At 45.2% G+C, this 115343-nt stretch carries 85 protein-coding genes, 1 tRNA gene and 1 rRNA gene (1 of these 87 running past the window's edge); 36 read left to right on the top strand and 51 right to left on the bottom strand.

Annotation, left to right across the window (positions count from 1 at the left end; genetic code table 11):
* On the top strand, positions 1 to 1296 hold the 3' portion of the coding sequence (gene galB / locus HMPREF1212_RS16815; protein WP_046150455.1) for a beta-galactosidase GalB. It extends 1212 nt beyond the left edge of the window; only the last 1296 of its 2508 coding nucleotides appear in the window; its start codon lies off the left edge, out of view; the stop codon is at positions 1294 to 1296.
* A gap of 79 nt (positions 1297 to 1375) precedes the next feature.
* On the opposite strand, the gene HMPREF1212_RS16810 is transcribed toward galB, so the two are convergent.
* The gene (locus HMPREF1212_RS16810; RefSeq protein WP_046150113.1) at positions 1376 to 2215 is read right to left on the bottom strand and encodes a PepSY-like domain-containing protein; all 840 of its coding nucleotides are present in this window, start codon (positions 2213 to 2215) and stop codon (positions 1376 to 1378) included.
* A gap of 201 nt (positions 2216 to 2416) precedes the next feature.
* Here HMPREF1212_RS16810 and HMPREF1212_RS16805 point away from each other — a divergent pair, with 201 nt between their 5' ends.
* The 4 genes from HMPREF1212_RS16805 to HMPREF1212_RS16790 are packed head-to-tail and all read left to right on the top strand — an operon-like array spanning position 2417 to position 6937.
* Positions 2417 to 3661 carry an efflux RND transporter periplasmic adaptor subunit gene (locus tag HMPREF1212_RS16805; RefSeq protein WP_028727882.1) on the top strand — a complete coding sequence of 415 codons (1245 nt, stop codon included), beginning with the start codon at positions 2417 to 2419 and terminating at the stop codon, positions 3659 to 3661.
* Positions 3662 to 3664: 3 nt separating this feature from the next.
* Positions 3665 to 4936 (top strand): ABC transporter permease, encoded by a 1272-nt coding sequence (locus HMPREF1212_RS16800; protein WP_046150112.1) that lies wholly within the window; start codon positions 3665 to 3667, stop codon positions 4934 to 4936.
* 22 nt (positions 4937 to 4958) lie between these two features.
* A complete protein-coding gene (locus tag HMPREF1212_RS16795; protein WP_046150111.1) occupies positions 4959 to 6221 on the top strand; it encodes an ABC transporter permease in 1263 nt (420 codons plus the stop codon).
* Positions 6222 to 6271: 50 nt separating this feature from the next.
* Positions 6272 to 6937 (top strand): ABC transporter ATP-binding protein, encoded by a 666-nt coding sequence (locus tag HMPREF1212_RS16790; RefSeq protein WP_028727879.1) that lies wholly within the window; start codon positions 6272 to 6274, stop codon positions 6935 to 6937.
* 413 nt (positions 6938 to 7350) lie between these two features.
* Here HMPREF1212_RS16790 and HMPREF1212_RS16785 read toward each other — a convergent pair whose 3' ends face one another.
* On the bottom strand, positions 7351 to 8121 hold the full coding sequence (locus HMPREF1212_RS16785) for a DNA-binding domain-containing protein (protein WP_232430119.1): 771 nt from the start codon (positions 8119 to 8121) through the stop codon (positions 7351 to 7353).
* Positions 8122 to 8313: 192 nt separating this feature from the next.
* On the opposite strand from HMPREF1212_RS16785, the gene HMPREF1212_RS16780 reads away from it, so the two are divergent.
* The 3 genes from HMPREF1212_RS16780 to HMPREF1212_RS16770 all read left to right on the top strand — a co-directional run bounded on the left by HMPREF1212_RS16780 (position 8314) and on the right by HMPREF1212_RS16770 (position 12788).
* Positions 8314 to 10050 (top strand): ATP-binding protein, encoded by a 1737-nt coding sequence (locus tag HMPREF1212_RS16780; RefSeq protein WP_046150109.1) that lies wholly within the window; start codon positions 8314 to 8316, stop codon positions 10048 to 10050.
* A 169-nt stretch (positions 10051 to 10219) separates the two neighbouring features.
* On the top strand, positions 10220 to 11515 hold the full coding sequence (locus tag HMPREF1212_RS16775) for an ABC transporter permease (protein WP_046150108.1): 1296 nt from the start codon (positions 10220 to 10222) through the stop codon (positions 11513 to 11515).
* 19 nt (positions 11516 to 11534) lie between these two features.
* On the top strand, positions 11535 to 12788 hold the full coding sequence (locus tag HMPREF1212_RS16770; RefSeq protein WP_046150107.1) for an ABC transporter permease: 1254 nt from the start codon (positions 11535 to 11537) through the stop codon (positions 12786 to 12788).
* A 93-nt stretch (positions 12789 to 12881) separates the two neighbouring features.
* Here HMPREF1212_RS16770 and HMPREF1212_RS16765 read toward each other — a convergent pair whose 3' ends face one another.
* The 5 genes from HMPREF1212_RS16765 to HMPREF1212_RS16745 all read right to left on the bottom strand — a co-directional run bounded on the left by HMPREF1212_RS16765 (position 12882) and on the right by HMPREF1212_RS16745 (position 17030).
* Positions 12882 to 13448 (bottom strand): phosphatase PAP2 family protein, encoded by a 567-nt coding sequence (locus tag HMPREF1212_RS16765; RefSeq protein ID WP_087880902.1) that lies wholly within the window; start codon positions 13446 to 13448, stop codon positions 12882 to 12884.
* 38 nt (positions 13449 to 13486) lie between these two features.
* Positions 13487 to 13663 (bottom strand): DUF4250 domain-containing protein, encoded by a 177-nt coding sequence (locus tag HMPREF1212_RS16760; protein ID WP_028727871.1) that lies wholly within the window; start codon positions 13661 to 13663, stop codon positions 13487 to 13489.
* 87 nt (positions 13664 to 13750) lie between these two features.
* Positions 13751 to 14128, bottom strand: a complete 378-nt coding sequence (locus tag HMPREF1212_RS16755; protein WP_046150106.1) for a diacylglycerol kinase family protein — start codon at positions 14126 to 14128, stop codon at positions 13751 to 13753.
* 38 nt (positions 14129 to 14166) lie between these two features.
* Positions 14167 to 15750, bottom strand: coding sequence for a YfcC family protein (locus tag HMPREF1212_RS16750; protein ID WP_046150105.1), 1584 nt, complete (start codon positions 15748 to 15750; stop codon positions 14167 to 14169).
* Positions 15751 to 15752: 2 nt separating this feature from the next.
* Positions 15753 to 17030 carry a DNA recombination protein RmuC gene (locus tag HMPREF1212_RS16745; RefSeq protein ID WP_046150104.1) on the bottom strand — a complete coding sequence of 426 codons (1278 nt, stop codon included), beginning with the start codon at positions 17028 to 17030 and terminating at the stop codon, positions 15753 to 15755.
* A gap of 159 nt (positions 17031 to 17189) precedes the next feature.
* Here HMPREF1212_RS16745 and tpx point away from each other — a divergent pair, with 159 nt between their 5' ends.
* Positions 17190 to 17693 (top strand): thiol peroxidase, encoded by a 504-nt coding sequence (tpx, locus tag HMPREF1212_RS16740; RefSeq protein WP_028727867.1) that lies wholly within the window; start codon positions 17190 to 17192, stop codon positions 17691 to 17693.
* 288 nt (positions 17694 to 17981) lie between these two features.
* Positions 17982 to 19199: an MFS transporter gene (locus tag HMPREF1212_RS16735; protein ID WP_046150103.1), complete on the top strand. Its 1218-nt coding sequence runs from the start codon at positions 17982 to 17984 to the stop codon at positions 19197 to 19199.
* A gap of 62 nt (positions 19200 to 19261) precedes the next feature.
* Here the strand turns inward: HMPREF1212_RS16735 and HMPREF1212_RS16730 are convergent, their stop codons facing one another.
* Together HMPREF1212_RS16730 and HMPREF1212_RS16725 are read right to left on the bottom strand one after the other, a co-directional pair.
* Positions 19262 to 20005, bottom strand: a complete 744-nt coding sequence (locus HMPREF1212_RS16730; RefSeq protein WP_046150102.1) for an SDR family NAD(P)-dependent oxidoreductase — start codon at positions 20003 to 20005, stop codon at positions 19262 to 19264.
* A gap of 176 nt (positions 20006 to 20181) precedes the next feature.
* A complete protein-coding gene (locus HMPREF1212_RS16725; protein ID WP_046150453.1) occupies positions 20182 to 21036 on the bottom strand; it encodes a helix-turn-helix transcriptional regulator in 855 nt (284 codons plus the stop codon).
* A 131-nt stretch (positions 21037 to 21167) separates the two neighbouring features.
* Between HMPREF1212_RS16725 and HMPREF1212_RS16720 the strand changes: the two genes are divergently transcribed.
* On the top strand, positions 21168 to 21797 hold the full coding sequence (locus tag HMPREF1212_RS16720) for a nitroreductase family protein (protein ID WP_007653613.1): 630 nt from the start codon (positions 21168 to 21170) through the stop codon (positions 21795 to 21797).
* Between the two features lie 88 nt (positions 21798 to 21885).
* Here HMPREF1212_RS16720 and HMPREF1212_RS16715 read toward each other — a convergent pair whose 3' ends face one another.
* Together HMPREF1212_RS16715 and HMPREF1212_RS16710 are read right to left on the bottom strand one after the other, a co-directional pair.
* Positions 21886 to 22566: an ABC transporter ATP-binding protein gene (locus tag HMPREF1212_RS16715; protein WP_007653611.1), complete on the bottom strand. Its 681-nt coding sequence runs from the start codon at positions 22564 to 22566 to the stop codon at positions 21886 to 21888.
* Between the two features lie 49 nt (positions 22567 to 22615).
* The gene (locus HMPREF1212_RS16710) at positions 22616 to 24958 is read right to left on the bottom strand and encodes an ABC transporter permease (RefSeq protein WP_046150101.1); all 2343 of its coding nucleotides are present in this window, start codon (positions 24956 to 24958) and stop codon (positions 22616 to 22618) included.
* A gap of 176 nt (positions 24959 to 25134) precedes the next feature.
* Between HMPREF1212_RS16710 and HMPREF1212_RS16705 the strand changes: the two genes are divergently transcribed.
* From HMPREF1212_RS16705 to HMPREF1212_RS16685, 5 genes are all read left to right on the top strand, one after another.
* Positions 25135 to 25659, top strand: a complete 525-nt coding sequence (locus HMPREF1212_RS16705) for a response regulator (protein ID WP_046150452.1) — start codon at positions 25135 to 25137, stop codon at positions 25657 to 25659.
* The gene (locus HMPREF1212_RS16700) at positions 25656 to 26489 is read left to right on the top strand and encodes a sensor histidine kinase (RefSeq protein ID WP_046150100.1); all 834 of its coding nucleotides are present in this window, start codon (positions 25656 to 25658) and stop codon (positions 26487 to 26489) included. The genes HMPREF1212_RS16705 and HMPREF1212_RS16700 overlap by 4 nt, the downstream gene beginning before the upstream one ends.
* A gap of 284 nt (positions 26490 to 26773) precedes the next feature.
* On the top strand, positions 26774 to 27160 hold the full coding sequence (locus HMPREF1212_RS16695) for an HU family DNA-binding protein (protein WP_010800245.1): 387 nt from the start codon (positions 26774 to 26776) through the stop codon (positions 27158 to 27160).
* 201 nt (positions 27161 to 27361) lie between these two features.
* Positions 27362 to 29389 (top strand): BT4734/BF3469 family protein, encoded by a 2028-nt coding sequence (locus HMPREF1212_RS16690; protein WP_232430118.1) that lies wholly within the window; start codon positions 27362 to 27364, stop codon positions 29387 to 29389.
* Positions 29390 to 29517: 128 nt separating this feature from the next.
* Positions 29518 to 31737, top strand: coding sequence for a CRISPR-associated helicase/endonuclease Cas3 (locus HMPREF1212_RS16685; protein ID WP_046150099.1), 2220 nt, complete (start codon positions 29518 to 29520; stop codon positions 31735 to 31737).
* Between the two features lie 541 nt (positions 31738 to 32278).
* Here the strand turns inward: HMPREF1212_RS16685 and cas2 are convergent.
* Genes cas2 through cas5c form a run of 6 tightly spaced genes read right to left on the bottom strand, consistent with a single transcriptional unit; the run spans position 32279 to position 37587 of the window.
* Complete coding sequence (gene cas2, locus HMPREF1212_RS26750; RefSeq protein ID WP_082099904.1) at positions 32279 to 32569, bottom strand: CRISPR-associated endonuclease Cas2; 291 nt, start codon at positions 32567 to 32569, stop codon at positions 32279 to 32281.
* A 4-nt stretch (positions 32570 to 32573) separates the two neighbouring features.
* Positions 32574 to 33608 carry a type I-C CRISPR-associated endonuclease Cas1c gene (gene cas1c / locus HMPREF1212_RS16670; protein ID WP_046150097.1) on the bottom strand — a complete coding sequence of 345 codons (1035 nt, stop codon included), beginning with the start codon at positions 33606 to 33608 and terminating at the stop codon, positions 32574 to 32576.
* Between the two features lie 3 nt (positions 33609 to 33611).
* Positions 33612 to 34280 (bottom strand): CRISPR-associated protein Cas4, encoded by a 669-nt coding sequence (gene cas4 / locus HMPREF1212_RS16665; protein ID WP_046150096.1) that lies wholly within the window; start codon positions 34278 to 34280, stop codon positions 33612 to 33614.
* Entirely contained in the window at positions 34277 to 35143 is an 867-nt protein-coding gene (cas7c, locus tag HMPREF1212_RS16660; protein WP_046150095.1) for a type I-C CRISPR-associated protein Cas7/Csd2, read from the bottom strand. The genes cas4 and cas7c overlap by 4 nt, the downstream gene beginning before the upstream one ends.
* A gap of 12 nt (positions 35144 to 35155) precedes the next feature.
* Positions 35156 to 36910, bottom strand: coding sequence for a type I-C CRISPR-associated protein Cas8c/Csd1 (gene cas8c / locus HMPREF1212_RS16655; protein ID WP_046150094.1), 1755 nt, complete (start codon positions 36908 to 36910; stop codon positions 35156 to 35158).
* The gene (gene cas5c / locus HMPREF1212_RS16650; protein WP_046150093.1) at positions 36907 to 37587 is read right to left on the bottom strand and encodes a type I-C CRISPR-associated protein Cas5c; all 681 of its coding nucleotides are present in this window, start codon (positions 37585 to 37587) and stop codon (positions 36907 to 36909) included. The genes cas8c and cas5c overlap by 4 nt, the downstream gene beginning before the upstream one ends.
* An 819-nt stretch (positions 37588 to 38406) precedes the next feature.
* On the opposite strand from cas5c, the gene HMPREF1212_RS16645 reads away from it, so the two are divergent.
* Positions 38407 to 39687 (top strand): MATE family efflux transporter, encoded by a 1281-nt coding sequence (locus HMPREF1212_RS16645; protein WP_046150092.1) that lies wholly within the window; start codon positions 38407 to 38409, stop codon positions 39685 to 39687.
* A 58-nt stretch (positions 39688 to 39745) separates the two neighbouring features.
* Here HMPREF1212_RS16645 and HMPREF1212_RS16640 read toward each other — a convergent pair whose 3' ends face one another.
* From HMPREF1212_RS16640 to HMPREF1212_RS16590, 11 genes are all read right to left on the bottom strand, one after another.
* Positions 39746 to 41452 carry an acyl-CoA dehydrogenase family protein gene (locus tag HMPREF1212_RS16640; RefSeq protein WP_046150091.1) on the bottom strand — a complete coding sequence of 569 codons (1707 nt, stop codon included), beginning with the start codon at positions 41450 to 41452 and terminating at the stop codon, positions 39746 to 39748.
* A 4-nt stretch (positions 41453 to 41456) separates the two neighbouring features.
* The gene (locus tag HMPREF1212_RS16635) at positions 41457 to 42476 is read right to left on the bottom strand and encodes an electron transfer flavoprotein subunit alpha/FixB family protein (RefSeq protein ID WP_028727857.1); all 1020 of its coding nucleotides are present in this window, start codon (positions 42474 to 42476) and stop codon (positions 41457 to 41459) included.
* A 4-nt stretch (positions 42477 to 42480) separates the two neighbouring features.
* Entirely contained in the window at positions 42481 to 43389 is a 909-nt protein-coding gene (locus HMPREF1212_RS16630) for an electron transfer flavoprotein subunit beta/FixA family protein (protein WP_028727856.1), read from the bottom strand.
* A gap of 269 nt (positions 43390 to 43658) precedes the next feature.
* On the bottom strand, positions 43659 to 45122 hold the full coding sequence (locus HMPREF1212_RS16625; RefSeq protein ID WP_046150090.1) for a SusD/RagB family nutrient-binding outer membrane lipoprotein: 1464 nt from the start codon (positions 45120 to 45122) through the stop codon (positions 43659 to 43661).
* Positions 45123 to 45147: 25 nt separating this feature from the next.
* Entirely contained in the window at positions 45148 to 48372 is a 3225-nt protein-coding gene (locus HMPREF1212_RS16620) for a SusC/RagA family TonB-linked outer membrane protein (RefSeq protein WP_046150089.1), read from the bottom strand.
* Between the two features lie 769 nt (positions 48373 to 49141).
* Positions 49142 to 50524 carry an MFS transporter gene (locus HMPREF1212_RS16615; protein ID WP_046150088.1) on the bottom strand — a complete coding sequence of 461 codons (1383 nt, stop codon included), beginning with the start codon at positions 50522 to 50524 and terminating at the stop codon, positions 49142 to 49144.
* A gap of 111 nt (positions 50525 to 50635) precedes the next feature.
* Positions 50636 to 51748, bottom strand: a complete 1113-nt coding sequence (locus tag HMPREF1212_RS16610; RefSeq protein ID WP_028727852.1) for a glycoside hydrolase family protein — start codon at positions 51746 to 51748, stop codon at positions 50636 to 50638.
* A 19-nt stretch (positions 51749 to 51767) separates the two neighbouring features.
* Positions 51768 to 54620, bottom strand: a complete 2853-nt coding sequence (gene gcvP, locus HMPREF1212_RS16605; protein ID WP_046150087.1) for an aminomethyl-transferring glycine dehydrogenase — start codon at positions 54618 to 54620, stop codon at positions 51768 to 51770.
* Positions 54621 to 54634: 14 nt separating this feature from the next.
* Positions 54635 to 55273: an MBL fold metallo-hydrolase gene (locus tag HMPREF1212_RS16600; RefSeq protein ID WP_046150086.1), complete on the bottom strand. Its 639-nt coding sequence runs from the start codon at positions 55271 to 55273 to the stop codon at positions 54635 to 54637.
* On the bottom strand, positions 55270 to 55890 hold the full coding sequence (rsmG, locus tag HMPREF1212_RS16595) for a 16S rRNA (guanine(527)-N(7))-methyltransferase RsmG (protein ID WP_046150085.1): 621 nt from the start codon (positions 55888 to 55890) through the stop codon (positions 55270 to 55272). The genes HMPREF1212_RS16600 and rsmG overlap by 4 nt, the downstream gene beginning before the upstream one ends.
* Before the next feature lie 9 nt (positions 55891 to 55899).
* The gene (locus tag HMPREF1212_RS16590; RefSeq protein WP_028727848.1) at positions 55900 to 56748 is read right to left on the bottom strand and encodes a DUF3298 and DUF4163 domain-containing protein; all 849 of its coding nucleotides are present in this window, start codon (positions 56746 to 56748) and stop codon (positions 55900 to 55902) included.
* Between the two features lie 862 nt (positions 56749 to 57610).
* On the opposite strand from HMPREF1212_RS16590, the gene HMPREF1212_RS16575 reads away from it, so the two are divergent.
* The 4 genes from HMPREF1212_RS16575 to HMPREF1212_RS16560 are packed head-to-tail and all read left to right on the top strand — an operon-like array spanning position 57611 to position 61342.
* Entirely contained in the window at positions 57611 to 58837 is a 1227-nt protein-coding gene (locus HMPREF1212_RS16575) for a quaternary amine ABC transporter ATP-binding protein (RefSeq protein ID WP_046150084.1), read from the top strand.
* Positions 58834 to 59649 (top strand): ABC transporter permease, encoded by an 816-nt coding sequence (locus HMPREF1212_RS16570; RefSeq protein ID WP_046150083.1) that lies wholly within the window; start codon positions 58834 to 58836, stop codon positions 59647 to 59649. The genes HMPREF1212_RS16575 and HMPREF1212_RS16570 overlap by 4 nt, the downstream gene beginning before the upstream one ends.
* Positions 59650 to 59679: 30 nt before the next feature.
* Positions 59680 to 60618: a glycine betaine ABC transporter substrate-binding protein gene (locus HMPREF1212_RS16565; RefSeq protein WP_046150082.1), complete on the top strand. Its 939-nt coding sequence runs from the start codon at positions 59680 to 59682 to the stop codon at positions 60616 to 60618.
* A complete protein-coding gene (locus tag HMPREF1212_RS16560; protein WP_046150081.1) occupies positions 60566 to 61342 on the top strand; it encodes a GDSL-type esterase/lipase family protein in 777 nt (258 codons plus the stop codon). Before HMPREF1212_RS16565 ends, HMPREF1212_RS16560 begins: the two co-directional genes overlap by 53 nt.
* 96 nt (positions 61343 to 61438) lie before the next feature.
* Here HMPREF1212_RS16560 and HMPREF1212_RS16555 read toward each other — a convergent pair whose 3' ends face one another.
* Positions 61439 to 61921 carry a ferritin gene (locus tag HMPREF1212_RS16555; RefSeq protein WP_046150080.1) on the bottom strand — a complete coding sequence of 161 codons (483 nt, stop codon included), beginning with the start codon at positions 61919 to 61921 and terminating at the stop codon, positions 61439 to 61441.
* Between the two features lie 138 nt (positions 61922 to 62059).
* Between HMPREF1212_RS16555 and HMPREF1212_RS16550 the strand changes: the two genes are divergently transcribed.
* The 3 genes from HMPREF1212_RS16550 to fucP all read left to right on the top strand — a co-directional run bounded on the left by HMPREF1212_RS16550 (position 62060) and on the right by fucP (position 65216).
* Entirely contained in the window at positions 62060 to 63541 is a 1482-nt protein-coding gene (locus HMPREF1212_RS16550; RefSeq protein WP_046150079.1) for a DUF4153 domain-containing protein, read from the top strand.
* Between the two features lie 93 nt (positions 63542 to 63634).
* Positions 63635 to 63982 (top strand): L-rhamnose mutarotase, encoded by a 348-nt coding sequence (locus HMPREF1212_RS16545; RefSeq protein ID WP_044192220.1) that lies wholly within the window; start codon positions 63635 to 63637, stop codon positions 63980 to 63982.
* Between the two features lie 4 nt (positions 63983 to 63986).
* Positions 63987 to 65216 (top strand): L-fucose:H+ symporter permease, encoded by a 1230-nt coding sequence (gene fucP, locus HMPREF1212_RS16540; RefSeq protein ID WP_028727838.1) that lies wholly within the window; start codon positions 63987 to 63989, stop codon positions 65214 to 65216.
* A 195-nt stretch (positions 65217 to 65411) separates the two neighbouring features.
* Here fucP and HMPREF1212_RS16535 read toward each other — a convergent pair whose 3' ends face one another.
* The 16 genes from HMPREF1212_RS16535 to nrfH all read right to left on the bottom strand — a co-directional run bounded on the left by HMPREF1212_RS16535 (position 65412) and on the right by nrfH (position 92111).
* The gene (locus HMPREF1212_RS16535) at positions 65412 to 66971 is read right to left on the bottom strand and encodes a PAS domain-containing sensor histidine kinase (RefSeq protein ID WP_198293273.1); all 1560 of its coding nucleotides are present in this window, start codon (positions 66969 to 66971) and stop codon (positions 65412 to 65414) included.
* 99 nt (positions 66972 to 67070) lie between these two features.
* Positions 67071 to 67865: a DUF6261 family protein gene (locus HMPREF1212_RS16530; protein ID WP_046150077.1), complete on the bottom strand. Its 795-nt coding sequence runs from the start codon at positions 67863 to 67865 to the stop codon at positions 67071 to 67073.
* Positions 67866 to 68602: 737 nt separating this feature from the next.
* Positions 68603 to 70633: a glycoside hydrolase family protein gene (locus HMPREF1212_RS16525; protein ID WP_046150076.1), complete on the bottom strand. Its 2031-nt coding sequence runs from the start codon at positions 70631 to 70633 to the stop codon at positions 68603 to 68605.
* Between the two features lie 17 nt (positions 70634 to 70650).
* Positions 70651 to 71661, bottom strand: a complete 1011-nt coding sequence (locus HMPREF1212_RS16520) for a family 43 glycosylhydrolase (protein ID WP_046150075.1) — start codon at positions 71659 to 71661, stop codon at positions 70651 to 70653.
* Positions 71658 to 72614, bottom strand: a complete 957-nt coding sequence (locus HMPREF1212_RS16515) for a glycoside hydrolase family 43 protein (RefSeq protein WP_046150074.1) — start codon at positions 72612 to 72614, stop codon at positions 71658 to 71660. Before HMPREF1212_RS16515 ends, HMPREF1212_RS16520 begins: the two co-directional genes overlap by 4 nt.
* 24 nt (positions 72615 to 72638) lie before the next feature.
* A complete protein-coding gene (locus HMPREF1212_RS16510) occupies positions 72639 to 75428 on the bottom strand; it encodes a glycoside hydrolase family 43 protein (RefSeq protein WP_046150073.1) in 2790 nt (929 codons plus the stop codon).
* Positions 75429 to 75514: 86 nt separating this feature from the next.
* Positions 75515 to 77086, bottom strand: coding sequence for a RagB/SusD family nutrient uptake outer membrane protein (locus HMPREF1212_RS16505; RefSeq protein ID WP_046150072.1), 1572 nt, complete (start codon positions 77084 to 77086; stop codon positions 75515 to 75517).
* Between the two features lie 19 nt (positions 77087 to 77105).
* The gene (locus HMPREF1212_RS16500) at positions 77106 to 80105 is read right to left on the bottom strand and encodes a SusC/RagA family TonB-linked outer membrane protein (RefSeq protein WP_046150071.1); all 3000 of its coding nucleotides are present in this window, start codon (positions 80103 to 80105) and stop codon (positions 77106 to 77108) included.
* Positions 80106 to 80414: 309 nt separating this feature from the next.
* Positions 80415 to 84383 carry a hybrid sensor histidine kinase/response regulator transcription factor gene (locus HMPREF1212_RS16495; protein WP_046150070.1) on the bottom strand — a complete coding sequence of 1323 codons (3969 nt, stop codon included), beginning with the start codon at positions 84381 to 84383 and terminating at the stop codon, positions 80415 to 80417.
* A gap of 56 nt (positions 84384 to 84439) precedes the next feature.
* A complete protein-coding gene (locus tag HMPREF1212_RS16490; RefSeq protein WP_046150069.1) occupies positions 84440 to 85786 on the bottom strand; it encodes a sigma-54-dependent transcriptional regulator in 1347 nt (448 codons plus the stop codon).
* Positions 85787 to 85866: 80 nt separating this feature from the next.
* Positions 85867 to 86532, bottom strand: coding sequence for a Crp/Fnr family transcriptional regulator (locus HMPREF1212_RS16485; RefSeq protein ID WP_028727828.1), 666 nt, complete (start codon positions 86530 to 86532; stop codon positions 85867 to 85869).
* 63 nt (positions 86533 to 86595) lie between these two features.
* Positions 86596 to 87909: an alginate export family protein gene (locus HMPREF1212_RS16480; RefSeq protein WP_046150068.1), complete on the bottom strand. Its 1314-nt coding sequence runs from the start codon at positions 87907 to 87909 to the stop codon at positions 86596 to 86598.
* A gap of 66 nt (positions 87910 to 87975) precedes the next feature.
* On the bottom strand, positions 87976 to 88770 hold the full coding sequence (gene ccsA, locus HMPREF1212_RS16475) for a cytochrome c biogenesis protein CcsA (RefSeq protein WP_028727826.1): 795 nt from the start codon (positions 88768 to 88770) through the stop codon (positions 87976 to 87978).
* 14 nt (positions 88771 to 88784) lie between these two features.
* The gene (locus HMPREF1212_RS16470) at positions 88785 to 90011 is read right to left on the bottom strand and encodes a cytochrome c biogenesis ResB family protein (protein ID WP_046150067.1); all 1227 of its coding nucleotides are present in this window, start codon (positions 90009 to 90011) and stop codon (positions 88785 to 88787) included.
* Positions 90012 to 90013: 2 nt separating this feature from the next.
* Complete coding sequence (nrfA, locus tag HMPREF1212_RS16465) at positions 90014 to 91498, bottom strand: ammonia-forming cytochrome c nitrite reductase (protein WP_046150066.1); 1485 nt, start codon at positions 91496 to 91498, stop codon at positions 90014 to 90016.
* Positions 91499 to 91523: 25 nt separating this feature from the next.
* The gene (gene nrfH, locus HMPREF1212_RS16460; protein ID WP_028727823.1) at positions 91524 to 92111 is read right to left on the bottom strand and encodes a cytochrome c nitrite reductase small subunit; all 588 of its coding nucleotides are present in this window, start codon (positions 92109 to 92111) and stop codon (positions 91524 to 91526) included.
* A gap of 95 nt (positions 92112 to 92206) precedes the next feature.
* On the opposite strand from nrfH, the gene HMPREF1212_RS16455 reads away from it, so the two are divergent.
* A complete protein-coding gene (locus HMPREF1212_RS16455; RefSeq protein ID WP_028727822.1) occupies positions 92207 to 93040 on the top strand; it encodes an OmpA/MotB family protein in 834 nt (277 codons plus the stop codon).
* 116 nt (positions 93041 to 93156) lie between these two features.
* On the opposite strand, the gene HMPREF1212_RS16450 is transcribed toward HMPREF1212_RS16455, so the two are convergent.
* Together HMPREF1212_RS16450 and HMPREF1212_RS16445 are read right to left on the bottom strand one after the other, a co-directional pair.
* Positions 93157 to 93681 (bottom strand): hypothetical protein, encoded by a 525-nt coding sequence (locus HMPREF1212_RS16450; RefSeq protein WP_046150065.1) that lies wholly within the window; start codon positions 93679 to 93681, stop codon positions 93157 to 93159.
* A gap of 883 nt (positions 93682 to 94564) precedes the next feature.
* Positions 94565 to 95233 (bottom strand): CatA-like O-acetyltransferase, encoded by a 669-nt coding sequence (locus HMPREF1212_RS16445; RefSeq protein WP_046150064.1) that lies wholly within the window; start codon positions 95231 to 95233, stop codon positions 94565 to 94567.
* Between the two features lie 331 nt (positions 95234 to 95564).
* On the opposite strand from HMPREF1212_RS16445, the gene HMPREF1212_RS27580 reads away from it, so the two are divergent.
* The 7 genes from HMPREF1212_RS27580 (at position 95565) to HMPREF1212_RS16415 (ending at position 103710) form a co-directional block, all read left to right on the top strand.
* Positions 95565 to 95645 (top strand): potassium-transporting ATPase subunit F, encoded by an 81-nt coding sequence (locus HMPREF1212_RS27580; RefSeq protein WP_081693321.1) that lies wholly within the window; start codon positions 95565 to 95567, stop codon positions 95643 to 95645.
* A gap of 20 nt (positions 95646 to 95665) precedes the next feature.
* Entirely contained in the window at positions 95666 to 97375 is a 1710-nt protein-coding gene (kdpA, locus tag HMPREF1212_RS16440; RefSeq protein ID WP_046150063.1) for a potassium-transporting ATPase subunit KdpA, read from the top strand.
* Between the two features lie 27 nt (positions 97376 to 97402).
* On the top strand, positions 97403 to 99445 hold the full coding sequence (kdpB, locus tag HMPREF1212_RS16435; RefSeq protein ID WP_046150062.1) for a potassium-transporting ATPase subunit KdpB: 2043 nt from the start codon (positions 97403 to 97405) through the stop codon (positions 99443 to 99445).
* Between the two features lie 27 nt (positions 99446 to 99472).
* Positions 99473 to 100048 (top strand): K(+)-transporting ATPase subunit C, encoded by a 576-nt coding sequence (locus HMPREF1212_RS16430; RefSeq protein ID WP_198293285.1) that lies wholly within the window; start codon positions 99473 to 99475, stop codon positions 100046 to 100048.
* 105 nt (positions 100049 to 100153) lie between these two features.
* Positions 100154 to 100843, top strand: a complete 690-nt coding sequence (locus HMPREF1212_RS16425) for a hypothetical protein (RefSeq protein ID WP_232430152.1) — start codon at positions 100154 to 100156, stop codon at positions 100841 to 100843.
* A 13-nt stretch (positions 100844 to 100856) separates the two neighbouring features.
* Positions 100857 to 101978, top strand: a complete 1122-nt coding sequence (locus tag HMPREF1212_RS16420) for a sensor protein KdpD (protein WP_046150059.1) — start codon at positions 100857 to 100859, stop codon at positions 101976 to 101978.
* A 1-nt stretch (position 101979) separates the two neighbouring features.
* Positions 101980 to 103710: an ATP-binding protein gene (locus HMPREF1212_RS16415; protein ID WP_046150058.1), complete on the top strand. Its 1731-nt coding sequence runs from the start codon at positions 101980 to 101982 to the stop codon at positions 103708 to 103710.
* A 100-nt stretch (positions 103711 to 103810) separates the two neighbouring features.
* On the opposite strand, the gene mscL is transcribed toward HMPREF1212_RS16415, so the two are convergent.
* Both mscL and hcp read right to left on the bottom strand, forming a co-directional pair.
* Entirely contained in the window at positions 103811 to 104236 is a 426-nt protein-coding gene (gene mscL, locus HMPREF1212_RS16410) for a large-conductance mechanosensitive channel protein MscL (protein WP_028727813.1), read from the bottom strand.
* A 76-nt stretch (positions 104237 to 104312) separates the two neighbouring features.
* Complete coding sequence (gene hcp, locus HMPREF1212_RS16405) at positions 104313 to 105968, bottom strand: hydroxylamine reductase (RefSeq protein ID WP_046150057.1); 1656 nt, start codon at positions 105966 to 105968, stop codon at positions 104313 to 104315.
* A 406-nt stretch (positions 105969 to 106374) separates the two neighbouring features.
* Here hcp and HMPREF1212_RS16400 point away from each other — a divergent pair, with 406 nt between their 5' ends.
* Together HMPREF1212_RS16400 and HMPREF1212_RS26375 are read left to right on the top strand one after the other, a co-directional pair.
* Positions 106375 to 107043 (top strand): Crp/Fnr family transcriptional regulator, encoded by a 669-nt coding sequence (locus HMPREF1212_RS16400; RefSeq protein WP_046150056.1) that lies wholly within the window; start codon positions 106375 to 106377, stop codon positions 107041 to 107043.
* A 215-nt stretch (positions 107044 to 107258) separates the two neighbouring features.
* Entirely contained in the window at positions 107259 to 111476 is a 4218-nt protein-coding gene (locus HMPREF1212_RS26375; protein WP_082099903.1) for a cellulase family glycosylhydrolase, read from the top strand.
* An 81-nt stretch (positions 111477 to 111557) separates the two neighbouring features.
* Here the strand turns inward: HMPREF1212_RS26375 and HMPREF1212_RS16390 are convergent, their stop codons facing one another.
* The gene (locus HMPREF1212_RS16390) at positions 111558 to 112070 is read right to left on the bottom strand and encodes a ferritin-like domain-containing protein (RefSeq protein WP_046150055.1); all 513 of its coding nucleotides are present in this window, start codon (positions 112068 to 112070) and stop codon (positions 111558 to 111560) included.
* Positions 112071 to 112191: 121 nt separating this feature from the next.
* Positions 112192 to 113070 carry a pirin family protein gene (locus HMPREF1212_RS16385; RefSeq protein ID WP_028727808.1) on the bottom strand — a complete coding sequence of 293 codons (879 nt, stop codon included), beginning with the start codon at positions 113068 to 113070 and terminating at the stop codon, positions 112192 to 112194.
* Between the two features lie 514 nt (positions 113071 to 113584).
* On the opposite strand from HMPREF1212_RS16385, the gene HMPREF1212_RS16380 reads away from it, so the two are divergent.
* Both HMPREF1212_RS16380 and HMPREF1212_RS27210 read left to right on the top strand, forming a co-directional pair.
* Positions 113585 to 115111, top strand: a 16S ribosomal RNA gene (locus HMPREF1212_RS16380).
* A 157-nt stretch (positions 115112 to 115268) separates the two neighbouring features.
* A tRNA-Ile gene (locus tag HMPREF1212_RS27210) sits at positions 115269 to 115342 on the top strand.
* The last annotated feature ends 1 nt before the right edge of the window (position 115343 follow it).

Below are 115343 nucleotides of genomic sequence, written 5' to 3'. Positions count from 1 at the left end.
AATCTGTTCTTCGACGAATGGGCTGAAAAAGATATGGTCAACCTGCTCCATAACTTCCGCAACAATCCGAGTATCGTAATGTGGTGTATCGGTAACGAAGTGCCGAACCAGTGGATCGAAGGCGATGCCAAGATCGCCCGCTTCCTGCAGGACATCTGCCATCGTGAAGACCCGACCCGTCCGGTGACTCAGGGGATGGATGCTCCGGATGCAGTGGTAAACAACAACTTTGCCGCCGTGATGGAAGTGGCCGGATTCAACTACCGTCCGTTCAAATACCAGGTGAATTATAAGAAACTGCCGCAGGAGATCATCCTGGGAAGCGAAACGGCTTCGACGGTAAGTTCGCGCGGCGTATATAAGTTCCCCGTTGAGCGTAAGGCGATGGCCGTGTACGACGATCACCAGAGCTCTTCCTACGACGTGGAGCATTGCGGCTGGTCGAACCTGCCGGAAGACGACTTCATCCAGCATGAAGACCTGCCTTACTGTATCGGCGAATTTGTATGGACAGGTTTCGACTATCTGGGCGAACCGACTCCGTATTACACCAACTGGCCGAGCCATAGCTCCCTGTTCGGTATTATCGACCTGGCCGGTATTCCCAAGGATCGCTACTACCTGTACCGCAGCCATTGGAACAAGGCGGAAAAGACCTTGCATGTCCTGCCGCATTGGACGTGGCCGGGACGTGAAGGCGAAGTCACTCCGGTATTCGTTTACACCAACTATCCTTCTGCCGAGCTTTTCATCAACGGAAAGAGCCAGGGCAAACGTACGAAAGACCTGAGTATCGGTATCGACAGCAGCTATACCGAAGCCGCCCAGAAGAGCTTCGAGCGCCAGAAACGCTATCGTCTGATGTGGATGGATACCAAATACGAACCGGGTACCCTGAAAGTAGTAGCTTACGATAAAGACGGCAACGCCGTGGCCGAAGAAGAAGTGCATACAGCCGGTAAACCTCATCACATCGAACTGAGTGCCGACCGTACCAACCTGACAGCCGACGGCAAAGACCTTTCTTTCATCAACGTACGGGTAGTGGATAAGAATGGCAACCTTTGTCCGGATGCCACCAACCAGATCAAGTTCAATGTGCGTGGAGCCGGAACATACAAGGCGGCAGCCAATGGTAACCCTGCCAGCCTCGAGTCTTTCCAGGCACCGCAGATGAAACTTTTCAGCGGACAGCTGACAGCGATCGTCCAGACCGAAGAAACTCCGGGAACGATTTATTTTGAAGCATCTTCTCCGGGAGTTAAGAGTGCACGGATCGAGTTGATAAGCAGATAAGCATTGTTGATTGATAAGAATAGGAATCCCCCTGGCATCTTCATTGTGAATGATGTGCCAGGGGGATTTTGTTATTTATTCATTGTACGATATTCCCAATCGCATCGAACGTAACATCCGTGCTTTGGCCATTGTGATCGACGGTGAAGGTGTAGAAAGTACCGGCGGCTTCGATCTTTACGATGATCGACTGGATTGTGTCGCTGGCATAGCCGGTAGACTGGAAGCTATTCATTATGATAGCCGGTACATCCTGCTCTGCAATCTGGTATGATGTGCTTTGCCATCTGTAATCCTTATTCAACTGCGCGATCTTATACACTTTCCCATCCAGCATATTCAGGACATACCCATCCGCATTCGCCTGTATATCCAACAGGGTGCAGGTTGCGAAGGTCAGGTTCATCAGCATGTGTACGGCATCGGGAATGACGATCGGGGCGTCTTCGTTGCCTTTGTCGGGAACTGCTTTGATCAGGTTGCCGTACCCGGAATAATACAGATCCATATCACTGTCCGCTTTCTCGGCTTCTATTTTGTAGACAACCGCCATGCTGTCGCGGTGGATGGTATACGTATCGTCTACTTTCCAACCGGCGTAAAGACCGTTGTCGAAAGCTGTCGTCACGTCCTGGGGCAGCTGGTTGAAAGGCGTCTCGGCCTTGTCCATCATCCATTTGCCCTGGTCGGTGAGCCATGCTTCGGTGGAGACGCCGTTGTTGGTGAATTCGGCTACGTAATAGTTGCCCTCGATGGTGAAGAGCGTGTTTGTTGCATCCGGGTATTTGTCGTTGAAGGCCTGCAGAACAGGCTCGGTCGGTTCGATGGCGTTCTTGTGGTCGTTGTCTGTCTTGTCACAGCCGGCCATTAACAAGGCGACTCCCGCAATCAGGGAGAATAAGATTGATCTTGTGTTCATACGTTTATTATTTAGCGATTAATACTGTCTGTCGATGTTGCATAATAACAACACTACCCCGTGGAATGTTCTGCGTAAAACCGAACACACTGTCCGATATTGAACACTGTTTCCGTAGTGATAAATGCACATATTCAACCGATTAGCTTTTTGGCACGGAGTTTGCCCCTATCGGGACAGAACATAAAAACAATACTAAATATGGACAGAGAGATATCGAAAGCGGAACAGAGGAAAGAACAACGCAAGCAATTTATAAAGATCGGTGCCGGTGTGGGAATAGGCATCGCCCTGATCGCCGTTGTCTTATCCTTTCTGCAAACCAGCCTGAACCGTAAGGACTTGACTATATCGACCGTAGATAAGGGAGTGATAGAAGTATCCGTCAGCGCTTCCGGCAAGGTGATCCCGGCCTTTGAGGAAATAATCAACTCACCGATCAATTCCCGCATCGTCGAGATATACAAAAAAGGCGGCGACTCCGTCGATATAGGAACACCTATCCTCAAACTGGATCTGCAGAGCGCGGAAACAGACTATAACAAACTACTCGACGAAGAACAAATGAAACGCCTTGAACTCGAAAAGCTGCGTGTCACCAACCACAGCAAACTCTCCGAAATGGAAATGAAGCTGAAGGTCTCCCGCATGGAACTCGACCGTAAAGCCGTGGAACTCCGCAACGAACGCTACCTCGACAGCCTCGGCGCCGGCACCACCGACAAAGTACGCCAGGTGGAACTCGACTACAACGTCAGCCAGCTCAAACTGAAAGAGGATGAACAGAAATACATCAACGAACAAGCCCTCACCGATGCCGACCTGAAGGTAAAGGAGCTCGAACTCAATATCTTCCGCAAAGGCCTGGCCGAAACCAAGCGCACCCTCGACGATGCGCAGATCCGTTCCCCCCGTAAGGCCATCCTTACGTATGTGAACAACGAGATCGGCTCGCAGGTAGGGCAGGGCACGAAGGTAGCCATTGTCTCCGACCTTTCGCACTTCAAGATCGAAGGCGAGATAGCCGACACCTACGGCGACCGTATCGCAGCAGGAAGCAAAGCCGTCGTCAAGATCGGCAGCGATAAACTGGACGGAACCGTGAGCGACGTAACGCCGCTATCGAAAAACGGCGTGATCTCCTTCACCGTGCAACTGGAAGAAGACAGCCACCGCCGTCTACGCTCCGGCCTGAAGACAGACGTCTACGTGATGAACGCTGTAAAGGATGACGTATTGCGTATCGCCAACGCTTCCTATTATATAGGCAAGGGCGAATACGAGCTCTTCGTCGTCAACGGCGACCAACTGCTGAAACGCAAAGTGCAGCTCGGCGACAGCAACTACGAATACGTGGAAGTGATAAGCGGACTCGAACCCGGCGACCAGGTAGTCGTCTCCGACATGGCCAGCTACAAAGACAAGAACAAACTCAAAGTAAAATAAGCCATGCTCAAACAATACCTCAAACAAGCCCTGAACATGCTGCGTGAGAACCCGCTCATCAGTGTGATTTCCATACTCGGTACGGCGCTGTCCATTGCCATGATCATGATCGTTATCCTGGTCTTCCAGGTGCAGCTGACCAGCTTTGTGCCCGAGGTGAACCGCGACCGGATGCTCTATGTGGAGCAAGGAACCGAAGTAAAGACCCGGAACAGCTGGAGCAGGGGTAACATGTCCGTCGAAGCCGTCCGCGAATGCTTCTATTCGTTAAAGACGCCCGAGGCTGTGTCCGCCTGGTTCACGATCCCATACCCCTTGTCGCTGCCCGGCAAGCAGATGTTTAAGACATACCATATCTTCTACACCGACCCGGGATTCTGGAAGGTCTACGCCTTCTCTTTCCTGGAAGGCAAGCCGTTTACGGAAGCCGACTTCACCTCCGGCATTCCCCAGGCTGTTGTCTGCGAGAGCGTGGCGAGGACGCTGTATGGCACGACCCAGGTCGTTGGAAAGCCGGTCATCATCGACCGCCAGCCCTTTACGATCTGCGGGGTGGTGAAAGATGTCAGCCGCGCCGCCGACTCATCCTACGGACAAGTCTGGACACCTTATACGACCAATCCGATGGTACTCAATATGTCCTACATCGAGAACATGTCGGGTGCCTTCAACACCTGCCTGCTGGCTCGTGACGCATCAGACTTCGATGCCATCCGCCAGGAACTGAAAGGGCAGATTGCCCGGTATAATGCAACCAAGCAAGAAGCGGAGATCCATTTCTTCCACAACCCGATTACCCGTTTCGACAAGGCGATCGGTACGATTGGACAGGTCAAAGTCGAATTGAAGGACTACCTCGCGGAGGTGGGTGGCCTGCTGCTTTTCCTGCTGCTCGTCCCGGCACTCAACCTGATGGGCGTGACGCAATCCGCCGTGCAGAAACGCCGTGGAGAGATGGGCGTCCGTAAGGCATTCGGGGCCACTTCCGGTGTACTTGTCCGCCAGGTTCTTTACGAGAACAGCGTGACGACCCTGTTGGGCGGTGCGATCGGTTTGATCCTCTCGTTCCTGCTGCTGCCGGTCTGCCGCGACTTCCTGCTGGCCAATGCCGATACGACGTTGCAAGGCGATATGCTGTTTAAGCCCGGTATTTTCCTTGCCGCCCTGTTGTTTTGCCTGTTGCTCAACCTGCTTTCCGCCGGGATACCTGCCCTGCGCATCGCCCGTGAACAGATAGCCGGATCGTTGAAAGGCGAAGGTCCGGCAGATAATTAACCCTATAAAAGACGAAACGAAGATGATAAAGCATATACTGAAGATAATCTGGAACCAACGGCGCAGCAACGGCTGGATCTTTGCCGAGCTACTGGTCGTTGTCGGCATCCTATGGGTCATGATGGACTCGCTGCTGGTGGATAAGTATACTTACTACCAACCGCTTGGTTTCAACATCGACAACGTTTACAAGGTGCAGTTGGGAGTCATTATGCCGGGTACTCCGGGGCATGTGGAAGACTCGCTGGTCACCACCCGGCAAGGGGAGGACGTACTGCGGCTGGTCGGCAACATCCGCCAGGAAGAGAAGGTGGAAGAAGCTTCCCTGTCCCATGTCGGCTGTGTCTATACGGAGAACCGCGCCTGGTCGACACTCTACCGCGCCGATGCCGATACGTTCATCAAAGCCGGGTTCCGGCAGTCTACCGTCACTCCGGAGTATTTTACCGTGCTGCGGATGAGAGACAAAGAAGGCAAGGAACTAGCCCCGCTCATCGGACAACAAGCCGGGTGTGTCATTTCCGCAGACCTGGAACGTGAGTTCTACGGGGAGAAGGGTTCGGCTCGCGGGCAAGCAATCAAATTCCATCCCAAGAATACGGATGAGATGCCCGTCCTGGCGGTGTCCGGTTCCGTCCGCGAGTCGGAGTATAAGGAGAAGTTGCCTTTCTTTTACCTGATACCTACAAGGGAGCAATTGCTCAGGGAGATTGAAGAGAACCAGCCGCAGTCTGTCGATTGCCTGATACGCATGAAACCCGGTTTCCGGGCGGAAGACATGGAAGCCTTCCTGCAAGGGATGGGCGACCGGCTGAGGGTGAACAACGTCTACGTCTCGAGCGTCGTCCCCCTCAGTGAGATGCGAAGCCAGATCCTCAAGAGCCGTGAGGACAATATGAAGAAGAAGACCGCCCTTGTCGGCTTCATGCTTATCAACGTATTCTTCGGTATCATCGGAACCTTCTGGTTGCGTACGCAGGCACGGCAGGGGGAGATGGGATTGCGCATCGCCCTGGGATCGAACCGCAGCCAACTAAGCCGCCTGATGAACCTGGAAGGACTGGCCTTGCTTGGCCTCACCATCCCGTTCCTGCTGGTCTTCATCCTCAATATGCTTTACTTCGAACTGCCTGATACCGTCCGCCTGCCGTATACCTGGTGGCGTTTCGCAGTCACTTTCGGGGGAGCCTACCTGCTGATGGGCGGCATGATCTGCCTCGGTATCTGGTTCCCGATACGCAAGACACGGCAGATGGAACCGGCCGAAGCGTTGCATTATGAATAAGAATACGATAAAGAACGAATTAATCAATAACAAATTAAATATCAAACAGTATGATCAAGTTAACAAACCTCGAAAAGATCTATCGCACGAAGGAGATCGAAACAGTTGCCTTAGAGAACGTGAATCTGGAAGTACAGAAAGGAGAGTTCCTGAGCATCATGGGTCCTTCCGGTTGTGGAAAATCCACCCTGCTTAACATCATGGGACTGCTGGACGCCCCGACATCGGGCGACATCGAAATAGACGGTACCGACACCATCCGTATGAGCGACAAACAACTGGCTGCCTTCCGTAACCAGAAACTCGGTTTCGTCTTCCAGTCCTTCCATCTGATCAACTCTCTGAATGTATTGGATAACGTGGAACTCCCGTTGCTCTACCGCAAGGTATCCGCTTCGGAACGTCGCAAGGCAGCCGAAGCCGTTCTCGAGAAGGTAGGCCTCAGCCACCGTATGCGTCACTTCCCGACCCAGTTGTCAGGCGGTCAGTGCCAGCGTGTAGCCATCGCCCGCGCCATCGTGGGGAACCCCGATATTATTCTGGCGGATGAGCCGACCGGTAACCTGGACTCGAAGATGGGTATCGAGGTCATGGAGATCCTCCACAAACTGAACAAGGAAGACGGCCGCACCATCGTCATGGTAACCCACAACGAGGCACAGGCGCAGCAAACTTCTCGCACGATACGGTTCTTCGACGGACGGCAGGTTCAGTAGTTACTTTTCTCTTGATAGAAAAGTAACCAAAAGATCAAGGCTGCACCCGCTTCGCTACTCCGGTGAAAGACTACGCTGTCGCCTGCGAACTCGCTTCGCTCAAACAGCGCATGCTCCGGACGCTCCGTCTTTCACCTTCGCTTAACGCTCATCGGCTGAGGCCTTTCATAGAACGCCTTGCGTTCTGTGGGGATGGCCGATGCCGTCTGTTTCAATGGCGGGAGTAACTTTTCCCCTCTTGAGAGGGGGCAGGGGGTGTGTTACAGGCAGGACAAACAGAGGCTGTGGACTAACCCGCTCCCCGTTTGCCGGGGCTACCGGTAGCCTAAGCCTTGGAGGTGCATCATACGGATGAGGTGACATACCTCGCCCCCAATGAGGTAGTTGACATTATCCGGATGAGGTAGACTGCATCACCCTGGTGAGGTAGTATCCAATACGGTAAAGGTGATAACCCCGACTCTAGGCTTCTTGTACAGGTGGTAAGTAGGTGTGTACTGGCTATGCACTTCCGCCACCCACTTCCCCGGCGTAAGTGCTTCGGGTATCAGGAAAGCCAGGCGCATCGCCTGGTTGATGAAGACGAACCGGGGTTCGATAAAGTAACGTTTGTCGCCCTCCTCTTGGCGGATCACGATGCCGACTTCCGGATGGTCGCCCATCACTTTCACACGTCGTCCGTGGATGAAGAGCGGGAGGGTATAGTCGGGAGGGATACAGCGGAACTCGTAGGCACGTCCTTTTTCATAGCGTTCGTTGTAGATGCTCACTTCGTTCGGGCTGGGGGCGTTCTCGTAGAAGTTGCTCACCTCTGCCGGAAACCAGTCGGTCAGCTGGTTCAGGCGCGGCGAGGGACGGAAGTTGGCACGGATGGCATGGCGCTCGCGGTCGAACTTATCGTTAGGAGAGTTGAAACGTCCGGTCACGGTCAGTTCCGTGCGTCCCAGGCCGAAGTCGACGTTGAAGCCGTCTTCGATGGCGTTGTACATTTCGTCGATCATCGTACGGAACACTTCGACGAACGTTCCGTGGCGGTAGGAGGAGCGGGCTTTGACAGCCCGGGTGGCGATATCTTCGATCGTAAGTGTCGGATGGTTGGGCAGGGTTCCTTTAAAGAACGGCTCCTGGCCGGGCAACTGGCTTTTGCTTAACTTGATGAACAGCTTGCCGGGCTTGACCAGCATCTGCGATTTAGGGAGTTCCTTATCCATGACTAGTGTGTTTAGTTATAACGAAACAAAGATAACAATCCGGTGAAACATTGCGTACATCTGGTGTCGGTATTTCATAAAGTTCGCGTAATAGCGAACTTTTACTGTTATCTCTTGCGATTATTCCGTACATTTGTTCCTGTCAATCAATAAACACAGTCAGTTATGGAAGCAAAAAATATACCCTACGGGTTGACAGACTTCGCCCGCATTCGTAAAGATAATTATTACTATGTGGATAAGACGCAGTATATCCCCCTGATAGAGCGGGCAGCACCTTACTTCTTCCTGATCCGTCCGCGCCGTTTCGGGAAGTCGTTGCTGATTAATGTGCTTACCTGGTATTATGATATCAACCGGAAAGACCGTTTCGAAGAAGTATTCGGCGGATGCCGCATTGCGGATACCCCGACAGCTGAGCAGGGGAAATACCTGATCCTGAGTTTTAACTTCTCGGATGTGAACCCGATGCCTGATAAGGTGTTCGAATCGTTCGAGCAGCATTGTAGTTTCCGCTTTATGGAGTTTGCCGGCAACTACGAACGTTTCTTTGAACCTGGTTTTCGCGATGAACTGATGGCAAAACCTACGGCCGATGCCAAGTTTTCCTATCTGGTATCGAGGGCTACCCAGTGCGGACTTCCCATCTATCTTTTCATTGATGAATACGACAACTTTGCCAACTCCATCCTGGCACGTGAAGGACACGAACGTTACCATGCACTGACCCACAGCGAAGGCTTCTTCCGCTACTTCTTCAATAAGATCAAGGCGGGAGCGACGGGTGACGGGCCTATCAAACGTATGTTTATCACCGGTGTATCACCCGTCACGATGGATGATGTGACGAGCGGTTTCAATATCGGTGCCAATATGAGTGCCGACTCGCGCTTCAACGGCCTGGTCGGTTTTAGCGAAGAGGAGTTGCGGGAGATGCTGACCTATTACGATTCGCAGGGTATGCTTGCCGATAGTGTGGATGATCTTATCGGGGTGATGAAGCCGTGGTATGATAACTATTGCTTCTCTAAGCGGTCGCTTAAAGAGCCGATGTACAATTCGGATATGGTGCTTTACTTCCTCAATAATTATCTCCCCCACCAGGAAGCACCCGACCAGATGATCGACAATAATATCCGTACCGACTATAACAAGTTGCGCCACTTGATCCGTGTTGATAAGACTTTTGGTGTGAATGCTTCAATTATTCAGGATGTGGTAGCCAATGGAAGTATCATGGCTGAGATAAACTCATCTTTTCCTGCCGAGGCAATTGTGTTACCGGAGAATTTCAAGAGTCTGCTTTACTATTTCGGTCTTCTCTCCATTCGGGAAGTATCTATGGGGCGTACTATCCTGGGAATCCCTAACCTGACTGTCCGTGAGCAACTCTATACCTATCTGATTGAAGCCTATCGCGAAGCTTATATCTTTAACCTCGATTTTCATGAACTGGAAGATCTGGTCTGGAAGATGGCTTACCAAGGCGAATGGGAATCTGTCTTCCGCTACTTTGCCGGCGAACTGGATCGTCAGAGCCGGGTGCGCGAGTTTATCGAAGGGGAAGCGCATGTGAAAGGCTTCCTGCTGGCTTACCTCGGGATGGTGGGCGGTTATATTATTCAGCCGGAATATGAATCGGCCAAAGGGTATGCCGATTTCTATATGATGCCCGACCTGCTCCATCAACCGGACATTGCTTACAGCTATATTGTGGAAGTGAAGTACGCCCACCGTGACGCTACGGAAGCCAATATAGAAGCACTGCGCCGTGAAGCTGCCGTACAACTGCAACGCTATGCCGCCGATCCGCTGGTGGCGCAAACCAAAGGGAATACCTGTCTGGGTCTTATCACCCTGGTCTTTAAAGGGTGGGAACTGGTGGTCTGCGAGAAAGACTAGCCGCTCCTTTCCTCTTACTGTCCGTTCTTTTCTCCCGATAGTGTTCGATACCGTGACGACTGTTCAGTATCGAACACTCTTGTTGTTGTGCTATCTCTTTATTATCAGCATATTACGATTGTGGCACGCCATTTGCATATCCGAAAACAAAACTATAATCTACTTAGGAATGTACAAACAATACCTCACACAAGCCCTGGCCATGCTGAAGGAGAACAAGCTCCTAAGCCTGATCTCCATCCTTGGAACAGCCCTGGCCATCTGTATGATCATGGTAATGGTCATCACTTACCAGATGCGGGTGAAGAACTATTCCCCCGAGGACAACCGCGACCGCACGATGTATGTGCGTTGGGGTGGCCGTACCTTCAACGATAAGAATTACGGAAATGGTTACCTCTCGCTCCGTACCATCAAGGAATGCCTGCTTCCGATGAAAACACCCGAGGCTGTCTCCTTCTTCTCTCCCTGCCGCAGCCAGCTGGCCTCTTTGCCGGGCGGAAAGGAGAAGAAAGACTGCCTGATGCTGTTTACCGACGACGTATTCTGGAAGGTCTTCAACTTCGACTTCATTTCCGGTAGCCCCTATACACATGAGGAAGTGGCTTCGGGTATCAAAAAGGCAGTCATCACCGAGACGATGGCACGCCGCCTGTATGGTACAACCGATGCCGCAGGCAAGACTGTCATGATCAGCTACAAACCCTATACCGTAAGCGGCGTGGTAAAGGACGTCTCCGTCATTGCCCGGACAGCCTATGCCGAGGCCTGGTTGCCATATTCTTCCGTCGACGGGGATATGCTGGGGGATGATACCTGGGCGGAAAGTATCACCGGCTGGTTCCACGCCGTGATCCTGGCCCGTTCGCCTGCCGACTTCGATGCGATCCGTACGGAGATGAACAACCTGCTGGCGGGTTACAACAGCTCGCTGAAGGAGTATAAACTGTCTCTCTATAACCAACCCGATACCCAGCTGGAACTGGTGATAAAAGGAGTGGGTGCCATCGGCCCCGACAAGACGAAAACGATCTTGCAGTATGTGCTTGTGATCGTTATCCTGCTGCTGGTTCCTGCTATCAACCTCTCCGGCATGACTCTCTCGCAAATGCGCAACCGTCTTTCCGAGATCGGTATCCGCAAGGCGTTCGGGGCGACGAAAGGAAGGCTGCTCGTGCAGATCCTCTCGGAGAATATGTTCCTTACCTTGCTGGGGGGAGTGGGCGGACTGTTGCTGTCTTATGTCGCCATCTTCCTGATGCGCACCTGGCTGCTGAGTGGCAGCTTCGGGTCGATCTCTTCCGTGTTCGGGGGGACGCCGCAGCTATCGGTGTCTGAATTGATGAACCCGGTGATCTTCCTGTATGCTTTCCTGTTCTGTCTGGTGCTCAACCTGCTGTCGGCAGGCATACCGGCTTACCGGATGTCGCGGAAGAATGTCATAGATGCGTTGAATGAATACTAATCCTTAAAACACGAAGAAGATGATTAAACATATACTTAAACTGATATGGAACCAGCGGAAGAGCAATAGCTGGTTGTTGGGGGAGTTGCTGCTGGTATTTGTCTGCCTGTGGTATATCGTCGACTACTTCCTGGTCGTCCTTTACACCTTCAATGCCCCGGTAGGCTTCGAGCTCGATCATACCTACAATTTCCAGTTCAACGCCCGTGAAGAAGGAGCGGAAGGGTATCTCACAACAGCCGAACATCCGTCTTCCGTCGGGGAAGATTTGTGGGAGGCTATGGACAGGATCCGTCGTATGCCCGGGGTGGAGGCTGTCTCTTTCTCCCGGTTCGGCACTCCGTATAATACGATGGACAATTATATGGCTTTACGTTCCGATACCACCGGTTCCGAAGCGGTGTCCTGTCGCCTTTATTTCGTATCGCCCGACTATTTCGATGTGTACCGCATCCATCCGGCAGCGGGAAGTAAAGCCGCTTTGAAAGAGGGGATTACCGCCCGTACCGCCGTCATTACGGAAGATGTGGCCGAACGCCTGTTCCCCGGCCAGGATGCCGTCGGGAAGACCGTCTACACCGGCAACGATAACCAGACACTGACGATCGGAGCTGTGAGCCGGACAGGTCGTGGCTCGGAATTCAATAAGGTAAGGCCGCAGGTCTTTCTCTATCAGGGGGAAGCGAATGTGAAAGCATTTGGTGCGAATATGTTACCGTGGGCGGAAGTCTCCGTCCGCGTAAAGCCGGATGCCGACAAGGACTTTGCGGAAACCTTCATGGCACAGAAAAGCGACCAGGTGGAACTGGGTAACCTGTATCTTCAGAATATAACCCCTTTGTCGAATATCAGGGAGGATGCCTTGCGGGAGGGTAAAAGCGATATGAAGACCCGTACGTTCATCCTGTTCTTTCTCCTGCTGAATATCTTCCTGGGGATAGTCGGTACCTTCTGGTTCCGTACCCGTCAGCGGCAGGGGGAGATGGGGCTGCGTATGGCTTTGGGATCTACCCGCAGCCAGTTGCGCATGGCTGTATTGGGTGAAGGGGTGATGCTCCTGACCCTTGTGCTTATCCCGGCTTCGCTGATCTGCCTGAATATCGCGTTGACAGACCTGACAAGCACCGGGCTTCTGGGAAATACGGCAGGACGTTTCATCGCCGGGATCCTTCTTTCCTATCTGCTGATTGTCGGGATGATCATTGCCGGTATCTGGTATCCGGCCAACGAAGCGGCCAGCCTCGAACCGGCGGAAGCTTTACATTATGAATAGTGGTAGTTCACACATATAGATTTAAAAATAGTAAGACCCGGATCTGTAGTGATACACGTCCGGGTCGCCAGTTTTAATCCAGTCTATCTCCTGTCAGAAGTTCATCGAAGCATAAATACCGAAATGCTTGTCGCTGGCTACCGGGCTGATTGTCAGGTTATGCTTTTTAGCGAACGGACGGGTGAAGATATAAGCACTTCCGGCACCCAGTGCGGCTCCGGCAGCCACATCCCACCAGTCGTGCTTCTTGGCATACGTGCGGCTCCATCCTACATAGGTGGCTACGGCATAGGCCGGTATACCCCATTTCCAACCATAACGGCGTTGTATAAAGGCTGCTCCGGTAAAGGAGACGGAGGTGTGCATGGAAGGAAACGAATGATTATCGCTGCCGTCGGGACGTTCTTTCTTGACGATGTACTTCAACGCATAGGTCATACCCAGGGTCGTTACGCCTGCAAATACTCCCTGTTTCAATCCCTGCCAGTCCTGCAAGGCCAGTATGGTTGCCAGGCTGGCGGCCGGTGTTACAAAGGCCAGCACATCGCCGGAGGTACGTACCGCCTTGCGGCTTCCACTGATCTTTACTTCCTGTGCACCTGCGGTAAGGCAGGCGGCAAGGGCCAGAAAGACGATAAGAATGTGTCTGATAGGTTTCATGTTTCTTTTATTACTGATGTTGTTGATAGGAACGGCGTTTACCAGAACTTATTGTTCTCGGCGCTGTATTCAAATCCGGCAACAGACAGTTTATGGACAAGCATATCCTTGTCTACATCCATTTTACGGCAAAGTTCATCAAGGGATGCGTATTTGTCACGCAGTTTCATGTTGACTACGCTGAAAAGCATCATCGGGTCTTCGGGAAGTTTCATTGTTGTGAATAATTAATGATTAATAATGAATAATGAGTTATCGAAATAACTATGTTTGATCCTGTTTTGTTTAGAACGTTCCTAATATCAGAATAAAGCGGCCAGCTTGGGAAAGAAGATGATCCCGCCTACGATGGCGGCTGCGATCGCCATCAGCAGGACGGCTCCGGCGGCCAGGTCTTTGGTGCGTTTGATGGCTTCGCTGTATTCGGGCGACACGAAATCGGCCAGCGCCTCGAGTGCCGAGTTGACTGCTTCGGCTGCCAGCACGGCGCCGATCACGATCACTACGGCGATCCATTCCAGTTGCGAGATATCCAACAGGAAGCCTGCTGCGATCACACAGACGGTGGCAAAGCAATGTATCCAAGCATTATGCTCTTTCGTGACCAGCAAGCGTATGCCGTTGAAAGCATACCGGAAACTACGCAGCCGTTTGCGGAAAGTAAAACCATCATTCTTCATATTCCAATCGGTTGAAGCCACAAAGATAGGTAAATTAATTAAAACCCGTTCATCGGAACCAGTACGGTCGGTATCAGCAGCAGAAATCCGACGATCACCATCACCAGGATAAACTTCCAGGCCCAGCCGAACCATTTGTCGTAAGGGATGCGGCTGACTCCGAGTACAGCGATCAGTACGCCGGAGGTGGGTGTGATCAGGTTCGTAAAGCCGTCGCCGAACTGGAAGGCCATGACCGTTGCCTGCTTGGACAGTCCGATCAGGTCGGAGAAAGGTGCCATGATGGGCATCGTAAGGGCGGCTTTGGCACTCCCCGAAGGGATCACCAGGTTAATCAGTGTCTGGATAATGTACATCATGCCGACGGTAGCTACCTGCCCAAGTCCTTCCATCCCTTTAGCCAGGTTGAACAGGATCGTATCGATGATCTTCCCGTCCTGCAGGATTACGATGATGCCGCCTGCCAGTCCGACAACCAGGGCGGCACTCATAATGTCTTTGCATCCGTCGAGGAAGAGTTTTACCAGTTCGTTCGGCGTGCGGTTGTTGGCTATCCCTGCCGCTATTCCCAGTACGAAGAACAGGGTGGCTATCTCCATGATATACCAGCCGTAGCCCATCACCCCGGTGATCAGGTAGAAGATCGTAAAGAACAACAGGTTCAGTATATACAGGTGAACCGTTTTCTTCAGGGCAACGACCGAGGTCAGGATAAAAGCAACGGTGAGGATCGGCATTAAGGGCAGTCCTTCGATCACGCTGTTCCCGATCCGTAACGTGGTGAGCGGATAGTAAACGGCAAAAATGACCTGTGCCACGGTCAGCAGGGCGAAACTTACCCAGGCAGCTTTCGGGGTATGGTAGGTAACATCCAGTGACGTATTGCTATGCAGGTCGCGCCAGTATTGGTCTTCCTCGTAAACGGGGGAGAGCTTCGGGTTCTTCTTCACTTTGGCAGCATAACGCAGTATCCAGGTGAAGCCGATGATATTGATTACGAACCAGCAGAAGATGCGGTATTCTATCCCCGAGAAAAGCGGAATACCCGCCAGCCCCTGTGCTATTCCGATCGTGAACGGGTTGAGTATCGCCCCGGCAAAGCCCAGTCCGGCGGCAACGAACACCATACAGACCCCGGTGATCGAGTCGTATCCCATCGAGATCGCCATCGGTACCAATACCAGGCAGAAGGCGATCGTCTCTTCACTCATGCCGAACACGGCACCGAATATACTGAACAGCAACATGATGGAGGTGAGCAGGAAATTTTCTACTCCGATCTTCCGTATCAGCGGGTTCGTTTCCATCTTCCGGGCTTTCCGCAGGAAGCTGACGGTACCGATATCGAAAGCCTTGCTGTCGTTTACGATCCAGAATGCACCGCCGATAATCAGGATGAAGACGATGATATCCGCTTTGTCCACGAAGCCTTTGTAGAATGCGGAGAACACTTGCCAGGTCTGCGGAACCCTGTCCACAGTTTCGTATATCACGGTTTTCTGTCCCGCGTCGTTGATACTTTCAATGTACTGTCCGCCGGGGATTACCCAGGTCAGGGCGGCACAAAAGAGGATGATGTAAAATATAATAACGTAAGTGTGGGGTATCTGTCTTTTCTTCATGATTATTCTGTATCTGTTTCTTCTTCAATATCTGTCAGGGGGCCTAGTTCGGGGATGATGGCGCGGGCTTCGCGGTCGCTCAGGGTGTCGACATCTTTCAGTTTCCGTTGGATGGCGCGGGTACGGGTACCCAGCACCTCTTCGATCTGGCCGCTGGCCGTTTGCAGGTTCTTCTGTGCTTTTTCCAGCATGCCGCCCACCTTCTCGAACTCCTTCTTTACGGCACCGAGTATCGTCCATACCTCACCCGAATGCTTTTGTATGGCCAGGGTACGGAAGCCCATTTGCAGGCTGTTCAGTATGGCGGCCAGCGTTGTAGGCCCCGTTACAACCACTTTGTACGTCCGTTGCAGTTCTTCCATCAGGGCGGAGCGGCGTACCACTTCCGCATAGATGCCCTCGAACGGGAGGAACATGATACCGAAATCGGTGGTGGCGGGAGGAGCCAGGTATTTGTCGGAGATATCCTTGGCCATCTTCTTGATGGTCGTTTCCAGTAACTTCCCGGCTGCTTCGATTGCCTGCGGGTCGGCATTGTCGTAGGCATCCAGCAGTTGTTCGTAGACATCCTTCGGGAACTTGGCATCGATCGGGAGGTAGACATATTCGCGTACATCATCGCGTCCGGGCAGCTTGACGGCAAACTCCACGACGGCATCCGACCCTTTGCGGGTATGGACGTTCGCTTCATATTGTTCCGGGGCGAGTATCTGTTCGAGCAGCATGCTCAGCTGTATCTCTCCGATATTCCCACGTGTCTTGACGTTGCTCAATACCCGTTTCAGCCCGCCTACATCCTGTGCCAGTGTTTGCATTTCGCCGAGGCCTTTCTGCACGCTCTCCAGTTGTTCGGTGACCAGGCGGAACGACTGCCCGATCCGGTCGTTCAGTGTCTTTTGTAGTTTCTCGTCGACGGTGACGCGGATATCTTCCAGTCTCTTTTCCGTGTTGGCAACCAGTAGCCGCTGCTGCTCGTCGAGGTTGGCGAACTTTTCCCGTTGCAGGTTGTTGAAAGAAGCGATACCCCGGTCGAAAGCCTCGCGGAACTCGCTCATGGAGCGGGTCAGTTCTTCCCGGTTGTCGCGGGCGACGATACGACCCTCTTCCCGGTTCAGCCTGAAATCTTCGCGGAAGTTTTTCTCGATGCGTTCGAATGAACGTTGCATTTCGTCAAGCAAGCGTTTCAGTTCGTTTTGTGTATCGGAAGTGTCCTTTTTCGGACGGAATAACAGTTGTAAAATGATGATGGCGAGCAGTCCGCCGATAATTAACCAATCCATGTTTTTTTAATTTGCGTCAAAGATAGAAAAACTGTTCTCTCGCTAAGTAATTAAAAAGAGTTAAAAGGAAAAACATTATTCTTTAACTTTTGTTTTAGTCATACAAAGCGACTTATATTTGTGAGCCGCTTGTAACGTAAAACATAAAATACTACAAAGATGGCAAAGATAACATTTAAAGGTAACGCCGTAAATACAAATGGTTCATTACCGGCAGTAGGAGCAGAGGCTCCGGATTTCAAAGGAGTAAAAAGTGACTTGTCTGAATTGTCTCTGAAAGAACTGAAAGGGAAGAATGTTGTGATCAATGTATTCCCCAGTCTGGATACAGCCGTATGTGCCGCATCAGTGAGACGCTTTAATAAAGAAGCTGCTTCTTTACCCAACACTGTGGTTTTAGCCGTATCGAAAGATTTACCTTTTGCACATGGACGCTTCTGTACTACGGAAGGTATCGATAAAGTGATTACACTTTCTGCATTCCGCTGTTCATGTTTTGAAGATAAGTACGGGATGCTGATGGTTGACGGTCCGTTGAAAGGCTTATTGGCCCGTGGCGTGATAGTTGTCGATCAATCAGGAAAGGTCGTTTATGAGGAACTTGTTTCCGAGATCACGAACGAACCGAATTATGAAGCAGCAATCGCTTCATTAAAAAACTAAGTAGATTATTGTTTTTCATTGGTTAAAGTTAAGGGTTAGTGTAGAAGGCTGTCGGATGTGAATCCCGCAGCCTTCGTTTTTTAAACAGTTTGGTAATTCAGATTTTATTCGTATACTTGCAACAAATTAATTCATCTTTATGTGTTCAATAACTTCTAAATCAGGCTTCGCTTACTTTGTGTAACGGAAGATAAGAGCTTTCTTATCTTTTGAGCCTTCGTTTTTTACTTCCGGCAGTCTGTCGGGGATCGACTTTCTATACATATTTTATTTTAATTAAAAGAAGTTATGAATAACTGGAAAAGAGTATTCGCTATTATATGGACTGGTCAGTTCTTCTCTATCCTGACCAGCTCGATCGTTAATTTTGCAATCATCCTATGGCTTAGTTTCGAAACAAAGTCGGCTGAGGTACTGGCTTTTGCCGCTATTGCCGCCATGCTTCCGCAGTCGGTGCTCGGTTTGTTTGCGGGTATCTATATCGACCGTTGGAAGAGGAAGCGGGTTATGATCATGGCGGATAGCTTTATCGCTTTCTGCACCTTGATACTTGCCGTCCTGTTCTACCTGGATGTGGCGAAGATCGGCCATATCTATATCCTGCTGGCATTGCGTTCGGTTGGTTCGGCATTCCACATGCCGGCTATGCAGGCCTCTGTCCCTTTGCTGGCGCCCAAATCGGAGTTGATCCGTATAGCCGGTATCAACCAGATCATCCAATCGGCCTGTAATATTGCCGGGCCGGCATTGGCTGCCCTTTTTATCTCTTTTATGGAGATGACGAATATCTTGTTGCTGGACGTGATCGGGGCGGCATTGGCCTGTACGTCTCTTTTGTTTGTGAAGATACCCGATCCGGACAATACAGAGCGGACGCAGAAGGTTCATTTGCTGAAGGAGGCAAAGGAGGCCTTGACGGAAGTGCGTACACAAAGCGGATTGTCGTGGTTGTTCGTGCTTTCTATCATCGCCACCTTCTTTATTATGCCGGTCAGCGTTTTATTTCCGTTGATGACGTTGGATCATTATTCCGGTAATGCTTTTCAGATCAGTCTGGTGGAAGCAGCTTGGGGAATAGGGGCCTTGCTGGGTGGTGCTTTCCTGGGAATGAAGAAGTTTAAGCTGAATGAGATCTCTTTGATTAATTGGATGTATGTCCTGCTGGGGCTGACCTTCGGCTTGTCCGGTATCTTGCCTGTTTCGGGATATCCTCTGTTCGTCGGACTGACTGCGATCGGCGGTATCTCCGGTTCCCTTTATATGGCTTCCTTTACCACGGTGGTACAGACGCGTATCAATCCGGTCGTGATGGGACGGGTATTTTCTTTCTATATGAGTGTCAGTTTGTTGCCTTCGATGATCGGGTTGCTGAGTACCGGGTTTCTGGCGGATAACATAGGGATAGGGAATACATTTATAATCGGCGGGGCATTGGTCGGTATAATCGGGATAATTTCGTTTTTTGTGCCATCGATAGGAAAACTGAGGGATAGCTTTATGAAATGAACCGGGTATGGCCGCACAGTCTCTCTGTAAGAATGGCGGCCATGCCTTTGAATGTTATAGATTTAATGAATCGTAAAGCCGCCGTCTACCAATAAAGCATGGCCATGCACAAAACTGGAGGCTGGACTACAGAGCCACAACACTGCATTTGCTATCTCTTCAGGTTTGCCTAAACGCCCGGCCGGTATGTCACGGATCAGTTCTTTCTCTAATTGCGGATTTCTACGCATTAACTCTTCTGCCATCGGAGTAAGTATTACACCTGGACAAACGGCATTGATACGGATTCCTTTTGCAGCGTAGTCCATAGCTGCTGTACGTGTCATGCCAATAACACCATGTTTGCAGGAAATGTAGGCGGCTTGTCCGGCAAAAGCCGTTACTCCTCCTTGCGAAGAGGTATTGACAATAGCCCCACCTCCTTGTTTTAGCATCTGCTCGATCTCGAATTTCATACAGTTCCATACCCCTTTGAGGTCGACTGCAACAGTACGGTCAAACTCATCGTCCGTAATTTCCGCCATCGGACGTTGCGGTGTTTGAATGCCTGCATTGTTAAGTGCTGCATCCAGGCGACCGTAAGTCGAGACAATCCAATCGATCATTTCCTTCACAGCCTGAACATCCGATACGTCACATTGATAAGCAACAGCATCATATCCGGCATCAACCAGTTTTTGCGCCTGTTCATCCGGCTTTTGAATATCCGCCATTATAACGGTAGCACCTTCACGGGCAAATGCTTCGGCACAAGCAAGTCCAATCCCCATTCCGGAACCTGTGATCATGACAATTTTTCTTTCCATTGTTTTTCTGTTTAATCTATGTTTAAAGAATCATTTAATTTTACACAGGCAAAGGTAAGGGCTTATATTACTTCGTTTTGTAGATGAATTACGGATGTTATAACCTTGATTACTGGTCAAAGCAGTTATGAAGATAAATGAATACAACAGACAAAAGGGAAAACTATATAAGATAATTATTGAAATTGTTTTCTGTACCTGTTGGGAGAGACTCCTATATTATTTGTGAAAACCCGGACAAAGTGAGGTAAATCATTGAATCCGACCGTGAAACATATTTCGGATACTTGCTTCTGGGAATGTTTCAGAAGTTTGCAGGCTGTATTTAAACGATATTGAGTTACATACTGCGAAAAAGTTATTCCTTTACAACGCTTGAAGTAAGAACAGAAAGCAGAGCGGTTCATACCCACTTCGGCGGCAATATCATCTAACGAGATCGTGTGGACATAGTGAGCCATCACATAGCTACATATTTGCTGCATACGACGTACATTCCGTTCGATGCGCATCGGCCTGCCTGCAAACGTATGGTCGGACGATTTGAAAATGACCGGAAGCAGACGGAACATTTCGCACAATCGTCCCAACTCGTCCAGATCGTTCATCCGTGACAATATCCGGCGGATGGTTCGTGAACTTTCGATGCCGAATTTCAGTGCATCGACGGGGAATGTAATACCTTTCAGATGGTTACGCAGTTCGGGAAATACCTGTATGCACCGTTCCACCAGCGAATGGCTGAAAGCTACCATCAGATAACGGACATGTCCCTCTTCGTCCGCTGAATCCGGCGTATACTCCCAGCGGTGGAGCATGGATGGAGGTATCAATGCCACATCGCCTGCTTCAAAAGGTTGTAATGTGTCGCCTGCCATCCGGTTGCCATACCCGTGGACAACATAATACAACTCCCATGCATCATGTTGATGCAATTTGGCTTCGATATCCGTTTCTACCTGTTGGTCTATAAAGAAAAACGAATGATTTTCCACTTCGGGTAATTCATAAGGAATAGCAGTATCTTCCATAAAAGTATGCTTAAAATGATCCGAATGCAAATATACGGCAAGTATACGAAATAATATCACAAATATGTAACAAGAAAGCCGGATAACTTTGCTGCCGGAAACGATAAGTATAACCAATAAAATGTATTGTTATGGATTTCTATCAAGTATTAGAGAAAAGAAGAACGATCCGGGATTTTTCTGATAAAGAAGTTACGGACGAAGTGTTGAAGAAGGTGTTGTCGGCTGCTTTTAAAGCTCCTACCAATGACCATTTGCGTCAGTTTGAATTTGTTGTGGTGAGAGGACGGGAGAATATTGCCCGACTCGTATCGCCCGTAGCACAAAACACCCAAAATATTCAGCAGACAGGGCTTAACGCTGCTGCCGATGTGATGGACAGAGATGAGCATGCCATGTTTACCGATGCGTTACCTAAGCAGCAACGTATGCTTATGCAGAGCAATTGCCTTGTTCTGCCGTTTTTCCGGCAAAAGGATTATCCTCTGTGTCAGCCTGCCGACCAGAGTTCGCTCAACTATTTCGCTTCGGCGTGGGCTGCCGTTGAAAATATCCTGTTGGCAGCAACGGCAGAAGGGTTGGCATGTGCTTTCCGTATTCCCATCGGCAACGAACCGGAACATGTAAAACAACAGGTCAAAACCCCCGAGGGATATGAGTTTACCTGCTATCTTGCTATCGGTTATCCGGCCGAAAACGCACATATTTGTAAGCAGAAAGAAATTCGGATTGAGGACAGAATCCATGATAATCGCTGGTAATCCGGGAATGAAGCGACACGCCCTGCCGTTTGTTGCAGATAGCAGACGAAACTGAATCCTATATGATATTGAGAGAATGTTATAAGTATTAAAGTATTCCATCCAACTCATTGACAATTTGTCCGTCGAAAAGATTGATGATGTAGTCGGCGTATGTGGCATCGTGTTGCGAGTGTGTCACCATGACGATAGTCGTTCCTTCGGCATTCAACTGGCTGAGCAGTTTCATTATTTCGAGGCTGTTCTTGGAGTCGAGGTTGCCGGTCGGCTCGTCGGCCAAAATCAATTTAGGTTTGCCTACCACGGCGCGGGCGATGGCTACTCGTTGCTGTTGACCTCCGGATAGTTGTTGCGGGTAATGTTTGGCGCGTTGGCTGAGGCGTACTTTGCGCAGGATGTCAAGTACCTGCTGCTTGCGTTCGGCTTTGGGTACGCCAAGGTATTTCAGTTGGAGGTCTATGTTTTCTTCCACCGTCAGCTCGTCGATGAGGTTAAAACTCTGGAAGACGAACCCGATACGTCCTTTGCGGTAACGGGTACGGTCTTTCTCTTTCAAGTGTCCCATTTCTTCCCCATCCAACAGGTAGCTGCCTTCGTCCGGGTTGTCCAGCAGGCCGAGAATATGCAGCAAGGTCGATTTGCCGCATCCGCTTGGACCCATGATGGCGACGAACTCGCCCTTTTTCACTTCCATGCTTACGCCGTTGAGTGCGATGGTTTCTATTTCTTCCGTTCGGAAACTTTTGCTGAGATTCTTTATTTTAATCATGACTTGTTTCGTTTTTTATAATGATGTTACCTGTTATATACTGTTGTTTTTATTCCATCCGGATGCTTTTGATGGGGTTACGGCGGGCAACTTTCAAAGTTTGGCTGATGATTGACACGAAAGCGATAATTATGGTTGCCAAAACAGCCGCGGCTATGAGATGCCACGGGAAGGCGATGCGGTTATAGAATGACTCCAAACTGATTTGAACCGCTTTCAAACTGATGGGCAGGGCGAAGCAAGCGGCAAGCAACGAGAGCGTCATGAACCGTTTGGAAAGTTCCCATACCGCACCGCTTGTTTCGGCTCCCATCACTTTGCACAAGGCAATCCGCTTGCTTTGCTGTTCGGTGTAGCTTATTGACATGGCAAATAGTCCCATGGCAGAGATGAGGATGGAGATGGCCATGAAGCATAGGACGAGCGTCACGATGTTCTTCTCGTGTGTCAAATCTTTGTCTAGATAATCATCTATATAATCGGCTTCCAGGTCTTTCGGCATCCCGATCACCTCTTTGGACACTTCCCGACAGGTATGGCGGATGGCGGCCAAAGCTTCCGATCGGTTACCTTGGGTCCGGACGACTTGGCTGATCACATAGTCTTGCGGGTCCATCACCCCGACTGCTCCGTGCGAATCGGGTGTCGGAGTGCTTAACGGCATGAGTGAACGGTAATCACGGATAACTCCACAGACGTAGTACCGGTAGCCGCCCTCGTCACTGATCTTCCCGAAATGGGGGGTGTCGGCCGAAAGATTGTAACGGCGGCAGGTCTCTTCCGTTACCCAAACCATGCCGGGTAGCGGATCTGACCAGCGTTCTGTCACTTCAAAGCCCAACATCCGGAATGCTGTGCTGTCCACATCCGAGAGGTGGAGCCATGACATTCCCTCTTCGTCCGGCTGGTGTACGCCATCGTGGCCGCTGATGAAAGGCAGTTTCCGTGCCAATGCCACTTCTGCCACTTGGGGCAATGCCTGCAAACGTTTCTGGAGGATGGCTTGTTTGTCGTAGGTCGGTCCTAAATCCCAAGCCCGTACAAAGACCAGATCGGTATTATAGCCGGTCGGCAGGGTAGCAAGGTAGTGTATTTGGACGACCATTGTCAGCCCCAACGCAATGAGGAACGTGCTGATCACGTTCTGCACGATGATGAACAGGCGGCTGAATAGTTGCTTGTTCTGCAAGCGGAAGTTCCCCTTTACAATATCTATCGGGCTGTATTTACGGATGATGAGTGCCGGTAGTAACCCTGATATGCCGGTGATTCCGGCCAACAACAACAGGGCGTAGGCGACCGTTGCGGGAGAAAGCGACATGGCGATTTGAGTAGAGAGCAAGTATTCGAAATAGGGTTTGGCAATGACGGCAATGAAGCATCCGGCGATGAAGCACCCGGTTGTGAAGATTGCCGACTCGGCGAGGTAGCGCAATACGATTTGTTCGGCAGAATCGCCCATCAATCGGCGAGTCGCCATCTCATGTGCCCGCTTGCCGGTTTGCGACACGGTCAGGTTGATGTAGTTGAAGACGGCCGAAAGGAGCAAGATCATCGCGATGGCCAATAAGATTTGGACCTGTTTCCGTGTCCCGTTGCGGAAAGGAGTATTATAGTTCAAGGGTGAAAAGTATATTTCGTCCATGCGTGTGAGTGATGAACCCCATAGAAAGGTGTTCGTGCTGTTGTCTTCTTTCCAATAATCCCAATAACTTTTATAGCTGTCGAGCAGTTTTCGGGTGACGGTGCCGGGTATTGCCCCTTCCGCCAATGTGACGAACGTTTGGGTTGAACCGAAGTTATCCATCCAGACATAAGTCTTTTCCATCAATTTGATAGGGATCAGGAGGTCTACCGGTTTCAACAGTTCTGTCGGATCGAAAGCCGGGAGAATCCCGATAACCCGTAGCGGTGTCTGGTTCAGGTACATGATTGTGCGTCCGATAGGATCTTCATTGCCGAATACTTTGCGGGCGAACGGTTCGGAGATGACGGCCTCGTCTGTTCCGCTTAGCGCCTTGTCGCGGTTGCATCCGATGAGCGGATAGCCCAACATCCGGAAGAAGTTGGAATCGACGGCAAGGCAGTTAGCCTGGTAGTAGTTGTTGTCTATGGTCAAGTCTGTCAACTCGTTGTTGATGAAGCGTGTCCATTCTTTTATTTCCGGAATGGAAGGGAATAATTCCGGGGCGGTACCGACTGTCATACCGATGCCATTGCCGTAGCCAACAGCATACAGTTGGCGGGAGTATGGCTGCCTGTTACCGATATTGAATTCGGTTTTAGCATATAGCATTAAGAGGAGGACGACTCCCAATGCGATGGCCAATCCGAAGAACTGGATGGCCGTGTAGAGCTTGTTGCGGCTGAGAAAAGTGAAGTACGATTTCATCTTTGTTCATTGTTTTGTTTGTTGCAAATGTATAAGGTTACCGGCATTCGGCAATGGATGAAGAGTGCGGTTAGAGCAGTTTGTATGAAAATCATACACCTGTTTGTATGATATTCATACAGCCTTTTTCCGTACCTTTGCCTCTGATAAATGAAGGTAATCTAAACGAATCGGATATGGCGAATTACGGGACGATATTGGTGGTGGATGATAATCCGGCGATTCTTACGGCAGTCAGGATCTGTTTGGCCGGTGAGTTTGACAAAGTATTGACGCTTGTTTCTCCCGACACGCTTCTTACGGTATTGGCACAAGAGGAGGTGGATGTGATTTTGCTCGACATGAACTTCACGCAAGGGGGAAACTCCGGACAAGACGGCTTGCTTTGGCTTCGGGCAATCCATAAGAAGCATCCGGCCATTCCGGTGGTGCTGGTGACGGCATACGCTGATATCAAATTGGCGGTGCGCGGGTTGAAGATGGGAGCGGCAGACTTTGTTACCAAGCCTTGGGACAACCAGGAGTTGATCCGTGTCTTGAAAGATGCGATTGATGCCGGCCGGAAAGTAGTTTCGTTGGAACAAGTCGAGGCGGAACATGTGCATAAGGTCGTGGAGCGTTGCCACGGCAACATCAGCCGGGCTGCCGAACTGTTGGGGATTACCCGGCAGACGTTGTATGCTAAAATGAAAAAACTATGATTCTGATAGTCTCTTTTTTGGTGGTCGTTGTTGTCTTCTTCGGATGGTTCTATCGTCATCAGGTGTTGCTGAGAGACCGGGCGCATCTGATGCGTGAGGCGATTCGCAACGAAGAGTTCACGTTCCGTCTTCCAGTGAAAGGTCTGTTCTTCGGAGAACGGGCGTTGCAGGAAGCCCTTAACGAAACAGGTAAGGATATAGGTGTGCTGCTTGCCCGCAACGAAGTGGAATCGTGGCAGCGGCTGACTCGTGTGCTCACCCATGAAATCATGAATGCCACGACACCGATAGCCAGCATCAGCCAGGCCTATTTGGATAACCCAGCGATTGCGGGGACGGTTTACGAGGAGGGAGTCCGTGCCATTCATGACACCAGCCGGGGGCTTGCCTTGTTTGTGGACAGTTACCGGAAACTGGCAGAGTTGCAGGAGCCGGTTCTTGTGGAGATTCCATTGGCTGCTTTCGTGGAAAGAATTCGGACGCTTTATCCGGATTTGGAGTGGCATATTTCCATCCCTTTGTCTGCCACGATGTTTACGGATGAGAATATGTTGCGTCAGGTGTTGATCAATCTGGTCAAGAATGCCTGCGAAGCCGGGGCGACGGCTATGGATGTGCGTTGGAATAAGGAGTTGTGGATCAGCAACAACGGTGCACCTATTCCGGCAGATGTCGAGCGGGAGATTTTTGTTCCGTTCTTTACAACCAAAAAGAATGGTTCGGGTATCGGCTTGTCACTTTCCCGGCAGATGATGGTTCGGCAAGGCCGGGACCTTTGTTTGGCTGAACGGCCTGTGCCCGGTTTCCAGGTGACGTTTATTGTGTCTTAGTTTGAAAAATCGAAGTGTTGTTGTTAACATGGACGGCAATAGAAGATAAAAATATAGGATAAACTATTGTATATCTCCTTATATTTTATACCTTTAGTCCTGACTTAGTAATATCATCCTGTACACCCTGGCTGATTATCCTGTACACCCTGGTCGGCCAGCCTGTACACCTTATTCGATTATCCTGTACAGCCTGGTTTTACTAACTAGTAGTCAATGATATAAAAGGTAGTAACCTTTGAAATAACTAGTAGTAATATTAAATCTAACAGAAAGGGAACCGCATGGCTGTAAGGTACAAACTCACAAAAATCAATGATAATATTACCGGCAAAGAGCAGGTAAAGTATTCGGTTACCACCGTAAGTTATGGTAATGTAAACCTCGATATGCTGGCAGAACAAATGGCCGATGCCAGCACCTTCACGTATGGGGATGTTAAAGGGATGATCGAAAATCTGACTCTTTTGATATCGGAAGCCTTGAAAGAAGGCAATACGGTGACGATCGACGGTCTGGGCACCTTCTCAGTAACCGCCCAGCCGAACCGCGATGTGGAAGAACCGTCTAAAATCCGCGCTGAATCCATCAAACTGAAAGGGATAGGCTTCAAACCCAGTCCGAAGCTGAAAGATCGGCTGAGCGATATTGAGTTTACGAGGCTGAAATAAGGTTGTACATAAAGTTTCAGGAAAGTATTTGCCATTTGCAATATTGTCCTGCAATATATTGTATAATAGAAATTTAAACCATTGCAAATACCTTTTTTATTTGCAATGGCGTTTGCCATTTGTCATATCATAAGAGGGATAAAAATAAAATATACTATGTACATTACACAAACAAAGAATGGGGGTAAAACTTTTAAAAATATGGCGTTGCACGTTGTTTTATGCGGTATGCGTAGCGGCGAGTACCGGAAGGTGGTGAATGAATACAGGGAGCTCCTGGCTTGTTCGATGCCTGGTGATAAAAGCATACATGCAACGAATCTTCCGGCGTTGTGTTTTTCCGCATTATTCGGGAAAAGAGATAAAAAGGTCGAGTTCCGGTCGTATAACGGACTGGTTCTGGTGGAGGTCGGAAATCTGGCGAATAAGGAAGAGGTGGCTAGAATAAGAGAATTGGCATCGCAAGCCCCTCAAACACTGGCTGCTTTTACCGGTTCCAGCGGAAAAAGTGTAAAAATATTGGTACCGTTTGTTTTGCCTGACAGAACATTGCCACGGGACAGGGAGCAGGCGGAATTGTTTCATGCGGTAGCCTACCGGCGCGCTGTTGCTTATTATCAGGCTCAGCTGCAATGCAATATAGAGATAAAGACTCCCTCTTTGGAGCGGGGATGCCGCCATTCCTTCGATCCTGATTTATACTATAATTTTTCGGCTGTTGCGTTGGTTCAGGAGCAACCGACACAGATGCCGGACGAACCGACATACCGGGAAATCATATCGAAAGAAGAATACCCACTTTTACGTATGATGCCCGGGTTCGACCGTAGCCGTATTATTTCCCGTTTTTATAATGCTTGTATGCTGGATGCATTGGAGAAAACGGGAGGTTTGGATGACGGAAAAGAGGTCAGGCCTTTCCTGACAAAGCTGGCTGAAAATTGTTTCCAGTCCGGAATACCGGAGGAGGATGCGGTTCGCTGGACAAGGATATACCAGCATCTGGAACTGTTTGAAGAGGAGATCCGGGAGACCATTCATACGGTGTACCAGCTTTCGAAGAATTTTGGAAAGAAACCGGTGATGCCTTCCGAACAATTATTGTCTGTAAAGACGGATGAGTTTATGAAACGGCGTTATGAGTTCAGGCGGAATATGCTGGCCGGCGAAGTGGAGTTTCGGGCAAGAGGTTCATATTATATCCGTTTTGCCCCTGTGACGGAGACGGTTCTGAACAGTATCGGACTGAATGCACAGGCTGAAGGGTTGGCACTTTGGGATCGTGATGTGAAGCGGTATGTGTATTCCGACAGGGTACCGGTTTTCTATCCGTTGGAAGATTATCTGGAAAATTTGCCGGCATGGGACGGGAAAGACCATATCCGTACGTTGGCCGATACGTTGCCAACAGATAATACTGACTGGCGCGATTTGTTTTATATCTGGTTCCTGAGCATGGTCGCTCATTGGTACCGGCGGGATCATTTGCATGCCAATAGTTCGTTGCCTTTGCTGGTCGGCCCTCAGGGATGCGGCAAATCGACCTGGTGCCGGAATCTGCTGCCCCCTTCGCTACGTATGTATTATACGGATAGTATCGATTTCAGCAATAAACGGGATGCGGAGTTGTTGCTTACCCGTTTTGCATTGATCAATATCGATGAGTTCGATTCGGTAAGTGCCGCGTATCAGAGTTTTTTGAAGAATGTTCTTCAAAAGCCGGTGGTTAATGCCCGCCAACCTTATAAACGGAGCATTCAGGCGTTGCACCGGTATGCTTCTTTCATTGCCACTTGTAATAATTATGACTTGCTGACCGATCCGACCGGTAGCCGCCGTTTTATATGTATCGGGATAGCCGGGACAGCAGATAATTCTGTATCGGTTAATTATGAACAGCTTTATGCGCAGGCAGTATCGGCTTTAAAGGCAGGCGAACGCTATTGGTTTACGTCCGAAGAAGAATCTTCTACCACTCGTAACAATGATGTGTTCCAGCAGATACCGATAGAGGAACAATTGTTCCTGCAAAATTTCCGTGCACCGTTGCCGGGCGAGGAATACGAGGAACTTTTTGCTCTCGAAATACTTCAATATCTGCAAGATAAAAGTGGTATAAGGTTGGGAACTAAACGGTTGACATACTTCGGACGCTTGCTTCAAAAGAATAAGATCCCGTCGCGCCGTACGATGAGAGGTACGTGTTATTTGGTTGTCAGGAATAAATGATGCATGGCAAATGGCAAACGGCATTGCAAATGAAAACAGTGTTTGCAATGCTGTAATTGTCTGTTGTGTATGTGTTTATGTTGTAATATTGCAAATGGCAAATAAATTAGTAAAAACATTTGTGTAAGATGGAAAAGGAGCAGGACTTTATAGCGCATGTCCGGATAGAAGATAATGCTTTTCAGATACAGACGGTGAAGGAACATGCTGTCGGTACAGCCGGTTTAAGCGAATCGTTCGCATCTGTTTTCGGGGCTGCGGCCTGGGGAAAGCAGAATGGTTGGTGGCATGATATGGGGAAATATACGAAGGGCAGTTTTCAACCTTATATCCGTAGTGCATCTGGTATGACAGTGGAACAAAAAGCGGTGAATAAACCCGATCATTCCTCAGCCGGAGCTATTCTGGCAAAAGAGAAATTACCGGGTTATTATCCCCCATTGGCTTATTGTATAGCTGGGCATCATTCGGGATTGCTGGACTGGACTTCTTCCGGGGAGGCTAATTTGAATAAACGTCTGTCTAAAACAGACTGTTACCAGGAAATGTTGAAAGATGCGCCGGAAGAGATGCAGGAAGCGGTCTTTTCGCTGAACGCGCCTATGATTGATGATTTTCAGAAAGAAATGCACCAGTGGATTCGCATGTTGTTTTCATGTCTGGTAGATGCCGACTATCTGGATACGGAGCGGTTTATGCAGCCGGAGCAGGCTGTTCGTCGCGGGCAATATGATTCTATGGAAACGTTGAAAGAACGGTTCGATACACATATGGAATCGCTCACGGCCGGTGCTCCTGCCTCTTTCATCAATGAGAAGCGCGCTGCTATCTTATCTCGTTGCCGTGAGATGGCGGAAAAGTTTCCCGGTTTTTTCAGCCTGACAGTGCCTACGGGCGGAGGAAAGACATTGGCTTCGATGGCCTGGGCGCTCATCCATGCTGTTCGTTATAAAAAAGATAGGATTATCATTGTCATTCCTTATACGAGTATTATTGTACAGACGGCTGCCGTGCTCCGGGATATTTTCGGTGCGGAGAATGTGGTGGAGCATCATAGTAATTTGCAGCCGGATAGTAATGACGAACGGTCTCCTTCCCAGTTGGCAACGGAAAACTGGGATGCTCCGATTATTGTGACGACAAATGTACAGTTCTTTGAGTCGCTGTATGCTTGCCGGACTTCGCGGTGCCGGAAGTTACATAATATCTGTAACTCGGTTGTTATTCTGGATGAGGCGCAAATGTTGCCCGTTGAATTTTTGCAGCCGATATTGGATATCTTGCAGAGCCTGCAATCGTCTTTTAAAACCAGTATTTTGTTTACCACAGCGACATTACCCGTTTTTGCCGGTCGTATCGGAACGGGGCAGAAGGCTTTTAGCGGATTGAAGAGTCCCGTGACAGAAATTACTTCCGTGCATGATAATTTATTTGAGGCTTTTAAACGGGCAGAATTGCATTGGCCGGAACCGACCACGACTTTCGATGACCTTGCCGACGAACTGTCCGGATATGATTGTGTGTTATGTATTGTAAATACCCGTAAGGAGGCGCGGGAGCTTTATCAGCGCATGCCTGAAGGTACTTTGCATCTGTCGCGTATGATGTGTTCTGCACATATCATGGAAGTGATAAAATTGATTAAGCAGAAATTGAAGGACAATGAACCTGTCCGTGTGATAAGTACGCAGTTGGTTGAAGCCGGGGTAGATATTGATTTCCCTGTAGTGTACCGTGCATTTGCCGGTCTAGATTCAATCATACAGGCTGCTGGAAGATGTAATCGGGAAGGTAAGTTAAACAAGAAGGGTGAGTTGGGACAGGTCTTTGTCTTCAAACTGGAGAATAGTACTTTACGTGGTTTGATGGGAAAGGGGGCGGTTGCTTTACGGGAGATGTTGTCTATTTCCGATGGGAGTGACTTGTTTTCCCCGGATTGCATGGCTCAATATTTCCGGTTATTCTATAGCAATTGTAACACCTTTGATAAGGCAGAGATCAAAGACTCTTTATATAAAGGTGCCGGAGAAATGAATTTCCTTTTTGCTACGGCGGCCGATCAATTCCGGTTGATAGACGATAAAGACTCGGTATCCATCTTAGTTGGCTATGGTGATGGCGCAACCTTACTGAAGGAACTGAAGCGGATTGGCCCGGAATTCTGGTTATTGCGTAAGCTGCAACAGTATAGCGTATCTATCAGAAAATGGGATTTCGAACAGTTCCGTAAACAGGGAACTGTGGGAGAGTATGCCGGGATTTTTATATTGGAGGATGGAAGGTGTTATGATGAACGGGCTGGGTTGGTTTTGGATGGCGCTTGGGTGGAGGAGTTGCTGTTGGTGTGATAGGGATTGCAATTAGAGTTGATTGTTATAAGTATGTGGGTTGAAACAGCAAATAGTAGGACAAAAAACGAAACAATATAGTTGTATCTTGTGAGGGTACAACTAATAATGAATTTGTATCGAGTCTTTTCTTCTGTATTTCAACCCACGTTCTCTAGTGGGATACGATTTCGTAGTCCCGAGGGTTAAACTCCAAATAAACCATGTTTCAATCCACGTGCCTCTGTAAGGTACGACAAAACAATCATGTTGTTTCTACAGACTATGAGCTGTTTCACCCCACGTACCTCTGTAAGGTACAACTTCCAGTCGATTTGCGGGTACTCGTCTTCTTTCTGTTTCAACCCACGTACCTCTGTAAGGTACGACTGCATTACAAATAACACAAACATTTACAGTCTGTTATCAATGCCTTTATGCGATAATAAACTTTTGGGATTCTTTATTGATGTAATAGAGCTAATAGATATGTTCAATAGATTAATAATCAATGAATGCGAAACCCCCGGCTTTTAGGGTAATACTTAATGTTCGCGAACAGTTATATTATAAGTTCGTTTTCTACATTATAGGATGTGACGACACCTATGTATTCAACCCTTTTAGAATAATTGTTTCCCAGGAAATAGAAACGGATACTATCTTTTTTGTGATCTATGATATCCGATAGCTTTAATCTTAACTCGGTAAATTGAGCAGGCGAGACAGAGCATTCAAAAACGGAATTCTGGACGCGTTGGCCATAATTCAGGCATTGACGTGCTACCTGACGTAACCTGCGCTGTCCGTCGGAAGTCATCGTTTCTACGTCATATGTAACTAGAACATACATAAAATTACTTCATTAAAAAGACCGGATAATTATCTAAATCGTTTCTCAAAAAACGAGCTAAAAGCATCGCCTGAATATATGGGGTAAGTCCTATTGGTACGGATTCATTTAAGTAAGGGTGGATTATTGTCTCTTTTTTTCTCTTCTGCCAGGCGAGTAACACTTCCTTTCTGATATCTTCATCCATAACGATCCCGTTATCTCCGTGCTCAACAAAACCTTTACCGGATATCTGTTTACGATTGATTAAAGACAATACCAACCTGTCTGCCAGGTAGGCTCGTAACTCTTCCATCATATCTAACGCTAAACTAGCTCTTCCCGGGCGATCGGTATGTAAAAAGCCTACGTACGGATCGAGCCCTACTGTTTCCAATGCAGATTGTACCTCATGATTTAGCAAGGTATAAACAAATGACAACAGGGCATTTACTTTGTCTTTGGGCGGTCTTCTGTTCCTTCCGTTAAAAGGAAAATCCTCACATTGTGATATGATCATCTGGTTAAATACAGAGAAATAAGTTGTAGCGGCTTCTCCCTCTATACCTCTTAATGTATCGGAAGACTCAGCAGCTAAAGCCTGATTCTTTGATCTCTTTAATTTTTCAGATACGGATAAAAACAAGGATAGCTGTTCGTCGGAAGAAATATGGTCTCTTTTGAAACGGTCGATAACCGTCCGGGAATTTGCTATCTTTCCGGCAATAAACAGACGGCTGATCTCCAGCGATTTATTTGCATCGTCGGCAATCCTGTATTGTGTTCTTCGCAAAAGGACATTTCCTTTTGTCGGGCCAGAGACTCTACCCTGAAACTGTCCGTTGGCACTTAAAAAACATAACCCTACGTTTCTTTCGGCACACATCTTCATTAATGCCGGAGAAGCACCCATATATCCGAATGTGACAATACCTTCTATATTCAAAACCGGAATTCTGAATATATCTTTTTCCTTAACCCTGATTACTACGTTTTCTCCATCTTTAGTTAAATAGGCTTCAGGAGTAGTTACATATAATGTGTTCAATAATTTTCTCATATTTTAATCATATAACTGGGACAGGTAAGTATTCACTTTCGGTGTTTTTGTCAGTACTTTAGGCATGCATACGTCACATAATGAACATGACTTGCAATGCGCTTTGTATATTGCCGGCGGAAGGACTTTTTGTTCGTATAACCGGTGCATTTGGGCACATTTATTTTCAACCAGTTTTCGCAATTCTCCGGTAAACGGAACCTCTTTCCGGTGGCGGGTTTCCCCATAATACAAAAATCCTTTTTCTATGCTGACGTTATACATTTCTTCCAGGCAAACCGCTTGTGCGCATAGCTGAACTTCATCTATCTGGTCTTTTTTAGGTTTGCCCCGTTTGTATTCGACCGGAATTAATTGCCAGAATCCCGCATATTTAGGATGTTGTATTGCATTTTGTCCGGAGGAGGAAGCAACCATCTCTACTACATCAGATATTCCATAAAGTCCTAGCCGTCTGGAGACAAGCGTAACAGACCTTAATGTAACTATATCTTTATTACGGTTCATCAAGGTTGGATCATCTACTTTTTGATGCATCCAGTTTCCTTCAATAGTGAGGTTGTTTTCCGCCCACTGCTGTTCGATATGTATAAGGGCCCATTGACGTTCACAGAAAGTTATGTGCTGGATTCCAGAAAGCATCAACAGGTCCTCATCTCCGTATTCTATCATATCATGTCCAGAACTTCTATGCCTTTCGGTAGTTTATCCTTGTCGATGGTAACAATATAATCTTCAAACGAACGGGGTGGGCGTTGGTCATCCTTAAGTTGAACCTTCACTAAACCGAATAAAGAATGAGCTGAAGCATTACCTAATGCTGTACTGTGCTTGAATACGATCAATTTGCGGGCATTCATCATTCCTCTGGCTGCTGAATGGTCGTGATCGAACATGTTTTTCAATGAATCCCAGAATAAATTCAGATCCTCTTCATTGAATCCAGTCTGTGTCGCTAAATGAGCGGAAATAAATCCGTTAGCTTTATACAATCCGTAAGGAACAGTGAATTTGCGTCCCATAGTGCGGTTATCTCCACTCTGTTTTTTAGATTCTTCGTCTGTAGCTACGGCCATACGGGTTATACTATGTTCGGCAGTAACAATCGGACTGATAGAACGGGCAAAAGTAAACTGGATAGGGCCACGAACCTGTCCGGCATTTTCGCCTGTACTTAGTACGGCTCCAAATGTCCTTATGTCATAAAAGTTTCTGCACATCCATTGCCGAGCAGCCTCTGTTTTATCTCCTTTCTCTTTTATATCTTTAACCCCTTCCTGTTTATGAGCGTCTGCGATCAGATTATTCAATACCGCTTTCTCTTTAATGAATATATCATACGGTCTTTCTCCTCCTTTTACTATTTGAACAAAGTTCCGGACTTTACGCTTCAGACAGACATCGGAAACCAGGCCTTCACCTGTTTCCGGATCAACTCTGGGTAAGTTTCCGGCATCGGGATCACCGTTCGGATTACCATCCTGTACATCAAATAAATAAATGAAGTCGTAACGATTGTTTATTGCTGTTTCCATGTTTGTATAGTATTAATTTTTTTCTTTATCTGTTGTTGTTTTATATAAATCTTCTCTTTGATGGTAATAACCGATTGCGAAACGCGACTGGTCGTCCATCGATAAATATTTAGGTAATCCGTTACTATCCAGATCGGTGATAACACTTTGCAATAACTTTTCATAATAAACAGATTTCCCGGTATCAAATTTTGCAAGATGATGTCTGGATAAAGACAACAAGCGGCCGAATACAGTTGTTGGGGTAGTCGACGCTGCACCGTAGTAACGCTCTTTAATCGTAGAATTAGCTCCCGGGATAGCATCACTCTGGATCTTTTTAAGGATAGCAAACAAGCGGCCACATAAGTACGCCTGGTTTTTATTTTCTAAATCTAGTGCCATTTGAATTTCTTTAGGTGGATTATGATGATTTCTGAATTTTCTATTTAAATAGGCTTTGAGTATAGCGGCTCTTATCGACGTTATATTCCGGTCTGCTTTGATTCGTACCAGACATTGCATCTGCAATGTGGTTGGGTATGGTTGGTTGTCCCATATACTTTGGCTTAAATCGCTGGCTAAGTTGGGAGGCAGATTTTCCATTTTATTTAAGGATGCAACCTGGGTCAGTAAATTGAATAGAGAAAAATAGACTCTTTGATTCTTGCTTTTTATGATTTCCAGATCCTTAAAATGTTGTCTGATATGACTGGCAAATTCGCCTACTGTTCCTTGTCGCCAGAATCTTATGGAAATACGGGCGGCATTAGGAGCTAAGCCTAAAATGTAAAAGGGTGTTTCATCCTCATCATTCAATACCCCGGAAGAAAGGGATTGAAGGAAGTCTCTGATAATTTCCGTATTTTTATCTGGATTATCTTTCGAAGGAGGTGCAAATATGAAACTGAAGCATTGCTCCAGATTTGCCGGTTTCTGCGACCAGAAAACAACGGATGTGTCGTGTAAATGATATTTGTTAGAGGAGTCTTTTCCTAATAACGTATTTAATGCTGTGGTATAAGCAGCTTCAGCCTCTTTTGAAATAGGCGCGTTCATACCTTGTTCTTTATAATATGAATCGTAACCTGATTTCTTCTGAAAGCCGACCAGCTTTGCTCCGCTTTTGCCTCCGGGTATGGTAATGGCGCTATTGAGTATAGCTATTGGAGCCTTTTTTCCGGTAATAAGGCATATTCCTATCGGTTCATCCTTCTCCGAACAATCTTCAGTGGATGATGTTACATCCGGATTTGCGGCTGCGATAGTATTTTGTCCGGCTACTTTAAAGGATAGGTTTGTCCCGTCTTTTTTGATGCATTCTTCCCATAACGGGTCCGTTTTTATACGTTGAAGATTCTCCGGGTTATCGTAAAATCCGGCTACAGCCTGAATGTCTTCATTAGAAGGATGCATTTCGGCAAGCCGCCTGACTTCCTGAACAAAGGATTTATTTTGTTTAGCGGCATCATCCAGTGCTTTTGGCATTCCTTTATCATCCGTATTTTTAGGTTGGGCTAATACATATCCGAAATGGTCCCAAAATACATTTGCTGTTTGCCAACTGTTGCTGCCGGTACGTCCTTTACTTTTAACAACCAGATATTTTTTTGCTCGTTTTTGTTTTCCTACCCCCTCGGTGGTATCCTGTAGTTCTAAAAAATTTCCTTTTTTATCTATCAGAATAAGATAAGGAATTTCTTTCCATTCTAATCCGCGGGGAGCGATGGTGCTCTCCGGATCAGCGGCTTTACGCTGGTAGTATTCGTATAATGCTTGCAGAATCATCGGCGTACCTCCTCACTGTTAATGGATGGAATAACCAAGACTCCTTGTTTCATTATTGCACGGAAGAACATTGGTTTCGGATCTTTTTCGTTTGTGAAATCCATATCATATAGCATATATCCTAAATCGCGGTCTTCGGGTATTCCATTTCCTTTTACCGGATTTTCGATGTATGTGAAATCTGCGGAGAGCTCACGGCAACCTAAATAGGGTTGATTGAAACATTGTCCTTTTTTAGCTCTGCGCTCGAACATTGCATTATATTTGCCTGGATTTTCGTCGGAGGATCCTGCTGTCGCTTTCGACTTATCTTCTTCTGTTCTATTCCTTATAGGTATAAATTCCAGTTCCGCGAAAATCCTGTAACAAACATCTTTCAGTAATAAACTGGATTTTTGTTGCCGGTTATCTTCAATGAATAACCCGGATGCACGGGGACTCATCAGGTTCCCGACCTCATTCCTTTTAAAGGAAAACCATTTAATGGGATTTAATACTTCTATCCGGGTTATGTTCCATCGTATAGCAGGTTTCCAAAAGATCGCTTCAAAGATAGCACGTGCAGCAGAAGGAGTTATTACATCATAGCTGACTCTTTCGACTTTCATTTCAGGCCTAGTGAAACAGGCCATGCTTCCTTTAACCTCAAGACAATATTCTTTATTCGTGTATACCATAAGTTTAGGTTAACAAATTGTGAATAATAATATAGGTGTCCACACTTTGAGAAATATACTTTCTCTGTTATTCCTATTTCACAAAGTTATATTTTATTTTTTAATGAACTAAGCTTTCATGCTTTAATTTACAAAGGAAGGCAAATAAATTTGATTTAGAATAGGTAAATAACATAAGAACAGTCTATTGATAAATAATGATATTTTTTTGTTGTGGTCGTTTGTATTTTGTTTATGATTATACTTTTGTATAGCAGTTCTTGGTCATGAAACGAGCTCCCTAAGTGGGTTGAAACGATGATGATTTGAACGCTCTGAGAAAGGGACGTGTCGAACCCGTAAAGGATGCGACACAGTAGATCGGGAAAAGCAAAAAAAGTTGATGGTTTCAACCCACGCACCCGTAAAGGATGCGACAGTCAGGTAGACGAAAGTAATACAGGCTTTGATATTGTTTCAACCCACGCACCCGTAAAGGATGCGACACCAGAGTCTGTCACGAACTCTGTCAATTTAATGTTTCAACCCACGCACCCGTAAAGGATGCGACTGCATGTTTGTGGAAAGCTTTATTGATAACATTTTCAGCATATAATTTTGCGAATAATAAAGTGTACAAATAATTGGTATTTGTATAGTTATTAATAATATTGTAAATATCAGAATAACAGGGAGTGCGAACATCCTGTGTTTTTACAACCACTCTAGGTTCGCGTTTTATCTGTTATTGAAACATTGTTGCGTTATAATGTTTATATATAAAGTAATCCGTAACTTTGCTTACAAATTTAAGAATAAGCTTTTGGTATATACGATAACATGAACAAAAAAATACTTCAATTAGCAATTCCTTCTATTGTTTCAAATATAACCGTGCCTTTATTGGGGCTGATTGATGTCGCTATTGTCGGTCATTTAGGATCGGCGGCTTATATCGGGGCGATCGCGGTAGGGGGAATGTTGTTTAATATCATTTACTGGCTGTTCGGATTCCTGCGGATGGGGACGAGTGGTATGACTTCGCAGGCTTTCGGGCGGCGTGACCTGGAAGAAGTGACGCGGGTTTTGTTGCGGGCGGTGGCGGTAGGGGGCTTTGTTGCTTTCTGTCTGTTGTTGCTGCAATATCCGATCCGGGCGGTCGCTTTCCATCTGATCGATGCAACACCGGAGGTACGGCAGTTGGCTACGGTTTATTTCAATATTTGTGTCTGGGGGGCTCCCGCTGTGTTAGGACTGTATGGGTTTGCCGGCTGGTTTATCGGGATGCAGAATTCCCGTTTCCCGATGTTTATAGCGATCACGCAGAATGTGGTGAATATCGTGGCGAGTCTGGCGTTTGTGTTCCTGTTGGACATGAAGATTACAGGGGTGGCTCTAGGGACGTTGATTGCCCAGTATGCAGGATTGTTCATGGCTTTATTGCTTTGGTTACGATATTATGGCAGGTTGAAGATTGCTTTCCGGTGGAGTGAGATCGTGGGGAGGACGGCTATGCGCAGGTTCTTCGAGGTGAACAGCGATATCTTTTTCCGTACTTTGTGCTTGGTGGCTGTCACTACCTTTTTTACGTCGACGGGTGCCCGACAGGGGGATGTGGTGCTGGCAGTCAATATCTTATTGATGCAGTTATTCACTTTGTTCTCTTATATCATGGACGGCTTTGCCTATGCCGGTGAAGCAATGACGGGACGTTATGTCGGAGCACAGAACCGGAACGGATTGCAAAGGATGATCCGCCTGTTGTTCCGTTGGGGCTGGGGATTGTCGTTAGCATTTACCATCCTATATATGATGGGAGGACAGGGCTTCCTGGGATTGCTGACGAATGACACGACTGTTATCGAGGCGGCGGGAACCTATTATTATTGGGTATTGGCCGTTCCCTTGGCTGGATTTGCCGCTTTCCTCTGGGACGGCATCCTGATCGGTGCCACCGCAACCCGTTTGATGCTTTATTCTATGCTAGTGGCTTCAGGAATGTTCTTCCTGATCTATTATATTTTTTATGCCTCAATGGGAAACCATGCCTTATGGATGGCATTTCTGGTATATTTATCATTAAGAGGTCTTATGCAATGGGCGTTATGGCATCGTCGATAATAAAATAAAAGCCGAATATCAAAGGATATCCGGCTTTTTTATGGAGAGGCAATACTTATTATTGTCTGTAGTTTGCTAATTCGTCAGCGTTGAACTTTTCGATGAAGCTGTTGTGTTTTTCTACTTCAGCTTCAGCGTAGTTCAAGTATACAACGGCTGATTTGCTGAATAATTCGGGTGCTTTGGTTGCATCCTGGATCAATAGGTGAGCCATGATACAGTCTGCTGCTATTTCCATCAGGCGGCGGGCAACGAAGTCAAGTAATTCCTGATTTTGTGCTTCCTTCACCTTATTCATGCAAGCTTCCAGCTTGTTAGCCATTTCTACCAGTCTTGCTTTCAGCGGTTCCATTTCGGCAGAACAGGGGATAGCTTCAAATTCGCGGATCATCGCCAGGTAAGAACCGTTTGTTACATAACGGATAGCGGCAACGGTCTGCAACTGTGTCGTACCTTCATAGATGGATGTGATACGGGCATCACGATAGATACGCTGGCAAGCATATTCCAACATGAAACCTGATCCGCCGTGAATCTGGATACAGTCGTATGCATTCTGGTTGGCATATTCCGAGTTCATACCCTTTGCCAACGGAGTGAGTGCATCGGCCAATTTAGCATATTTCTTCTGTTCCTGACGTTCTTCCGGAGTCAGTTTACGCTCGTGTGAAATATCATCTAGCGCTTTGTAAATATCCACATAGCGTGAAGTCTGATACAACAGTGCACGACCGGCATCCAGTTTCGCTTTCATGATAGACAGCATATCGTAAACTGCCGGGAAGTCGATGATCGCTTTGCCGAACTGTTTACGCTCTTCGGCATAAGCCATTCCTTCGTTGTAAGCTGCTTGGCTCAAACCGACAGACTGGGCGGCGATACCCAGGCGGGCACCGTTCATCAACGCCATTACATATTTGATCAAGCCTAATTTGCGGTCGCCGCAAAGTTCAGCTTTTGCATTCTTGTAAACCAGTTCGCAAGTAGGAGACCCGTGGATACCCAACTTGTTTTCAATGCGACGAACATCTACACCACCCTGTCTCTTGTCATAGATGAACATAGACAAACCACGTCCGTCTTTCGTTCCTTCTTCCGAACGAGCCAGTACCAGGTGAAGGTCTGCATCCCCATTGGTGATAAATCGTTTTACACCGTTCAGGAGCCAGCAGTTTTCTTTTTCGTCGAAAGTCGCTTTCAGCATAACGGACTGCAAGTCAGAACCGGCATCCGGCTCAGTCAAGTCCATAGACATGGTTTCTCCGGCGCAGATACGCGGGATGAAACGGTTGTGCTGGTCTTCGTTTCCGAATTCATATAATGTTTCGATACAATCCTGAAGCGACCAGATGTTACCGAATCCGGCATCGGCGGCGGCAACGATTTCGGCACACATGGTGTACGGAGTGATCGGGAAGTTCAAACCACCGAAACGACGCGGCATGGTCATACCGTTCAGGCCGGCTTTTACCATTGCATCCAGATTCTGTTTTGTTCCGGAAGCATATTCCACACGTCCGTTAGCGCAGTGAGGGCCTTCTTCGTCAACACCTTCGGCGTTGGGGGCGATGATCTCTCCGGTGATTTCCCCGGTGATTTCAAGCACTTTATCGAATGAATCCATTGCATCGGCATAATCCTGCGGTGCATAGTCGAACTCTTCTTTATCTCTGTAATTGCGTTCTTTCAGTTCGCAAATACGTTCCATCATCGGATTGTTCAAGTGATACTTGAGTTCCGGTATGTCTGTATAATAATTTGCCATCTCTTTACTTGCTGTTCTGTTTGTAATATTTAATCATCTTCGGGATCACTTCTTCAACTGTGCCGTTGATAACATAGTCGGCGATCGTGTTGATCGGAGCGTTCTCGTCGTTGTTGATAGAGATGATGATACCTGCATCCTGCATACCTGCAATGTGCTGTATCTGTCCGGAGATACCGCAAGCGATATATAATTTCGGACGAACTGTTACACCTGTCTGGCCGATCTGGCGGTCGTGGTCGCAGAAACCTGCATCGACAGCAGCGCGGCTGGCACCTACTTCGGCGTGAAGTTCTTTAGCCAGTTCGAACAATTTGTCGAATCCTTCCCTCGAACCCATTCCGTAACCGCCGGCTATGACGATCGGAGAGCCTTTCAGGTTGTGTTTTGCCTTTTCTACGTGACGGTCGATCACCTTTACTACATAATCCGTTTCAGGAACAAATTTAGCAACGTCGTGTTTGATCACTTCGCCTTTATAATTGGCGTCCAGGATCTCTTTCTTCATCACACCTTCGCGAACGGTAGCCATCTGGGGACGGTGTTCGGGGTTGATGATGGTGGCAACGATGTTACCGCCGAATGCCGGACGGATCTGATATAACAGGTTTTCGTAAGTGATACCTGCCCGTTTATCTTCGTGAGGACCGATTTCCAATGAAGTACAGTCGGCAGTCAGACCGCTGGTCAGTGCAGATGATACACGAGGACCCAGGTCACGACCGATAACGGTAGCACCCATCAGGCAGATCTGGGGTTTTTCTTCCTTGAACAGGTTGATCAGTACGGAAGAGTGGGGCAGGGATGTGTAAGGGAACAAGCCCGGTGCATCGAACACATGCAGTTTGTCGACACCGTAAGGCAACACCTGGCTTTCTATACCTTCGAGGCCGCTACCGGCAACAATCGCTTCCAGCTGGCAGCCTAACTGATTCGCTAACTTGCGACCTTTGGTCAGAAGTTCGAGACTTACATCGGCAACGGTTGTGCCTTCAATCTCACAATATACAAATACGTTATTCATAATCTTATCCGATGGTGTGGTTAGCTAACAGTTCAACAATCATATCTTCTATATCTTTGTCCGAACCGGTCAGCGTTTTACTTTCCTTAGCCTGGAACACGATATTCTGTATAGTCTTTACCTTTGTAGGTGAGCCGGATAATCCGCATTGAGGCAAGTCGCCGTTTACGTCTGCCACACTCCATTCGGGGATGTTCAGATACGGGCGTGTTTCGTATAGTTCTGGATACTGAATTGCTTCCGGGCCGTTAGGATGGCAGGCAGTCGGTTGAGCAGCCTTTTCCTGTGCACCCAGAGCGCGTTTGTATTTCTGTACCAGTTTGGCGTTACGTGGACGGCAGGGAGCTGCCGAGCCGTTTACTGTGATTACGATAGGCAGCGGGCCTTCTACAGTTTCCACGCCTCCGTCGATATGACGTTTTACGGTGATACGGCGTGCTGCTTCATCCACATTCAGGATTTCTTCAGCATAGGTGATCTGTGTCAATCCCAGCTTTTCTGCTACCTGGGGACCTACCTGTGCAGTATCTCCGTCGATAGCCTGACGGCCGCCGATGATAATATCGTACTCGTTAATTTTTTTGATAGCCGTAGCCAGGGCGTATGATGTTGCCAGTGTATCGGCTCCTGCAAAGGCACGGTCGGTTAACAAAAAACCGCCGTCTGCTCCGCGGTATAAACCTTCACGGATGATTTCGGCGGCACGTCCCGGTCCCATAGTCAGTAATGTAACAGTCGATCCGGGGTAGGCATCTTTCAGGCGCAGTGCCTGCTCCAATGCGTTCAGGTCTTCCGGGTTAAAGATGGCGGGAAGGGCGGCACGGTTTACCGTTCCGTCTTCTTTCATCGCATCCTTTCCCACGTTGCGTGTGTCCGGAACCTGCTTCGCTAAAACAATAATTCTTAAACTCATATTAATAGGAATATTAGATTTCTATTTTCCTGAAAATTATTCGGCAATTAGTAAAAAAATTACCGATTGCAAAAGTAGTCAAACATTCTTTATATCAAAGAACTTTAACCTGAAATATGCACACTTTAGGTTTTTTTGAGCAGTAAATGGCTGGTATTTATTTGTTACCGGAGCCAATCTCACAATCAGCTCCGGCCTTAAAATGTGTGTCCTTTATCTTTATGTCCGATAAAGAAAGGTTTTGGCGTTATTCGTTAAAGGATGGTCTCTTATTTATTATCGGAAACATCCCACCAAACGCGTGTGTTCAGGTCGTCTGCACCTTGCGCAGCAATGGCTGCGTCGTAATTAGCCTTATTTGTGTTATAATCGTCCGGATAATATACGCGACGATATGGAATATGTGTAATGGTAGCCGACGGCCCCGGTTTGATATTCGGTACATTCAGGCGACGCCAGTCAGACCATGCTTCAACGCCGTCCTGCATAAAGTTTGCCAGCCAGCGTTGCATGCCGATCTTTTCGATCTTTTCGGCATCGCTTCCTGTCAGCTTGATAGCATCCTGTGCTACGTATTTATCGACTTCGGATGCATTTATCCCGTATTGCTCGAAAGAGGCTTTGATACCTGCTTTATATAACTCCTCCGCATTGGCACTGATCCAACCGCGTATAGCGGCTTCTGCTTCGATCAGTAAAATATGGGATGGAGAGATAACAACGATAGGCGCATCCTGCTGGTAATATCTTTCGTTGAAAAAGGCCATATCCGTATATTGGGTGATCTCGGACTGGGTTAGACCAAAAGGTACACCGTTGTATTCTCCTTCAGAATTGGGAACAGCATATTCCATCAAACGGGGATCATTATAGGCAATTAATTGATCCAGGATCGTTTTGGATGGGGCAAAGTCTTTACGTCCTCCTTCTATGATATTGGTGTACAATGGATTCTGGTTAGCTGTTTCCGCCAGGTATTTGTATTGCAGCAATTCGCTGTTATCTGTCATACCTCCATCCGCATACGCTTTGGCAAAACGGGCTTTTCCGGTTTCCGGATTTACATCCGACAGTTTGATAGCCATCATCATCCGTAAAGAAGCGTTCAGTTTCTTCCATTTGGTAATGTCTCCGTTGTAAAGGATATCGTAAGTCTTGTCGAGCGTACCCGATTCGTCGAACTGGGCATATGCTTCGGTCAATTCTTTATCCAGATCTTCGTAGATAGATTCCTGCGTGTCGTATTTGGGATTGAAGTTGCCGTCATCCCCTTTTAAAGCTTCACTATAGGGGAGCATACCCATGATATCGGTCAGGTGCATATAGTAGAATGCACGTAATGTACGGCAGCTGGCTAGTTGGTTTTCCGTGCTTCCCAATTGAATGACCGTCGATAAACTTTTAGTCTCTTCGTCCGTATTCAGCTTGATGATCGTTTCCAGGTTCCGGATATATTCATAGTAATACGGGCCTGTATTGAAATCGGTTATACCGAAGTCTGAATACTGGATGTTCTGACGTTCCGACAAATATTGCGGAAACAACTGTGTCCAGGGGTTGTAATTGGCCACATAAGAAAACAGGGATACTTTCTTACAGGCATAGGTGAACAGGAAGCGCGTTTCCGGGTTCGAAGGATTGTTCGGATCTATATTGTCGTCACCGTAATCCCCGCAACTATTAAAGGATAATAGTCCGATCAATGCTAATGCAAATAGTTTTATCTTTTTCATAATTTAATCCGTTTCTTTAAAAATATTAGAAGGTAAGATTTACAGTAAAACCGAATGTGCGTACAGAGGCCGCCTGACCACCTTCCACATAATTATAACTTGCCGCACCCATTTCCGACGGATCGATATTAGGTACTGCTGAATAAATTAACCAGGGGTTTTGGGCAACGAACGATACGCTTGCCTTCTTTATGCCGCAGTTCGCTTTTTGCAGGAAGCTGCGCGGAACATCGTAACCGATCGATAATTCACGCATTTTCAGGTAGCTGGCTTTATAAACATAATCTTCCCAAATGGTTCCTTTACGGCTTTGATAGTAGTAATTGGCATCCACATAGGCTGTTACCGGAGTGTAGGTACCGTCTTGGTTTTCCACTACACCGTCTATACGTACACCGCCGCCGTCCGCTACGCTGGCACGAACCGGATTACCTTTGTCGTTATTGCCTGTCGTGGATTTCAGCAAACCGGAATTTTCTCCGAACATATTGGTGGCGGAAGCAATAGCTCCTCCGACCTGAAAGTCGAACGACATGCCTAAATGAAAATCCTTATAGCGCAAAGAGGTGGAAAAACCTCCGGTCAGATCCGGCTGGATGTTGCCTAATTCTTCCTGTGCTGTTGTTTCCAGAAGGGGAGCATACGGGCCGTATTGGTGGTTAGGATCGCTTCTTGCTTGCAGGATAGTACGTCCTTCCGGATCTTTTTTCCAGGTCGAACCTCTGATCACACCGATCGGTTTGCCTACCTCTGCATACGAATAAACACGTGTAGACCAACTTCTCCAATAAATCTGGTAAGTGTCTTGTCCGTCGATCAGTTCTTCCAGCGTATTGCGGTTGCGGGAAATGTTGGCATTCAGTTCCCATGTCCAGTCTTTGGTCTGGATGACCTGGCCTCCCAAAGAAAATTCGATACCCCGGTTACGGATCAAGCCCGCATTCATTTTACGTGTCCTGTAACCGCTGGCAGGTGTAGTGTTTACGTTGATGATCTGGTCTTTTGAATCGCGGTTATAGAAGTTGAAATCTCCCCATAAGCGATCGTTGAACAGACGGAATTCCGTACCGACCTCATAGGATGTGGAGATTGTCGGTTTGATGTACAGATCTTTCAGGTTTGTGCTGTTCCACATGTTGGATAGTTGCCCGTATTTGATCAGATTACCGTCACTGTCTTTCAATACATAAGTAGGATAGATATTATAAGGGTTCATCGTCGAACCTACCTGCGCCATAGATGCTCTCAGTTTCCAGAATGACAACCATTCTGCATTTTTGATCCAGTTGCTGGCGATTGCGGCAACAGATACGCCACCATAGAGGAAGCTGTTCTTATCCGGGTGCAGTGTGGAAGTCCAGTCGTTACGCAAAGAGAAATCCAGGTAATAGGTATTGTCCCAACCGATGGTAGCCGTACCGTAAACACTTTGGTCATGTTGTTTGGTCTTTTTGCTGCTACCGCCCGGTAAACCAGAAGAAGCGGCTGTACTGAAGAAACCGTCCATGAAAAGGCCGTCGCGGGTAAAAGCCCCTAATTCGTCGAGGTTATAGACACGGTCTTCAAAGAACAAAGCGGCATCGAATGAGAGTTTGCTGTCTACGAAATGATCGCTCCAGGTTAAACGTCCCTGTGTCTGGATATCTGACAACTGACTCTGGTCTTGTGTGTATTCTGAAACTTCACCATGTATGTTTTGGGGTAAACGTACTTCTTTTTTGTAACTGCGGATATTTCCGTTTACGCGGATACCGGCTTTCAGGTTCTTGATAAGTTCCAGTTCTGCATCGCCGCTGAATACGTTCCACTGATACGTTTCGTTCTGGTTGATCTCATTGAACAAGGCGAACGGGTTTTCGTGGAATGCCGCGGTCAGATTGGTCGGACTTGTAATGTTCCATGTGCGGAACGTCCCGTCCGGACGTTTGTAATCCTTGAGGTCTTTCAGATTTACGTTTGTATGCCCCCATTGTTCGTAAGAGTAGAGGGCGTTTCCTAACTCCTGATATCCTTCGGCCGCAGCATTGTGGTTGTTGCGGTAAGTATATTTGTAATCCAGTGATACTTTTAAACGGTCGATCGGTTTAAAGTAGGTCTTTACTGAAAGGAAACGGCGTGATGCATCACTGTTCGGGGTAACGCCGTTACGTGATACGTTGGAAAAAGAGATACGGCTCATATAGTCTTTACCTGACTTGGTAAATGCGATGTTCGTCGTATTGCTGATACCTGTCCTGAACAGGTCGTTCAGATTCATTTGTGGTGTCCATTGGGTTGTCTGCCCGAACCGAGGGTCTGTCGGATCCCATGAATACCAGGGAGCATATTCGCGACCGTCCAGTTTCGGCCCCCAGCTGGCATCATTGTTGTAGTCGTAATAACGTACGCCGTCCATTTTTTCTAAATAAGAGGGGTGTTTGTTCGGATCGTATTTGAATACAGGCATTTCTGCATCAGCTCCCAGATAACCACCGCCATATTCATTCTGCAGATCGTAGCGGATATTGGCTTTGTCCCAGGCCAGGGTATGGCTTACTGTTATTTCGCTATGTTCTCCGGTTCCGCCTTTGGATGTAATGATGATGGCGCCGTTACCTCCACGGGCTCCGTACAGTGCTGTTGCTGCCGGCCCTTTTAGCACGTTGACTGAAGCCACATCATCCATGTTGATGGACATATTGCTGGTAATCACACCGTCGACAACGTAAATAGGTTCGTTACCTCCGGCATTCGTCAACGACGAAGTACCGCGTAATACGATTTTACCGGCATCGAATGTAGCACCGGATGAACCCAGGAAGCGGACTCCGGATACTTTGCCGACCAGCGCATTGTTCAGGTCTGTTTGCCGTGCCTGGATCAATTCGTCTGCCTTTAATTGCTGAGTGGCATAGCCCAGTGATTTCTGTTTGCGGGTAAGCCCTTGTGCAGTAATAACAATCTCCTCCAGGTCTTGTGTGTCGGATTGGAGAACAACGGTGACTTTGGGTTTTACTGCTACATCCTGCGAGTTCATTCCGACGAAAGAAATATGCAGGATTTTTCCTCCTTCCGGAACGTCCAGGCTGAACATACCTTCTACGTCTGTTACTGTTCCAACTGTTGTTCCCTTGACAATGATGGATGCGCCGATGATAGGTAATCCGTCATCTGCAGAAGTAACGGTACCTGTTACTTTCGTTGTCTGGCTAAATGCTATTCCCGTGCATAAGATGAAGGATAGCAAACTAAAAAATAATTTTTTTACCATACTGTTAACTATTAGATTTATTTGGTTCTTATAAACGACCTTGTTTTCATATCGAATTTGGGTCGTTTATTTGCTGTAGTTCTTGCAGAACTTAGTGTGTGAGAAATTAGTATAGTCGGTATGCATACATGTTTTCGACCAGTTAAAATGAAAAACATGTTTTGAGGTTTAAACTTTATTTAGGCTAAGTAGAAAATGAGTAGCTTTTTATAGTCCGGATAAGATTATTAGCAGGAATAAGCGGGTATTATTACTGGTCTGTAACGAAGAAGTAATTTTATAACACAATTATACTTTTCCTGCACAAAAAGACAGCTGTATCTCCTTTGTGATATTTATTTTAAAATATTGATTGATTTTTTATTGTAATAATTGTATTATTTAAAAAATAAATTCATAAATTGCGCCATGTCCAAATAGGCTGGCGATAGTTGATTTCAGAATGTGTTTATGTAATGAGAATTTTATAAAGGCTATAATTGACTGGGGCTTAAAGCGATATGTTGAATTATTGTTGTAAATGTACTAAGTTCTGCAAGAACTCAGATAATATTGTTGATAAGTGTAATTTATTTAATAATAAAAATCGTATTTATATCCGTGAATTTGGGAGAATAATGTAAGATTTAAGGTCGGTTTTGAACGATTATTATGATCATTTTATTGTGATGATAAGTAAATACCGGATGATGTGGAAAGTAGCGCAAGAGGTGAAAAAACAAGAGCAGAAGAAAATGAATGCTATCGTTCTTCTGCTCTTGTTTCGTTTTTATTTATTGGATGTATCCAGCTTCTTCACCACTTTGCCATAAATGATCAAGGCAAACGCAGATACCAGCGCGATTACTCCGAAATAATACCATATATAATGTGCATGTGCACTGGCGGCTACCCATTCCTCATGAGTCGCAAATAAGGTCGGCTCCGGGCAATATTTGCTTAGCAGGAAACCGGATAAACCGAATCCGAGAATGGATGACAGAAAAGAATGTAGATGGCTAAAACCAAGATATAGACCTTCTTCCCCTTTGGGAGCCTGTAATGAGAAATATTCAAGAAAACGGGGAGATATAAATGTTTCTGCCAGTCCCTGGAAGACAATACCGACTACCATCATAAAAGCTACCGGATGCATACCCAGGATTGTCGTACTTCCGTCCAGCATATTTCCATAAGCCATACAGAGGGCCGATACCGGCATGATGAACATACCGAGCGTCATAGAGGTTAGCGCTGTTTTCTTACGCATTAACTGAGTAACCAGGTTTACGGTCAATACGACTACCAATGGATTGACATTGGCATACCAGGATGGAGAAGCTCCTTCACCGGCCAGGCGTAATACATATTTAGGCATAGTTGCATATAATTGATGTTGCACCATCCAGAAACCGGTGATAATGATTATCAGGGTGATCAATCGTCCGTTTGTGCAGACTTTGATTAATGCTGTCCATATCTGACCGAATGTCTTTCCTTCACCCGAATGCTGGGCGCTTTTATAGAAGAACCAAATGGCTATCAAAGCAATGAAGGTCATCGATGCCGAAAAATAGTTGAGGGTAATAAGCCCTTCGTTTCCTAATGCTTCGCGCAACGGCTTTACAATGGTCTTGCCGGAAAAGGCTCCGATATTAACCATCGCGTAGAAGATGGAGAAACCTTTGGCACGGGTTTCGGGCGTTGTTTCTCTGGCTACTGTTCCGGTGATCACACTTTTGATGAATGAGCCCCCGAGAACGATCAGTGCCATAATGGGAATGATACCATATCGAAGGTTACTCTCCAGTAATCCTTTGAATGTGGTGGTGGTTCCATACTCGACAAGACCGGCCGATTCTAGCCAGGTAGGATAAAGAGCTAGTCCGGTATAACCGATGGTGAGCAGGGAAAAGGCTAACAGCATGGAGTTACGGAATCCTATTTTATCGGCTAGTGCTCCGGCAAATGTGGGGAGCAGATAAAGAAAAGCGGAGAATGTTCCGGCGATAGTAGCCGCCTGGATGTCGTTGAATCCGAGGATACGGCTGAGGTAGAGGGTTATTACGATAAATACGCCGTAATAGGCTGCACGTTCAAAAAGTTCGACGGTATTGGCTACCCAAAACGCTTTACTAAATTTGATTTTCTCTTTCTTTGTCGTTGTGTTCATGTGATAGTTATTTGTTTTTAGAATTTAGAATAGAAATGTAAAACGCAGGTATATGCAGATGAGAAAATTAGAGCTGCGTATACCTGCGTTGTTACATATCGTGTAAGTCATTTATTTTTTCGTATATGACTGGTGAATAGCCTTGTCGAACGCTTTCCAATGTTCGTCGGTCATATTACCGGGCGTAAACAGGGCGATACCTGCCGCACCGCTTTCCATCGAACCGCGTACAGCTTCTTCCATCTCAGAAGGAATCAGGCCGTGGCCTTCCGGATCTTTGATGTTTGCCTTATTCTGCCAATCCTGACAGATAAACAGGCCGCTGTAAACCGGCTTTTTGCCATTAACGGAGTTCACTTCTTCTTTCGTTACTTCGCCTACCCAGGCTGCATCTTCCAGATAGAAATCGTTGTAGTTCATCGGGAAGAATGCATCGATGTTCCATTTGTTCCATTCCTGACGAACCATCCATTTCGCATGAGAATCGGGGCCGGGGAAAACGGCTGCGCTGACTTTCTTGCCTTTGGCGTGCACTGTATCGGCAATGCGATCGACCAGCTTGGTGATCAGGTCGCAGCGGAACTGTGCCCATTCTTCACATTTTGAAGGATCTTCAACCGATTTGATGTCGATACCGGTAGCAGCCTTAAAGTCGGCCACACATTTATCGCAATAGCAATAATCGGCAGTCGGGTATTCTTCGTTCATGACCAGGCCGTATTTTTCCCAGAGGCCTTTAGCCAGGATCACGTCTACATAACGGATATAGTCCAGATGAACGTAATCCACTTCGGGGATATCAGCTACTTTACCGTACAGGTCGGTCAGGAATTCGGCTGTACCTTCATGGTTCGGGCATAAGCTTTTGTAATAAGGAACGTATGCCTGTACGTTGTAGGCCGATTCGCCTTTACGGTTTACCGTATACAATGTAGAATCCATATTTCCTTGCAGCATGGCTGGTATCCAGGCATGATATTCCATACCGTTGGCATGAGCCACTTTGGCTGCGCGCTGGATTTTCTGCAGGTCGTGTCCGGCATTATAGCACATGCCGTCCAGTCCATGCGATTTCCATTTGCTGAAATCAGCTTGCAGGGTTTCTTCGGTTGTGTTGCCGCCTTCGCCTTGCCAACCGTACACTTTCACTTTTGTTTCCGGAGCTTTGGTGCAAGCCGTTGCCAGTAAAGCAACAGCTGCCAAAGCGATAAATACTTTCTTCATTAATTAGTTGTTGTCGTTATTAAATTTCACAAGCACAGAGAGTAGGGATCAAGTTACGGTCGCCGTAAGCATTATCTACGCGGGCTACGTTGATCCAGAATTTACTTTCGTGCAACCATTCCAGCGGGAAGGCTGCCTTACTACGGGGATATTCATGCTTCCATTCATCGGCCGTTACTTCATATTCCGGATGAGGAGCATTTTTGAGCACGTTGTCTTCTTTGGATGCTTTTCCTTCTTCTACTTCTTTGATCTCTTTCCAGATGCAGTCCATTACTTCGGCAAAACGATCCAGCTCGGCTTTGCTTTCGCTTTCGGTCGGTTCGACCATCAAGGTGCCGTGTACCGGGAATGACAGCGTAGGAGCATGGTAACCGAAGTCCATCAGACGTTTGGCGATATCGCCTTCGTCGATACCGGATGCTTCTTTCACACCACGGCATTCGAGGATCAGTTCGTGGCCTACACGTCCGGTTGCACCTGTATAAACGATACCGTAAGTGTCTTTGAATTTGGAAGCCAGATAGTTGGCGTTCAGGATAGCTGTTTTTGTTACTGTTTCCAGTCCTTCCGTACCCAGCATGCGGATGTAAGCATATGTAATAGGAAGAACACCGGCACTACCGTAAGGTGCGGCAGAAACCGTATTCTGATCGGACCCCCACAGAACAGGGTGAGACGGCAGGAACGGAACCAGGTGTTCGGCTACGCAGATCGGGCCTACGCCGGGGCCACCGCCGCCGTGAGGAATAGCAAATGTTTTATGCAGGTTCAGGTGACAAACATCGGCACCGATCGTACCGGGGTTAGTCAGTCCCACCTGTGCATTCATGTTGGCACCGTCCATATAAACCTGTGCGCCACATGCATGGATGATGTCGCACATTTCCTTGATATCGACTTCAAAAATACCGTGTGTAGAAGGATAAGTGATCATGGTTGCAGCCAGGTTATCCTTGTTCTCTTCTGCTTTGGCGCGGAAATCTTCCAGGTCGATGTTACCGTTGTCGTCACATTTTACCGTAACAGTCGTGTAACCGCATTGAATTGCGCTGGCCGGGTTTGTACCGTGGGCGGAAGCGGGCAGGAGAACGATGTTTCTGTGTCCCTGTCCGATGCTTTCCAGGTAAGCGCGGATCACGCGAAGTCCTGTATATTCACCGGCAGCACCGGAGTTCGGTTGTAGGGTGGCACCCTTGAATCCTGTTATCTCAGTCAGGTAGTTGCAAAGGTTCTCTATCAGTTCCTTGTACCCTTCTACCTGTTCTTCGGGAGCGTACGGGTGGATATTCTGGAATTCAGGACGACCCAGTGGTAACATGCTCGATGCTGAATTCAGCTTCATCGTACAGGAACCCAGGGAGATCATGGATTGTGCCAACGATACATCTTTACGTCCCAAGCGGGTAATGTAACGCATCAATTCTGTTTCCGTATGATATTTCTTGAATACATCTTCCACCAGGATGTCGGATGTACGGGCAAATTTCTTATCGAAATAAGTCTTTTCGGGAATGGCTTCTTCCAGCATATAATCTTTTCCGGCTGCTCCGGCGAAGATATAAAGCAGTACGCCGATATCGGTCGGTTGCGTTGTTTCGTCAATGCTGATGCCCACCTGTCCGGCTTCGAAGTAACGCAGGTTCACTTTACATTCCAGCGCGATCTCACGGAGGACATTCACGGAAACGTGAGCCGGCAATTCGATTTTCAGCGTATCGAAATAATCTTTGTTCAGTTGTCTGTAACCCAGTTTTTCAAGTTCGGCAGCTAGGAAGCCGGCAGAAGCATGGATGCGTCCTGCAATGTTGCGCAGACCTTCTGCTCCGTGATATACGGCATAGAAGCCGGCCATTGTTGCCAGCAGAGCCTGTGCGGTACAGATATTGGAAGTCGCTTTTTCGCGTTTGATATGCTGTTCGCGTGTCTGGAGAGCCAGACGGAAAGCCGGATGTCCGTAAGCATCTTTGGAGATACCGATGATACGTCCCGGAATGGCACGTTTGTATTCGTCTTTTGTTGCAAAGAAAGCAGCTGAAGGACCGCCGTAGAACATCGGGATACCGAAACGCTGGCTGCTACCGAATACTACATCCGCACCCCATTCGCCCGGAGGTGTCAGCAATACCAGGCTCATCAGGTCGGCTGCAACAGCTACACGGGTTTCGTTCGCATTTGCTTTGGCAACGAATTCTTTATAGTCTTCGATGGAACCACTCGCATTTGGATATTGAACGATCGCACCGAATACATCGGGAGTAAATTCGAATGTTTTGTAATCGCCTGTCACTACCTTGATACCCTGCGGAATCATACGGGTGTTGATGACAGCCTGGGTGGAAGCAAATACATTTTCATCTACAAATAACGTATTGGCACCCGCTTTAGCCTGTGCACGGCTGCGACTTCCGTAGAACATGCTGGCAGCTTCGGCTGCGGCAGTCGCTTCATCCAGCAGCGAGCAGTTGGTCAACGGCAATGCGGTCAGTTCGCTGATCACGGTCTGGAAATTAAGCAAGGCTTCCAGACGTCCCTGCGATACTTCTGCCTGATACGGCGTATAGGAAGTGTACCATGCCGGATTCTCAAATACATTTCGCTGGATAGGGGCAGGGCAGATGGTATCGTACCAACCCATGCCGATATAGGAGGTGAATACTTCGTTCTTGGATGCCAGTTCGGAAATATGTTCGGCATATTCCCTTTCCGTCATGGGTTCCGGAAGATTCAAAGGTTCTTTCAGACGGATATTGGCCGGAATGGTCTGGTCAATCAATTCGTCGACCGATTTAACACCGATAGCTTCAAGCATTGCCGGAATATCTTCCTCTGCAATACCGACATGACGGTTTACAAATTTATTTGTGTCCATAGTATTTAATGTGTTTATAAATAAGGATTGTTTAATTTCTCGTCGATAATTCTTGTTTCCGGGCCGTGGCCGGGATAAACGACCGTTTCGTCCGGAAGGGATAATAGTTTGTCGTTGATGGCTGCGATCAGTACCTCCTGGTTTCCGCCCCACAGGTCTGTACGGCCGATACTGCCGGCAAACAAGGCGTCTCCCACAATGACAAAACCGTTTTTCTTATTATAGAAAGCAACGCTGCCGGGTGAGTGTCCGGGTACGGTCAGCACCAGTAGTTCGGAATGTCCGAATTTAACCACTTCGTTTCCTACCAGGTATTTCTCTACCGGAATATTCACCATCTTGCCCGGTACGCCGAACTGCCTGGCCTGTGCTTCGGGCGACGGTAATTGTTCCACATCCGCCTTGTGTGCTTCCGGTTTCAGTCCGTACGTCTGGTTGGCAAACGGGTTGCCGAATATATGATCCAGATGAAGATGCGTACAAAGCAGGTGTTTCACTGTCAGTTTATTCTCGGTGATATAGTCGCTCAATAGCTTCTCTTCTTCCTTACGGCAACATCCGCAGTCGATAATGACCGCTTCTTTCGTATCGTCATGCAATACGAAGGTATTCTCTTGGAAGTAATTAAATTGAAATGCTTGTATTGTAATCATAGCGGTACGTAAACTACTTTTTTAGTTTTGAAAAATTCTTCTTTGAAATGGTCACCCAGCTCGATCGTGATCGCTTGCTTCTGGAATGCATGTATCTCATGCTGAAGTTCGCCCCCTTTCAGACAGATCAAACCATTCGGCAACGCATTCTGTTGTTCTTTTTTTACGTTCTTGCGGGATATTTTGACCAGGTCGGCCAATGGCATGACCGCCCGGCTGACAACGAAGTCGAAAAGTTGTTTTTCTTCTTCGGCGCGGCAATGGCGGAAAGTAACGTTCTCCAAACCGATCGCCTCGGCAACGGCCTGTCCTACCTTGATCTTTTTCCCGATGCTGTCGACCAGGTGGAACTGCACCTCCGGAAAGAAGATAGCGAGGGGAATACCCGGAAATCCCCCGCCCGTACCGATATCCATAACGGTAGAACCGTCTTTGAACTTCATCATTTTGGTGATCCCCAATGAATGGAGTACATGGTGCGGATACAGGTTCTCTATATCTTTGCGGGAAATGACATTGATTTTTGAGTTCCAGTCAGTATATAAGTCATACAGAGCTTCGTATTGTGCCAGTTGCTTTTCGTTCAGCTCCGGAAAATAAGTCTTTATAAGTTCCATAAATTGTTTTTAAAATGCCAGATGAGCGATCGGACTGTCTTTTTTCAGCAGGTATTGTATCTCTTCGTACGGAAGATGTACGTTAGTTGCCCCCACTACATAGGCCGCGATCTCGTATTCATTAAATGTATAGGTAATACCATAATCGTCTATCAGGAAGTTTCCGTTGGGGAAAATCTCTTCCACGCTGAAGAAACCTACGTTTTCCAGTTCTTTCGGATTATCCACATTGTTTTGTTTGGCGATCCGGTCTACCAGTATCTGTGCCAGGTCGTCCTGATAATTATCAATAAATATATCTTCTTCTTTGATCAGATCACCAGTTTTCAGGTCGATGACATTGTTGCTGAAACTGTGCGCTCCATGTGCTCCCCCCGTGTAATTATCGAAATTGACTGTATAGCTCAGGATTCCATTTTGGTTATAAGCAATATCGTTCGATGACATTTCGTAGTAACCGAACCAGGCTCCCACCGGAGTTTCATCCGATTTGGCTACTTCATCCTTATATTCCTCTTCCAGTTCCTTGTAGCTATCCAGGTAGTCTTGTGTATATTTAGCTGTTGCCTCTTCGGGGGATAAAGCATCATAGTTATCTCCGAAGTAAGAGGAGACGAACTGTTTCTGAATCTTTTTCAGTATGTCTTTATTGTCGTATTTGACCGGGAACGTGAAGTTTATCTGTAGGTTACAGTTTGGATTTTCCGGGTTTTCCAGCAAATGATAGGTTTTGTCCACACTGATCGAGTCGAATTTTATATCATTATCCGCCGTCTTTTTTGTTCCGGTATTACAACCACTGACAAAAATACTAATGAGAAATAGAGCCACCAGTTTTTGGCATAATTGCGTCTTCATCGTGATACAGATTTAATTTTATACTTATAAGACGCAAATGTACAAGTTTCTCTTCGAATTACCGAATAGATAACTGATTTTATCAATCTTCTTCATCTATCAAATTGTCATTACTATAGTGGGTATTTTAAATTACCCTTGCGAGTAATATTTTTTTTGAGAAAAATTGATTATTGAAATCTTCTGCTTATCTTTGCCCTGCGCATGAAATGCAACGAGTTGCAACGTGTGTCGTTTTTTGTTGGACATAAGCGTTTTAAATATTATTTGGCATTGAAATCTCGACAATTTCATACCTAACAAATAATAGACAGTAGATGCAAATGTTCTTATCTGTTTATGCACAATGAGAATTGTTTGAAATTGATTCGTGTATATGGACAAGAGCGTGGTACTGTGATATATTTGTTGGGGGGCCTGTCGAGAGCCTCAATGTCTATATATCAACAGTATCCACGCTTCTTTTTTCTTTGTCCGGTCGGAATGTTTAATGGCTGGTCGAGCCATCCGGGATTAGCAGGGAGTATCTTCCCACAAAAATATCATATATTTTTTACGATGTTATTCATATTCTTGAAAATCAAGAAAGTTTAGTGTTAATGTACATTTTGTCCGAAGCTGTCCGGAAGGGTATGCAAATGGGATCTTTTGCTTTATAAATAAGCTTTAAATGAACTAAATCAACGTTTGCTTGTTCTATAGATGTGGCATAGGATAAAAAGCCACAACCTGAGGAAAAAACAATTCAAAATTTTACAGTTAAAAGTTTATCGGATCCATCGTCTGGTTCCGGTACTGGATTATACTTGTCTGAACTACCGGTTCAGGGAGATAATATCGCTGTATCATAAATTAAAGATATATGGCAAAAATAGAAATAAAAAACTTATCCATCCTTTTCGGGCCTGAGAAGGCCAAAGCGAAAAAGATGATCGTGAAAGGAAAAAGTAAACAGGAAATACTGAAGGCAACAGGGTGTACCGTGGCGGTACGCAATGCCAATCTGGAAATAGAGGAAGGAGAGATGTTCGTTATTATGGGACTATCCGGTAGCGGTAAGTCGACTTTACTCCGGTGTATTAACCGGCTGAACGAACCTTCGATGGGGGAAATTCGCCTCAATGGTGTCGATATAACCCGCTCGTCGGATAAGGAGCTGTTGCAGATACGTAGAAAAGAAATGGCAATGGTGTTTCAGCATTTCGGACTTCTGCCTCACCGTACGGTGCTGAACAATGTATCGTTCGGTCTCGAATTACAAGGTGTTCCTAAAGATGAACGCATGCAGAAAGCGCAGGAGAGTGTTTTGCTTGTAGGGTTGAAGGGATACGAAAACCAGCGGGTAGATGAATTGTCGGGAGGTATGCAACAACGTGTCGGACTGGCTCGTGCACTGGCGAATAATCCGGAGGTGCTTCTGATGGATGAGGCTTTTTCGGCTTTAGACCCGCTTATCCGCGAACAGATGCAGGATGAGCTACTCCTTTTGCAGGAGAAGATGAAAAGAACGATTGTCTTTATTACCCACGACCTGGATGAAGCGATCAAATTGGGTGACCGTATCGCGATCATGAAGGATGGTGAGATCGTGCAGGTGGGAACGCCTGAAGAGATCCTGACCGACCCGGCGAACGCTTACGTAACGCGCTTTACCGAAAGTGTAGATCGTGGACGCATCGTTACGGCTTCCTCCATCATGCTGAAACAACCTATCGTAGTAAGGCTTAAAAAAGACGGGCCGGAAACGATTCTTCGTAAGATGCGTGAGAAGCATTTATATGCTTTGCCTGTTATCGGGAATGAGGATCAGTTTATTGGTGAAATACAATATAAAGATGTATTGAGGTTGCGAAAGGAAGGTAGCAAGGATGTGAGTTCTATCGTTATAAAGGAAGTTCCTTCTGTATTGGAAAATACTACGGTAGAGGATATGTTGCCGTTACTTCCTAAAGTACGCCAGGCTTTACCCGTTGTCGACGAGAATAACCGCTTGACAGGCGTTGTTTCTCCTTCGGCCATCATTATCGAGATGACAGGTAAAGACCAGAAAGAAATAGAAGAAATAATTCAAAACGCAATAGACTTATGATCAATATCGGACAATATATAGAGATAGCCATCAACTGGCTGACGGAACATTGGGCACCTTTCTTTGATATAATAAATAATGGCATCGGTGGTTTTATCGATGGCTTCCAGCACGGGTTACTTTGGATTCCCTTTTATGTAATGATCCTGGCATTAACCGTTTTAGCCTGGTTTAAGGCCGGGAAAGGAACAGCCGTATTAACTTTGCTCGGCTTGTTCCTGATCTATGGCATGGGATTCTGGGAGCAGACGATGCAAACAGTGGCATTGGTTTTATCCTCTACCGTTATCGCTTTGGTTTTAGGCGTTCCATTAGGGATATGGACGGCACGCAACCATATTGCCGCAAAAATAATCCGTCCGCTGATGGACTTGATGCAGACGATGCCTGCTTTTGTCTACCTGATACCTGCTGTTTTATTCTTCGGGTTGGGGCCTGTGCCGGGAGCTTTTGCGACAGTGATATTTGCGATGCCGCCGGTTGTCCGCCTGACCGATCTGGGGATTCGCCAGGTGCCGGAAGATATTGTCGAGGCTACTCGCTCATTCGGGGCTACTTCACGTCAGTTATTGTTTAAGGTGCAGCTGCCGTTGGCTTTGCCAACTATTATGACAGGCGTCAACCAGACGATTATGATGGCGTTGTCTATGGTGGTGATTGCCGCTATGATTTCAGCCGGAGGGTTGGGTGAAATTGTCCTGAAAGGGATTACCCAGATGAAGATCGGTCTTGGATTTGAGGGCGGTATCGCAGTAGTGATCCTGGCTATCGTTCTGGATCGTATAACCCAGGGATTTGTTCGTAAGAACTGATCCTTAGTCATTAATTAAAAAGAGATTTATATGAGAAGATTTATTATACTTATCAACCTGATCCTGCTTCTGGTCGTGATCCTGTTCCTGGCTGGATGCAGCCGTGCCAAAGACCCGAAAGAGATCTCTATCGGGTATGTGAACTGGTCGGAAGGGATTGCCATGAGTTATCTGGCAAAGGCGATGCTGGAAGAACAAGGATATAAAGTAACATTGAAGAATGCCGATATCGCACCGATCTTTACCTCGGTAGCTGCCGGAAAGGTAGACCTTTTTCTGGATGCCTGGCTTCCGGATACGCATGTCGATTATATGCGGCAATATGGCGACCGGTTGGAAACGATCGGCGTCCCGTTTGAAAATGCCCGTTTGGGATTGGCTGTCCCTTCGTATGTGACGATCAATACGATCGAAGAACTGGAAACGAACCGGGAACATTTCAAGGATGAGATTATCGGTATCGATATCGGCGCCAGTCTGATGAACCTGACGGAACAGGCGGTCGATGACTATGGCTTACATCTGAAGCTGAAGCCTTCGAGCGGCCCGACCATGACTGCCTTCCTGCAAAAGTCGGTCGAGCATAATGAATGGATCGTTGTCACCGGCTGGATGCCCCACTGGATGTTTTCGCGCTATGGGCTGAAGTTCCTGGAAGACAAAAAAGGTATTTATGGAGAAGCAGAACATATAGAAGCAGTTGCGACAAAAGGTTTCTCGGAAACTCATCCTTATGTAGCCGAGTTCTTCCGGAACTTTAAATTTACGGGCGAGCAATTGAGCGAGTTGATGGATATAATGGAGGATTATCCGATGAGGGAACTGGAAGGTGCAAAAGTTTGGTTGAAAAAACATCCGGAGGTAATCGATTTATTTTTACCTTCGTCAGCAAATCAATTAACTCTGCAAAACGAATATGAAACTGATCGGGAAAATAACTTGTTTGTTGCTGGGACTGGCAATCGGTAGTCCCTTTATGAAGGGGGAGAATATGAAAAATGTAAATGTTGTATTTATAGGCAACAGCATAACGCAAGGAGCGCTGATACAGGATCCTGTGCATGATGCGCCACCGGTGAAAGCAGCCCTGTATCTGACCAAACAGCCTTCGATCACTTCCGTCAAGTATTCTAATCAGGGGGTGAGCGGTTGCACGACAACCGATTACCTGCCGCAGACGGAAACACTTTTTCCGAAAGCAAAGGCCGCAGCCGATAAATTTGCCGATGAAACATGGGCGACGCTTGTCTTCTCTATCATGTTGGGAACGAACGACAGTGCCATTACCGGCCCGAACGGTGCTCCGGCTTCTCCGGAAAAGTATGAAGAAAATATGAAAGCGATTATAAACCAGCTGCTGGCCTTGTATCCGAACTGTAAGATCGTGTTGCATCGTCCGGTCTGGTATAGTCCGAATACGTATAATGGTGCGATGTACCTGAAAGAAGGGCTGAACCGCCTGCAAAGCTATTACCCTGTCCTGCAATCCCTGGTGGCGGATTACGCTAACCGGTTCCCCGGCCAGGTCTTTATGGGCGATACGGAAGGTTTCGATTATTTCAAAGCCAACTATCAGACGGATCTGTTCCCTGAGGACGGTAATGCCGGAACCTTCTATCTTCACCCGAACGTAAAAGGAGCCGCCGTATTAGGCGAGCTTTGGGGAAAGGCGATCATGAAGATACTGGAATAACAGGAACGATTTGGAACAATAAAAAAAATCCATCCGAATGAAATTTGATTTTCTTTCGGATGGATTTCTTTTTTCTACCGGATGACCGGGTTTCCGTTATCTTTTAGCTAATTGATGATCCATGATCGCTACATGATGTTCGCCATACATTTTGAGTTTCTCAACAATGTTCTTGACGGTAGCTTCTTCTTCCACCTGTTCGCGGACGAAACCCCAAAGGAAGTCCTGAGTCGCTTTATCTTTTTCGGCTGCGGCCACATCAACCAGTTTGTCGATCAGTTCGGAAACATGTACTTCATGCTCATACACGTGTTCGAATATTTCGAGCGGCGTGCCGAATGCTGTCGGAACCACGTTGATCTGTTCCAGTTTAACCTGGCCACCGCGTTTGATCGAGTAATCGATCATTGTGTAAGCATGTTCCAATTCTTCCTGCGACTGTTTTTTCATCCAGTGTGCAAAACCGTCCATACCCAGCTGGGAAAAATGGATTGACATAGACAAATAAAGGTTGGAAGACCACATTTCTGCAAGAATCTGCTCGTTAAGAGCGTCGGATAATTTTCTACTAAGTGTCATAATTGTATGTTTTATGTATGTTCGTTGTTTTATTTATAGAACAAATTGCTTTTCGATTTGTTTTGTTATTCTACTATTTCTTATGACATGCAATTAGAAATTCTTATCTTCGTTACCAATTAATAAACATTGTTTGATATGAGAAAGAAACTGGAAATACTTGCCGCAAGGTTACGGCAAGCCGTCCGGATGCATCCGGTAGAAGTATTGTTGTCCGTCGCTTTCAGCCTGCTTGGATGTTTCCATTATGAGAACGCCTTTGCCTATCGTTTCCTGACAGCTCCACTAGCTTATTTCCCGGTACTGTTTCTGGTCACTTTTACATTAAACGGATGGACGGCACAGCATAAGTTCCGGCCTTTATATTATCTGTCCGCTTTCTTCTTTATCCCTTTCCTGTGGATAGAAAGGGATAATTTCTGGACAGCCACCTATCTGGTTTCGCTGATTGTAGTGCAGCTGTTTTATCTGGTAAGCGGATGGAAACGGGATAACGATGCCTTTGTGTCTACCGGCCTGCATTATCTGCGGGCATTGTTTTCTGCAGGGCTGTTGGCCGGTATTGCTTATCTGCTGGCTTTATCGATCTACTATTCGGTGCAGTATATATTTGAAATAGGACATTCGTACGACAGGCATTTTAATACCGATTCCGCATTCCTTATTTTTATGTGCGGGATGCCTTTGCTGTTCCTGATGTTCATCCAGAAGAAGGAGGGGGAGGAGACTCCGAACCGCTTGTTTGAAGTATTGTTGAACTATGTCCTTTCGCCGGCCTTACTGATCTATGCGGTGATCCTCTACCTTTATTTTATAAAGATCGCCATTCAATGGTCGCTGCCCAAAGGGGCGATCGCCTATATTGTCGTCAGTTTTATTTCAGCTACTTTTATATTGAAGGGCTGCCAGGCATTCTTAAGGAAACGGTATTATGATTGGTTTTACCGATTCTCCAGTTTGGCCGTACTTCCGGCTTTGGTGATGTACTGGGTAGGAACTTATTACCGCATCAACGAATACGGATTTACCGAGCCGCGTGTGTATCTCGTGGTGACCGGCTTGATCCTGACTGCTTTAACCCTGCTGTTCTTTACGAAGCGGTGGGGGCGTTACCTGTATGCAGCCTGCCTGGCCATCGTGTTCCTGTCCGCCGTCACTTATATACCCGGCATTACGGCCAAGAATATCGAAATCATTTCACAGACACGGCGCGATAATTATCCGCCGAAGGAAAAGGGATACGATTACGACTCTTATATACAGATTACCTACGACAACCCGGTCGATATATCCGGCTACCATACATTGATTCCGGTCACCGGATATAAAGGCAATGCCCTAATGTGGACATCTGTCGATCGGGATAGTTTTTATATTTTTAACAAGCCCGAAGAGCTTGTTTATGGTGAAAGCCTTTCTACTTTCTGGACCAACCAGTTGAACAAAGCAGGCATCAACCCCGGCGACACCATCCCCGATGCGGCTTTCCCCATTCTTCTTGAGTTTGATATGGATTCGGCGAAGCTCATTTTTCAACAGATCAGTTTATACCGGAACTCTCCCGATTCGGCTTATGCCATTTCCTATATAACTCCATCCTATTATCTGAAAAAGAAATAGCAGATCAAGGTGTCCGGCAAGGTCGGGCACCTCGATTGCGCATCCGTTTATCAACGGAAAATCGTACCTTTGCAATTCCTTAAAATTATATTTATGAAGAGATATTGTCAGACACTGGATTTAAAAGACGACGAAACACTGATACAGGAATACATGTATTGGCACTCACCCGAACACTCCTGGCCGGAAATCAGTAAAGGTATTCGTGAAGTAGGCATTTTGGATATGGAAATATACCGCCTGGGTAACCATTTATTTATGATTGTTGAAACCCCCGACGACTTCGACTGGGACACCGCCTTTGCCCGTCTCGCCACCCTCGACCGTCAGGCCGAATGGGAAGCTTTCGTGGCCAAGTATCAGCAGGTCGCTCCCGGTGCCACATCCGCCGAGAAATGGCAGTTGATGGATCGTATATTTAAACTACCCGAATCAAAATAATCCGATGGAAAAGAAAAACAAACAAAGCTTATTCGCCGCCCCCAATGGGAAATCTTACATTATACCGTTTATACTGATCACCAGCCTGTTCCTTCTATGGGGATTTGCGCATGGGTTGCTCGACGTGCTGAACAAGCATTTCCAGGGCGCGTTTACGATGACGAAAGCCGAGAGCGGCCTGGTGCAGTTCTCTACCTATATCGCCTATTTCCTGATGGCACTCCCGGCCGGAATGTTCATGAAACGCTACGGCTATAAGAAAGGGATCATCCTGGGATTGCTGTTGTTTGCCGCCGGCGCATTCGCTTTTATCCCGGCGGCTTTCCTGCATTCGGCCACGCCTTTCCTGGTGGCACTGTTCATTATTGCCTGCGGGCTTTGCATACTGGAGACGGCTGCAAATCCCTATTCGACCATCCTGGGGCCGGCGGAGTCGGGGGCACAACGCCTGAACCTGTCGCAATCGTTCAACGGACTGGGCTGGATACTGGGGCCGTTGGTAGGAGGCGCCCTGATCTTCGGGGGAGCGCAAGACGATCCGTTCGCCCTGACGAAGCCTTATATCCTCGTCGGCAGTGTCGTGCTGCTCGTGGCTGTCCTCTTCTTTTTCACCCGGTTGCCGGAAGTGAAGGTGGAGGAGGAAGAGGTGCAGGAAGATGTAAAGTTTCCTGCCACTTCGATCTGGAAGCACCGTCAGTTTGTTAGAGCCGTGGTGGCGCAGTTCTGCTACTGTGCGGCGCAGACCGGGATATTCAGCTTCTTCATCAACTACGTAACGGAACTCGATCCGCAAATGACGAATATCGAAGCCTCGCGCATCCTGGCATTTGGCGGGATGGCCTTGTTTATGATCGGTCGCCTGTCGGGAAGTTTTACGATGAAATGGATGGCTCCCGGTAAGCTGCTTACCTGGTTTGCGTTGGCGGATGCTATCTGTATGGCGCTGGTCGTTGTTTCGGCAGGGACGGTTTCGCTGTATGCCCTGTATCTTTCCTTCTTCTTTATGTCGATCATGTTCCCAACCATCTTCGCGCTGGGATTGGAAGGGATGGGCGGCTATACGAAGAAAGCTTCTTCTTATATCGTGATGGGAGTTGCAGGCGGCGCATTCAGTCCGATGCTGATGGGATATATCGGGGCGGACAACATGGCGATGGGATTTTTTGTCCCGCTGCTGGCCTTCCTCTACATCCTTTACTTCGCAATGAAATGTAAAAAGGAGAATAGCCGGTAAATATATCCGATATTGTTTTTTATGAAAAAAGGGTGTATCAAAGATGTTAAATACATAAGACCCTTGAATTTGTATTTGCCATCACTAGTATAGTGTTTGTCTTACTTAACTAACACTTTGGTACACCCTGAGTAAAAAGGTCATCTCATATCATCACGATATAAAATGTACTCGAAACCTCACGGTCTCTTCTCTCTAAAATCTATCTGCATCCTCTTGGAGCAAATAGGGTATCGTGAACCAGAAACAGGTCCATTTCCCGATCTCCGATTTTACCCATAACTCTCCACCCATTTTATCTACTATCATTTTACAGATACTTAACCCGAGCCCGGTTCCCTGAACAAAAGTATTCAGTTGCGTAAACCGTCCGAAGATATTATCCAGTTTATCTTGCGGTATGCCGATACCCGTATCCCTCACGAAAAATCTTAACTGTTTTTCTTCCGGTAGATAATCGTAACCTACGCTGATCGATCCTTCTTCCGTGAACTTCATCGAATTGTTCAGCAAATTAATAAATACCTGCATCAAACGGCTCCGGGCTGAACGGATTATATAATCTGGAAATCTTTTGTTACAAAGTATCTCTACTTTATCATTAGTATGCCTGAGCATGGCCGAATGTACTACCTCATCAAGGAGCGCATTGACTGAAAAGACCGTCTCACTAAAGTCGAGTATTCCCGCTTCGATCTTTGCCAGATCAAGAATATCATTTATCAATTGCAGCAAAAGGGAGTTATTACTTTCAATGATGTTGATATATTCCTTTGCTTCTTCTTCCGATTCGGCTGTGGGCAACAAATTTGAAAAACCGATAATGGCATTCAAGGGCGTTCGTATTTCATGGCTCATATTAGCCAGAAAAGCCGACTTCAATTTATTAGATTCTTCGGCCTTGTTGATTGCATTGCGAAGGTTCTGTTCGAGCAATTTTTGTTCCGTGATCGGCAAGAAGATTCCTGACAATCCTATCACATTCCCTGTCTCGTCGTATTCAGATTCAGCGACCAATTCTTCCCACATTTCTTCTATCCCGTAAAAAGTACGCAATTCACTTAATTGATATTCAATACGTCCTTTCTCAATTTCCCCTTTTTTCATCTGGTTGAACAAATGGCGCACCTTAGAGCGATAATCGATATGCACAGCCAATAATGCTTCTTCCAATGAAACTTGTTTATTTATGACTAGTGTCTTTTTTACTTTTCCAGTCATAGAATCAATTTCCGTTGTAGGCATTTCTATCGTGATCAGATCTTCTATGATATTATAATACCAATAGATCATATCCGCTGCATCGATAGCCATTAACAGCTTATGATTGTATTTCTCCAGATTCTTCCCGATATTTTTTTTCTCTGTTATATCGATAAAAAACATATCGACAACATTCTGTTCTTTTGCTGGTATGATGATTGTTACATAAGTAAATTTACCCAGAATACGCTCACCTATATATGTCTCTTTCGTTTTAAGTACTTCTTTTGTCGTATCTATTGACTTTTTTAGTGAACCGATTTTTGTTTTCTCAATTTCAGCCCTGTTTTTATGTAAAATCTCATCTTTCGGATATATTTTAATATCAAACGTCTTATTGACATCTAAAATTATTATGTCGTCCCAATCTTCGTTCTCAATTAATTTGAACCGTATATAAGGAATAGGCATATGATCGAACAAATCATAGTATTTCTGGAATAGCTCATGTTCTTGCATACGCATATTCGAGCGCATGCGTCTAACATACATAATATTTAAAAGAAAAAATATTACTACTAGCAAAATACAACAAATCAGTATCAAAAGCCAGTTAGATTCCATCTGTTCGCAGGGTTTAATCGATTTTTTTTATTCTATTACAGGCCTGTCGTCGTCGTCACCCTTGCCGGAAGTTGACGGGCGCGTCGTTCCGGTGCTTGTTCTTCCTCCCATGCCTGCTCCCAGATTATTTGAGATCACAACACGGTAATGATCGATACGTGCATTCCACCAGGCGAAGAGTTCGGCATATTTATCATCACCGTTTACAATCGCCAATGCATTCAATTTTTCTACCAAAGTATTATATGCCTTCTCAAAGGCAGGTCGTGTTACTTCGGTACTTCCTTTTCCCGACTTCACGGAGTATTCTTCTGTGCGTTTAATTGTAAGGGAGGAGCAAAGGTCGTTTACCTTCTGCAATTCCTTCATCCAGTCATCCAGCTCTACCAGTGTGACATCTTCTTTATATTTATCGGAAGATAGTTCTTGTATAAAATTATTGATAAAACTCGTCTGATCATCGAAAGAACGCCGTTGTGCTCCTACGAACGTGTCCGTGAAGGCCGTTAACCGCTCTGCCGCACTCCGTTTTTCCGGTTTGAAATGCCGCAGGAAGTTCTTTATTTGTGAGATAATTGCCACGTGAAGATTCCCGCGCTGTTTATTGGCTTCGTTCATTTGGCTGGTATAGAAACTCTTAGCGACATTGACTATACTATCATCAAAGGCTTGTAATTTTACTTGATAATCCGGAAACAAATCATCAACTACAAGCTCTGCTGCTCCTTTTGCTTCGATTGCCGCCTCAACTTCGCGGCCAAACGTGAGGCTCTCATTATTCTTTAATCTGGTTTTCGTTCCAAATGTCTGTATTTTGGCCATAGATTTAGGTATTAATGAATAAATTTAGACTTAGAGAATACATCATTCTTTTATTTTTATGCCCTGCTTTAAATTTCGTCCTTCGATAAACTTATCGAAGGGCTATGTTGCTTATAAATGTTCTTCGATATAGTTATCGAATGATTATGTTGATCGCCTTGGCCTTTAAATATCAATATCGAAAGGCTTTGCTGACGTCGGCGTTCATTCGTGTTTTTATCGAGGGGTTTTGCGGGCTGCATGGCCTTTCGATAAAATAACCGAAGAGATATTATTTGATAAATGGATCTTCCATATTTTAATTTTTTATATACATTAACAATCAGAATGACTAGATTAAACGATCGTTTTTTCTAGTCACGTTTTAACATTTGCAAGCAAAATTGATTTTTTTAGCCGTAATTTTTAGAAAGCAAAGAAAATCAATATTTTTGGAGAAATTTTATGATGTTTTCTTTGCTCGTTTTACATTTTATAATACTTTTGTAGGTGACTAAGAAAAACGATCCTTAAAACTAGTCATTGCTATTTAACATATTATTCTTTTGAATATCATAGCTTGTGTTGGTTTGAATATAGGTGATTTAACAAGTGTATCTACTTAATAAACCTTATTGTCTTAAATTTATTTTTGTAACTTCTTGCTTTCCTGATAATGCAATCATTATTCATAATAAAAAAGCCCACATGCAGATGAATGCATGCAGGCTTCCTTATTTATATAATGTATAGTCAGCTTATTTTAGAAACGATTCCGCTCTTCCCGGAGAGAACAACTCCCATAAAGAAGCGACCGTCCAACCCGGAGCGAAGATGTCGTTGTAATAGCCTTTACCATTTTTACCATAATCCCAGTTGGTGTGTTGCACGACTTCGGGGTAGTACCCTTTTTTTGCAACCCCGCACATATGTCCTTCGTAAGGTAACAACTGGCGCATGGATGTACTGATAACCTCGGCGAAGGTGGAGAAGCGTTCTTCCTTATATTCCTTTGCCAGCCAGTGAAGTACATCTACGAAATCGAAGATGAAGACGTCGATATGGTTGTTTTCAACAGAAACGTTTCCCCAACCGCGCGTTTTCAGTCCGATGTCGCCCAGCATTTGTCCCGGTGCGAAAGGCACGTCCCAGGTGTAATACCATGAGAGGGCGAAATAGGCGGCCTTGCGTGCCAAGGCAGCGTAATGGGCACGTTCTTCGCCTTTCGTGGCCAGTGCCAGGTAATAGGCGGCAGTGGAACCGTAGAGAGAGGCTTCCTTATCTTCGCAGTTGGCGTCGAGGGTGGAGGAGAAGTAATCCGATTTGGAGATCAGCTCTTTCTCGAGGTAGTCTACCGAACGTTTGGCGGCTGTCAGGTAACGTTTGTCCTTGAAGTATCTGGAAGCCATAATCAGCGGAAGGGTTGCCGAGGGCGTGCTGCCTCCGCTCTTATCGACGATGGAATAATCGTCCTTGAATTTGCGGGGGAAACTGCCGTCCTCGTTCTGCAAACGGAGGAAACTTTCCAGCATACTCTTGATCCGTTGTTCCCATTCCGGGTGTTTGCGGCCGTGTTCTTTCTCGTAACCGAGATAATACATCAGGGCGTAGACGCCTTCAGATTGGCGGCGGATGCTATGCACGTCGTCCTGCTTGTCGTTCTTGTAATGGACTCTTTCGTTGAAGAAACCGCCCGTGGAGAAGCCGTTTTGCAGGTAAGTGTCGAAGATGGAGTTGGCATTTGCCACGAGGTCTGTGCGCTGCTGCTTTTCGCCGTATTCAAGGGCATTGAAGGCATTGAGAAGAGTGCGGCCTACGAAGCCGACTTCGGCTACATCGGTGTTGTCGCAAGTCTCGGTGCGCAGTTCCACGCCTGAATAATAGTGGGTGGGGTAGTCGCTGACATAACTTTCCACGAAGAAGTTGCTTAAGACTTCCTTCATCTTGTCGGGCGTATAGGCGGTCTGGACGGGTTGCGGGCGGTTGGTGTCGAAACTGTATTCCCAGGCATGCTGCACGCATTCGGAGAAGTCGGCGGCATTGAACTCGTTCACTTCCCAGGTCAGCGTGATGCTTTCGTCCTTGCGGAGCAATTGGAAGGCTTCGACGGCGGGGGCAAGTGTGAGTTTGCGGATATAGGTTTTCGGGGCTTCCTTGTAGGGGAAACCGAAGGAGAGGGCGGCTGTTCCCGCAAGGTTCTCGAAACCGGTGTAGCCGATGGAAGTCTTGCCGGAGAGGATCACTTCGCCTTCTTTATGGGTGGTCAGGGCGTCGGCCTTGAATTCGTCGAGACGGATCACGGAGATCGTTTTGCCGTTCTTGGCATCGAAGATAGCGGTCATGGGGGTACTCAGGCGGTCTTCCCGTACGATCCAGCTGTCGGACGTGTGGAAAGAGGGGGCTTTCTCCGGCGAACGGAGGTTGCGACGGTACCAGAAGCCGGGCAGGTAGAACTGGCAGTCGTCGTGACTGAAACCGGTCTTGATCTGCTCCGCGTAATTGAACCAAAGGTCTTCGTAGGCGGTGATGCAGACTGTGATCTGTTGTTTACCGTCCTTATCTTCTATTTTCTGGTAGATCGAAAGGGGGAGTTTGTCTCCTGCCTTGAGCTGGTAATCGAAATAATTGTCCTGCAACTTCTGCATGGTCAACGGGTACTGCCGGGCATCGTTTCCGGGTACTTTCAGGGCAATCGAGGCTTTCACGTTTTCCGGTGAATAGTTCACTGCCTCCACGCCGGTCGTTCCGGCCAGCAGCAGCAATGAAAGGGCTACGTTTTTCAAATTCATATTGATATATTTAAAAGTTAGAATACGGGTTTTTCTGATTTCAAAGAGGGTGAATCGGTTGCGACGGCAGGCCAGCCGTCTTTCCAGTCGATACGATCCAGCATCAGGACGCGGCCGGATGGGTCGTTCACATTGACTGCATGGTAGAACGTCCAGTCGTTACCGGCCTTGTCTGTAAGGATCTCCGAGTTATGGCCTGTTCCGACGAAAGAACCGTTCTTGTGGATCAGTACTTCGTGATGGTTTTCCAGCATCGGTTGTCCGCTTTTGTCCACATAGGGGCCGAACAACTCCTTCGAACGTCCTACGACTGTCGTGTAGGTGCTTTTCAGTCCCTCACAGCAGGAGCCGATCGAAGCGAAGAGGTAATAATATCCGTCCTTTTTATGGATATAGGTTCCTTCGTAAGCCGTACCTGCGATCTGCACAGGGCGGGAGCCTTCTTTCAATGAGAGTCCGTCGTCACTCAGTTCGATGCCGTAAATACCTCGGAAGCTTCCCCAGAAAAGGTATTTCCGGTTGCTTTCTTCTATATAAAAAGGATCGATAGAGTTCTGTACATTGATCTCGTTGCTACGGAGCATCATCCCCTGGTCGCTGAAAGGGCCTGACGGACGATCGGCGGTAGCACAACCGATACCGCAAGTCCATTCGCCTCCCCAGACCGACATGGAATAATAAAGTACGTACCGGTCGCCGACCTTATTGATGTCGGGAGCCCAGAGTCCGCCGTCGGGCTCAAAGTCCGGGCGTGTCTGATCGGTGAACGCAGTGCCGACCATTTCCCAGTTAACCAGATCTTTCGACCGGTGAATAGGTAAATTGCGAATATCCTCCGTCGCATACAGGTAGAAATAGCCATCGTCCCCCCGGATAACCGAAGGGTCGGGAAGGCTGTAAGCAATCACAGGGTTTTGATAGGTTTCTGCCTTTTCTCCGGTGTTTCCGCCATTGCCTTCGTCTTTAGAGCCGGACGAGGAACAGGCCGCAAAGCCACATAGTGCCAGTAGTAATAATTCTTTTTTCATTTTGCCAATTTAGGGGTTATATATTCTTTACTGATTCGCATCCGGTCGATACCGTCGACTTTCTCGAAACTGACGTTACCGATGTGCATGGCGCGCGGATGAATATTCTCTTTATCCTTATGCGCATGATAAACGATCCGGAGGTTTCCCTCTTTATCCGTAAACATCGCGCTGTGCCCTACACCGACCAATTCTCCCGGCGACTGTAACAAAGGGTTTTCGTCATATTTCGTCCATTCTCCCATAATATCCGTAGCCGTTGCACAACCTACTCCGTATAAAGGGCTTTCATAGCTGTTGGCGGAATAGGTCATGTAATAAAGTCCGTTGCGCTTAAGCACATAAGGGCCTTCATTTACGCGCGGCCAGACGGTTTCCCATTCCTGCGAGACATGGATGCAAGGGTGGGAGGTGCCTTCCTTTATGGTAATGAGGTCTTCCTCCAATCTGGCCACCCATATATTATTCCCGTCGTTGAAAGGGACATAGAAAAGATAAGGTGTACCGTCATCATCGATAAAGAGTGAGTTGTCAATGCTCTTCTCGGTGGCTATCATCGGCTTCTGTTCTTCCTGTCTGAACGGGCCCAGAGGGGAATTGGAAGTGGCAACGCAAATATGTTCATCCGCGGAGTAATACATATAGAAGGTATCATTTACTTTATATATCTCGGGGGCCCAAAACCATTTGTCGGCCCAGCTGTCTTCTTTATTCAATGCCAGCCCGGCGAGTTTCCAGGTATTCAGGTCATCGGAGGTGTACACTTCGATCCCCTGGTCGGAATGTGTCCCATACGCGTAGTAAACCCCGTTGTGCAGCAGAATGAACGGATCACCCAAGGGGACTGTTTCTGCTGCTATCTCCACATTTTCTTTTTCCTTTGCCTTGTTGGATGAACATCCGACAAGAACACTCAATACTAGAATTCCAATGTAAACAAAACTTTTTTTCATGGTCTTATATTTTCTATGAATAATTTACTTTCCAATATGATATCGCAAAACACCATTATAGGCCGGCTGACAACCTTCTGAATAAAGTCCGACTTTCGATAGCGGGTAAGCAGCCTCCAACTGACATATTTCCTTTCCGTCTATAAACAGATAGAGGTTATTGTCTTTTTTAACGGCACGTATATTATAAGAGGTCTTCAATAATTCATTGATCCGGATCTTGTCTATATGCCGTGACAGATCCTGCGGGTCTTTATTGATGAATCTCAATGCATCGGTCTTTACCGGAGAGAACGACAGCTTGTTATAGGCCGGATGAGGGGCAATTTCACTTTGGCTGTTCTCCCCAAGAGGATACCATTTCCCGTCTTTCGCATATTCTATCACGAAACGGTCGAACATATTCTCCGCGAAATCATTCTTATCTCCAACATCATGGCGATTCAAATAAAGAGCATCTAACCAGACAGGGCTTTGAAAGCGATAGCCTTTCTCTATAAAGTCTGTATATTTGACATCCGGGTAAATGGTTTTCAGGCATTCCAGAGGAAAACTATATTTCTGTAAGGTTTTACCGTTTTTTACCATTGTAACATCCAGCGTGCGTGTACTGCCGTTAATTACAGCTTTCACATAGTTATCTTTATCTATATAGACCGGATAACCACCTGCAAGACCCTTTTCGGAGAGGTTGGATACCTGAAATGAATATTCATAATTATTCAGCATATCGCCCTTCAGTATCTCTGTTTTATTATTATCCGAAACTTTCAAGCCCTTTGCCGTGCTTTCATATTTTCCGCTGATACATTCCCAACCGGGCATGGTACAATCATAATCATCAAAGCCAAGCGTATATACAATTCCGTCAAAAGCAGCCTTTCCCTCTTTAACAAACAGACCGGGGACACCGGCTTCTGATCCCGGTAGTATTCCTTCAAACCATGACTTTCCCGGAGCAGGAATGCCATCCAGAAGTACTTTCATATTATCCATATTTTTTTCTATTGTAAAGGTATGGTATACTCCAAAGATAAAATCTTCCGGTAAATTAAAAAACTCTTTCCGCTCTTTTCCCTGTATACAAGTTTGCAGATACCAACCGGAGCGGGTTGAATCCAAACCTACATTTATATAATTCTCCGCATCTTTCCAATAGGCTATGACTCCGGCTTCATTTGTGGCATTCACTCCGGCTTCAAACAAATAGGATGTGCCTGATTGTACCTTGTCTAGTAATCCATAAGAAGATTCCTGATTTTGCCATACCAACTCGCCATCGGTAACGCCCCATTGATCGTTTGCCGGGAAAGTCCAGCTTTTTAGTAAAGACGCATCATCAAAAGTATCACCGTAAGTCGGTTTGGCCGGTTCCGGATGATATCCTTTTGTATTGGGGCCGGTTATTCCGTCTACATAAAGTGTTTTATCGAAGAATTGCACACGGTTTATGTATTGTCCGCGAGGTTCATGGTTCTTATTCGCCATATAAATAAGCCACCATTCGAAACCGTTCGGGCCACGCAAAATATTAGGTTGTCCGGGAGTTAAAAGGATGTCGTCTGCTTTATCATCTTTCATATCGAATAAAGAAACATCAAAGAAGTTCGTTCTACTGCCTTTATTCGTTTCAATAGCCAGGACGTTGGGAGCATCATTCCTCAATACGGCAATCTGCTTTTCACTCAAATTAAGTATACAATAATCCGCCCCTTGCTTATTATAAATCCGCTCTCCGTTCAAATATATCTTAGTATCTCCGTCATGGGCTACACGCAAAGCGGCATTCTTTATCGTATTATTTATCTGGAAGGTCTTGCGCAACCATAAGGAAGACGTCTGCCATTCTGTTCCCAGATGACGTGTAGTCGATCCTTCCACATCTTTTGAAGCAAATCCGGATTCCCCCTTTTTCCAACCGGAAGCATTATAATCAGGTTGCATCCAGTTACCTTCCGGCTGTTCTTCCATATAAGCGAAGTACGGCTCATAAGCTTTACCATATCTTAATAAATCCACATAATTTTCTTCCAGGGAAGTCTGATTGGATAAAACTACCGGATAACTATACTTTCCCCCATTCTGGAAAGTCAGTGGAGAATTCGCCTCTGCTACACCTAATTGGTAATTCCCCCATTCTGTCGATGTATGATTAGCATTATACATCATATAATAACGATCTCTGTACTTCATTACCCAGGGGCCTTCAGCTACGCGATTGTCCATTGTTTCCCAAGTGTCGGGTAAGGAAGCAAACTGACATACCGGTTCACCGGAAAACTCTGCCGGTGATTTCATTTTACGTCCCCAGATCGTATTTCCGTCTGTAAAGCGAACCATATACATATATAATTGTCCGTCATCATCTTTAAAGACCATAGGATCGATCCGGTTATCCATCCAGGTTGTTTTGTCCGGTTCCGTATAAGGTCCTAGTATATCTTTACCCTGTGCATGTACAATATGTACGGCATGTTTGTCTTTCCCCCAATAATTGACAGACCAATATAAATGAAAATCTCCGTTCAAATAGAACATATCGTTTGCGTGGATCTGATTATCTCCGGCTCCGCTTCCTTTTGTCCAATCGTTATCCATTGACACTACATGCACCGGAGTCCCCCAATTAACGAGATCTTTAGAGATGTAAAAATCACCATTCGTAAAAACACCTCCGATATAATATTTTCCATTATACTTCACTGCTCCGGCATCAGCAACTCCGGGCAACACTGGGTTCCGGATGTTTTGTGCACACAGGTCTAAACAACAGGAAAGAGCTAATAATAGTATCGCTTTTTTATTGATATTCATGGCAAAGATTATTATAAAAGTATCCTTTAATCTCCATACGAACAATTAGAGTACGAAGATAAAGGATACTTTGTTAACATAAAAAATTAATACATCGGATTCTGCGTCAGTTGCCCTTCACTATTATCCACTTCTATTTGCGGGATCGGCATACGTCTATGTTTACCTATAATGAAGTTGTTAAAATCTGCATCCCGGCTTTTCAACTCGTCAATGCCGGCCTGGGTATCCAGAAGTCCCCAACGTTTCAGGTCAGCCCAACGCCAGCCTTCAAAGCAAAGTTCCAGCGAACGTTCCATTTGCAGACGTTTCATAAAAGTATCTTTTGAATTCAGAGAACTTTTCCACTGGCTTTCTGCTAATTTGACAAGTCCGGCACGTTCTCTGACTTTATCTACATAGCCGGCAGCCTCTGTAATCGAACCTCCCGTTTCCACAATACATTCTGCATAATTCAACAGGATGTCGGCATAACGCATGATGCGATAATTGTTACGGGCAAAATAGTCTTCCGTTTCACGATAATAAGAAGTATTATATTTACGGATATAGCAATCTTCCTTACTTTGTCCCCAGTTATCCCATTGTGTGTTATCATCTGCATCCGCTATTTTATAATATTTTCGGGGCTGTTCCGGGAAATCCTGTGAGAAGCCGTGATACAAAATGCTGCTATACAGACGAAGGTCATTCGAACCATCAGCTCTTTTCTCCTTTAAGAATTCATCCACCAACCATCTGCGTGCTTTTCCGTCTCCCCAGCCAATGCCACTCGGTGCATAAAATTGTGTACGCTGGAATCCCATAGCCATACTTGCGTCATTACCTGTTCCTCCTTTATTCTGATCGTCAAACTGAATTTCAAAAATACCTTCTTTATTATTTTCATCCAGATCCGTAAAGTTATTTTCTCTGTTATCGATCAATCCGTATAGTGAACCTTCCTTATCTATCAACCATTGAAGTTGTTCTTTGGCCTTATCGAATTTGTGTTGCTGCATATAAGCTTTACCCAGTAAAGCTTTCGCTGCACCTTTTGTAGCTCTGCCGACATTGGCTGCATCCCATGCTTCCGGTAGATTTTCTGCAGCAGATAGTAAATCTTTTTCTATCTGTGTCCAGATTTCTTCTTCTGATGCATCCGAAGGCACATAATCAGCATTTGCAGGTTCTAATATCAATGTCCCTTTTTCCCACAGCAAATTGATCTGAAAATACCATAAAGCCCTCATAAAGGAAGCCTGAGCCAATACTTTACTCTTCTGGGCTTCATCCATTTCAATTTCAGGAACATATTGTAAAACCTGGTTACAGCGGTAAATTCCCATGTAGAAGAATTCCCAGTGTTGGTTATTCCCTTCATTGAAATTGTAATTGGTATACAGAAAACGTGTCCAGTCGCCAAGTTCAACCCATGGAGAAGAACTCCATCCTTCATCGGAAGATAAATCGTAACGAAACGATAGCCAACGCATCCAGGTCGGTTCTTTGTAAAGTGCACTATAACAGGCTTTCACTCCGGCTTCTGCATCTGATGCAGTTTTCCAAAAGGTTGGGACAGTTGCTTCATTCGGATTATCTATATCCAACAAATCCGCACTACAAGCTGTACATAATGATAAAGCGCCAACAACTAATAATTCATATATTTTTTTCATATCTTCTCTTGATTATAAATTAAAAGGTCAAATCCAATCCAAACATTACAGAACGGGTATTAGGGAATGCAAAACTGTCTGTTCCTCTATTCCATACATCCTTATTCACAAAATCAGGATCCAAACCGCTATATTTTGTAAAAGTAATCAGGTTGTTCCCAGCTACATATAAGCGAAGTTTATCTATACCAAAGTTGTTCACTAACTCTTTCGGCAGACTATATCCCAATGAAATATTTTTCATTCTAAAGAATGAGCCATTTTCAAGGAAACGATCGCTATCCATCGAATTACGCTGGTCGCCATATATGATACGAGGCGTATTTGAATCTTGATTTACCTGATAAGGTTCTTCCCCTTTGTCGTAACGAATATAGTTCGAGTTATCGTAAAACAAACGTCCCTGCCATTTCGTAACATTGTAAATCTTGTTTCCGAATTGTCCATACCACATCATTCCAAAATCAAAATTCTTCCATTCGGCATTCAGCATGAGTGAGAGTTGCATTTTAGCCCATGGACTTCCACATATTTGACGGTCATCCGCAGTGATATTGGCATTATCATCGGTATCAATATATTTAACATCACCTAATTGAGGACGTTTGCCGTTGATCATGATCGGTTCACCCTTTGAATTCACATAATTGTTAATCTGTTCCTGGGTTTTAAAGATGCCATCTGTTTTATATAAATAGAACATAGATAAAGACTGGCCGATTTCGCTTTTAGCCTGACCTGAGTAATAGACATCTTTTCCATATCCCAGATCTATGACTTTATTGCTTAAGGTTGTTATATTCATATTTACATTATATTTGAAATCTTTTACCTGATCTCTCCAACCGACAGTCATTTCAAATCCCTGATTTTTTAAACTTGCTGCATTAGCTTTCGGAGCTCCTCCCTGATTACCTGTAGACAAAGCAATTGGCATATCGGTTAATACATCATGGGTTTTAGCCACATAATATTCAGCACTCAAACTTAATCGTTGATCTAAGAAAGCGGCATCAAAACCGTAATTCATTGTTTCTTTAGTTTCCCATACCAAGTTGTTATTTACGATTTTAACTTGTGCAGCTCCCGGAACAATAGTTCCTCCCAACAAGGTTACAATACTTTGATTGATCGTTCCTAAATAATCCCATTCACCAATAGATGAATTACCTAGACGTCCCCAGTTTCCTCTGATCTTTAAATCATTGATCCAGGAAATATTAAAAAAGTTTTCTTTTGAAATTCTCCAGGCGGCAGAAACAGACGGGAAGTTACCCCAACGGTTTTCTTTCGATAAACGGGATGTTCCATCACGGCGGAATGTGCCCGTTACATAGTATTTATTATCGTATACATAATTGACGCGGCCTAAATAAGAGATCATTGCACTTTTCTTGATACTGTTAGTATTTTGCTGGTTGCTTTGACCGGCATTAAGTACTGTCAAATAATCATCGGTACCTAATTGTGGAAAGTTCAAACGAGATGCCCATAAGCCTTCCCATTCGTTTTTTTGATAGGTAGTACCTACCACGGCATCAATATGATGTTTCTTGATATCTTTATTAAAGTTCAGCGTATGCTCCACCAACATATTATAGGTATTATCACGTTGCTTCTGACTTTCCGGATCACGGTGTTCCTGGTTCTGAGTCCAGTTACCTTCTCCCCTGAACCATGATTTTTCATAAAAATATAAATCTATACCACCATTGAATTTATAAGATAGAAAATCAAACGGTTTAAATTCCAACCAAACAGAACCATTTAAACGATTTTGTCTTTCTTTCATCTTCTCCAGATTTTCACGGGCTATCGGATTTGTTCCAAAAGTATTATATTTTGCTGCATCTCCATAACCATATCCTCCCGGGTTGTTAGCATCATATACAGGAATTGTCGGCATCATACGAACCACATCATTATATGGGTTTGTCTGTAGAGGGTCTTTGTTTATTAATGAATAAGCCAGATTTTCGCCAAAAGAGAACATGCCTCTTTTACCCTGTGTATTGACACGGAAGCTGTATCTGTCGAAATTATTGCCATAAGAAACACCGTCATTATTATAATAACCGGCAGATACAAAATAATTACCTGAATCTCCACCACCGGAAAGCGATACATTATAATCTTGTACTAAAGCAGTCTTAAATACTTCATCTTGCCAGTCTGTATCAAATTCAGAATGCTGTTGTGTTGTTGTAATACTGGCAATGCCATCTTTTATTGCTTCATTATAGGCAATATCATTATACTTCCTATATTCGGCTGCATTCATTAAATTATAGCGCGGACTCCATTCCAATGTTTCCTTTACGCTGACACCCACTTTCATCGGGCCTTTAGTACCCTTCTTTGTCGTGATAATGATCACTCCATTTGCTGCACGCGAACCATAAATTGCTGCTGCCGAAGCATCTTTCAATATTTGAATAGATTCTATATCTGAAGGGTTAAAATCGACACCCGGCGAAGTGATCATTCCGTCTACGACCCATAATGGGGTATTGTCACTTAATGAGCCAACGCCTCGAATTTCAATCGATGCGTCTTCTCCTGCTTTACCGGTACTACGAACGTTTACACCAGTAGCCAGCCCTTGCAACTGATTAGCGATTGTTCCGGCAGCACTTTTTTTCATTTCTTTTGTGTCTACAACAGCTACCGCACCTGTTAAATCTGACTTTTTCACAGTCTGATAACCAATCACGACTATCTCTTCCAGTGCTTTGGAGTCATCCTTCATCACTACATACAATGGGTTTCCTTTATACGTCATCTCTTGAGAAGTCATACCTATATATGAGAAAACTAATGTATTACCACTTTCTCCCGAGAGAGAGAACTTTCCATCAAAATCAGTTGTCGTACCGATAGTTGTCCCTTTTATTAAAACATTAACACCGATCAACGGCATTTTTTCTGCATCCACTACTGTACCGGAAATAGTTACATTCTGGGCAAATGCTGTTGCCGTAAATACAGTAAAAAACAGAACTAATAATTTCTTAATCATTTTTTATAGAATTAGATTTTAAACTTTGCGAAAGCCGATCTTCCGCCTTTTCAGTTAATCAATATGTATGTGTTTTTTACATACATGAAATGTAAAGATTCAAAGATTACAATACTTATGTCATAGGCTTTTCTTTTTTCACGGTATTACTTATTTTTGTTTAGAACTCTTGGTCGCAAATGTATTTCAATATGACAATAACAGCTACAACTATTTTTCCAATTAATACAATAATAGAATCAAAAAACGCCTTCAGAATATACTCTGAAGGCGTTTGACCCTATTGTTCTATTTTATGATCAGATCGTCTTATTTCACAAAATCCTTAGGTAAGATACCAAATTGTTTTTGGAAACATTTGGTAAAATAGGATGGAGTATTGAAGCCTACCATATAGCAAATTTCATTTACTTTACATTCTCCTTCTTTTAATAATTGTGCTGCTTTCTTTAATCGCTCCAAACGAATGTAGTCGTTCGGAGTCATATCTAATAAGCCTTTTATTTTGCGATTCAAACTTGACCGACTCATATTTAACAAACCTGCCATATCGTCCAAACTGAAATCAGGATTTTGCATATTGTTCATAGTAACATCATTCAGTGTTTTCAGAAATGTTTCATCTGCTTTTGTCATAGCCATTGTATTTGTTTGAACAAATGGAGAATGTGCAAAGGCTGCATGCAATTTCTCACGATTCCTAAGAAGGTTTGCTATAGCCACTTTCAGATATTCAACTGAGAAAGGTTTGTCTACATAAGCATCTGCACCGGATTTTAAACCATCAATTTTTGATTGCATAGTAGTCTTTGCTGTCAATATAATAATCGGTATGTGGCTGTAATTCAGATCAGACTTAATATGGTCGCACAACTCTAACCCGTCCATTTCCGGCATCATTATATCCGAAATCACTAGATTTACCGTGTGATTTTCAAGCACATTCAAAGCTTCTACTCCATTTGTAGCCGTTAAGACCAAATAAACCGGAGATAATTGTTTTACTACAAACGATAACATTTCCGGATTGTCTTCCACGATCAATACGGTATGGCGATTCTGTTTCTGAATTGTTTGTGGCTCTTCTTTTAAAATATTCTGAGTTTCCCGATCATTTTTCATTACTGCGATTGTATGTTCCTGATTAAGGGGTAAAGTTAAAAGGAAACAATTATGCTCTACTGAATCATCCATTGATAATGTTCCATCATGAAGTTCTGCTAATGAACGGGCTAGGGCCAACCCAATACCTGTTCCTGATACCATATTCGACATACCATCTTTATATTGAATAAACGGTTCAAAAACCTTTTCCCGCATATCCAATGGTATAACATTGCCATCATTACAAACAGACAAAACAAAGGTTTCATCTATAGTATTATGCAATAACTTCACATGAATATAGGTCTCAGAATATTTTATAGCGTTTGAAAACAAGTTGCTTACTATCTTTGTCAGACCTTCGCGATCTACCGAGGCGTACAATTGTTTAGGATAATCAATTGTGAACTCCAATCCTTTTTGACGGGCTAAAGGGGTAAAACGTGTATATATTTGTTGTAAAGATTCCGCAATATCACAATTGACAAAGTTCAGCTTAAATTTTTGAGTCTCTGTTTTCCTGAAATCGAGCAACTGGTTGACCAGATCTAACAGACGGTTAGTATTCAGATCCATAATTTCAAGATCATCACGTATTTCCCCCGGTACGTTTTGAGAAACCAGTACATTTTCAAGTGGGCTTTTTATCAATGTCAACGGAGTTCGGATCTCGTGTGCCACATTTGTGAAAAAGTCGATTTTAGCAGTGTACAATTCACGTTCCTTTTCCCGCTCAAACTTTTCCATCGCTTGTTGATGCTTTTGTCTGTTTCTCTTTCTGAAATAATAAATAACCCCAACTATGGAAAATATAAGCAATAAGAAATACAATATATAGGCCCAGGTAGACAAATAAAAAGGAGGGCATATATGAATCTTCAAAGTACGCTCAATTTCATTCCACTTACCGTCACTATTTGAACCTTTCAAACGGAACAGATAAGTTCCATAAGGTAAATTTGAATAATTAATCAAAGCATTTCGTCCCACAGTATACCATTCCTGATCAAACCCTTCCAGTTTATAAATCAGCTGATTCATTTCTGGAGCCTGATAGCTTAATGCGGCCGTATGAAAAGAAAAAGAATTTTGATCAGCATCCAACTCTATTTCTTCCGAACAAGTGATACTTTTCTCTAATGGAGAGTCTTCCCGGTTAACAAGAAGTCGTTTATTAAATAAAAAGAAATCCGTAATGACTACGGGAGGAATAAATCTATTTTCAACAAATGTAGCCGGATCAAATGTTATAAAACCGTTTATACTGCCAAAATAAAGATGTCCTCTCTTGTCTTTATAGCCCGATTGATAATTGAACTGATTGCTGAGTAACCCATTGGCCGTAGTATACACCCGCTTATAATTAGTGTCCGGATTAAAACAGACCAACCCGTTGTTTGTTGTTAACCAGAAATTCCCTTGATTATCCTCCAACATCTTATAAATAATATTACAGGGAAAGCCTTTTGACATATCATAGCGGGTGAAATTTTCTGTTTGAGGATTGAATCGACAAAAACCTGCCCCTTGAGTCATAAACCATAAACGCTTCTGGCTATCTTCATAAATACTAATAACCTTATCATATGGTAAAGAAGTTGAGTCATTATGTTGGTAAACGAAGTTCTTCCATTCTTTACTATTGATATCATAGCGAAACACACCATTTGAGTAAGTGGCTAACCATAAATTACCATTAAAGTCTTCCAATATGTTATAAACAAACATATTGGTCAGTTCCGGGATACGTGTAAAATCATCTGTAGCACGATTATATTTTAATAATCCTGATGTTGTACCGATCCATAAATCTCCGGTCGTAGTTTTGTATATGGAAAAAATATTGTTCGCATCCAGAGAGTTAGCGTCGAGACCTTTCTGATAATGTTTAAGTTGTTTTGTCGATAAGTCTATACGTACTAAACCTCCGGAAAAAGTCCCGACCCACAAATAATTATTGTCCAGGCACAAACCATGTACATTATGATAAATTAACGGATGTTGAAATCGTTTTATCTCTCCTGTTGTGGGATCAAAATGAAACAAACCTTTATCTTCCGTTCCGATCCATAAAGTACCATCATTGCTTTCACAAAATTCACGAACACGACGTCCAAAGTTTTCAATATTTTCTCGTGGATAAAACTTTTCGAAATAAGTCCATTGCCGTGGATAATAATTCACCCCTCCAAAATAAGAGCCAATCCACATACCTCCTTCTTTATCGCGATACAAAGAATAAATTGCATTATCTGATAATGCATAGGGATCATATTCATTTGACGCAGTCAAATGAATATGACTTTCTTTACTCAAATCATAAATATATAAACCAGACTCTGTTCCTACCCATAGTTCCTTATCTGATTTAAACTGAAGATCACGGACATAATAATTCAACAGCCGGCGAACTTTACGCGTTGTCATATTGACTTCTGTCAATCCATTGGAAGAACCGATATACATACAATTGTGGGAGCCTATAATCCGGGTATTTATTATATCATCTTTAAACGGTTCATTGCCATCAACATCTTTAAAAGAAACAGGCTTGGTCTTAAAGTTATCTTCTGTATAGTATAGATTATCATCGTATAGACTAAACCAGCAAGTATTTCCATTAAACCAAAAACGGGTTACATTGGCTAATTTGTTTCCATGTTCATCTCTATCTAAATAATTAGTCAGTTGTTTATCCTGAAGGCGATAATGGAACAATCCCTGATAATCTACGGATATCCATATATCATTATTCTCATCCTCCCCAATCATAGTGACAGCTCGTTCAATCACACTCCCTGTATTGCTAACCACATCAAAACGGGTAAAAGTTTCTAATACAGGGTCGTATATAAATGCGCCGGCATCAGTGCCAACCCAGATTTTACCTGCTTTATCTTCATAGAGAGCCGTTATAAAGTTATTACCTAAATCTGTTTCTTCTTTTTTGAAAATACGAAAAGATAGTCCATCGAAACGGTTTAATCCGTCCTTGGTTCCGAACCACATAAAGCCTTGTTTATCCTGCAAAATAGTATTCACGGTATTTTGAGAGAGACCGTCTTTTATATCCAGTGTTTTAAAGTAATAATGAATATTACTCTGTGCGTGAAGAGTGAACACACACAGGAAATACAGATAAAAAACAAGATTAAAAACCCAAGGTCTTTTCATGATATCATACTGGTATTAAATGGTTCAAAACAATAAACTGTAGCTGAAGCATATTGCTATAACTGCAATTTATACTCTTCTATCTTTCGATACAACGTAGTCAGGCCGATACCCAGCAAACGGGATGTCTCGGTCTTATTGCCGTTCGTGTATTTCAATACCTTCTGGATATGCATTTTTTCAACTCCGCTCAAGTCGAAGCCGGAGTAAGATCCGGAATTCGCCATTTCAGGATGCTGCAAGTTCAACGGGAGCGATTCCGGAGTGAGCGTATTGCCATCGGCTATGATCAGGCTGCGTTCAACAACATTGCGGAGCTCACGCACGTTTCCTTTCCAAACATGTTGTTTCAGGATATTGATATATTCAGGTGAAATAGTTTGAATAATCTTACCTATCTTGGCAGACAGAGAGTCTACAAAAGACTTTATGTGAAGCGGAATATCTTCGATGCGTTCGCGTAGCGGCGGCAGGTGGATTTGAAACACCGACAAGCGGTAGAATAAATCTTCACGGAAATGTCCTTCGGCTATTTCCTTCGACAGATCACGGTTTGTTGCTGCAATGATACGCACATTTACTTTGATAGGACGGGTATCGCCTATCTTGATGAACTCTCCCGTTTCAAGTATACGAAGCAGTTTTGCCTGTAAGTCGAAAGCCATTTCGCCAATCTCGTCCAGGAAGATCGTACCATTGTTCGCCTCTTCAAATAAACCTTTTGTTTCTTTCAGGGCACCGGTAAAGGCTCCTGCCTTATGACCGAACATTTCACTTTCCAACAAGTCGCGGCTAAAAGAAGAACAGTTGATTGCAACGAAAGCTTTTCCTTGCCGGCTGCTATCCTGGTGGATGGATTGTGCAAAGACTTCCTTTCCCGTTCCTGTCTCACCTGTCAGCAAAACCGGAACATCCGTCTGAGCGACTTTGCGTGCCAACGCCATCGCGTCCTGGATAGCCGGAGACTTTCCTACAATCGTATGAAAAGAGTATTGTTGCCCTACCGGTGACTTTGATGCTTTGAGCTGGTTATAAGCCGCCGTTGCTTTTTCCGTTGCTTTTGCAATTAACGGAAGGATTTTGTTATTATCGTCCCCCTTGGTTATATAATCGAAAGCTCCGTTCTTTATGGCTTGAACGCCATCGGGGATATTCCCGTGTGCGGTAAGTAAGATCACTTCTGAAAGCGGACGTAGTTTCTTGAGCTCAGCGACCAACTCCACGCCACTTCCATCCGGCAGGCGAACATCGCACAGCACGACTTCCGGACTTACTTGCTCCAGTTGTTTCAATCCGGCTTTGCAGCAAGTTGCCTGAAAGACCTCATAGCCTTCCAATCCGATAATACGTGACAGTAAATTTAATATTTGTTTCTCGTCGTCAATAATCAATACTTTTCCCATCTTGTCCGGTTTCTAAAAACAACAGCAAATGTACAATATTATTCGTTTCTACAAGAGGGCTATATATTATTATGTGTATTTTAAAGCAGACTGATCAAGGCTTGCTTATTTAGTATCTTTACTTTTCCACGGGAAATACTGATGAAGCCGCTGTCAACAAGTTTGCCTATTTCTTTGGAAAGTGCAGGACGCGTCACACCGAAATACTCTGCCAATTGCACTTGGTTATGCTCCATATCCACTGTATCCTGCCCTTCTTTCAGATGATCCAGTAAATAATATATATAACGGCTACGGATACCTCGGAAAGATAATACACGGAGACGAGTCATGGTGCATTTGTTACAGCTCGTGCTTACACACAAGAAGTTATGAAGCAGCAAAGGCATAGAATGCATCATTTTGAAAAAGGATTCTTTCGCTATTTTCATTAGAACGACATCTTCTTCAACAGAGAATGTGGCAGGGAAGAGGTTCTTTTCGGAAAAGACATGTGGTGTAGCAAAGGTGCGTGGAGCCTGGATCACCTCTACCCGGACTTCTACACCGGAAACATCGACTACATCTACGTTCAGTTTACCTTCCAGCAATACATGTATAGCCTGACAAGGGGAACCCTGATGTATAATGGTTTTCCCTTTTGAGTGATTTTCAATCGTATACTCTAGGTTTTCAAGGAAGTCTTCCTGCATTTTCTGCGTAAAGTTCCTGAACAGAGGTATTTTAAAAATATCGGTAATATCCATTCAGTATCGATTTAGTGTCGGAAATGTTTATACAAAGTTAAGAACATTTCCGACACTGACAAATCACCACTTCGCCATAAATATGCGCGGGTTTATGTTTAACGACAGCCAACCCCAGTCCTGCCAACTGTCTTTACTGCCGCCTTTAACGGCTTCCATTGTCGATGTTCCGAACATGGTAGAATATCCTGCGGATAACTTAACATCTTTCATGATCTGCCAGTCAACCTGAAGATCGATCTCAGAACCTAAACCACGGTCTAAATCTTTCTTATCTACTGTCAGATCGCTGGTAATTGAGAAGTAATGGTAGGCTAATGACAAATTTACTTTTGATGAAGCGTTATAAGCCAGTTTCACCTGATTATCCCATAATCCCGGATTAAAACCTGTTTTGAAAGGAGTGGCATAATAATAGTCCATCGCTCCATAAAACTTATGATGTGTTCCATATAATGGATCAAAAGCCTTATAGTCGGCATCCGGGCCGTCTGTATTACTTGCACCGCTCAAATAATCACTGCCAAGAGCTATGCTCCACTGTGAATTGATCTTGTAAGCAGCATTCAAAGCCCAAAGGAAAGCTGATACATCGCGATTAGCCATGTTCTTTCCGAATTCATAATAGAAAGTTCCGCCAAATGTCCAGTCGCCTGGTGCATAATACAGGTTTGTACCGAGTAATTGCATATATTTAGTGTCGGACTTTTGTGTTTCCGGATCACCGGCTTCCAAACCCAGATTCATGAACATAAAAGAAGCATTGAACGCCTTGCTGCAAACATGTTTATACCATAGTGTCTGCATATTCTTATAAGGTTGCGCACCCGGGTTATAATAAGTTCCACCTGCATTCCTGCTGTCATTGTTCTGATTAAAAGCTAAAATCAAATGTAGTTTGTTTTGAGAGTTTTCATACCCTAGCTTTAGAGCATCATGATAACGGCCAGCTACATTCCAGTCTAATCCACCCAAGATACGCTCATCATCATAGATCAGGGATTGGCGACCTAGTTTGGCAAAGATACCATGACCAAAATCAAGCTGTGCCCAGGCTTCGTTTAATATAAAACGACCATTCTTATCAATCTGCGGGTCTTGTCCCCAGACTCCTACATGTTGAGCGGAAAGGCCGAGAGACAAACGATCGCGTTCGTAGTTCATAGACAGGCGAGCACGATTGCTGATAAAGCCTGTAGCATCTTCTCCTTCATAACGAGGATTGGATGCTCCGTTACGGTATTCCGCCCGTGGACGTATCTGGGCACTCATGGAGAATGTGTTCTCCTTATCTTTAGCTGCTTCGTTTTCGTCAGCTTTCATCCACACCGAACCTAATAATAGTAATCCGGAAAATATAATCATCCGTTTTTTCATATCGATTATGTTTTAAGTTATATAAGTTCAATACTATACTAATACAATACACAAAAAGAATTCCTTTTATTCCATATTATAGACATGTACACTGTTTCCCTGTGCCGAAGGTAGGTAATTTACCCCAAACCAACATATCTGCAACAGGAAAAAGGCGAAGACTAACAATCCAAGAGCTGTCTTATATTTCATGCCCTTATGAAGCCTGAAATGAATATACAGCAAGTTACCCAGCCAGGTTGCAGCCGCCCAGGTCTCTTTTGGATCCCATCCCCAGTAATGCCCCCAGGCTTCTTTCGCCCAGAGTGCCCCGAAGAGCATACCGATGGTAAGGAAAGCCGTTCCCACATATACAAGGTTATCACAGAGACTCATCACATTCGAATCGATCGCCGTCTTTCTCGAACGGAACAGTAAATAGACAGCAACAACCGCTGCTGCCCCCAGCATCGCATAAGCAAACATATATACGATAACATGCGGAGCAAACCACGGACTTTGTAAAGCCGGCATCAATGTCTTATTATGTATCTCCGGTTTGAAAATGTTGATACAGATAAATACAAACGATAAGACCGTGCTAAAAGACAAGATCCATTTATACCGCCAGCGTACATAGGTAATGATCCCGGCTACAGGCAGGAAAAAAGAATACCATAAACGAGTTTCCCCCATCGTACGGAGCGGAGGACGTTCGAGCGACAACCACATCCCGACTATGAAAGTCATAAAAACAGCCAATCCCAATATCGTCCACAAAAGTACCTGCCCGAATTTATTCGGACGATAAGCCATTACAGCCCCAACTGCCCAGCAAGCCACAGCAGGCAAGGCGAAATATATAAAATGACTCCAGTCCATAATCGATCCCATAATCATATCGTTTTTGTAAAGAGGCATACCGAACCGAGCAACATCATCAGGATGCCGGCATATACCACCGGAAGCCACGGATCCCTAACCAATTCAAAGATACTGGTACGGCTCCATTTCCCTTTTGTTTCATCATAGCTTAACTGATAGATTTTCCATCCGCCTATGCTTAGCGGCTTATTCACTTCGATAAGCGCATCCGTCCGTTCCCCTTCCTTGGTGTAAACCGTTACTTCAGAAGCAAAACGTTTTGGCTCGGGTTCCGGCATTACCAGGCTTACCGAGTCGCTTAACGGCAGAGAAACATAAGGAAACATAAAACTTCCACAACTTACCCAGCCGCTTTTTTCTGTCCCGTCCGTTTTATGCCGGGCTTTTACCATCAAAGCCGTTGTTGCCCCTTCCGAATGGAATGCCACAAAATTCATTGTATCGGTTCCACGTACACAAGCGGCCATCGGCAACGAGTTGGTAACTTCAATATCCCAGTCGAGCAAGCTGCCTGATAACGGAGCCGTCTCCACCAATACATTTTCCGGATTATTTTCCGGTAGGGCTTTTCCGGTCGTATTATCTATCGCCAGTAGTTTGGGGGGATATTCATCGATCGTAAACGATTTCAGTTCGATAGCCAGCGGGAGTTCTACCATTTCACCGGCATCATCCGTTGCACGCCATTCAGGGCCTTCCAACGAGGCAGTCATACGAAGACGTTGCAGATCACCGTTACCGAGAATAGCAGCCAGCAGGGTGATGAACAGTCCGGCATGATTCAGTATAAAAGGAATATCTTTCAGACGGAAACGGCTGATCTTACGGATCGTAACCAATCCCAATACAGAAAGGAAATAAAGGAATAAAAGCATAAAAGGCCACGAAACCGTCATTTGCATGAAACCTAACCCTGACAGTAGTCCCCCGTGAGTAACCGTTGCCGAGGGAGCCATCTGCCGGGTAAGTCCCATGATGATAACCAAAACCATCCAGGCCATTAAAGACGTAATACTCGCCGTCAGGCTGTAAAACCATTGCAGGACAACGGCTTTACGGCTCGCGGCATAAATCATTATCAAGAAAAACAAATACACTCCACCAGCTAAGGCGTTGAGGGGATACTGGAAAAGGGTCGCATCCACCTTCCCGGTTGTCAGTTGCAGAACGACTCCGGTAATGAACAGGCCGATACTGATCGCCCATCCTTCGGTATATCCCCACGGTTGCTTCCACATAATCAGATCTTATCAGCTAATCGTTTGTTCGCTTTTGCTTCTTTGATCCATTCGGGCACGACAGTGTTGAGGAACTTTTCCTTTGCCTGGCGCTCTGATGCGATATCCAGACCGATATACTGCTGTGCTTTATCTTTTGTAGAGATATCCGGCATCGGAACCTCATCCGTGTAACCTAATTTAGCTAATACTTTAGATACAGCCAAACGAGCCTGCATCGTCTTATCCAGACCATTACCCAGGATGCGCTGTATTTCCTGCGGAGCATGGAAGGCACCTCCGTGAGAAGCAACACCGAAGTCCCAGCGCCACTGTGCCTGACGGAGCAACTTCAATACCGGAGCCATCTGATCTTCCGATGCCCCCTTATCCCATGCAAATTTAGCTTCGATATGAGCTTTTGCCAATTCAGCTTCCAGGCGGTTACGCATTTCGTTCGCTTTGTTCTGACGTTCGTAAACATTGTTACGCAAAGTCTCTTCACTTTCGCGGTGACAAACCTGGCAGGTACGGTCGATCATGGCCAACGGGCTCATAATATGGTGGTCGCTGTACTTCACGCCACCTTCGCTCTTGTAAGGCATGTGGCAATCGGCACACGATACGCCGCGCTGTGCGTGGATACCCATCATCGACAACTCATAATCCGGATGCTGTGCTTTCAGGATCGGAGTACGGCTCAACTTATGTGTATAGTCTGCGAAACCTTCTTCATCATAATAAGCTTCCATATCTTCCACGGTGAACCCTTTGTCCCACGGGAAAGTCAGGTATTTGCCATCCCCTTTGAAGTAATATTCTACATGGCACTGTGCACAAACCAACGAACGCATTTCCTGTTGGGTAGCTTTCGTAATATCACGTCCCTGACGCTGGAATGCTTCGATCAAAGCCGGACGGCTGATCTGCAGGTTCATTGTAGTAGGCTCGTGGCAATCGGCACAACCGATCGGGTTCACGATCTCGTCACCCATAGCCGCCCATTTTGCCTTATAGAAATTATCCACGCCGACAGCCTGCATCATACGGGGAACATCCGGACTTTTACAAGTCCAACAGGTAGCCGGTTGAGGGCCTTCTTCGGGTGTCATCGGAGAACCGACACGCAAAGTATGACGCATATCATCGATCGCATGCATATGTCCGCGGGGAGTAGAATAATCTTTAGAGAAGGCATATCCTGCCCACAGGATCACCATTTCGGGACGGGCAGCCAATACGTCGACCGCCTGGCTTCCATTGTACTTACTTTGGAAACTGGTATCCATCGTCTGTGTCCATGTGTCATATTCACGCGGATAGTTCGGCTGGAACTTTTCGTTCACCGCCTCGATCCCTGTGATTTCCACCTTCTTATTATTCATAACACTGGCGATCTCCGCCCTCCGTTCGTTGATCGAAGCGGCCAGTACACCCAGTACAAAAACGACTACCATTGTTCCGGCGAACAATAACCAGCCTTGCCATGATTTAAGTTTCTTTTCCATATTCGTTGATTTTTATTTATTCGTTTTACTTCAGCATATCTTTCAGCCATTCAGGCGTATTGGTTTTCGGGTAAGGAACAATGGCCGACGGGGTCGAGGAGAGGCTGTTCGAACCGCCGTGAGGCACATCGCGGTGGCAATCCCAGCAAGCCTTTCCGTCGCCGGCCATTGCCATATTGTGGTCGATCCGTCCGGTATTAACAAACTCGGTATTCAGTTGCGTGTGGCAACGGATGCAGTTGTTCATAATCACTTCGGCACTTTCGTCGATGGCCTTGATCACCTGCGGTTCGCCGCGCATCATAAAAACAGTGGCATGGCGCATACCGTCCATTCCTTTGAAGAACCATTTCTTCGCAGCATTTTCGTGCGGCACGTGGCAGTCGTTGCAGGTGGCGTTACGGCTGTGCGAACTATGGTTCCAGGTGGCATAATAAGGCCCCATGATATGGCAGTTCACACAGGTAGACGGCTCATCAGACAAGTAACTCCAGGCCTTCGATACATAAAATGTATAAAAGCCTAAACCGCAGATCGCTCCCCCGGCAATAATGGCGAACAGTTTCCACCGCCTTGTGGGGAGAATCGAGTTTATTATCTCTTTTATCTTCATACAGCCTTAATTAAAGTTTAATTGATTGCAAATATCTTAATTCGGATACAAGTAAAGTGTAATAAATATTACATTGCACGAAAATTATGCATCAAATGAGAAAAGTTTTATTCATGGCAGTTTCCGCACTGCTGATATGCACATCATGTGTAACGAAAAAGAAATACTTAGAGGCTGAAAACGGGCGGCTGGAAGCTATCGGCCGCGGCAATGCATTACAGGAACAACTTGTCGACTGTAAAGATACCGGTGACAAACTTAATGAACGGCTTGCCGCTCTCCAGCGCGATACGGTTCGGATGGGTAACAACATCCGTAATTACCAGACAATGCTCAATTCGAACATGACACAGCAAGAGAAACTGAACGCTCTCCTTAGCCAGAAGATGGAAGAACTGAACGAACGTGAACGGACGATCAACGAATTGCAGGACATGATCAATGCCCAGAATGAGAAAGTTCAAAACCTGCTAAGCAGCGTAAAGGATGCATTGTTGGGTTTCGGCAGCGACGAACTGACCATTACCGAGAAGGATGGTAAAGTATATGTTGCCATGTCGGATAAGTTATTGTTCGAGTCGGGTAGTGCACGTGTAGACAAGCGGGGTAAGGAAGCATTGGCTAAATTGGCTGAAGTCCTCAATAAGCAAACGGATATCGATGTATATATCGAAGGCCATACCGACAGTAAACCGATCAACACGGCACAGTTTAAGGATAACTGGGATCTGAGCGTGATCCGTGCAACTTCGGTTGTCCGCATCCTGACAAAAGATTACGGTGTTAATCCATTGCAGATACAGCCTTCCGGCCGCGGGGAATATATGCCGGTTGCCGATAATGAATCGGCTGAGGGACGCAGTAGGAATCGCCGGACGGAAATTATTATGGCTCCTAAATTGGATAAACTTTATCAGATGTTACAATAGTCGCTTTACTTTTCTCTTGATAGAAAAGTAATAAAAAAACAAGGTTCCATCAGCTTCACTCTTCCTCTACATTAAATGTAAAGATGACCGAAAAGCCGGTGGAGCCTTGTCTCCTCTTAGTTGTTCTTCCTCTCAATTTCAAAAGCAGTCCACTCCAGTTCTTTGGGTGAACAAGGATACCAAATATCCATATCTTCCCCACCCTGTTCTTTTGTCAAATGGATCAGATAAGTATATATTTCCAAAAATATACGTCCATTTCGATCCTGTATACTGGAATAATAATTACCTATATCAGTCATTTCCGGTGTTGAATATCCCATCCTCATATCAGTAACCGGAAAAAGCATTTTATCTTCTTTTTCTTCCACTTTTACCATTGCTTTATGAATATAATATAGATATGATTTATCATACCCGGACTCCTTTACAACCAGTTCCGGTAATGTTCCTTTATAGACATTCAAAGCATAACAAGTATTAAAACCTTTTATAATCAGACTATCCCCGATTTCTATCGGCAAATAGGTTATTTGAGGTTCTGAAGGATCTACTTTATCTGCTGACTGTAAATCATCCTTTGAACAAGCCGCTAAAACCAAAACAAGCAACAGGCTAAACACAAAACATTGTTTCTTCATATAATTATATCATTAATATTTATACTAAAAACGGCATGCCTTGTTTTATATTGCATGACAGTAATATTATGTTTGTAAGACTATTCATTACAGGCTTCTGAATATTCATCAAAATATATCTTTACTAGTTTACCCTTTGACGGAATTAAAGGATGTTTTTTTATAAAGATATGAGCCTCGAAGCTGATAATGACTGATACAATTGTTTTTGGTGCAGTTGCTCAGGATTACTGACTCTAATATATTTAGACTCTGATTGAAATATTAATTTGATTTATTCTAGTGTGATAATCTGTCATAAAGTTTATTATATGGCTGTTTTAGTATCTGGCATGTTGGATGAATTGATTGAATTAGAAAAAGGATGGTTACAATATTTAACAGTATTGCCATTGATATCAGTTCCTAAATTTCGTTTTAAACGAATTTGAACTTCGTTTAAAACGAAATTATTTTTCTTTTAAATGAAGTTAGGGTTTATTTAAGATGAAATATTTGTTAATTATAGTTGAATATGATCGTTTTTGGATGATTTTATCACTTGATATTTATGTTATTTAGCAGAATTATTTTCTGGAAGAGATGAAAATGCATGTGCAGTTTGAATGACATATTTATGTGGAGACGGCCTTTTATAACCACTTTGTTTGTTTTATATCAACAAAATGGAATAAAAGCTGTATTTGCTTTATAAAAAGCAGAATAAAGATGTTTTCAATCTTCTTTAGAATTGAATGAAAAACAATATGCCTAATCAGAGGTATGTACAGCCTGCTGACGATAGAGGTAAAATGACATTTTGATAAACAGAGTCAAATATTAGCAGTTTTGATTCTATTGCTAGACTGGATTATAGAAAGATAAGCTATTCCACTCGATTTCTTTATTTCAAGAACTCTTCCGTCTTTCGGAAAAACTCCGCAATATGTGCCCCGTCCACAAACCCATGATGTACGTAGATTGCAACCGGGATAACCAACTTTCCTTCACGGGTCACTGCTTTTCCTACATTCAGCAGCGGATAGCTGGAGCCGCTTTTTCTTTCCTGCGTATATGTGATTGAGGTAAAATAAAGGTCGGGAGTGGCACTTACCAGAATGACGCTATACCGGCTGTCTTCCGTTGCGACGTTTTCTGCCTCGTAAGGATTACCGTCTTCCGGTATCGTGTCGATGATGTGGCGCGCTTCCTTATAAAAGGCATCGAAATCCTCTATCCAGGGGATTCTCACGGTAAAGAATTTTCCATTTTGGTGCATGCGTATCGGGCATAGAACGTCGACAGTATCATAGCAGATAATCTGCCCGCTATTATTTATCCTGAACCGTAACTCCTTTATTTCATTGGCTGCCCGCAGGATTGCATACAAATAATGGAGGAAGAACGACTGCCCGTTCTCCTTCGCCCGCTGTCTGGCTCCGGAACATTCCACCTCGGAAGTGATGGATATGCTTGGATTTTCAAAGTTTCGGAAGAAATTGAAATTCTCTTTTCGTTCCCAACTCTCAAAATCAATGATTTGCTTCTTGGGATAAACAGGTTGTGAGTTCATTGTATATACTATGTTTTACAGATTGATTACAAAGATAGCTATTTCATTTTGATAAGCTGACCTTTTCAAAATGGAAGGGTTCTTCTTCCTGCTGATTTTTCCAGATAAACTATATCTTATTGATAACCTTTGTGTTACATGGTTTGCCCGTTTTCTGGCACGCCTTTGGCATATAAGAAGGCGAACGAATAATAGTAACAATAAAAAAAGATTGAATTATGAATGACTATGTATCTTTTGGATTTCTATGTGTAGTGGGAGTGGCCTGCTACTGGTTTTTCTTTAAGTGTGTAGATTGGTTTGAGAAGATTTAAAAAAGAAGGAGGAAACGATGTTTACAGCTTTATTTATACTCTGTGTAGTAATCTTCGGGTATCTGATGTATGTGTTGATCAAACCCGAAAAGTTTTAATCGTAATTTAAGGTGAAAAGATGAATACGGAATTAATCGGTAGTATTGCGCAAATTGTACTTATGGTCGTGTTGGCCTATCCGCTGGGGATGTACATTGCCAAAGTATATAAGGGAGAGAAGACTTGGCTGGATTTCATGGCTCCCGTTGAAAAATGGATTTACAAACTTTGCGGGATCAACCCGAATGAAGAAATGAACTGGAAGAGTTTCCTGAAAGCTCTTCTTACGATCAATGTTTTTTGGTTTTTCTGGGGAATGGTGCTGCTCTGCACACAGAAATACTTGCCGTTGAACCCCGACGGTAACGCAAGCCAGAGTCCTGATCTGGCATTCAATACCTGTATCAGTTTTATGGTGAACTGTAACCTGCAACATTATAGCGGTGAAAGCGGCCTGACCTATTTTACACAGTTGTTCGTTATCATGCTGTTCCAGTTCATTACGGCGGCAACCGGTATGGCGGCACTGGCCGGAGTCTTTAAGGCGATGGCGGCAAAGACGACGAATACGATCGGTAACTTCTGGAATTATCTGGTGAAAAGCTGTACCCGTATCCTGTTGCCTATGTCATTGATAGTCGGTTTTATCCTGATCCTGCAAGGTGTCCCGATGGGATTCGACGGGAAAATGGCCGTGACGACTATGGAAGGAACGGAACAACTGGTTTCGCAAGGGCCTACGGCTGCAATCGTCCCTATCAAACAGTTAGGAACCAACGGTGGTGGTTATTTCGGGGTGAACTCTTCGCATCCGTTGGAAAATCCGACCTACCTGTCTAATATGGTGGAATGCTGGGCTATCCTGATCCTGCCGATGGCGATGGTCTTTGCACTGGGCTTTTACCTGAAGCGCAAAAAACTGGGTTATACGATTTTCGGTGTGATGCTGTTTGCTTACCTGGCGAGCGTGGCAATCAATACATATTATGAGATGAACGGCAACCCCAGGATAACGGAAATGGGGATCGACCAAACCTGCGGGGCGATGGAAGGAAAAGAAACCCGTTTGGGCCCGGCTGCCACCGCGCTATGGAGTTGCACGACAACGGTAACATCCAATGGCTCTGTGAATGGTATGCACGATAGCACGATGCCGTTGTCGGGAATGATGGAAATGCTGAATATGCAGATCAATACCTGGTTCGGCGGTGTAGGGGTTGGATTTATGAACTACTATGCTTTCCTGATCATCGCAGTTTTTATCAGCGGGTTGATGGTAGGACGTACGCCGGAATTCCTCGGAAAGAAAGTGGAAGCACGTGAAATGAAGATCGCTACGATCGTGGCGCTGGCTCACCCGTTCGTGATCCTGATCTTTACCGCTATTTCAAGTTATATATATGTCAATCATCCGGCTTTTGTGGAAAGTGAAGGAGGGTGGCTGAATAATCCGGGCTTCCACGGGCTCAGTGAAATGCTTTACGAATATACGTCGGCTTCAGCCAATAACGGTTCGGGCTTTGAAGGATTGGGCGATAATACCTGGTTCTGGAATTTTACAACCGGTCTGGCACTGATCATCTCCCGTTATCTGCCGATCGTAGGACAGGTTGCCATCGCGGGACTGCTGGCACAAAAGAAGTTCATTCCGGAAAGTGCCGGAACGCTTAAGACCGATACGGTGACGTTTGGTGTGATGACATTCTGCGTGATCTTTATCGTTGCCGCCCTGTCGTTCTTCCCGGCGTTGACATTAGGCCCTATTGCCGAGTATTTTAGCATTTACTAATTAGCTGATAGTTTAATAAAGAATAAGATGAAAGAGAATAAATCCGCTTCTTTGTTTCCGAAGGAGCTTGTTATAGAAAGCATGAAGCAGTCGTTCGCTAAATTAGACCCGCGGACGATGTTTCGTAACCCGATCATGTTTATCGTTGAGATAGTAACGTTTGTCATGCTGGTCGTTACCATCTGGGCTGCTGCTACGGGAGCAGAAAACCAGGGGACATTCGGGTATAACTTATTTGTTTTTGTTGTGTTGTTTCTCACCCTGCTCTTTGCCAACTTTGCCGAAGCGATCGCGGAGGCACGCGGCAAAGCCCAGGCGGACAGCTTGCGTAAGACGCGGGAAGAGACGCCGGCCAAACTGGTTATCTCAAACGGCTCTGTCTCTGTGGTGAGCAGTTCCAAGTTGAAGAAAGGGGATATCTTTATTTGTGAAGCAGGCGACACGATCCCGTCGGACGGTGAAATAATCGAGGGTCTAGCCTCTATCGACGAAAGTGCGATCACTGGTGAATCTGCTCCGGTAATCCGTGAAGCCGGGGGCGATAAAAGTTCCGTAACGGGTGGTACGAAAGTACTTTCCGACCAGATCAAAGTGATGGTGACTACCCAGCCGGGCGAGAGTTTCCTCGATAAGATGATCGCGCTGGTGGAAGGTGCTTCCCGGAAAAAGACGCCGAACGAGATTGCCCTGACGATCCTGCTGGCCGGCTTCACTTTGGTATTCGTGGTTGTTTGCGGCACATTGAAACCTCTTGCTGATTATTCGAATACGCAGATTACTATTGCTGCTTTCATTTCCCTGTTCGTCTGCCTGATCCCGACAACGATCGGTGGCCTGCTGTCGGCTATCGGTATTGCGGGAATGGATCGCGCGTTGCGTGCCAATGTCATTACCAAGTCCGGAAAGGCGGTGGAGACTGCCGGGGATATCGATACCTTATTATTAGATAAAACGGGAACCATTACGATCGGTAACCGCAAAGCGACACAGTTCTATCCGGTAGCCGGTATCGACGAACAGGCATTCGTACAGGCTTGTTTGCTGGCTTCCCTTTCCGATGAAACGCCCGAAGGTAAATCGATTGTCGAACTGGGACGTGAGAAAGGTATCCGCATCCGCGACCTGAGCACTTCCGGCTCCAAGATGATCAAGTTCACGGCAGAAACCAAATGTTCGGGTGTCGACCTTAAAGATGGTGTCCGTATCCGTAAAGGTGCTTTCGACGCAATCCGCAGGATGAGTGAAGCGGCCGGAAATAAATATCCGCAGGAAGTGGCCGAACTTGTACAGAAAATTACGAGCAACGGCGGTACTCCGCTGGTCGTTTCGCAGGATGACTATATTATCGGTGTGATCGAATTGCAGGATATTATCAAACCCGGCATCCAGGAACGTTTTGAACGTTTGCGCAAAATGGGAGTAAAGACGGTAATGGTTACCGGAGATAACCCTTTGACGGCAAAATATATCGCTGAAAAGGCGGGTGTAGACGATTATATCGCCGAAGCCAAGCCCGAAGATAAGATGAATTATATCAAGAAAGAGCAGGAAAGCGGTAAGCTGGTCGCCATGATGGGTGACGGTACGAACGATGCTCCGGCACTGGCACAGGCAAACGTCGGGGTAGCCATGAACAGCGGTACGCAGGCGGCAAAAGAAGCCGGCAATATGGTGGATCTCGACAACGACCCGACCAAATTGATCGAGATCGTGGAGATCGGTAAGCAGTTGCTGATGACACGCGGTACATTGACTACTTTCAGTATTGCGAACGATGTGGCCAAATATTTCGCTATTGTCCCGGCCTTATTCATGGTGGCTATTCCCCAGTTGGGAGCACTGAATGTCATGCACCTGCATAGTCCGGAAAGTGCGATCCTGAGTGCGATCATCTTCAATGCGATCATCATCCCGATCCTGATCCCGCTCGCTTTGAAAGGGGTTGCTTATAAGCCGATCGGGGCTTCAGCCTTGCTACGCCGTAACTTATTGATATACGGTGTAGGTGGTGTAGTTGCACCGTTCGTTGGAATAAAATTAATTGATATGGTTGTCAGCCTGTTTATGTAATCAACAACAAAAAAATTAAAGATCATGATATCGAACTTAATAAAGTCATTAAAACTTACAATAGCCTTCTGTGTGCTGTTCAGTGTCTGTTACATATTTATATTGTGGGCGTTTGCCCGGGTTACTACTCCCAACAATGGTAATGCTGAAGTCGTGGAGTTGAACGGGAAGGTGGTAGGAGCTGCGAATGTAGGCCAGTCCTTCACCCAGGATATTTATTTCTGGGGACGCCCTTCCTGCGCGGGTGACGGCTACGACGCAACGAGTTCAGCCGGAAGCAATAAAGGCCCTTCCAATGAAGAATACCTGGCGGAGCTGGAAGCACGTATCGATACTTTCCTTGTACATCATCCGTATCTGAAACGCGCAGAAGTTCCTGCCGAGATCGTTACAGCCAGTGCTTCCGGCCTCGATCCGCACATCTCGCCCAAAGCGGCTTATGTACAGGTTCAGCGTGTGGCTGCTGCGCGCGGTGTTACTCCCGAACAGTTGATGGCGATTGTAAATGCCAACATTGAAGAACCTTTATTAGGGCTCTTCGGAACGGAGAAAGTGAATGTCTTAAAGTTGAATGTGGCTGTCGAAAAAGCCCTGGGTAAATAATGAATCTTTACAAAACAAATAAATAACAACATGAAATCAATATTGAAAAAGATGGCTGCCGTAGCAGTGATATTCTCTGTAACTTCTTTGTCTTCTTCTTCCATAATGCAGGCGCAGGTAGGAGAAAAAGATGTAAACTTTACCGTCCAGGGGGATCTGGTCAGTTCATATGTCTGGCGTGGAATGTACCAGACGAGTGCGAGCTTCCAACCGACCTTCGGGTTAAGCATCGCGGGCTTTTCGCTGACTGCCTGGGGATCGACCGACTTCACCGGAGTAAACGAAAACTCCGGCTTGGGTGCAAAGGAGATCGACCTGACTGCCGCGTATACTTTCGGAAACACCGGACTAACTTTGTCGGTCGCCGATTTATGGTGGGCAGGACAGGGAGCCGGGAAGTATTTTAATTTTAAAAGTCATGAAACTGCTCATCATTTTGAAGGTGCTATTGCTTATTCGTTGCCGGTAGCGAAATTTCCGTTATCAATTGCCTGGTACACTATGTTTGCCGGCATGGATAAGAATAGCCATGATGAGCAGGCTTATTCTACGTATGTGGAGTTGAACTATCCGTTCAATGTGAAAATGGTCGATCTGAATGTGACTTGCGGGTTTACTCCGTGGAATGCTCCGCAGTATCTGACGAATAGTTTTGCAGTAACGAATGTTGCGCTTAAAGGAACGACCGCAATAAAGTTCAGCGATTCATTTTCTTTGCCTATTTTTGCACAAGCCATTTGGAATCCTCGTCTCGAAGATGCCCATCTGGTTTTCGGATTCACATTGAAACCGTAATACAGAAAGACGGATGAACAGGGAACAGAGTGTACAGCACTTTCTCGACTTGCTGAAAAAGTCGCGCCGTGGTAACTTCAAGATCTACATCGGTATGATTGCCGGTGTAGGCAAATCGTACCGGATGCTTCAGGAGGCACACGAGCTGCTTCGTAGCGGCATCGACGTACAGATCGGTTATATAGAGACACATGGACGGGGCGAAACAGAGGCGTTGGTAGATGGGTTGCCCCAGATACCGCGCCGTAAGTCTTTTTATAAAGGAAAGGAAGTGGAGGAAATGGACTTGCAGGCAATTCTGAGCATTCACCCCGAAGTTGTTATCGTGGATGAGTTGGCGCATACCAATGTAGAAGGTAGCAAAAACGAAAAGCGATGGCAGGATGTGATGGATATTCTCGAAGCGGGTATCAGCGTGATTACCGCAGTGAATATCCAGCATCTTGAAGGGTTGAATGAGGAAGTGCAGGACATTGCCGGAATAGAGGTAAAAGAAAGGATACCGGATAGCGTATTGGAGCAGGCCGACGAAGTCGTGAATATCGACCTGACCGCCGATGAACTGGTGAAACGCCTGAAAGCCGGGAAGATATACCGTCCGGAGAAAGTGGAAACGGCCCTGAATAATTTCTTTAAGTCGGAAAACATTCTTCAGCTTCGCGAACTGGCCTTGAAGGAAGTGGCGTTGCGGGTGGAGAAGAAGGTGGAAAATTCGGTGCCGGTCAATACCGGGGTGCGGCATGAGAAATTCCTGGCTTGTATCAGCAGCAATGAACGTACTCCCCGGAAAGTGATACGGAAAGCTGCACGGTTGGCTACCCGTTATAATACAAAGTTCTTTGTCTTATATGTGCAGACGCCCCGGGAGAGTATCGACCGGATACCGTTGGCCAACCAGCGTTATCTGTCGAACCATTTCAAACTGGCTACCGAATTAGGAGGGGAGGTGATCCGGATACAGTCCGAATCGGTCACCGACAGTATCGTTCAGGTGTGCAAAGAGAAAATGATAACTACTCTTTGTATCGGAAAGCCTTCCTTTAGCATACGTTCCTTGTTGTTCTCGTCGTATCGCTACCGGAAATTGCTGAATAGTTTGTCGCAGTTGAATATTGATTTAATAATAATAGCGTAGTATGAATAAGTCAGTTAATCTGAAGATTAAAACAAAGCTTATCTCCGGGATAGGTTTGTTATTCGTTATGATCGTATTGTTGGGAGGCCTGGCGGTAAAGAACATCAATAATATGTCTGTCGATACCCAGAATATCCTGGCGGACAATTACAATTCACTTCTTTATTCCAGGAGGATGTTGAGCGCCCTCGAACGTATCAAGACAGACCCGGTAGCCCAGGCAGAGTTCGCTAAGAACCTGGAACTGCAAAAAAAGAATATCACGGAGGTAGACGAGAATCTGGCAACGACGCATCTGGCAGCCCAGTATGAAGCCATGCATAAGGAACTGAACGATACGACTATCCAACGTGTGCGCATGGCCCTGAACGATATCATGAGCCTGAATATGGCAACCATCTACCGTAAAAGCCAGATTGCCGAACATACGGCCGACCGTGCCTTGTTGTGGATATGTGTGATCGCCATCATCTGCATCCTGACGGCTTTTGCCTTCCTGATCCGTTTGCCCCGGTCGATCAATACGCCGATAAGGAAACTGACGGATGGCATCATGGAGATAGCCAACCATAATTATGAGAAGCGGCTCGACCTGGGTAAGTACCAGGAGTTCTCGGAAGTTGCGAATTCTTTTAACCGGATGGCCGAACGCCTGACCGAATATCGTAAAAGTACACTGGCAGATATCATCCAGGCTAAGAAATATATTGAAGCGATCGTGAACAGTATCACGGAGCCTATTATCGGTCTCGACGACAACCGCTCGATCCTCTTCGCCAACGACGAAGCACTTACGATCCTGAATCTGAAACGTGACATCGTGATCGGTAAATCCGCCGCCGAACTGGCCTTGAAGAACGACCTGCTCCGTCGCCTTGTCCGCGAGCTGATCCAGCCGGACGAGAAAAAGGAACCGTTGAAGATATATGCCGATAACAAGGAAAGCTATTTCCAGGCAAAATACATCCCGATCCGTGTGACCGACGAGAACGGAAAAGAAAACCAGTATGTAGGAGACGTGATCCTGTTGAAGAACATTACGGAATTTAAGGAACTGGACTCTGCCAAGACGACATTTATCTCTACAATCTCCCACGAACTTAAGACTCCTATCTCTGCCATTATGATGAGCTTGAAGCTATTGGAAGATAAACGGGTTGGAGAAATGAATGACGAACAGTTGGCCTTATCCCAAAGTATCAAAGACAGCAGTACACGTTTATTGGAGATAACCGGCGAACTGCTTAAAATGACGCAGGTGGAAACGGGTAAGCTGCAACTGAACCCGAAAATTACCAAACCGATAGAATTGATCGACTATGCGATCAAGGCTAACCGTGTGCAGGCGGAACGCTTCGGCTGCCATATAGAAGTGGAGTATCCGGAAAAAATCTCGAAGCTGTTTGTCGACAGTGAGAAAATAGCCTGGGTATTGACGAACCTGCTATCGAATGCCATCCACTACACACCGGAGAACGGACGTATCATCATCGGTGCCCGTCAAATAGATAAGACCGTCGAGATCTTTGTACAGGACTTTGGGAAAGGTATCGATCCGCGTTATCACCAGAGTATTTTCGACCGTTACTTCCGTGTTCCGGGTACGAAGGTACAAGGCAGTGGCCTCGGACTGGCAATCAGCAAGGACTTCATCGAGGCCCACGGCGGCACCATCCATGTAGACAGTGAGATCGGCAAAGGAAGCACATTTGTAATCAGGTTTAACGTGTAAAAGAGAAGTGACCGGAACTATCTTTTTCTTATAAGACGAAAAAATGCCAGTACCGGCTGCTTAGTTAAGCAGTTGATACCGGCATTTATCTTTTGTTTATTTACTTTTTATCTTTCAGCAAATCGCGTATCTCCGTCAATAACTGAATGTCAGCAGGAGGAGCAGGGGGCGCAGCCGGAGCTTCTTCTGTCTTCTTTTTATTCAGGGCATTCATCCCTTTGACCATCATAAAGATTGCAAAAGCAATGATGATGAAGTCGAAAGTGACCTGGATAAAGTTCCCGTAGTTGATCGTTACGGCAGGAGTGATCACTTTGTCTCCTTCCATCACTGCGTGCTTCAGCACAATTTTCAGGTCGGTGAAGTTTACACCGCCAACCAGTACTCCAACGGCAGGCATGATGATATCTGCAACAACTGAAGATACGATCTTTCCGAAAGCACCACCGATAATGATACCGACAGCCATGTCGACGACGTTGCCGCGCATGGCAAACTGTTTAAATTCTTGTAAAAATTTCCCCATATATATTCGCCTTTTTTATGTTATAACCGTAATGGTTTGAATTTGGTTGCGAATATACAATATTTTGTTAAAAAAATCAGGCAAGAATTAGCTTTTCTATATCTTCATCCGGTGTGCTGATTGTCCCGATCCCGAAGTTTTCAACCAATACCTGTGCGATATTCGGTGAAAGGAATGCCGGAAGTGTCGGCCCCAGGTGGATGTTCTTAACCCCCAGACTCAGCAGGGCCAACAGTACAATGACGGCCTTCTGTTCATACCATGCGATATTGTAAACGATCGGCAACTGATTGATATCTTCCAACCCGAAGGCTTCCTGCAATTTCATGGCGATAACAGCCAGTGAGTAACTGTCGTTGCATTGTCCGGCATCCAGTACGCGGGGAATGCCGCCTATGTCGCCGAGCGGCAGTTTGTTATAACGGTATTTGGCACAACCGGCAGTCAGGATCACGCAATCGGATGGCAATTCGCTGGCGAACTCGGTATAGTAGTTACGGCTTTTCATTCTTCCGTCGCATCCGGCCATGACGACAAATTTACGGATAGCTCCGCTTTTTACGGCATCGATCACTTTATCGGCCAGAGCCATGACCTGATTGTGAGCGAATCCCCCGGTGATCTGTCCGTGTTCAATTTCCGTCGGAGCCGCACAACGTTTGGCATGTTCAATGATTTCAGAAAAGTCTTTTGTCTTACCGTCTTCTCTCGATGGAATATGTTTCCATCCCGGAAAACCGGTCGAGTTGGTTGTATAAACACGATCCCGGTAAGAAGCTCCTTCCAGTGGCGGGACGATACAGTTTGTCGTGAACAGGATGGGGCCGTTGAAGCTCTCGAACTCTTCCCGTTGCTGCCACCAGGCATTTCCGTAGTTACCGACAAAATGTTTGTACTTCTTGAATGCCGGATAATAGTTTGCCGGCAGCATCTCGCTATGCGTATATACATCGACGCCTGTCCCTTCCGTCTGTGCAAGCAGCTCTTCCATATCTTTCAGGTCATGACCGCTGATCAGGATCGCCGGATTATTACGTACTCCGATATTAACCTGTGTGATTTCCGGATTACCATAGCTGCTCGTATTTGCTTTATCCAGCAATGCCATTGCCTTGACACCCTGACTTCCGGTTTCCAGAACTAAGGCCGTTAGTTGTTCGGCAGAAAGGTCTTTCCGTAAGGTTTCGGCCAGCGCATACTGGATGAACTGATGCAGACCTTCCTCTTCGAATCCCAGGTTTCCGGCATGTTCGACATAAGCTGCCATTCCCTTCAATCCATAGATGATCAGTTCTTTCAAAGAACGGATATCGGGATTGGCCTCACGAAGTACACCGACCGTCAGCGCCTTTCCTTCAAAAGAACTTTCATCCCCTTTCCAGACCAGTTCATCGATAACCGGTAACTGAATACCATGTCTGCCGGCCTCTTCTTTTAGTTGATCTCTCAATTGCAAACCGTTGACAATCCGTTTAGTAATACTTTCTATATCGAAGTTTGCATTTGTAATAGTAGAGAAAAGAGCATCGACAACGAAATGATCGACATGCGCGGAAACTTCTATTCCCGCATTCCGTAGCCGGGTAGCTACAACGGATACGCCTTTGGTAACGAACAAGAGTAAGTCCATGCGGTTGGCGGTTTCATCATCTTTTCCGCAAACGCCCTTGATTGTACAACCTGTACCTTTCGCAGCTTCCTGACACTGAAAACAAAACATTTTAGCTTCCATACTTTATCTTTATTTATTGGTTTATTGTTTCTGGATACAAAAGTAGGAGAGCCTGGTTTCTTATATTGTACCAAATGTTACAAACGTGAATATATTTTTAGATAAATACGGTTGTACTTTTATTTGTATACAAGGAGGGATACATGTTTCAGCACTATGTCATTTTATCTATATGTTTACAAATCTGTTTCATCATAGTGAAACACTTGTTTCACCTGGGAGAAACAGTTGTTTCACTATGATGAAACAGTATCAATGATACTGCTTTCGTAAAAGCATATGGAGGTTGTTTATATGCACTACAGCGAATGTGTACTGCCAACAGTATCGGTAACAATTTACCTTTGCAGGAAAATAAGGTTTCTTCCATATCTTTTGTTATATTTGCCTGTATATATAATTGAATATGATTGCAATACTTTCTGAATCCGTACTGTTTAAAAATATCTCTGATAAAGAGATTGCCGATTTGCTGGAAACTGCAGCCTATCGGGAGGCTGCTTACCAGGCAAAGGATGTCGTAGCCCTTCAGGGAGCACCCTGCAATCACCTGATGATTGTCCTTAGTGGACTCTTGCAGGGGCAAATGGTGAATGACGCAGGCAAACTCGTTGTTATAGAAGAATTGCAGGCTTCTCAATTGCTGGCGCCGGCTTTCTTGTATGCACCGAAAAACAATCTTCCGGTAAATATTATAGCGATGGAAACGTCAGAGATTTTATTTATCCACCGGGATGATTTTACGCACTGGATGCAACTGAACAAACAACTTCTTCAAAACTTTCTGATGCTCATATCCGGAAGGAGTCATTTCCTGAGTGATAAGATCATGTTTTTGTCTCTGAAGAATATAAAGAATAAGATTGCAGATTATTTGCTGCGTAAATTATCGGATACCTCACCGGATGTAATTCATTTGACTGAAACGCAGCAGGAAATAGCAGACTCGTTTGGTGTTACCCGTCCTTCACTGGCGCGTGCATTGGCAGAGATGGAGCAGGAGGGGATTATTGCTATAGACAGGAAAGTGATAAAAGTTTGTAATATGCAGCTTTTGAGACAGATGGGACAATAAAGAATCCAATTGTAAGAGATTTGCCAGCCAATATACTTAATAAGGATTAAAAGAAATTAATCCATCAGTCCAATATACCGACTTCGGTCGGCTTTTAATTATCTTTGTAACTGAATTTTAGAATAGCGCCACAAATCGACCACTTATAGTATCAAAACCAATAGTTTTCTGTTTAATTTTATAATATCAGTCAAAGTAGAACTTTATTTAATTACATGATGAAAAAGGATTTATTTATTAGGATACTAATTCTATGGGGATTATTAACTGGATTTACAGAGATACATGCAACCGGAGATGTGACGGGACCAGATATGTCCAGTGATATTGTCTATACACTTCCAATAGAGAAAGTGACTCCGATTTATGGCAGTCGCTATAATGGTACAATTAATAGTTTTAATATTAATGACAATTGGGGAGGAAAGACAACACCTTCATTTGCGCTGACTGAAGATGACTTTAATCTTATTAAATTATCGAATTTCGATTACCATCCATTGACTTTTTATGGTTCACCAGCCGACTTATCGACGGCAGCATACATAAATATAGATGCATTCTTTAGTAGGGATGTCAGTACTGTTGGAATAAAATTATATCCGTCAGGTGATACTGATTATGAGTTTACCAGTAATAAAACATATAAAAAGGGAAAATGGCATTCCATTCAAATCCCTTTAAATGAATTTATACGTGTGAAAGGAGATGAAGCACTCCAAAAAACTACTTCTATGCTATTAAGCGTACAAGGAGATGACGTGGGAGTTACTGCTTATCTTGACAATATCTATTTTTCTATGGAAGCTAATGAACCGATAGAAATACCGGCTGCTTCAACACCGGAACGTCCTTCCGCCAACGTTGTTAATTTCTATAGTACTCAATATGGAACAGATACTGATTTAGTGTTTTTAGATTGGGGAGGAAAATATACAGTTTCAAAAAAAAATGATAGTGAGGATAATGAATTGCTTAAATTCTCCAGGTTTAATTGGGGGGCAATTCAGTATGACCTCAATAATCAGGTACTGGAAATTGGGAATAACAATAGATTCCGTTTAAATGTGTATTCGGAAAATGCCCTTCCGGCTTTTAAAGTAATATTGATGCTTTATGATAATAGAATAGGCAATGCCCAAAATATCGAATTTGAAACACAGGCATCTAATCTGGCTGCCAATGAATGGCATACTATTGATGTTGATATCACTGATTTCCTGGAAAAAACAGAACGTAAAATAAGTACAATTCAAATCCATACCGGTAGCAGTAATAATACGATCTATCTGAATCATATCTATTTTTATAATGATAAAGATATCACACCTGTAGAAAGTGCCCCAGAAAATATGGCCTATCTTCCTCCCGTGCAATTAAATCCGGCGAATGTAATTTCTATATTTAGCGATTCTTATACAAACGGACTTTCGACTGGCTATCCCGAAGTTGTTGATAAGGGGCAAACCACTGTAGAAGCAATTGTCCGGCGGGGTAATAATTTCTTTTATCAGTTAACGGAAACAGATCAGTTTCCTTTAGACCTGGGAAACGTCGATCTTTCAGGAATGGATTCTTTGCATATCGATATCTATTCGCCGGATGCAACATCTTTGAGTATTACTCTTGATGGCGGGAATAAACATTCTATTCCTGTAACGCTTATTCCGGGAGAATGGAACCGTATAAATTTTGCATTATCTGAGTTTGCAGATGTGTCTTTGGATGATGTTGATTATTTGTCTCTTGAAGATGGAAATGGGAAAACATTCTTTATTGATAATATTTATTTCTTCAGGAAAAAGGAGCTATTCACTCCTACTCCGATTGAGTATTTGAATAAGAAGTTGGGAAAAGGGATAAATTTTGGAAATATCTATGACCAATCAAATCTGGAATGGAATGATGCTTACATTGCGATGGTAAAAGAGAAAGGATTCACGCATGTTCGTTTGCCTATCCGTTGGGATAATGACGGAAGAAGTTTGAATGAAGAGCCTTATAATATAGATGAAGCATTTATGCTGAAAATGAAAACAGTCATAGATAAGATTCTTGCCGCCGATTTAAAGCTTGTAATCAACATGCATCATTATAATCCTTTAATGGAATTATCGGGAGAAGAACAGACGAAAGAAATGGAACGTTTCCTTGTTTTGTGGGCGCAAATTGCTGAATACTTCCAAAATTATCCGGAAGATTTAGTCTTTGAAATACTTAATGAACCCAGAGATAATATGACGGTTGCGCTATGGAACGAATTATTGGAAAAAGCTATAAATACCATACGGGTAACGAATCCGAATCGCGCCATAATGGTTGGTACGACGGATTGGGGAACGGTTTATGGATTGGAGGGATTGAAACTTCCTCAGGATAACCATCTTATTTTGACAGTTCATTATTATAATCCAATGCCGTTTACCCATCAGGGGGCTGAGTGGTCCGGTAATCCTCCGATTGGATATAAGTGGTATGACTCACAGAGTGATAGGGATGCTGTAATAAATGAATTTAATCTCATCCGAGATTTTTCTGCGGCTAACAATAATATACCCGTCCATATCGGCGAGTTTGGTACTTATGACAGAGCGGACATAGATTCGCGCCTGCTCTGGACTACCTTTGTCACACGTACGATTGAGCAGTATGGTTACAGTTATGCCTATTGGGATTTTGGAACTGACTTTGGAATTTATGACGTTGCTACCGGACAATTCCGTCAGCATTTATTGGATGCTTTATTTACAAATAAGATTCCGGAAAAGCCAATGGACTTCCATATTGTTGGAAGCGAAACCGTCTACGACAGCAATATTAATAAAGGTAGCAACTGGAACACTGTCTCAACAGATTGTTGGACTAACTCTTGGGATAATGGTGTGATGACAGTTTCTATTACTAACGAAAGGGTAAATGCATGGGATGTTCAACCTTTTTTAATTACCGGCATTGAAGAGGGAGCAATATATACTGTTACATTTACTGTCAGTGGAGATACTGAAGGTTACACTTTTTCAAATTATATCGGGAAAAGTGGTGCCGATTATATTCCCTATGGACCCAATATCTCATTCTCTCCCAAACTGCAGGAGGAAACATATTCTTATACTTTTACAATGTTGAGGGAGACGGATAATGAAGCACGTTTTACTTTAGATATGGGAGGTCAGGGAAAAGGTCATTTTACATTTAAAAATATCTCTATAACGAAAGGTTTTCTAGCAATTAGTTCTGCTACTATCCCTAAAATGAGTGAGCCGGATGTATCTACTGTCTTTAGTTCGTTCTATAATAACGGTCTGTCGACAGTAACATTTCCTTCAATGGGAGGGACAATTAAGGGGGAAGAAAAAGATGTGAAAGAAAATGAGATTATTAAGCTGGATAATTTTGATAAACAAGATGTCACGCTGGGAACATCACTTGTGCTGAATGATAAAGATCATCTTCACCTGGATGTTTATCCGCGAAGTGGATTGAAATTGGTTGTAACAGCGGGAAACGAAGGTACAGTACAAAAATATAGTTACACTTTAAAACCTCACACATGGAATGCGCTTGATATAGATTTAGCCGGGCTTCTGGCTAAAACAAAGGGAAAGATCGATAATATTAATCTATCCTGTGATCTCGGAGGGCGAACGCTGTATCTGGATCATATCTATTTTTATAAAAAAGATTCTGGCACAGATCCATCTGAACCGGAAGAGCCGCTTGCTCCTTCTGAAGCTGCTCCTGTTCCTACACAGGCTGCAAATAGAGTTGTTTCTATCTTTAGCGATACTTATGCCAATATCCCGTACTCTTTTGATAGTCAGGATGGACAAACAACAGAAGTTGACTATGTTCGGATAAATGGTAATAATACCTTGAGACTGACCAACACTAACATCTTGTTCATTAATTTGGATAATGTAAAAGTAGACCATATGGAGCAATTACATCTGGATGTGTGGACAGCAGAGACGGAAACATTTAATTTATACTTGTCAGACGGGAACTATGAGACACCGGCTATAAACATGTCAAGTAGGGGAGAGGAGTGGAAGTCATTTAATATACTTCTGTCGGATTATGAGAAGTATATAAATTTAGCGAATCTGTATTCTATCCGGATGGAGGCAAACAGGCAAAGTATTTACTATGTTGACAATTTATATTTTTATTCAACCCCGCCTACCGATAATTCTGTCATTCAACAGGGGAATGATATAACTTATAAAATTCAGGGTAATCAATTACTTCTAGAATCGCAAACTCCGCTTCAATCTGTAGTAGTCTTTGATGTTACCGGACGTATTAGCTCCAATATAAGGACGACTGCTGTTAATGTGACTATTGACCTGAATCAGTTGAATAGTGGAGTCCATTTCTTGCAGGTGGTTGACTCGGAAGGAAAAATGAAAACAATCAAATTTGTGAAGAGATAAACATACAATAAAAAATAAACCCACAACTTTCGTTAGAAAGGAGTGGGTTTACTTTTTAAGTAATTTATACCGGACCGGGTATTACTTATTTAAGAAAGAACTTTTCATTCTGGCGATATCTGTCAGATAATCCTGTAGATCCTGTTCATGTTCTTCTTCCATTGCCAGGATATGTTTGGCAATTTCGCAGGTTGTAAAGTCTTTGCCATCTGTAAATTCGGCGATTTGCTGGTATCTCACGATTGCACAACGTTCTGAAGCAACATTCTGGTTCAGCAGGCTGACAACATCAAAGTCATTTGGTACATCATATTTACATCTGGCCAGTTCGAACCATTGTTTAGGATCGAGAACAGGAACACCTTCCAGTTCGATGATACGGTCTGCCAGTAATTTAGCGTGGCCTAGTTCCTGTCCGGCATGTTCTTCAAATTCAGCCTGTACGTTTGCACGCATAGCGCCTTCTGCAACCAATGCTCCTACCCAATATTGATAGTATGCTAACCATTCTTCTGATAATGCAGCGTTAAGCTGTGATAGTAAACTTTCTACATCCAATTTTTTCTGTAGGATCTTAACACTTTCTTTTGCCATAACTGTAAAATTTAGTTTAGTATAATGCTCGTTTGTATTGTTCAAACAATGCTATTGAGCGTTTGTTCATACCGGAACTTGATACAGTTCAGATTTATTGTTTTTTCAATAATGTTAGCGATCAGTCGTCTAGTTCACCGAATTTACCGGTTCCCAGATCTATATAAGCCTGTTTTAATTCTGCTACATTGTTCATGACGAATGGGCCGTATGCTGCGATAGGTTCTTTGATAGGCTCGCCACTCAGTACAAGGACAGTTGCTTTGTTTACAGCCTGGATGGTGAATGTTTCTCCCTTGTTTTCGAATAAGGCGAAATAGTCGGTTGGAACCAATTCGTTGTTATTGATCTTTACGGAGCCTTCAACAACCAGGATTGCTGTGTTATAGTTTGCCGGAAATGAAAATTCTGTGCTTGCACCTTTATTTATTTTTGCATTGAACATATTTATCGGAGTAAAGGTGGATGCTATCCCGGTTGTATCCTGGTACTTGCCGGCAATCACCTCGATCAGTCCTGCATTATCTGGTAATTCAACTTTGGGGATCTGGCTGTTTACAATAGATTGATAGTTGGGATCCGCTTTTTTATCTTTGGCCGGAAGATTGATCCACAATTGTACGACATGGAATTCACCGCCTTTCTGACTGAAATTCTCTTCGTGATACTCCTTATGAAGTACTCCGGAGGCAGCTGTCATCCATTGGATATCACCCGGGCCGATTACACCACTGTTTCCTCTGCTGTCATGGTGGGCTACCTTTCCCTGATATACGATCGTGACAGTTTCAAACCCGCGGTGAGGATGTACTCCGACACCTCTTGGTTCTTTACGCGGTGAGAATTCCATTTTTGCATTATAATCCAAAAGGATGAAAGGATTCATACGTTCTCTGCTTAATTGTTCCAGATGTGGAATGAAATTATGTACCCTGAATCCGTCTCCAACCATATGGGGAGCAGGCGGAGCTATGATATTTTCGACTTTTTTTGTTGTCATATAATTATCTCCTTATTTTTTAGTAAAAACAAAAAAGGGAAGGGCTTTGTTGTATCTGCTGGCTTTTCCCATATAATAATGTATAGGGAAAGGTGCTTTTTCAGGTATTTGAGAGGTGATAGCGACTGAATTTAAAGGAGAGTCCCCCGTTTGGGTATTTGTTATTTTTTTTCACCCCGTAATCGTCAGTGCTTCAGAAAAGTAGTGTGTTTGGTGCGATTTTAAGTAAAAAATAATGCGAATAAAGTTTGGAGTGTATGTTGTAAAGCACTACTTTTGCATCCGCATTCGAGAGAGAACGGCACTGCAAAACATGATGAAAAAAACTTTTTAGAAAAACTTCCGAAAACATTTGGAAGTATGAAATAAAAGTCCTTACCTTTGCAGCCGCAATCGAAAAGAAAGCGAAAGTTCTTTGAAAGATTTACATATCAACAAGTAGTACAAGTATTAAAAATTAATACCGTCAAAACTTGAAATAATAACGGATTCTGAGCAAGACAAAACAATTTATACAACGAAGAGTTTGATCCTGGCTCAGGATGAACGCTAGCGACAGGCTTAACACATGCAAGTCGAGGGGCAGCACGGTGTAGCAATACATTGGTGGCGACCGGCGCACGGGTGAGTAACGCGTATGCAACCTACCTATCAGAGGGGGATAACCCGGCGAAAGTCGGACTAATACCGCATAAAACAGGGGTCCCGCATGGGAATATTTGTTAAAGATTAATTGCTGATAGATGGGCATGCGTTCCATTAGATAGTTGGTAAGGTAACGGCTTACCAAGTCTGCGATGGATAGGGGTTCTGAGAGGAAGGTCCCCCACACTGGTACTGAGACACGGACCAGACTCCTACGGGAGGCAGCAGTGAGGAATATTGGTCAATGGGCGAGAGCCTGAACCAGCCAAGTCGCGTGAAGGATGAAGGATCTATGGTTCGTAAACTTCTTTTATAAGGGAATAAAGTGCGGGACGTGTCCTGTTTTGTATGTACCTTATGAATAAGGATCGGCTAACTCCGTGCCAGCAGCCGCGGTAATACGGAGGATCCGAGCGTTATCCGGATTTATTGGGTTTAAAGGGTGCGTAGGTGGTTTATTAAGTCAGCGGTGAAAGTTTGTGGCTCAACCATAAAATTGCCGTTGAAACTGGTTAACTTGAGTATATTTGAGGTAGGCGGAATGCGTGGTGTAGCGGTGAAATGCATAGATATCACGCAGAACTCCAATTGCGAAGGCAGCTTACTAAACTATAACTGACACTGAAGCACGAAAGCGTGGGGATCAAACAGGATTAGATACCCTGGTAGTCCACGCAGTAAACGATGATTACTAGGAGTTTGCGATACACAGTAAGCTCTACAGCGAAAGCGTTAAGTAATCCACCTGGGGAGTACGCCGGCAACGGTGAAACTCAAAGGAATTGACGGGGGCCCGCACAAGCGGAGGAACATGTGGTTTAATTCGATGATACGCGAGGAACCTTACCCGGGTTTGAACGCATTTGGACAGTCCTTGAAAGAGGATCTCTAGCAATAGCCATTTGCGAGGTGCTGCATGGTTGTCGTCAGCTCGTGCCGTGAGGTGTCGGCTTAAGTGCCATAACGAGCGCAACCCTTATCTTTAGTTACTAACAGGTCATGCTGAGGACTCTAAAGAGACTGCCAGCGTAAGCTGTGAGGAAGGTGGGGATGACGTCAAATCAGCACGGCCCTTACATCCGGGGCGACACACGTGTTACAATGGTGGGGACAAAGGGCAGCTACACAGCGATGTGATGCTAATCTCCAAACCCCATCTCAGTTCGGATCGAAGTCTGCAACCCGACTTCGTGAAGCTGGATTCGCTAGTAATCGCGCATCAGCCATGGCGCGGTGAATACGTTCCCGGGCCTTGTACACACCGCCCGTCAAGCCATGGGAGTTGGGGGTACCTAAAGTCCGTAACCGCAAGGATCGGCCTAGGGTAAAACCGATGACTGGGGCTAAGTCGTAACAAGGTAGCCGTACCGGAAGGTGCGGCTGGAACACCTCCTTTCTGGAGCGAAGAGTTCGTTATCAAGTTGGCTAAAAGGTATTAGTTAACTTGTACTACGGTTGAATATGTATTTATATATGATCTTATAAACTGGATACCCAGTAGAGAAAGATGAAGCTGAAGGAAATCCGGCAGTTTCAGGAGATTAAGATAAGCCAGTCCTATAGCTCAGTTGGTTAGAGCGCTACACTGATAATGTAGAGGTCGGCAGTTCAACTCTGCCTGGGACTAC

The organism is Parabacteroides sp. HGS0025, assembly GCF_000969845.1.
Taxonomy (GTDB): domain Bacteria; phylum Bacteroidota; class Bacteroidia; order Bacteroidales; family Tannerellaceae; genus Parabacteroides; species Parabacteroides gordonii.
This window is presented reverse-complemented; position numbering and strand designations above follow the sequence as displayed.

Bases quoted from the DNA above. Each gene is read 5' to 3' on its own strand.
- HMPREF1212_RS16415 (WP_046150058.1), top strand. From the start codon at position 101,980: ATGAATAAGTCAGTTAATCTGAAGATTAAAACAAAGCTTATCTCCGGG.
- HMPREF1212_RS16385 (WP_028727808.1), bottom strand. From the start codon at position 113,070: ATGACAACAAAAAAAGTCGAAAATATCATAGCTCCGCCTGCTCCCCAT.
- HMPREF1212_RS16400 (WP_046150056.1), top strand. From the start codon at position 106,375: ATGATTGCAATACTTTCTGAATCCGTACTGTTTAAAAATATCTCTGAT.
- HMPREF1212_RS16560 (WP_046150081.1), top strand. From the start codon at position 60,566: ATGAAACTGATCGGGAAAATAACTTGTTTGTTGCTGGGACTGGCAATC.
- HMPREF1212_RS16715 (WP_007653611.1), bottom strand. From the start codon at position 22,566: ATGATTAAAATAAAGAATCTCAGCAAAAGTTTCCGAACGGAAGAAATA.
- HMPREF1212_RS16685 (WP_046150099.1), top strand. From the start codon at position 29,518: ATGGAAAAGGAGCAGGACTTTATAGCGCATGTCCGGATAGAAGATAAT.
- HMPREF1212_RS16690 (WP_232430118.1), top strand. From the start codon at position 27,362: ATGGCGTTGCACGTTGTTTTATGCGGTATGCGTAGCGGCGAGTACCGG.
- hcp (WP_046150057.1), bottom strand. From the start codon at position 105,968: ATGGAAGCTAAAATGTTTTGTTTTCAGTGTCAGGAAGCTGCGAAAGGT.
- HMPREF1212_RS16485 (WP_028727828.1), bottom strand. From the start codon at position 86,532: ATGGATATTACCGATATTTTTAAAATACCTCTGTTCAGGAACTTTACG.
- nrfH (WP_028727823.1), bottom strand. From the start codon at position 92,111: ATGAAGATAAAAGAGATAATAAACTCGATTCTCCCCACAAGGCGGTGG.
- cas4 (WP_046150096.1), bottom strand. From the start codon at position 34,280: ATGATAGAATACGGAGATGAGGACCTGTTGATGCTTTCTGGAATCCAG.
- kdpB (WP_046150062.1), top strand. From the start codon at position 97,403: ATGAAAGAGAATAAATCCGCTTCTTTGTTTCCGAAGGAGCTTGTTATA.
- tpx (WP_028727867.1), top strand. From the start codon at position 17,190: ATGGCAAAGATAACATTTAAAGGTAACGCCGTAAATACAAATGGTTCA.
- kdpA (WP_046150063.1), top strand. From the start codon at position 95,666: ATGAATACGGAATTAATCGGTAGTATTGCGCAAATTGTACTTATGGTC.
- HMPREF1212_RS16735 (WP_046150103.1), top strand. From the start codon at position 17,982: ATGAATAACTGGAAAAGAGTATTCGCTATTATATGGACTGGTCAGTTC.
- HMPREF1212_RS16795 (WP_046150111.1), top strand. From the start codon at position 4,959: ATGATAAAGCATATACTGAAGATAATCTGGAACCAACGGCGCAGCAAC.
- HMPREF1212_RS16810 (WP_046150113.1), bottom strand. From the start codon at position 2,215: ATGAACACAAGATCAATCTTATTCTCCCTGATTGCGGGAGTCGCCTTG.
- HMPREF1212_RS27580 (WP_081693321.1), top strand. From the start codon at position 95,565: ATGTTTACAGCTTTATTTATACTCTGTGTAGTAATCTTCGGGTATCTG.
- HMPREF1212_RS16755 (WP_046150106.1), bottom strand. From the start codon at position 14,128: ATGAAGAATGATGGTTTTACTTTCCGCAAACGGCTGCGTAGTTTCCGG.
- cas8c (WP_046150094.1), bottom strand. From the start codon at position 36,910: ATGATTCTGCAAGCATTATACGAATACTACCAGCGTAAAGCCGCTGAT.
- HMPREF1212_RS16500 (WP_046150071.1), bottom strand. From the start codon at position 80,105: ATGATTAAGAAATTATTAGTTCTGTTTTTTACTGTATTTACGGCAACA.
- cas5c (WP_046150093.1), bottom strand. From the start codon at position 37,587: ATGGTATACACGAATAAAGAATATTGTCTTGAGGTTAAAGGAAGCATG.
- HMPREF1212_RS16520 (WP_046150075.1), bottom strand. From the start codon at position 71,661: ATGAAAAAAGAATTATTACTACTGGCACTATGTGGCTTTGCGGCCTGT.
- HMPREF1212_RS16745 (WP_046150104.1), bottom strand. From the start codon at position 17,030: ATGGATTGGTTAATTATCGGCGGACTGCTCGCCATCATCATTTTACAA.
- HMPREF1212_RS16705 (WP_046150452.1), top strand. From the start codon at position 25,135: ATGGCGAATTACGGGACGATATTGGTGGTGGATGATAATCCGGCGATT.
- HMPREF1212_RS26375 (WP_082099903.1), top strand. From the start codon at position 107,259: ATGATGAAAAAGGATTTATTTATTAGGATACTAATTCTATGGGGATTA.
- HMPREF1212_RS16640 (WP_046150091.1), bottom strand. From the start codon at position 41,452: ATGGCAAATTATTATACAGACATACCGGAACTCAAGTATCACTTGAAC.
- HMPREF1212_RS16625 (WP_046150090.1), bottom strand. From the start codon at position 45,122: ATGAAAAAGATAAAACTATTTGCATTAGCATTGATCGGACTATTATCC.
- HMPREF1212_RS16620 (WP_046150089.1), bottom strand. From the start codon at position 48,372: ATGGTAAAAAAATTATTTTTTAGTTTGCTATCCTTCATCTTATGCACG.
- HMPREF1212_RS16590 (WP_028727848.1), bottom strand. From the start codon at position 56,748: ATGAAGACGCAATTATGCCAAAAACTGGTGGCTCTATTTCTCATTAGT.
- cas7c (WP_046150095.1), bottom strand. From the start codon at position 35,143: ATGGAAACAGCAATAAACAATCGTTACGACTTCATTTATTTATTTGAT.
- rsmG (WP_046150085.1), bottom strand. From the start codon at position 55,890: ATGGAACTTATAAAGACTTATTTTCCGGAGCTGAACGAAAAGCAACTG.
- HMPREF1212_RS16750 (WP_046150105.1), bottom strand. From the start codon at position 15,750: ATGAAGAAAAGACAGATACCCCACACTTACGTTATTATATTTTACATC.
- HMPREF1212_RS16490 (WP_046150069.1), bottom strand. From the start codon at position 85,786: ATGGGAAAAGTATTGATTATTGACGACGAGAAACAAATATTAAATTTA.
- HMPREF1212_RS16770 (WP_046150107.1), top strand. From the start codon at position 11,535: ATGATTAAACATATACTTAAACTGATATGGAACCAGCGGAAGAGCAAT.
- HMPREF1212_RS16785 (WP_232430119.1), bottom strand. From the start codon at position 8,121: ATGCTGGTCAAGCCCGGCAAGCTGTTCATCAAGTTAAGCAAAAGCCAG.
- cas2 (WP_082099904.1), bottom strand. From the start codon at position 32,569: ATGTATGTTCTAGTTACATATGACGTAGAAACGATGACTTCCGACGGA.
- gcvP (WP_046150087.1), bottom strand. From the start codon at position 54,620: ATGGACACAAATAAATTTGTAAACCGTCATGTCGGTATTGCAGAGGAA.
- HMPREF1212_RS16495 (WP_046150070.1), bottom strand. From the start codon at position 84,383: ATGAAAAGACCTTGGGTTTTTAATCTTGTTTTTTATCTGTATTTCCTG.
- HMPREF1212_RS16630 (WP_028727856.1), bottom strand. From the start codon at position 43,389: ATGAGTTTAAGAATTATTGTTTTAGCGAAGCAGGTTCCGGACACACGC.
- HMPREF1212_RS16790 (WP_028727879.1), top strand. From the start codon at position 6,272: ATGATCAAGTTAACAAACCTCGAAAAGATCTATCGCACGAAGGAGATC.
- HMPREF1212_RS16775 (WP_046150108.1), top strand. From the start codon at position 10,220: ATGTACAAACAATACCTCACACAAGCCCTGGCCATGCTGAAGGAGAAC.
- HMPREF1212_RS16420 (WP_046150059.1), top strand. From the start codon at position 100,857: ATGAACAGGGAACAGAGTGTACAGCACTTTCTCGACTTGCTGAAAAAG.
- HMPREF1212_RS16600 (WP_046150086.1), bottom strand. From the start codon at position 55,273: ATGATTACAATACAAGCATTTCAATTTAATTACTTCCAAGAGAATACC.
- HMPREF1212_RS16545 (WP_044192220.1), top strand. From the start codon at position 63,635: ATGAAGAGATATTGTCAGACACTGGATTTAAAAGACGACGAAACACTG.
- HMPREF1212_RS16510 (WP_046150073.1), bottom strand. From the start codon at position 75,428: ATGAATATCAATAAAAAAGCGATACTATTATTAGCTCTTTCCTGTTGT.
- HMPREF1212_RS16530 (WP_046150077.1), bottom strand. From the start codon at position 67,865: ATGGCCAAAATACAGACATTTGGAACGAAAACCAGATTAAAGAATAAT.
- HMPREF1212_RS16570 (WP_046150083.1), top strand. From the start codon at position 58,834: ATGATCAATATCGGACAATATATAGAGATAGCCATCAACTGGCTGACG.
- HMPREF1212_RS16555 (WP_046150080.1), bottom strand. From the start codon at position 61,921: ATGACACTTAGTAGAAAATTATCCGACGCTCTTAACGAGCAGATTCTT.
- HMPREF1212_RS16760 (WP_028727871.1), bottom strand. From the start codon at position 13,663: ATGAAACTTCCCGAAGACCCGATGATGCTTTTCAGCGTAGTCAACATG.
- HMPREF1212_RS16470 (WP_046150067.1), bottom strand. From the start codon at position 90,011: ATGTGGAAGCAACCGTGGGGATATACCGAAGGATGGGCGATCAGTATC.
- HMPREF1212_RS16765 (WP_087880902.1), bottom strand. From the start codon at position 13,448: ATGAAACCTATCAGACACATTCTTATCGTCTTTCTGGCCCTTGCCGCC.
- ccsA (WP_028727826.1), bottom strand. From the start codon at position 88,770: ATGGACTGGAGTCATTTTATATATTTCGCCTTGCCTGCTGTGGCTTGC.
- HMPREF1212_RS16525 (WP_046150076.1), bottom strand. From the start codon at position 70,633: ATGAATTTGAAAAACGTAGCCCTTTCATTGCTGCTGCTGGCCGGAACG.
- HMPREF1212_RS16575 (WP_046150084.1), top strand. From the start codon at position 57,611: ATGGCAAAAATAGAAATAAAAAACTTATCCATCCTTTTCGGGCCTGAG.
- HMPREF1212_RS16450 (WP_046150065.1), bottom strand. From the start codon at position 93,681: ATGAAGAAACAATGTTTTGTGTTTAGCCTGTTGCTTGTTTTGGTTTTA.
- fucP (WP_028727838.1), top strand. From the start codon at position 63,987: ATGGAAAAGAAAAACAAACAAAGCTTATTCGCCGCCCCCAATGGGAAA.
- HMPREF1212_RS16515 (WP_046150074.1), bottom strand. From the start codon at position 72,614: ATGAAAAAAAGTTTTGTTTACATTGGAATTCTAGTATTGAGTGTTCTT.
- mscL (WP_028727813.1), bottom strand. From the start codon at position 104,236: ATGGGGAAATTTTTACAAGAATTTAAACAGTTTGCCATGCGCGGCAAC.
- nrfA (WP_046150066.1), bottom strand. From the start codon at position 91,498: ATGGAAAAGAAACTTAAATCATGGCAAGGCTGGTTATTGTTCGCCGGA.
- HMPREF1212_RS16480 (WP_046150068.1), bottom strand. From the start codon at position 87,909: ATGAAAAAACGGATGATTATATTTTCCGGATTACTATTATTAGGTTCG.
- HMPREF1212_RS16710 (WP_046150101.1), bottom strand. From the start codon at position 24,958: ATGAAATCGTACTTCACTTTTCTCAGCCGCAACAAGCTCTACACGGCC.
- HMPREF1212_RS16805 (WP_028727882.1), top strand. From the start codon at position 2,417: ATGGACAGAGAGATATCGAAAGCGGAACAGAGGAAAGAACAACGCAAG.
- HMPREF1212_RS16700 (WP_046150100.1), top strand. From the start codon at position 25,656: ATGATTCTGATAGTCTCTTTTTTGGTGGTCGTTGTTGTCTTCTTCGGA.
- HMPREF1212_RS16425 (WP_232430152.1), top strand. From the start codon at position 100,154: ATGCAGGCGCAGGTAGGAGAAAAAGATGTAAACTTTACCGTCCAGGGG.
- HMPREF1212_RS16565 (WP_046150082.1), top strand. From the start codon at position 59,680: ATGAGAAGATTTATTATACTTATCAACCTGATCCTGCTTCTGGTCGTG.
- HMPREF1212_RS16730 (WP_046150102.1), bottom strand. From the start codon at position 20,005: ATGGAAAGAAAAATTGTCATGATCACAGGTTCCGGAATGGGGATTGGA.
- HMPREF1212_RS16695 (WP_010800245.1), top strand. From the start codon at position 26,774: ATGGCTGTAAGGTACAAACTCACAAAAATCAATGATAATATTACCGGC.
- HMPREF1212_RS16390 (WP_046150055.1), bottom strand. From the start codon at position 112,070: ATGGCAAAAGAAAGTGTTAAGATCCTACAGAAAAAATTGGATGTAGAA.
- HMPREF1212_RS16645 (WP_046150092.1), top strand. From the start codon at position 38,407: ATGAACAAAAAAATACTTCAATTAGCAATTCCTTCTATTGTTTCAAAT.
- HMPREF1212_RS16535 (WP_198293273.1), bottom strand. From the start codon at position 66,971: ATGTATGTTAGACGCATGCGCTCGAATATGCGTATGCAAGAACATGAG.
- HMPREF1212_RS16550 (WP_046150079.1), top strand. From the start codon at position 62,060: ATGAGAAAGAAACTGGAAATACTTGCCGCAAGGTTACGGCAAGCCGTC.
- HMPREF1212_RS16635 (WP_028727857.1), bottom strand. From the start codon at position 42,476: ATGAATAACGTATTTGTATATTGTGAGATTGAAGGCACAACCGTTGCC.
- HMPREF1212_RS16800 (WP_046150112.1), top strand. From the start codon at position 3,665: ATGCTCAAACAATACCTCAAACAAGCCCTGAACATGCTGCGTGAGAAC.
- HMPREF1212_RS16725 (WP_046150453.1), bottom strand. From the start codon at position 21,036: ATGGAAGATACTGCTATTCCTTATGAATTACCCGAAGTGGAAAATCAT.
- HMPREF1212_RS16445 (WP_046150064.1), bottom strand. From the start codon at position 95,233: ATGAACTCACAACCTGTTTATCCCAAGAAGCAAATCATTGATTTTGAG.
- HMPREF1212_RS16455 (WP_028727822.1), top strand. From the start codon at position 92,207: ATGAGAAAAGTTTTATTCATGGCAGTTTCCGCACTGCTGATATGCACA.
- cas1c (WP_046150097.1), bottom strand. From the start codon at position 33,608: ATGAGAAAATTATTGAACACATTATATGTAACTACTCCTGAAGCCTAT.
- HMPREF1212_RS16720 (WP_007653613.1), top strand. From the start codon at position 21,168: ATGGATTTCTATCAAGTATTAGAGAAAAGAAGAACGATCCGGGATTTT.
- HMPREF1212_RS16610 (WP_028727852.1), bottom strand. From the start codon at position 51,748: ATGAAGAAAGTATTTATCGCTTTGGCAGCTGTTGCTTTACTGGCAACG.
- HMPREF1212_RS16615 (WP_046150088.1), bottom strand. From the start codon at position 50,524: ATGAACACAACGACAAAGAAAGAGAAAATCAAATTTAGTAAAGCGTTT.
- HMPREF1212_RS16505 (WP_046150072.1), bottom strand. From the start codon at position 77,086: ATGAAAAAAATATATGAATTATTAGTTGTTGGCGCTTTATCATTATGT.
- HMPREF1212_RS16780 (WP_046150109.1), top strand. From the start codon at position 8,314: ATGGAAGCAAAAAATATACCCTACGGGTTGACAGACTTCGCCCGCATT.